Source organism: uncultured Polaribacter sp. (assembly GCF_947503855.1).
GTDB lineage: Bacteria > Bacteroidota > Bacteroidia > Flavobacteriales > Flavobacteriaceae > Polaribacter.
Genome location: NZ_CANNFF010000006.1, coordinates 57,672 through 173,014 on the forward strand (window position 1 = coordinate 57,672; position 115,343 = coordinate 173,014).

Sequence of the window (115,343 nt, forward strand, 5' to 3'; positions counted from 1 at the left end):
AAAAGATGGTGTAAAAGCATGTAAATATTTTTCTTCTAAAGGAATTAAAACCAACGTAACTTTAGTATTCTCTGCAGGTCAAGCATTATTGGCAGCAAAGGCTGGTGCAACTTATGTTTCGCCATTTATAGGTCGTTTAGATGATATTTCTACAGACGGTTTAAACCTAATTGCAGAAATTAGAACTATTTATGATAATTATGGTTTTGAAACTGAAATTTTAGCGGCTTCTGTGCGTCACACAATGCATGTTATAGATTGTGCAAAATTAGGTGCAGATGTAATGACAGGCCCTTTAAGTGCTATTGAAGGTTTGTTAAAACATCCTTTAACAGATATTGGTTTGGCTAAATTTTTAGAAGATTATAAAAAAGGAAACTAACAAACCTAGTTGGTTTTGTATATAAAAATCAGAAAGTAGAAAATATTTTACTTTCTGATTTTTTTATGCCTTAAAACTTTTTGACTTTGTAACTTTGCTACTTTGTAACTCAGATAAATGTATCCTAAAAAAGAACTCGCACAAATTGTAATTGCAGCTTGTTATCAATTTAATGTTGATACAATTGTTGTTTCTCCAGGATCTAGAAATGCACCTTTAACGATAGGTTTTTCTAATCATCCAGAAATTAAAACGTTAAGTGTTGTAGACGAACGTTGTGCTGCTTTTTTTGCATTAGGTATTGCTCAGCAAACACAAAAGCCAGTGGCTGTTTTGTGTACTTCTGGTTCTGCTTTGCTAAATTATTATCCTGCTATTGCAGAAGCTTTTTACAGCAATATTCCTTTAGTGGTTATTTCTGCAGACAGACCTAAACATTTGATAGATATTGGCGATGGACAAACCATAAGGCAAGAAAATGTTTTTACAAATCATATTTTGTTTTCTGCTAATTTGATAGAAAACCCTAAATTTAAAGCTAGAAATGCACAATTAATAGGGGAGGCTTTGCAGATTTCTGTGGCACAATTAGGCCCTGTGCACATTAATGTTCCTTTTGATGAACCTTTGTATGAAACAGCTACTGAATTAAAGAAATTCCATTTCCCTCATATTTCTATGAGTTCTTTAGATAACTCTCATATCAATTATAAAGAATTAGCTACAATTTGGAATAAGGCAAAAAGAAAAATGATTGTTGTTGGGGTAAATTATCCAAATAAAAAACTACATCAATTAATAGATTTGTATGCAGATGATGATTCTGTATTAATCTTTACAGAAACCACCTCTAACTTGCATCATGATAAAGCTGTAAATGCTATAGATCAGCTAATTTTTTCTTTAGATGATGCCGATTTTAAAGAACTGCAGCCAGATATTCTTATTACTTTTGGTGGTATGATTGTTTCTAAAAGAATTAAACGTTTTCTTAGAGATTTTGCACCCAAGCATCATTGGAATATTGATTCTAAAAAAGCGACTAATACATTTTTTTGTTTGTCGGAATTTATACAAACAACACCTGTAGATTTTTTTAAAAAATTTAATACTTATATCAGCCCCATACAAAGCGATTATCAACCCAAATGGTTGCAAATAAGAGATCAAAGAAGAGCAAAGCACGCTTTGTATTTAGAAACTTTAGAACATTCAGATTTTAAAGTTTTTGAACAGGTTTTAGCTACAATACCAGATAACACCCAACTGCAAATTAGCAATAGTGCCATTATTAGATATGCACAATTATTTACTATTAAAAATGGTATTAATGTTTTTTGTAATAGAGGTACAAGTGGTATAGATGGAAGTACATCTACAGCAATTGGAGCTGCTTTTACTAATAAAAAACAGACTGTTTTTATCACGGGCGATTTAAGTTTTTTCTACGATTCTAATGCCTTGTGGAATAAAAATATTCCTGCTAATTTTAGAATTGTTTTAATAAACAATTCTGGTGGAGGTATTTTTAAAATTATACCAGGTCCAGGAACCACAAATGCCTTAAATTATTTTGAAACGCCACATTGTTTAACTGCAGAGCACTTGGCTAAAACCTATGAGTTTGAGTATCAAAAAGCCTTTTCAACAAAAACAGTTACAAAAGAATTAAATGGTTTTTTTGAAGTTTCAGAAAAACCGAAAATACTAGAGATTTTTACACCAAGTGCAAAAAATGATATAGTTTTAAAAGAATATTTTAAATATATAAAATAATGGATACACACGAAGAAGGAAATAACTTTCAAGAAAATGATTATAATTTTAAGGAAGGAGACCAAGTAAATTTGGTTATAGAAGCAGAAACTAGTTTGGGTTATGGTGTGTTAATTAACGATGAGTTCGAAGGTTTACTTTTTAGAAGCGAGGTTTTTCAAGAACTAGAGGAAAATATGGCGGTTACTGGTTATATAAAACAAATTAGGGAAGATGGTAAAATAGACGTTTCTTTAAGGCCACAAGGTTTTTTAAATGTAATAGATTCAGATGTAGAAAAAGTTTTAGAAAAACTTAAAAATAGTAGAGACGGCTTTTTGTTGTTAACAGATAAAAGCAGTCCAGATTCTATACGTTTTCATATGAAAATGAGTAAAAAAGCCTTTAAAAAAGCAGTGGGGAATTTATACAAACAAAAACTAATTGTTATTAAAGAAGATAGAATTGAGTTGCTAAAGTAGTTTTTTGTTCTTTTTAGGCAGTCTTCCGGTGGTTTCATCTAAATCAATAGCCAAAGGGGAGTATTTTTCTGCATCAGGATCATAGCCTTCTGGCAAGTATATTTTTATTTTTCTATCTGTATCTACAAAATCAGAATTTAAAGTTTTTTCAATAATTTTTGAGAAAATCCATAAAATGAAAAAAATAAGAATATAAATAGGAACGTTTTCTTAATCATAATTTAGAATGTTTATTTTTGTAAATCTAAATATTTAGTTCTCTTTAGAACATCTAAAATATAAAAATATGATACAACCCGATTGGAAAACCGTTAAAGAGTATGAAGATATTACCTACAAAAAATCGAATGGAGTCGCAAGAATAGCCTTTAACAGACCCAATGTTAGAAACGCTTTTCGACCTAAAACGACCTCTGAATTATATGATGCTTTTTACGATGCCAATGAAGATGTAAATATTGGTGTTGTATTACTTTCTGCAGAAGGGCCAAGTACCAAAGATGGTGTATATTCCTTCTGTTCTGGAGGAGACCAAAAAGCACGTGGTCATCAAGGTTATGTTGGTGATGATGGGTATCACAGATTAAACATTTTAGAAGTGCAACGTTTAATAAGGTTTATGCCAAAAGCTGTAATTGCAGTAGTTCCTGGTTGGGCAGTTGGTGGTGGCCATAGTTTGCATGTAGTTTGCGATTTAACTTTAGCCAGTAAAGAACATGCAATTTTTAAACAAACAGATGCAGATGTAACTTCTTTTGATGGTGGTTATGGTTCTGCGTATTTGGCTAAAATGGTGGGGCAAAAAAAAGCGAGAGAAATTTTCTTTTTAGGACGCAATTATTCAGCACAAGAAGCATATGAAATGGGAATGGTAAATGCTGTAATTCCTCATAATGAATTAGAAACTACTGCATATCAATGGGCGCAAGAAATTTTAGCTAAGAGTCCAACCTCTATAAAAATGCTAAAATTTGCCATGAATTTAACAGATGATGGTATGGTTGGTCAGCAAGTTTTTGCAGGAGAAGCCACACGTTTGGCATATATGACAGACGAGGCAAAAGAAGGTAGAGATGCGTTTTTAGAAAAACGTAAACCTAACTTTCCTAAAAAATGGATACCATAAATTATAGTAATTAGTTTTAGTTGTTGGTTTTTTAGTTATTATGTATAATTCCAACAACCAACAACCATTAACTAACAACCAAACTCAAAATGAAATCACAAGTAGTAACTTTTTTAATAAAATGTCCAGATCAAAAAGGCTTGGTGGCAAAAATTACCAATTTCTTTTTTGAAAGAGGATTCAATATTTTAAGTTGCCAGCAGTATGTAAATTCAATAGAAGATATGTATTTTATGCGCATACGTTTAAATGCTGATGGAACAAATATCTCTAAAGAAGAGTTAGAAGAATCTTTTTTAAAACTAGCAGAACCTTTACAATTTGATTGGTTTGTAAATTATGGTGATAGCAAACAAAATGTGGCTATTATGGTATCTCATACGAGTCATAATTTATATGATTTATTAGAGCGATACAAAGAAGGAAGTTTAGCTTGTAATGTAAAAATGGTGATTAGTAATCATAATAAATTAAGACACATTGCAGACATGTTTGATGTGCCATTTTATCATTTGCCAGTAACCAAAGAAACGAAACAAGAACAAGAAGCTCAGGTAAAACAATTGTTAGATACCAATAAAGTTGATTTGGTTATAATGGCAAGATATATGCAAATTTTATCCTCAGATTTCATCAATCATTATCCAGAGAGAATCATCAATATTCACCATTCTTTTTTACCTGCTTTTCAAGGAGCAAATCCATATAAAAAAGCCTATGAAAGAGGTGTGAAATTAATTGGGGCCACAGCGCATTATGCAACTGAAGATTTAGATGAAGGCCCGATTATTGAGCAAGATGTAAAACCAGTTACACACGAGAGTACACCCACTACTTTAAAGAGAATTGGTGCAGATATAGAAAAATTGGTGTTGGCTAGCGCTGTAAAATGCCACTTAAACAATCAAATAATTGTTTCTGGTAATAGGGCAATCGTTTTTCCAGAAGCTGGGGAATAAAAAATTTCCAATTACGAATTATTCACTATGAATTTGTAATTAATAATTCATAATTTAAATATGAAAATAATCTGTATTGGGCGCAATTACGCAAAACACATAGAAGAATTAGCAAACGAAAAACCAGAACATCCTGTTGTTTTTTTAAAGCCAGACTCAGCAATTTTACCTAGAAAAAATCCGTTTTTTATACCGCCATTTTCTAATGATGTACATTACGAAGTAGAGGTGTTGGTAAAAATTAATAAAGTTGGGAAACATATAGACGCAAAATTTGCTTACAAATATTATGATGAAGTTGGTTTAGGAATCGATTTTACAGCCAGAGATGTGCAAGCAAAATGTAAAGAAAAAGGTTTGCCTTGGGAAAAAGCAAAGGCATTTGATGGAAGCGCAGTTATTGGAGAGTTTTACCCAAAAGAGCAATTCGATATAAGGAACCTACAATTTCAGTTGTATAAAAATGATGAATTGGTTCAAGATGGAAACACCAATGCTATGTTATGGAATACAGACGAATTAATTAGTTATGTCTCACAATACTTCACACTAAAAAAAGGAGATATTATTTTTACAGGTACTCCAGCAGGTGTTGGTAAAGTTGCTGAAAATGATGTTTTAAAAGGTCTTATTGAAGGAAAAGAAGCTTTTAATTTTCGTGTAAAATAGAAATAGAAGTTGTATTTATATAAAATATATTTTTGACGATTATTAAACCTTTATTAGTTTTTAATGCCCCCTTATATAAAAATAATTTTATTCTTTTGTGTAAATTTTTTTAACCCTTATCAAGATAAGACAATATATAATTAATGAGAAAAATTACATTTTTAATAGTTATATTTTTTACAGCTTTTTCTACTTATGCACAGCATCCTGCTTATTACATCAATCAACAAACAGGCAGTAATTCAAATGACGGTTTAACACCATCAACACCCTTTAATTCCATCAACAATAATCTACCAAGAACTGTGGCAGATAATGCTGGTGTAGCTTTCGAAATTATTTTAATGGGAGAATTTACAAATGCTAGTTATAACCCTTCTTATACCTTTTTAGCAATAAATGACCCAATCTTCTGGAATTCAGAAAACACCTTGTATTTTAATAATTTTAAAGGAGAAGCAGGAAAATACATTACAATTAGACCTTATGATTCTACTACAGTTTTAAAAGGAAATGGTGGTAATATTTTAAGAGTTGCAAATTCTGAGTATTTAATTATTAAAGACTTAAGAATTGAGGGTGAAGTTCCTAATATTCCACTTTCATTAGCAAACGAATTACAGTTTTCTTATTTAGATTTATCTGTAAATGAAGATTCGGATCCATCTAACGATATAGATAGATACAATCCAACTTTAGCACAAATAAGAGAAAGAGATGTAGATGATTGTATAACTCCTGGTTGTGATCCTTCAGATAGTGGTTCTTTACCAAAAATTAACGATAAACCTTTAGTTAGACCTTCTTATGTTGATACTAGAGGATTTTATTTAAGTAAAATAAATAATGTTAAAATCTTAAATAATGTAGTTACCCAAATGCCTGGTGGAGGTTTAAGAGTTTCTGATTGTGAAGATGTAGATATTTTTGGTAACGAGGTTTCATACTGTTCTTTACGATCTTATTCAGGTACACATGGTTTGGTAGTAACCAAAGCAACAAGCACAAGAACTTCAGACGACTATAGAATTAAAATTGTTGGCAATAAAGTTCATCATAATTACAACGAACAATACTCTTGGGCGCCAGATAAAGACAAAATTACACCACATATAGATGAAGGTAAAGGAATTTCTCTGCAAAGAAATCAAACTACTTATAAATCTGATGGTGTAACTATAAATGTAAATTGGGAACATGGTAGAATTTTAGTGGCCAATAATTTGGCTTACTTTAACGGTTTTAGTGGTATACACTCTAATGATGGAGATAGAGTAGATTTTATTAATAATACAGCTTATTTTAATTCACATACAAAATCTATTACAGAAGATGATGATGGAAACCCATCTACGTTTCCAACATCTACCAATGGTGGTAATATTGGTATAAGTATGAGTGATGGTATAGATTGTAAAATCATTAATAATATTTCTGTAATTGATTCTAGAATGTCAAAATCTGCAATTGCAGTAAAAAATTCTACCATTGCTACTAGTGATGCAACTGCAACTACTAGAGCAAACGGAATACCAGATGCAGAAATTAGAAATAATCTTAGTTATGGTACTACACTTCAAGGTGTAACAGGTACTGTTGATGAAAGTGCAACAACTGTAAGTATTCAAACAGATGCCATAAAAGCAGACCCATTATTTGTAGATCCCTTAAATTTCGATTTCAGATTAAAAATTACTTCACCAGCAATAGATGCTGCAGATGCAACAAAAGCAACAGCTACTGATTTTAACGGAGATGCTATATATGGTACTGCAGATTTAGGAGCTTTAGAATTTGATGCAAATGTAACTTTATGGGAAGGAAATAATAGTAGCTCATGGGTAGATGTAGGAAACTGGAGTAATGGAGTTCCATTAGATAATACCTATGCTATAAATGTGCCAACAGGTTTAACAAACTACCCTGAAATTACCACAGTCAATAATGAATTAAAAGATGCATACATAGAGGCTGGTGGTAGTTTAAATATCAACCCAACAGGATCTTTAACTATAGAAAGAGGCTTAACACAAGATGGTACTTTTACCATAAAGTCAGATGCTACAAGCAGTGGTTCTTTTATCTTAAAAGGAACACAAAAAGGAGCTGCAAATGTAGATTATGAAAGGTATGTAACTACAAATTGGCATTTAGTAGCGCCACCCGTTAATGGGCAAAGTATTAGTGCTTTTAAAAATGATGTTTCTAAAAATGCAGAAAAATATGCAATTGCACCTTATGTAAATAATTTAGATGATGAATTAAGATACAATTATTATACAGATAATATAGGTACAAATGATATCGACTTAGCAGGTAATTTTGAAATGGGAAAAGGATACTCAGTTAAAAAATCTACAGCAGGTGTATTCACTTTTTCTGGAACTCTTAAAACTGATAATGAACAAGAACCTTTAGCAGATGGTGTTTCTGGTATGGTTGGTAATAAATGGAATTTAGTTGGAAATCCTTCTACTGCATATATCAATTTAAATACAAATGCAGATCCAACAAATAACCTTTTAACTGCAAATGTTACAAAATTAGACCCTGCAAGAGTGGCTGTTTACATGTGGAATGGTTCAAGTTACGATATTGTCAATCAAACAGAACCAGCAAACCCAGTTTATGCAGCACCAGGTCAAGCATTTTTTGTGCAATCTATAAATGGTGGAGCTACTTTTAGTATTACAGAAGATATGCAAGTTCACCAAACAGGTGCACCTTTTTATAAATCTGAAAATACAACACCTAGTATCGATTTAAAAATGAGAGTAAATGCAGCTACAAAAATAACAAAAATTAAATATTTATCAAATGCTACAACTGGTTTAGATCCTGGTTATGATGCAGGTACTTTTAATGCTACTTCAAGTAATTTGAATGTATATACACATTTAGTTTCTAATAACGAAGGCGTTAATTTTGCGTTGCAATGTTTACCAAATGCTAATTTTGATGATATGGTAATTCCTGTTGGTGTAACTGCAAAAAAAGATGATGAGCTATCTTTTACAAGTACAACTTTACATATCCCTTTTGGAATTAAAGTATTTTTAGAAGACAAAGTAGCAAATACATTTACTAGAATAGACTCAGAAAATGCTAACTATAAAGTAAAAATTTCGGAAGACTTAAATGGTATAGGTAGGTTTTATTTACACACAAGTTCTAAAACATTAAGTGTAAATGATGTGCCTACAGCAACTAATATTAGCGTATTTGTTAAAGACAGAACCAATATTACTGTAGCAGGTTTAAATTCTGAAAATGCAACCTTACAATTATCTAACATGTTAGGTAAAAAAGTTTTTAAACAGTCTTTTAAAGCAAAAGGTAAAAACACTATTGTAATTCCGAATTTAAAAACAGGAATTTATATTGTAAGTATTCAGTCAGATAAAACGAATTTTTCTAAAAAAATCATATTAAAGTAAACTAACAATACTTTAAATTGAAAAACCATTTTTGGCTCCATAAAATAGCTAAAAATGGTTTTTTATTTTTATAATAATATTTATGTTAAATCAAACCACTTTATAGCATCTTTAATGCCATTTTCTATTTTCTTTTGTTGATGATTTAATTGTGTTGTAGCTTTTCGATTACTATAAAAGTTAGATACACATAATGTTTTTAAATTGGTGGCAGAAACATCTGTTTTTACTCCAAAAAAAAAGAGCAAAACTTCTTAAATATCCCACAGAAATTAAAATTCCTTTCGGAATTTTTAAAAACTTACTACTTTGATTCAGTGCTTTTGTAACTTTTTTATAGAATTGTTTATAAGTTAAATTCTCTCCAAATAATAAGTAAGCTTCACTATGTTTGCCTAAATCAATCGCTTTTACAATGTTTTATGCTGCGTCTTTTACGTTGATATAGTTTTTTCCTCCAGGAGGATAAAAAATAATTTTCTTTTTGTAAGCCGATAAAATAATTCTTCCAGAACTTGGTTTGGTATCGAATTTACCAATCATAAACGTAGGATTTACAGTAATCACTTTTGTTTTTTGTTGAGAATTTCCAACTTTAAAAACCTCATTCTGTGCTTCTAATTTACTTTGCGCATATAAAGATTTGTCAAAAGGAGCTTTAATCGATTTTGTTTCATCTCCAGGATTTTGCAAACTCCCATAGCTAAAAGCATTTGCAGAACTTACATTGATAAATGTTTCAATATCATTTTTAATAGATTTTTCTAATAAAGTTTTAGAAGTTTCAATATTTAACTTTTCAATATCTAATGCCAATGTTTCCAAGTTCTTATTTGGCAAAGCTACTAAGAGAATATTGTGATTTATTTTAGCTAAATCTAAAGCCAAATATTTACCTAAACCTTGACTAGTAATCGTTATGAAAGCTTAATTGTTGTTCATTTTTAAATGGTACCTAAAAATTAAAACTACACACTTTATTAAAACTAAAAAAGAAAATTTTCACTTGATAAATGAGTTTGAAAGAATGTATCTTTGTAGTTAATATTAAAAACTATTTTTTTGCAAGCAGAAATAATTACAATAGGAGATGAAATTTTAATTGGACAAATTGTAGATACCAACTCACAATTTATAGGTCAGGAATTAAATAAAATTGGTGTTTCTGTATATCAAATTACCTCTATACAAGATGATGAGCAACACATTTTAAAAGCATTGCATGAAGCTCAGAGTAGAGTAGAAATCGTAATTATTACAGGAGGTTTAGGGCCAACAAAAGACGATATCACTAAAAAAACGATTGCAAAGTTTTTTAATGATGATACAGTAGTAGAATATCCAGAAGTTATAGACCATATAAAAGAGTTGTTTAGCAAAATAAATCACCCATTTAAAGAAGTTCAACGTTATCAAGCACAATTACCATCTAAAGCTACTTTATTAATGAATAATTTTGGTACAGCACCAGGAATGTGGTTTTACGAAAATGAAACTGTTTTTGTCTCACTCCCGGGAGTACCTTATGAAATGAAAGGTTTAATCACTCATAAAGTGTTACCTAAAATTCAAAAACAATTTAAACTTCCTTTCATCATCCATAAAACCATTATGACTTATGGACAAGGAGAAAGTACCATAGCTGAAATAATAGAAGATTTTGAAGATAACCTACCAACCCACATCAAACTAGCTTATTTACCCTCTTTTGGTAGAGTGCGTTTGCGTTTATCCGCCAAAGGTGATCATAAAGAGCAGTTAGAAAAAGAATTAGATGCAGAAGTTGCAAAAGTTTATCAATTAATACCAGACATTATTACTGGTTTAGATGATGATGCTTCTCTAGAAAAAAGAATAGGAGAGTTGCTAAAAACCAACAACAAAACTATTTGTACAGCAGAAAGCCTAACAGGTGGTAAAATTGCGGCTACTTTAGTCTCTGTAGCCGGTGCATCTGCCTATTTTAAAGGAAGTTTTGTAACCTATACAGCCGAAACAAAACATAAAATACTAAACGTTGCTACAAAAACGATAGCACAACAAACTGTGGTTAGCAAACAAGTAGCTTTAGAAATGGCAAAAGGCGCAAAAGAAAAGTTAGCAACCAATTATGCCATTGCAGTTACAGGAAATGCAGGCCCAACAACAGACAAAAATACCGATAATTTAGGCACCGTTTTTATTGCATTAGCTACAGATAGTAAACAAATTGTAGAAGAATTTAACTTTGGGCAACCTAGAGAAAAAGTAATCAATAGAACTGTAAGTAAAGCCTTAGAAATTTTACAAAGAGAAATTATTTAAAAATTTCTAAAAATCGTTTGTTCAGAATTATATTTATATGTAAATTTGCACCTCGTTTAGAGATAACACTATAAAATACTGTCAAGAAGATGTCTAGAGTTTGTGAATTAACAGGAAAAAAAGCAATGGTAGGAAACAATGTTTCTCACGCTTTGAATAGAACAAAAAGAAAGTTTGACGCTAATTTAATGACAAAGCGTTTTTACATTCCAGAAGAAGATAAATGGATTACATTAAAAGTTTCTGCTTCTGCATTAAAAAATATTAACAAGAAAGGAATTTCTGCAGTTATAAAAGAAGCGAGAGCTAACGGATTTTTAACTAAATAAGTTCTAGCGGATTAAAATTATACAGAGATGGCAAAAAAAGGTAACAGAGTTCAAGTAATTTTAGAATGTACAGAGCACAAAGCTTCTGGTAAACCAGGTACTTCTAGATACATTACTACTAAGAACAAGAAGAACACTCCAGATAGAATGGAAATTAAAAAATTTAATTCTATCTTAAATAAAATGACTGTTCACAAAGAAATTAAGTAATTAAACTATCTAGAACTCAGAATAGAGCACATAGATTTAAAAATTTAGACAATGGCAAAAAAATCAGTAGCATCGTTACAAACAGGATCAAAAAGATTAAGTAAAGCTATAAAAATGGTAAAGTCTCCAAAAACAGGAGCTTACATGTTTGTAGAATCTATTATGGATCCTTCAGAAGTAAACAACTTCTTAGCAAAAAAGTAAGTATTTACTCATAAAATATAACAAACTACTTTCTATTTACAGAAAGTAGTTTTTTTGTGCCTTAATATTACGTATTTTTGGGCGTTCCCTAAAGGTCGCGCTTTACACTATATCTTTTTTTCGTGCCTCAAAAAAGGATGTCGTTTCAATCGCTAACGCAGGCAACTTTAATGACAATTTGATCAAACACAATAAATAACACGTTTTTAACGTATTGTTTATTAAATAAGATAAAAAATGAGTTTTTTTAAAAAAATATTTTCTAAAGAAAAAAAGGAAACTTTAGACAAAGGTTTAGAAAAAACCAAAGAAAGCTTCTTAGGTAAACTAACCAAAGCTGTTGCAGGTAAATCTAAAGTAGATGATGATGTTTTAGATAACTTAGAAGAGGTTTTAGTAGCCTCTGATGTAGGTGTAAATACAACCCTAAAAGTAATTGAAAGAATAGAAGAACGTGTTGCCAAAGATAAATATGTTGGTACAGACGAATTAAATAAAATTCTTAGAGAAGAAATTGCAGGGTTATTATCTGAAACCAATGTTGGTAACGAAACTGAATTTAAAATACCTGAAATTCCAGCAGATAAAGACGGCAACAAAATACCTTATGTTTTAATGGTAGTAGGTGTAAATGGCGTTGGTAAAACCACAACCATTGGTAAGTTAGCAGCACAATTTAAAAAACAAGGTTTAAAAGTAGTTTTAGGAGCTGCAGATACTTTTAGAGCCGCTGCTATAGACCAATTACAAGTTTGGGCAGACAGAACAGATGTACCAATTGTACGTCAAGAAATGGGATCAGACCCTGCATCTGTTGCATTTGATACCTTAAAATCTGCAGTAACACAAAAAGCAGACGTAGTAATTATAGACACAGCAGGTCGTTTGCACAACAAAGTAAATTTAATGAACGAGTTAACCAAAATAAAACGTGTGATGCAAAAAGTGGTAGACAATTCGCCACATGATGTATTATTAGTTTTAGACGGTTCTACAGGTCAAAACGCTTTTGAACAGGCCAAGCAATTTACCAAAGCTACAGAAGTAACTTCTTTAGCCGTTACTAAATTAGATGGTACAGCAAAAGGTGGCGTTGTAATTGGTATTTCAGACCAATTTAAAATACCCGTAAAATATATTGGAGTAGGAGAAGGTATTGACGACTTACAAGTTTTTAATAAACACGAATTTGTAGATTCTTTCTTTAAATAATAAATTAAAAAAAGCTCCTTAAAAAAGGAGCTTTTTTTATTCAATTTTTTGTGATTAGCTAACTTAAACTCGAAATATGACATCGTTTTAATGATTTGAATTCAAAGTTAGCTAAGTTCGTTTTTTTTAAGTTTAGAAGCAAGTTAAATAAAATCAGTTCTAAGAGAGTATTGATGAAAAAAGACATGCTTTTTAACAATTAACCAAGGTATAAAAATACCAGAAAACTATCGTTAATAGCGTTTATAAATCATTTTAAAACTTGTATTTTTGCAATCGCTTTGAAACCTGATTGCTATTTGCTTTAGTTTTTAAGCGTTAAGCAAAAAAAATATAAGTCTAAAGCATAATGCTTTAGGTATAAAGCTATTTATATTATGCGTACAAAAACCATCAAAAAAAATAAGATTAACGTTGTTACTTTAGGATGCTCTAAAAATGTTTACGACAGTGAAGTTTTAATGGGGCAATTAAAAGCTAATGGTAAAAATGTGGTACATGAAGATGTAAATGATGATGGCAATATTGTAGTAATTAATACCTGCGGCTTTATAGGTAAAGCAAAAGAAGAATCTATAGATACTATTTTGCATTATGCACAAAGAAAAGAAGCTGGTGAAATTGATAAAGTTTTTGTATCGGGTTGTTTAAGTGAACGTTACAAGCCAGATTTAGAAAAAGAAATTACCAATGTAGATCAATATTTTGGTACACACGATTTACCCAATTTGCTACAAGCTTTAGAAGCAGATTATAAACACGAATTAATTGGCGAGCGTTTAACAACTACACCAAAACACTATGCGTATTTAAAAATTGCAGAAGGTTGTGATAGACCTTGTTCTTTCTGTGCTATTCCGTTAATGCGTGGTAAACACGTTTCTACTCCCATAGAAAATATTGTAAAAGAAGCCACAAAATTAGCAGAAAAGGGAATTAAAGAAGTGATGCTAATTGCACAAGATTTAACCTATTATGGTTTAGATATATACAAAAAACGTGCTTTAGCAGATTTATTAGAGGCACTAACAAAAGTAGATGGAATTGAATGGATTCGAATGCATTACGCTTTTCCAACAGGTTTTCCTCTGGATGTTTTAGAAGTTATGAAACGCGAACCCAAAGTGTGTAATTATTTAGACATTCCTTTACAGCACATAAATACTGAGTTATTAAAATCAATGAAACGTGGTACAACTCACGAAAAAACGACAGCCTTAATTCATAAATTTAGAGAAGTAGTGCCAGAAATGGCAATTAGAACAACTTTAATTGTTGGTTATCCAGGAGAAACAGAAGAAATGTTTCAAGAATTAAAAGATTGGGTAGAGGAGATGCGTTTTGAACGTTTGGGAGCTTTTCAATATTCGCATGAAGAAAATACGGGTGCTTATGTTTTAGAAGATGATGTGCCAGAAGATGTAAAGTTTAAGCGAGTAAATGAAATCATGGAAGTACAATCTCAAATTTCTTGGGAGTTGAATCAACAAAAAATTGGTAAAACGTTTAGATGTTTGTTTGATAGAAAAGATGGTGAGTATTTTTATGGAAGAACAGAATTTGATTCGCCAGATGTAGATAATGATGTGTTAGTAGATGCTAAAGAACATTACATAAAAATTGGCGAGTTTATTGATGTAAAAATACACGAAGCAGGAGATTACGATTTGTATGGAACACCTGTTAAAAAACAAGAAAAGCCTGTTCCTTTACATCAGAAAAGGAAATAGATTTCTTTAAATACTTTAGACCTCACAGGTTTTTAAAACCTGTGAGGTCTTTTTTTTGTTAAATTTTAAAAGCTAATAATTTAAAGAAATTAAAAAAAGTTTTTAGACATACAATGTGCGTTAGGGATTGAAACGACATCCTTTTTGCTTTTTTGCAAAAAGATATAGTGTAAAGCCCGTTAAAACGCCCAAATTAAAAAGCTATTTTAAAGTACTAGAATTCAGTAAGAAAACTGCATTGGCAACAAAAAGCTTTCCATTTTCCCAAAAAGATCTAAATAACGGATTGTCTACCATATAAACAATGCTTCCTTTTCCCATTGGTTCTTCACCAAGAAACAAAGATTCAGGTACATTTTTAACAGCTTTGCTACCTGCATAACCCGATACATTTTTGGTGTTTTTATCAAAATAACCTACGTTGTAACCGGTTTTTAGATAGTTATATGATGTGCCACTTAGTTTCAGAGAAAAATAGGCTTTTCCATAACCAAAAGCCAACGGATGTGAGTTATCTAAAACGCTTTTAAAAATGCTTCCTGTAATTAAGTTTGCAACACTTTTTCGTTCTCTTTCTGCAAATGGTGTTAAATTATCATCGGTTGTATTGTCTTCATTTTTCTTTGTTTTTAATGCAAAATCATCTTTGTTGGCAAAACTATTTAAAGCACTTCCAATAGCCAGTAAAGTACCTCCAGAACGCACCCATTTTTTTAAATTATCTACAGTAGATTTGTTTAAAACCGAATTGTAATAACCACTTGGCATTACAATTACATCATATTTAGAAAGGTCTGCTTTAGAAAAATTATCTGAATTTATATTGGTGATAGGGTATTGCAATTGTGTTTCAAAAAAGTGCCAAACTTCACCAAAACTTAAAGAAGAAGTTGCTTTACCAGAAATAACTGCAATTTTTTGTTTGTTAATTGGTTTTACAGAATACGAACCAAAATCTACACCAGATTCAGAAAAACCAGAAGTAACATTGGTTAATTGACGCATATTTCTATTAGCAATTTTAATTAGTTTTTCATCAAAACCTTTCTTTCTATTATCGTTTCTAAGAATGATTAATGTTCCTTTTTCAAAGGTTTTACCGTTGGCACCAAAAGATTTTTCAGTAAACCTGGGTACAATATCATTTTTTAATAAATCTGCTAAAAAAGTAGCATCGTCTATACTATTCCATTTAGAAATGTAAGCGTAAGCTGTTTTGTCTGCAACATTATTAAAAGTATAAGACTGATTTTTTACAGCCGAACTTACTTTTGATTTAGAAGCTACTGCATCCAAACCATGTGCATAAGGTAAAGACCAAGCAGTAATATCGTAGGTTAAAGAATCTACTATTTTTGCTTTGGGTTCAAACAAAACTTTTACCATTTTTCCCTTTGGTTGATTGGTATGAATTATCAAATCACCATCAGAAACTTCCATTTTATCGTTTTCTTGTGTACTATAATTGTAGCCTTTTATAGAACCTCCTTTAGCATTTTCATATAAAATTTCGTGGGTGTCTAATAAAGCTTTTAAACGATTCATTTTATCTTCATTACTATTTTTTAACACATAACTTTTATAAATTAAATCGTTATTATTAAAGTATTTTTTAAACTCTTTATTTAATTTTATAGCGTTTTTTGAAGCAATTTCAACAGTAGACAAACCAGTTGTCATGTGGTGTGTTGCTCTGTCTTTTAAAGTCAGTACTTCACCTTCATCTGTATTGATTCCTAAGCCAGCCATTCCATGCCCAGCTTGCTCATAAGTCATACCAATAGCGCCCATATATGTTGGGTAAGTATCTCCATAACTTGGGTATAACAAATCAAAACTTTCTTTGGTAAAATATAACCAACCTTCTTTATCAAAATATTTTGCGTGATTTTTACCAATGGCTGTCTGGAAATTGCGTTGCCAATCTGTAATAATTTCATGAAATGGTTCTGCTGCAGGTGCAAAATAATAAGGGTTGTTAATGTATTGCTCATGAAAATCTACATGAACATGTGGCATCCACTTGTTATACAATTTTATTCTTTGTACAGATTCTACTTGAGTTGCCCAAGCCCAGTCTCTATTTAAATCAAACAAATAATGATTAGGCCTTCCACCAGGCCAAGGTTCTAAGTGTTCTTTAGCATTTTGATCTACGTTAAAAGGGGTACTTTTTACTTGATTGTACCAATTTACATATCTGTCTCTTCCATCAGGATTAATACAAGGATCTATAATTACAATTGTATTTTCTAACCATGCTTTTTTATGGGTAACCAACGCATACAAGGTTAACATAGAGGCCTCTGTACTTGATGCTTCATTACCATGAACATTATAGCTTAACCAAACAATAGCCACGTTATTACTTTTATTTCCGTTGATGATTCCTGTTTGAGAAAGATTATTTTTTCTAATGTTTTCTATGTTATTGATGTTTGACTGCGAAGAAATGTAACTAACATACAGAGGTCTGTGTTCGTTTGTTTCACCATATTTTTCTAGTTGAACGTTTGGTAATTTACTACTCACGTATTTGAAATAATCGACAACTTTGTGATGTCTTGTAAAACGAGCGCCGATTTCGTAACCTAGAAATTCTGAAGGTGATTGTATTTGCTGAGAAAAAATACTTGCTGTAAAAAGTAATATAACTAATAAAAATGCTTTAATTTTCATGTATTTAATTGATTAGAGTACCAAAAATAAGGATTATTTTTCTTACTATTTTGAATCTCTTTTTAGAACTTGTTAAAACTTTGTTAGATTGAAATGAAGTTTTCTAAAAAGCCTAAAATATTTGTATTTTTATAAAAAATTAAACAAGCCAAATGACAGCTAACTTAGAGACTGATTGTTGCTTACAAAGTGTTATAAATCAATGAAAATAACACAAATTCCTTTTAAAAAAACAGGTTTTTTTCCTACAATAATGTTAGATTATTTAGAGCAAAAAGAAACCATTCAGCCATTTTATAATAATTTTCCAAATATTGCTGGCTTTCATAATCAAATAGCAGCAAAACAAAAATCGTATCGATTGCAAACTCGTTTGGTTTTGGTAGACGCTTTAAAAAAGCAATTTGCAAATTTTGATATTTCAAAAAAAACAACTGAAAATATCAATTTATTAAAACTGCAAAACACCTTTACTATCACTACAGGCCATCAATTAAATCTCTTTACAGGTCCTTTATATTTTTTGTATAAAATTATATCTACAATTAATTTATGTGAAGAATTGTCTGCAAAATTTCCAAAACAAAATTTTGTACCTATTTATTGGATGGCAACAGAAGATCATGATTTTGAAGAAATTAACTATTTTAATTTTGAAGGTAAAAAAGTAATTTGGAATAGAGAAGACGGTGGTGCAGTAGGTAGATTTTCTACAGAAAGTTTACAATCGGTGTTTGATGTTTTTAAAACCCAATTAGGAACGTCTAAAAACGCAGAAGAATTAAAAGAAATTTTTAAACATGGTTATTTAAAGCATCACAACTTGGCAGAAGCTACACGTTATATTGCTAACGAATTGTTTAAAGCTCATGGTTTGGTTATTTTAGATGGTGATGATAAAAGCTTAAAAGAGCTATTTACACCTTTTGTAAAAGACGAATTAGAGAACGAAATTTCCTTTAAAGAAGTTACAAAAACCATTACTAAGCTTAAAGAAAATTACAAAATACAAGTAAGTCCTAGAGAAATTAATTTGTTTTATTTAGGTGATAATTTTAGAGAACGCATTATTTTTGAAGATGGAGTTTACAAAGTAAATAATACACAAATTTCTTTTTCCAAAGCAGAAATTTTAAAAGAGGCTCAAGAAAACCCTTTAGCATTTTCGCCAAATGTAATTATGAGACCTTTGTATCAAGAAGTAATTTTGCCAAATTTATGTTACATAGGTGGCGGAGGAGAAATTGCATATTGGATGCAACTAAAAAACTACTTTCGTAAAGTTAAAGTTACTTTTCCTATTTTACTGTTGCGTAATTCTGTGCAAGTTATATCTAAAAAACAACAAATAAAATTAGACAAACTAGATATTTCTTTAGAAGAATTATTTTTAAAGCAACATCAATTGTTGTCTAAAAAAGTAGTAGAAAACTCTGATATTCAGATAGATTTTGATAAGAAAATAGCTTACCTACAAGCACAATTTGAAGATTTAAAAAAGATAGCTAAAAAAACAGATATTACTTTTACAGGTGCAGTAAAAGCACAAGAAGTAAAACAAATAAAAGGATTAAAAAATCTAGAAAAAAGACTTTTAAAAGCAGAAAAAAGAAGACAGAAAGATTTGGTAGACAGAATTACATTTTTGCAAAACGAATTGTTACCCAATCAGTCTTTAGAAGAAAGGCAACGCAATTTTTCTGAATACTATTTAGAATATGGAGTTTCTTTTTTAGAGGCTTTAAAAGAAGGGTTAAAACCTTTAGAATTACAATTTACGGTTTTAGAACTATAAAATAGTTTATATTTTCTTTACTGCTTAAGAAACGACAGAAAACAATCATGAAAGAAAAAGGTTTACATCCAAATAACAAATTCAATAAAGGATATAATTTTGATGAACTTGTCAAATCAAATCCACATTTAAAAGAATTTGTATCTCAAAATAAATATGGCACAACAACCATAGATTTTTCAAACCCAAAAGCTGTAAAAGAACTCAATAAAGCCTTGTTATTTTCTTTTGATCAACTATCTATTTGGGATTTTCCTGATGAAAATTTATGTCCACCAATTCCAGGTCGTTTGGATTATATACATCATTTAGCAGATTTACTTTCTGAGGAAGAAAATATCAAAATTTTAGATATTGGCACTGGAGCCACTTGTATTTATCCGCTTTTAGGTGTTGCTGAATATCATTGGAATTTTGTGGCAACAGACATCGATTTAGATTCACTAGATACTGCTCAAGACAATATAGATGACAACCACTTAGAGAATCAAATAGATTTACGTCAACAGTTTAATGAACAGCATATTTTAAAAGGAGTTATAGAAGAAGATGATTTTTTTACAGCTACCATGTGTAATCCTCCTTTTTATAAATCTGCTGAAGAAGCACAAGGTGCAAACCGACGTAAAACAAGAAATTTAGGCAACAATGCAGTTCGTAATTTTTCTGGAAATAATAACGAACTGTGGTATGTTGGAGGAGAAAAAGCTTTTTTACATAACTATTTATATGAAAGTTCTTTGTTTTCAAAAAAATCGAAATGGTTTACAAGTTTGGTTTCTAAGAAAGAAAATGTGGAGAGTTTAAAAAAATCTTCTACTAAATTAGGCGTAAAAGAATTTAAAGTTATTCCTTTAAATCAAGGCAATAAAGTAACTCGAATTGTTTACTGGCGATTTTAGTTAAAAACGATATCTTTAATTTGATATTTTTTACATACAAAATGTAAAATGGTATAAACCAACATATGCACAAAAACCAAGCAAATAAAGGCGTATAAAGGAACACCTAACAATTGGTATGGCCAATAATACGTCCAAACACCTAAATAAATGGTAATTACTTCACCAAAAGCAGGTAAGGTTAAAGCCAATATTATAGCTAAAATAATTTTATTTTTTTGAGATTGTTTTTTTAGAATCGGAATTAAATTTTGTTCTAATTTGTATAAATAATGAAACGCGAGCATCCATGCAAAAGGCAACCAAAGAGGTAATTTTCTGAAAACTTTATGGTATTCCCAATAAACGTTTGTAACCCCCCATGTCTCACTAACTATTCCGCCAAAACAAGTAAGTAACATGCCCACTAACAGTAGCCAATTCTTGTTTTTAGGTTTATAAATGTCTTTATAAACATTGTGTATAATTTTTAACAATAAAATACCCGCAACTAGCAAATCGTATTCTTTTAAATAGCCAATAAAAACACCAGCAATTACAAGCTTTAAAATTGCTTTTAAAAGTTCTACTAAAAATTTCTTTTTGTTAGTGATCAAGTTTATCATATTGATTTTCCAAATATAAAAAACCGAAACAAACTGTTTCGGTTTTTAATTAATATATAGTTATCGTTGTAAAACAAGTAAGTTTTACAATAACAATATTTATTTTATAAATGTATTACTTCGTCATAAGCATCTGCAACAGCTTCCATTACAGCTTCACTCATTGTTGGGTGTGGGTGAATTGTTTTTAACACTTCATGTCCTGTAGTTTCTAATTTTCTACCTAAAACAGCTTCAGCAATCATATCTGTTACACCAGCACCAATCATGTGACAACCTAACCATTCACCATATTTGGCATCAAAAATTACTTTTACAAAACCATCTGGTGTACCTGCTGCTTTTGCTTTTCCAGAAGCAGAAAACGGAAATTTACCAACTTTTAAATCGTAACCAGCTTCTTTAGCTTTAGCCTCTGTTAAACCTACAGAAGCAATTTCTGGAGTAGCATATGTACAACCAGGAACATTGCCATAATCTATTGGTTCTGTATGTAAACCTGCTAATTTTTCAACACATGTAATTCCTTCTGCAGAAGCAACGTGTGCTAAAGCTTGTCCCGGAACTACATCTCCAATTGCATAATAACCTGGAATGTTTGTTTGGTAATAATCGTTTACTAAAATTTTATCTCTATCTACAATAATTCCAACATCTTCTAAACCAATATTTTCTATATTCGATTTAATACCAACTGCAGATAAAACAATATCTGCCTCTAAAGTTTCTTCACCTTTTTTGGTTTTTACAGTTGCAACAACACCTTCACCAGAAGTATCTACAGCCTCTACAGAAGAATTTGTCATTACTTTTATCCCTGCTTTTTTAATTGAACGTTCAAATTGTTTAGAAATATCAATATCTTCTACAGGCACAATATTTGGCATATATTCTACAATAGTAACCTCTGTACCCATTGCATTATAAAAGTGAGCAAATTCAACACCAATAGCACCAGAACCCACTACAATCATAGATTTTGGTTGTTTAGGCAATGTCATTGCTTTTCTATAACCAATAACTTTTTCACCATCTTGAGGTAAGTTTGGTAATTCTCTTGAACGAGCACCAGTAGCAATAATAATATTGTCTGCACTATATTCTGTTACTTTACCGTCTGCATCTGTAACATCTACTTTTTTACCAGTTTTTATTTTTCCAAAGCCGTCAATAATGTCAATTTTGTTTTTCTTCATTAAAAAAGCGACTCCTTTGCTCATTCCATCTGCTACACCACGACTTCTTTTAATTACGGCATCAAAATCTTTATCAATAGCTTCTGCTTTTAAACCATACTCATCTACATGTTTTAAATAATCGTACACCTGTGCAGATTTTAATAAGGCTTTTGTTGGGATACACCCCCAATTTAAACAAATACCTCCTAAAGATTCTTTTTCTACAATAGCTACTTTAAAACCTAATTGAGATGCTCTAATACCAGTCACATATCCTCCAGGTCCACTTCCTATAATAATAATGTCGTATTTCATTTTTTTTATTTTATTTTTTTGTCACTTCTAGTCATTTTTTTTAAAGTCCTATCTAGAAGTTGGGCGTTTTAACAGGCTTTACGTTCTATCTTTTTTTCATACTTCAAAAAAGGATGCCACTTCAATCTTTAACGTGTGCAAATTTACTAACTTTTAGTGTTACAGCCAACTGCTTTTTGTAGCTGTAAACTATTTTACATTCTTTCAGGAACATCTATTCCTAATAAACCGAATGCAGCTTTTATGGTGTCTGCTACTTTTTTAGACAACTGCACTCTAAATACTTTTTTATCTTGATTTTCTTCTCCTAAAATATGTACATTCTGATAAAATGAATTGAACTCTTTTACCAAATCATACGTATAATTTGCTATCACTGCAGGCGAATAATTAGCAGCAGCTTGTTGCACAGTATCTGGAAATAATTCTAATTGTTTTAATAATTCTTTCTCTTTTTCGTGCAATGCTATGCTAACAGTCTTAGAAAAGTCAAAATCTGCTTTTCTAATAATAGATTGAATTCTAGCATACGTATACTGAATAAAAGGTCCCGTGTTTCCTTGAAAATCTACAGAACTTTTTGGATCGAACAAAATCCTCTTTTTGGGGTCTACTTTTAAAATAAAGTATTTTAAAGCACCTAAACCAATGGTTTTGTATAATTCGTTTTTTTCTTCATCAGAATAACCATCCAGTTTGCCTAATTCTTCAGAAATTTCTTTGGCAGTTGCTGTCATTTCTACCATTAAATCATCAGCATCTACCACAGTTCCTTCTCTAGATTTCATTTTTCCAGAAGGTAAATCTACCATACCATAACTTAAATGATACAAGTTTTTTGCCCAATCAAAACCTAATTTCTTCAAAATTAAAAAGAGCACTTGAAAATGGTAATCTTGCTCATTGCCAACAGTATACACCATTCCGCCAACATCTACATAATCTTTTACACGTTGTATGGCAGTTCCAATATCTTGAGTCATGTAAACTGCAGTACCATCAGAACGTAATACAATTTTTTCGTCTAAACCATCCTCAGTCAAATCGCACCAAACAGAACCATCTTCTTTTTTGTAAAAAACACCTTTTTCTAAACCTTGTGCAACTACATCCTTTCCTAATAGATAGGTATCGCTTTCGTAATATAAGGTGTCAAAATTAACGCCCATATTTTTGTAGGTTGTATCAAAACCATCATATACCCAAGCATTCATTTTTTTCCAAAGCGCAACTACTTCTTTATCTCCAGCTTCCCATTTTAAAAGCATTTCTTGTGCTTCTAAAATAATTGGTGCTTGTTTTTTTGCATCTTCTTCAGAAATACCAGTTGCAACTAAGCTGCTAATTTCTTTTTTGTATTCTTGGTCGAATTTTACATAATAATTACCAACCAATTTATCGCCTTTTAAACCTGTAGAGGATGGTGTTTCTCCATTTCCAAACTTTTCCCAAGCCAACATCGATTTGCAAATGTGTATTCCTCTATCGTTAATGATTTGTGTTTTGTATACTTTTTTTCCTGCAGCTTTAATAATTTCTGCAACAGAATACCCTAATAAGTTATTACGAACATGCCCTAAATGTAAAGGTTTATTGGTGTTTGGCGATGAATATTCTACCATAACAGCTTTGTCATCCGCCTTTGGCGAAACAAAACCATAATTGGTATCTGTATAAATTTTTTGAAATAAATTGGTGTAAAAATTATCGTTAACAACGAGATTTAAAAAACCTTTTACCACATTATAATTGGTGATTTCTGTTATGTTTTCCACCAAATATTTTCCTAAATCTTCACCAATAGCAACAGGATTTCCTTTTTTGTAACGCAACAAAGGAAAAATAACAACTGTGATATCACCTTCAAATTCTTTTCTAGTTGCTTGAAATTCTACTGTAGGAATTTCTATATTATATAATGCTAAAAAACCTTCTTTTACTTTGGTTTCTATGGTATTTTGAATATTCATTTACGTGGAAAAATTGAATTGCAAAACTAAGAATTTTATTTGTTTTTTTAGAGTAGAATTTATTAAAATTAAAGCTTTTTTAGTAGTTAATAATCAACAGCTTTATAGCTAATAAATTGTATTTTTGTATTATGGAAAAACGTTTAGAGCAATTACCCAAATTAGCACAAGATGCCCAGAAAGAAAACAAAAAGTATTTTGCTAGTTTAAAAAAAAGAACTCCTAAAAATTTAGATTATGTAATGCAAGAATTGCATAATGCAGAATTTGAAAAAACAGATTGTTTAGATTGTGGTAATTGTTGTAAAACTACAAGCCCTATTTTTATTGATAAAGACATAAAACGAATTTCTAAACATTTAAAAATGAAGGTAGCAGATTTTGTAGATACCTATTTAGAAAGAGATAAAGACGATTTTATGGTCTTAAAAACAGCACCTTGTTCTTTTTTAGATGAAAAAGATAACTCTTGTTTAATTTATGATGTAAGACCTAAAGCTTGTGCTGAATATCCGCATACAGACAGAAGAAAATTTATCCAAATTACAGATTTAACGGTTGCAAATACCTTTGTTTGTCCTGCAACTTTTAGTATAGTAGAAGCTCTAAAAGAAAGAATTCCAATGACTTCTAATAAAAAGATAAGAAGAAAATAGTATTTTAGTAAAAAATTAAACGAATTTTGGAAACTATTTTTAATTATTTTGAAACCATACCTTCCTCTCATAGAAGTGTAATATTAGTAGGAGGCTTAACTTTTTTTTGGATGTTAGAAGGTGCTATTCCTTTATTTAAATTCGATTATAAAAAATGGCAACATGCCATACCTAACTTATTTTTTACGTTAACCACGGTTATTATAAATTTTGCATTGGCTTTTCTGCTTTTAAAAACTGCTGATTGGGTTTCTGTAACTAATTTTGGAATTATTAATTGGTTACCAGAAATGCCACTTTGGTTGTATGTAGTTTTAGGTGTGTTGTTTTTAGATTTTTTTGGTGCGTATTTAGCGCATTATGTAGAGCATAAAATACCAACATTATGGATGGTTCATTTGGTACATCATTCAGATCATAAGGTAGATACAACTACTGCTAACAGACATCATCCTATAGAAAGTATTATTCGTTTTGCGTTTACTTTATTAGGTGTTTTTGTAGTAGGTACACCTATTGCTATTGTATTTATTTATCAATCTATGTCTTTGGTTTTTACGCAGTTTACACATGCAAATATTAAAATGTCTCCTAAAGTAGATAAGTTTTTAAGCTATTTTATAGTTTCTCCAGATATGCATAAAATACATCATCATAATATGCTACCTTATACAGATTCAAATTATGGGAATATTTTTTCTATTTGGGATCGAATTTTTGGTACCTATCTAGAATTAGATAGAGAAAAAATTATCTATGGTGTAGATACATTTCCTGATGAAGCTAAAAACTCTTCATTAAAAGAATTATTAAAACAACCTTTTCAAGGATATAGAAAACCCACAGGAGTTGAAAAGAGTTAAAATTTTGTTGTTCTTACTAAGGTAGGAATAATATATTTATTCATAAATCAAATACTGTTTCCTGATTTTTTTAAACTCCTCCAAACCTTTTGCCCAAGTTTTTCTTATTTCTTTTTCAGACAAACCTTGCTCAATTTGTTCTTGTAGTTTTTTGTTTCCAGCATGAATGGTAAAAGTGCTTCCAAAGAATTTTTCTGTTTTAGGAGTTTGTTTATATGCATTCATTAAAAAAGACAAATCTATTTTAGATAAATGTTTGTAATTTCTTAAATCAACACCATAACACAAATTATTTTTATGTTTTGGGTATTTGGCACCTTCATTAGCTAGTGGTGTGTAACTAAAATCATTTTTCTTAAAAAACGGTGCTCCATATCTTTGAAACTGAAACTCGGTTCCACGTCCTGCGTTTATGGTGGTTCCTTCAAAAAAACCTAAACTAGGGTAGAGGTTTATGCTTTTGTCATTTGGTAAATTAGGTGAAGGTTTTATTGGTAAACTATAAGTGGAATTATGTGTGTAATTTTCTAAAGGAATCACTTTTAAATCACACTGAATATTATTTTTTAACAATTTTTTTCCATTTATCATTTGCCCAAATTCGCCAATGGTCATTCCATATACAACAGGCACAGCATGTTTACCAACAAAACTAGAATGTTCCATTTCTAAAACAGGACCATCAATATAATGCGCATTTGGATTAGGTCTGTCTAAAATTAGTACAGGAATACCGTTTTCTGCACAAGCTTCCATCACATAGTGTAAAGTAGAAATATAAGTATAAAAACGCACACCTACATCTTGAATATCAAAAACAACAACATCTATACCTTTTAATTGAGCTGTAGAAGGTTTTTTACTTCTCCCATGTAAAGATAAAATAGGTAAGCCCGTTTTTGCATCAAAACCATCTTTTATAAGTTCTGCAGCATCGGCTTTTCCTCTAAAACCATGTTCTGGAGAAAATACTTTTTTTACTTTGATATTCAAAGATAGTAAACTGTCTACTATATGTGTATACTCCCAACTTTCAACATTAGATTTCCCACGTTTCCCAATTACCGAAGTTTGATTGGCTACTACAGCAACATTTTTTCCTTTCAAAACATCTAAATACAAGCTAGTTTGTTCTGCTCCTGTTTTTAAAACCGAATCTTTTACAAAACCTTGTACTTTAAACTTAGAATTTTGAACTTTTTGCCCACAAGAAATCAACTGAAAATTCAATAATAGAAATAAGAATAAATATGTACTTTTGAAAGGTTTAAAAATCATTATCAATTTGAATTACGAGTTATTTCTTGCAAAACGCATTATTGCTGGTAAAAAGTATAAAAATAGTATATCCTCTCCAATAATAAAAATTGCGATTACAGCCATTGCATTGGGTATTATTATCATGCTAATTGCTGTTGCCACTGCCTCTGGTTTGCAAAGTAAAATTCGCGATAAAATGGCAGGTTTTAAAGGCCATGTTCAAATTGTGAATTATGATAATAACAATTCTGATGTTTCCATATCTCCCATAAGTAAAGAACAAGATTTTTATCCAGAAATTCCAACTATAGAAGGGATTAAAAACATCCAAGTATTTGCTAGCAAAGGAGGTCTTATAAGAACAGATACTAGTTTTGAAGGAATTGTTTTTAAAGGCGTTTCTTCTGATTATGATTGGACCTTTTTTAAAGAGTATTTAATTGCAGGTAAATTACCAGATTTTAATCAAAAAAGAACAAGAGATGTGTTATTATCTCAAACCATTATCGATCGTTTACAATTAAAGTTGAATGATACCATTACCGCCACTTTTTTAAAATCATCAAAAAGTAAATTACCTTCAAACAAAAAATACATAATTACAGGTATTTATAATTCTGGTTTTGCTCAGTTTGATAAAAATATCATGATTGGTGATATTAGAGAAGTGCAGCAACTGAATAAATGGACAGACAATCAAGTGGGTGGTTTTGAGGTTTTATTAGATAGTTTTGATGATATTCAACAAAAAACCGAAGAAATTTACAAAGAAGTAAGTCTAACATTAAATGCTAAAAGTATTGTAGATACCTACCCTGCAGTATTTGATTGGATTAAACTTTTTGATAATAATGTATGGTTTATAATTGGAATTATGATTTTAATTGCTGGTATAAATATGATAACTGCTTTGTTAGTACTTATTTTAGAACGTGTACAAATGATAGGTATTTTAAAAGCTTTAGGAAGTAACAATGGTAGTATTAGAAAAGTATTTTTATACAATGCTACCTACTTAATTTTAAAAGGACTTTTTTGGGGTAATTTAATTGGACTGTTTATGATTGGTATACAACATTACTTTAAGTTAATTGCCTTAAATCCAGAAACATATTATGTAACAACAATGCCAGTACAGATTTCTTTATGGGCAGTTTTTTTATTAAATATTGGTACCTTGGTTTTGTGTGTTTTAATGCTGATTATTCCATCTTATATTATTACAAAAATAAACCCATCTAAGTCTATTAAATTTGCTTAAAAAGCTATAAATCTTCTGTAAACCAAGCAAAATTTTCTAATATAATTTTATCTTTATTTTCTTCTATATGCTTTTTAAAAGCTTTGGCAACTAAAGACAAATTTTTAGATTTTAACCAAATTAAATTCCAATTAGTTTCTATAGGTAGGTTTTTAATATTTAAAATTTGTAAATCGCCATTTTGTAATTCGTTTTTTAAACCAATTATGGGCATAATAGAAATGCCTAGACCTGCAATAACAGCTTGTTTTACAGCTTCATTAGAGGTAAGTTCCATTTTCTTTTGAACTTCTATTTTGTGTTTTACTAAAAAGCGTTCCATGGCCAAACGTGTTGCAGAACCAGGTTCTCTAAAAATAAAAAGAGATTTGTTAAGATCCTTTGTTTGAAGCTCTTTTTTAGGAATTGTAAAGTTTTTATTAGCAACAAAATAGAGTTTGTTTTTCATTAATTCTATACGTTCTATGTTTAATTTTCTGGGGATGGTAGAAACCATTGCAAAATCACATTCGTTATTTTCTAAGCTTCTAATTACAGACATTTTATTGGTTACATCCATCGTTAAATCTACTTGTTCATGCTGTTTTATAAAATTTGTTAAAAAAAAGGGCATAGTATATTTAGCTGTAGAAACAATAGAGATTTTTATTTTGCCAGCTAATTTACCTTCAAATAAAGCAGATTTATAGTTTATAGAGGCTACTTCTTCTAAAATTTTACCAGCAGTAGCTGCTATTTCTTCGCCAAATTCTGTGATATATAATTTTCTTCCAACCACTTCAAAAAGTGGCAATTTAAACTGATCTTGAAAATTTTTAAGTTGTATAGAAACAGCGGGTTGTGTTAAAAAAAGCTTTTCAGATGCCTTAGTAACACTTTTAACTTCTGCTATTTTGCTAAATATTTCTAATTGATGTAAAGTATATTTCATAAAAAATATTTATGTTTTATATAATAAATATAAATAAAAATATATAAAAAAAACATCATTTCTTTGTAAAAAATAAAACACGCCACAAAAGATTATTTAAAATAAAAGAAAGAAGCAATTTTTTAAATCAATAAACTGTCATATAATTTGATCGTCTTTTATGAATACAATTAATTATTTATCAGGTAGTTATTCTGCTTGTTTTTCTGTAAAATATCTAAGTTTACCATTATTATAAAATTAAATTATGAACACCTTCACTGTAGAAAAAACAAAAAAAACATCTAAAAATACAAATCAACAATTAAAATTAATTGATGGCACATTCACAAAAAGAGAGGCTATAAACATTATTAATAATGTTGTTGATGTAAAATTAAACTTTCACAAATTACAAAGGCTCTCTAAAACAGAAGGTAATATTAATGATGCTTGCGAGTATGATAACTCTAGAATTGCAGAATTAATCGATGAAAGAGCAGATTTAAAATCATTTTTAAAAGCTTTAAAAACAAACGATTGTAACATAAAGATATCTAGTACAATACATGTTACTATAGAAGAATAATTTCATTGTTAAATGTTGAATTTTGGTAGGAAAGACTCTCTTTTAAAGGCTTTCCTACTTTTTTTACGCCAAATTTTTAAAAATGGACTTACATTATTTAGTAGATAACTTAACAAACCCTGCACTTTTGTTTTTCTTTTTAGGGCTTATTGCTGTCAACCTAAAAAGCGATTTAAAAATACCAGAAAACTCCTCAAAATTTATATCACTTTACTTATTACTTGCCATTGGTTTTAAAGGTGGGCAAGAATTAGCACACAGCATTATTACATCAGAAATTATTTGGTCTTTACTTTTTGGAGTGTTTCTTGCATTTTTAGTTCCCATTTATACCTACTTTATTTTAAGGCTCAAACTTAGTGTAGAAAATGCAGGAGCCATTGCAGCAGCCTATGGCTCTGTAAGTGCAGTAACTTTTGTAACTACCATTTCTTTCTTAGAAATGTCTAACATTCCATTTGGGGGGCATATGGTAGCAGTTATGGCATTAATGGAGGCACCTTCTATTATAATTGGTGTGCTTTTAATTTCTATTTATAATAAAGAAAAAAAGAAAAAAACCTCTTTTAAAAGTGTTATATACCACTCATTAACCAATGGAAGCGTAGTACTAATTATTGGGAGTTTGTTTGTAGGCTATTTTACAAACGACGCACAAGCAGCAGGTATAAAACCATTTACAACCGATATTTTTAAAGGTTTTTTAGCTGTTTTTTTATTAGATATGGGGATTACAAGTGGTCAAAAATTAAAAGCACTTATAAAAAAAGGTTGGTTTACACTTTCGTTTGCAATTATTATTCCAATTATAAATGGTTGTTTAGTAGCTGTAATTAGTAGTTACTTTATGGAAGAAGTTGGCAACAGGCTCTTAATGTCTATTTTAGCAGCAAGTGCCTCTTATATTGCAGTACCTGCAGCCATGAAATTAGCAGCACCCAAAGCAAACCCAGGTTTATACATACCAATGGCTTTGGCAATTACCTTTCCTTTTAACATTACTTTAGGCATGCCATTATATTTATACATTATTGGTGTTTGTTAAATATAATTTGGGCGTTACTTTGTCCTGAAAGCTTTTAGGGTAAAGTCGCGCTTTTTATTATATATATTATACTGAAACTCTTTTAGCTAAGGTTTTGTAAAAAAAAACAGCAAAATTAGACCTATTTTTAGATTGATAGCTAAAGAAAATTAGCTTGTTTTGGTAGATTTAGAAAGTGTTAATTATCAAGTTATTACAAGGTTTGATACCATTAGTGCTATGTAATTAAATTTAATTTGATAATACATTATAAAAAAACCATCTAATAAAGATGGTTTTTTTTGACTAACTAATTCAAATAATTTACACAATGAAAACAGTTTACTAAGTTGCTTTCATTTTATAAATATCAAACTGCGTGCCAAAAATTATTTTACATGAAATTTATAGATTTTTTATAAAAAAAATGATTCCCTAATTAGGAATCATTTTTATGTATAATTTATAAAGATTTATTTCTAAACAGCATGTTTATGTGCTTTGTAAGAAGAACGAACCAAAGCCCCGCTTTCTACATACATAAAGCCCATTTCTAGACCTAAAGTTTCGTATTTTTTAAATTGTTCTGGAGTGATAAATTCTTTTACAGGCAAATGCATTTTTGTAGGTTGTAAATACTGACCAATGGTAATAATATCGCAATTTACAGCACGCAAATCTTTCATGGTTTGTATTACTTCTTCTTCAGTTTCGCCTAAACCTAACATTAAGCCTGTTTTAGTTCGCATTCCGTTTTCTTTTAGGTATTTTAAAACCTCTAAACTTCGATCGTATTTTGCTTGTATTCTAACTTCTCTGGTTAACCTTCTAACAGTTTCCATATTGTGAGAAACTACTTCTGGATGCACTTCTATAATTCGGTCTATTTGTTTAGTGTTTCCTTGAAAATCTGGAATTAAAGTTTCTAAAGTAGTGTTTGGATTTGCTCTACGAATTGCATCCACAGTTTCTGCCCAAATAATAGAACCACCATCTTTTAAATCGTCTCTATCAACAGAGGTAATTACAGCATGTTTAATGCTCATAATTTTTATAGAACGTGCTACTTTTTCTGGTTCATCCCATTCTACAGTTTCTGGTCTTCCTGTTTTTACACCACAAAAACCACAAGAACGTGTACAAATATTTCCAAGAATCATAAAAGTTGCAGTTCCTTCTCCCCAGCATTCGCCCATATTCGGGCAACTACCACTTGTACAAATAGTGTTTAATTTATATTTATCTACCAAACCTCTAAGTTCTGTGTATTTTTTACCAACAGGTAATTTTACGCGTAACCATTTTGGTTTTTTTGGTTTTTCTGGAAGTATTACTGATGCTACAGCCATTGTCTTTTCATTTTTATCTTTGCAAAGATACAAAGGAAAGTTTTAAATACTTGTTAAAAACCAAATACTAAAACCAACCAAAAAAACAATACCCACAATACTTAATATTTTTAAATAAATTCCTGGTTGATGCTCTTTAGGAGTGTGTTTGCCTGTAATTAGTTTGTAATTTAAAATAGCATAAAAAGGTGCCGTTAAAAAAGATAGGATAGTAGCTACTTTTACCAATAGGCCCATATTTTCCATAAAGTACCTTAATATTAAAAAAGTACCTAGAAATAAAAAGAGAATCCAAAACCAGTAGCCATATTTAAACTGTTTTTTAAATAAGAGTTTGGTAGTTCTATTCATAGTTCTTGGTGATGCATCTAAAGTTGTAATCGTTGTGCTAAACATGGTTGTAAACGCAGCAATTGCAATAAAAATGTAAGAAAATTCACCTAAATTTTTGGTGTATAGCTCTATTAATTGTGAAGCAAATACCACTCCTTTATTAGAAAAAGTTACCCCAGATTTATACATTACCAAAGCACCTAAAAGCACAAAACAGATTCCTAGAAATAATGTGCTCATATATCCGATATTAAAATCCGAGACAGCATCTTTTCTTTTGGTACTTAAAACTGTGGTTTTATCTTTTTCTACAGACCAAATAGAGTGCCAAATAGAAATGTCTAAAGGTGCAGGCATCCAACCTAAAAAAGCAATTAAAAATGTTATTTCGGTGGCTCCAGAAGGTATAATTTGAGTAACATCAAAAGCTTCTTTAGAGCTAAATAGTGCTACTGTTACTGCTATTATAGTACTTACTGTAAGTATCATAATAATGTATTTCATCAAGTTGTCTAACAATCTATATTTACCAATAAGCAGAATAATTAAACTTATAAACATTAATAAGGTAGCCCATAAAACTAAATTATTTTCTACACTAAAAGCACCAAATAATTGAGATGCCAAACCTGCTGTTACAATAGTAACTGCTGCTTGTATGGTAAACATGGTGGCAAAGTTTAAAATGTAATAGGCAATTAATACGCCTTTACCTAATTTTTTATACCCATCTAACAAAGTTTCGCCAGTGGCAGCTGCATATCTTGGGCCAAATTGAAAAAAAGGATATTTAAATAAATGTACAAATAACAACGCCCAAATTAAGCCAAAACCAAATTCGGCACCAGCTTTGGTAGATTGCACTAAATGCGAAACACCAATGGCAGCGCCTGCAAATAATAACCCAGGACCTAAAGATTGTAAAAATGATTTTTTTACCACAATTTAATAATTGATTTATTCTGACTCTTTTGTTTTTTTAATTTTACTACTAATTTCTTTTGATAACTTCTGCTAACAACTTTTTAGCACGTAATAATTTTACTTTTACGTTGCTCATGGGTTCGTTAATTTGTTTAGAAATTTCTTTATAACTCAACTCTTGAAAATAGCGTAACTGAATTACTTCTTGGTATTTAGGTTTTAATTGCTTAATGTCTTTTAACAATTTTGCTAAATTCTGATCTCTAATAATTTTATCTTCAGGAGTTGGGTTTTCATCGATTACCAAATACACTTTTTCCTCTTGTTCTTTAGTAGTTTCTATAAAAATAGAACTATTTTTTTTTCGTAATAAATCGATATGAACATTTTTAGAAATAGCAATTAACCATGTTTTAAATACGTATTTATCATCAAAAGTATCAATTTTATCAAAGGCTTTAGAAAAGGTTTGTATGGTAATATCTTCAGAATCGTTTTCGCTTTTGGTCCGTTTTAATTGATAATTATAAACATCTACCCAAAAAGTATTTAACAAAAAACGAAATGCTGCTTGATTGCCTTCTTTTGCTTTATTAATATTTGTTTCGATGTTTTTTTTGCTTATTTCCAATGATTGGGTTTTGAAATAAAATTACGGGTAAATATACTAAAATGAAAGAATAGTAAACCAATTTTTGAAATTGGAAAAAAAAGACAATTTGATTTTTTTTATTTTTTAGTAAGAAGACTCATAACTAAAAATATTTTTATTTAAAATAAGCTGTAAACAGCACCAATTATTTCAATAGGTTATAAAAAGAATCAGTCTTTTCTATTTCTTTAAGATATTTTATGACACTAAAAATCTTGTAAAAAAAAGAGTTGGTAATTTGTGTTGCCACAAAAACTATAAATATCTAGAAAATTACAGGTAAAAACATAAAGAGAGGTAGATATTAGTTATGTTGTGGTTCTGAACAATTTTCAAATTGATCTGGTGTTTTACCACAAAAACCACAAGCTTCTCCATCTTTATTTAATATTGGGTTTTGGCTTGCACAAGTTCCTGCAAATTTACCGTCTTTTTTTGCCCAAATTTTTATGGCAATCCCAGCAACACCAATTGCTAATAAACCTAATGTAATGAGTAATAGTTTCATAAAATTTAATTCTAATACAAAGATACATATTCTTAGGTGGATGGTGAAAAAAATGTGATTTATTACAAGTAAAGTTTCTAAGATTTTATACAATTACATTCACTTCAATTTCTAAAGAAATTTTAAACTTTTCTAAAACTGTCTGTTGTATTTTTTTAGCAAGCTGATAAATTTCTGAGCCAGAAGCGGTTCCATAATTAACCAATACTAAAGCTTGTTTTTTATGAACGCCTGCATCACCAAAACGTTTGCCTTTAAAGCCACTTTGTTCTACTAACCAACCAGCAGGTACTTTTATTTCCGTTTCAGAAACTGCATAACTTGGCACACTTGGGTGTTCTTTTTGAAGTTCTAAAAATTGTGTTTTAGAAATTACAGGGTTTTTAAAAAAACTACCACTATTACCAATTTCTTTTGGATCTGGTAGTTTCGATTTTCTGATAGCAATAACAGCATCGGAAATATTTTTTAAAGATGGCTTAGAAATGTTTTTAGAGGCTAATTCAGTTTCAATAGCTCCATATGAAGTATTTAATTGATGGTTTTTCTTCGTCAACTTAAAACTAACCGCAGTTAAGATAACTTTGCCTTTTAAATCATTTTTAAAAATCGAATTTCTGTATCCAAATTGGCAGTCTTCATTAGAAAAAGTAAGTCTTTTACTTGTTTCAATTTCAATAGCTTCTACTTTGGTAATGGTGTCTTTTACTTCAACACCATAAGCACCAATATTTTGGATAGGACAAGTACCTACATTTCCAGGAATTAAAGATAGATTTTCAATTCCACCATAATTTTCGGCAATGCAAAAACGTACAAAATCGTGCCAGTTTTCTCCAGCATTTACAGTTATATAAACAAAATTATCATCTTCTCTATCAATAGAAATCCCTTTTATATCTATATGAACTACTAACTTTTCGATATCTTTTGTAAGTAACATATTACTTCCTCCAGATATTAAAAATAAGTCTTTTTCAACTTTTAAAAGCTGTTGTAAATCGTAATAAGAATTTATAGAAACAAAACGTTTTGCATTTACAGAAATACCAAACGTGTTGTAATTTTTAAGAGAGATGTTTTGTTGTGTATTCAATTAATTATTGGTTTGTATTTTTAAACGCAGTCATAAGGGTTTTAAGTACTCAATTATACTTGAGTAAATATTTTTATGAGTTGTATTGTTTTAAGGCTTTTGCTAAAATTTCTACAGAACGAATTAAGTTTTCTTTATTTAAAACATACGCCATTCTTATTTGATTTTTACCTTCTCCTTTAGTTGAGTAAAATCCACTTGCAGGAGCCACCATAACTGTTTGCTTATTGTCGTTAAAACTTTCTAAAATCCATTGTGCAAAATGGTCTGTATCTTTAACAGGTAGTTCTGCAACACAATAAAAAGCACCTTTAGGTTTGGCTACTTTAATGCCATCAATGTTTTCTAAAGCTTTAATTAAAGTGTTTCTTCTGTCTACATATTCTTTAGTTACATTATCAAAATAACTTTGTGGTGTGTCTAAAGCAGCTTCACTAGCTATTAATGCATATGTTGGTGGACTTAAACGTGCCTGCGCAAATTTTATTGCTGTTTTTATAAATGTTTTATTTTTAGAAACAACACACCCAATTCGTGCACCACACATACTGTACCTTTTAGACACAGAATCTATCACTATTGCGTTTTCTTCTAAGCCTTCTATAGAAAGCACAGAAGTATGTTTTAAGCCATCGTAGGTAAATTCTCTATATACTTCATCAGCAATTAAAAATAAATCGTGTTTTAAAACCATTTTTTTTAATTTTTGTATTTCTTCTTCAGAATATAAATAACCTGAAGGATTACCTGGGTTACAAATTAAAATAGCTTTGGTTTTTGGTGTAATTAATTTCTCGAAATCTTCAATTTTTGGGAGTGCAAAATTATTTTCAATTTTAGAAATAACAGGTACTACTTTTACTCCAGAAGCTGTAGAAAAACCATTGTAGTTTGCATAAAATGGTTCTGGTATGATAATTTCGTCTCCAGGATCTGTAATACTACCCATAGTAAATAGCAGTGCCTCTGAGCCACCTGTGGTTGTGATAATATTGTCTGCAGTTACATTTATGTTGTTTTTAACATAATACTTTGCCAATTTGGTTCTATATTCTTCAGAACCTTCGGAACGTGCATAAGAGAGTGTTTCAATTTTGTTGTTTTTAACTGCATCTAAGGCAATTTGTGGCGTTTTTATATCAGGTTGCCCAATGTTCAAATGAAAAACATGAACTCCTCTTTTTTTAGCATCTTCTGCATAAGGTACCAGTTTTCTTATTGGAGATTCTGGCATTTGAGTACCTTTTTTAGATATTGATGGCATAAAAGTATAATATATTGGTTTCTGCAAATTTGCAAAAATAATTCCACTTTTTTTAGGAAATGTAACAATCTTTAAAGGTTAAAGTTTTATAAAATTTAGATAAATGCAAAAGTTAAATCGTAAATTTGAGTAGAACCCAATATGCTATTCAATTTGTTTAAAAAGTATCTACTATTTTTTTTTGGTATTCTCCTTTTAGGCTTTAATGTAAACGCTCAAGATGGTTTTCGTTTATTAAACAAGTCTGATCTAAAAGAATCTATTAAATTTAAACTAGTAAATAACCTAATTATTGTTCCTTTAGAAATTAATGGCAAAGAACTCTCTTTTATTCTAGACACTGGTGTAAATAAAACAATTATTTTTAATTTATCTGAAAATGATAGTATAGGTCTGTTAAATACAGAAAAAATTTTATTAAGAGGTTTAGGTGGTGGAGATGCTGTTGAGGCAATACTTTCAAAAAATAACAATTTAAAAATTAAAAATCTAATAGGCTACAATGAATCTGTTTACGTTATACTGAAAGATTTTTTTGATTTATCTAGTAAAATGGGTACTACAATACATGGTATTATTGGCTATAATTTGTTACGAAATTTTGTGGTAAAAATTAACTATAGAACAAAAAGAATACACTTTTACAATCCAAAAAAATATCAGATTAAAAAATGTAGAAGATGCGAAATTTTGCCCATTCAATTTCATTTAAAAAAGCCTTACATAGATGTAAATATTCAATTAGATACTGTAGGTTATAAATTAACCAAAGTTAAAATGTTAGTAGATTCTGGTGGTAGTGATGCTATTTGGTTATTTGAAAACTCTAAAAAAAATATAAAAACTCCAAAATTATTTTTTAATGATATTTTGGGGGAAGGTTTAAGCGGCACTATTTATGGTAAAAGAAGTAGAATACCTAAACTAAAAATTGGAAAGTTTGAAATAGAAGAACCCACTGTATCTTTTTTAGATTCTGCATCTACCAGAAATGCAAGAACTTTTAAGCAAAGAAATGGTAGTATTGGAGGTAGCGTTTTAAAAAGATTTAAGGTTTGGTTAGATTATAGAAACCGCAAAATTATGTTAAAGAAAAACGTTTCTTTTAAAGACGGTTTTAACTATAATATGTCTGGTTTAGATGTCGTTTACAACGGTAAGCAATTGGTAAGAGAAAAAACAACAAATAAAATTTTAGATTCTGGCAATCGAGATATAAACAAAAATAATACTATTTCTTTTGTAACTAATTTCTTTTATAAATTTAAACCTTCTTATAAAATTAAAACAGTTATCCTTAATTCTCCTGCAGGTAAAGCTGGTTTAAAAGCAGGGGATATTATTTTAAAAATTAATAGAAAACCAGCTTATTCTTTCACTTTGAGTGAAATATTTTACAAGTTTCAAGAAAAAAACAATAAAAAAATAAGTATTACAATAGAAAGAAACGAACTTGTAAAAACTTATAAATTTCGTTTAAGAAAAAGAATTTAATTTTCTTTAGACAGTAGGCTCTTTTCTTTTTCTAAAGGAACACTCTCTGTAACATTCCCTTTAATTGTTACTGCTTTTCTTGTAATTTTAGCATTAGAAAATATGGTTATTTTTTTATAAAAACCACCTAAAATTTTGGTGTTGTAAGATACTTTAATTTCACCTTTTTCACCAGGCATAATTGGTTTTTCTGGTTTTTTAGGGACTGTACAACCACAAGAAGATTGTATTTTTGTTATTACTAAAGGTTCATTACCAATATTTGTAAAAACAAATGTTTTCTCTCCATTAGAACCTTTTGCTATTTTTCCATAATCAATAGTTTCCTTTTCAAATTTAAATTCTTGAGAATGTATCGAAACAGTAATAAATAATGCCACTAAAAAAATTCCAAATGCTTTCATGTTTTTTTAATTTATTTTGTAAAATTAATATTAATTTTTTGTTCTAAAAAATCAAGCTCTAATTTTCTCTACAAAATTAGATAATTGTATTTTTGTCGATTAAATATCAAAAAGAATACCAAAGTATGACAATTCCATCTAAATATGATGCAAGTAAAGTAGAAGATAAATGGTATGATTACTGGATGAAAAACAATTATTTTCATTCAACACCAGATGAAAGAGAACCTTATACCATTGTAATTCCACCTCCAAATGTAACAGGTGTCTTGCATATGGGGCATATGTTAAACAATACAATACAAGATGTATTAATTAGACGTGCACGTTTATTAGGTAAAAATGCATGTTGGGTTCCTGGTACAGACCATGCATCTATTGCAACAGAAGCAAAAGTAGTGGCCAAATTAAAAGAACAAGGTATTTCTAAAAACGACTTAACTCGTGAAGAATTTTTACAACATGCTTTTGATTGGAAAAACGAATATGGAGGTAAAATATTAGAGCAATTAAAAAAGCTAGGGGCTTCTTGTGATTGGGAAAGAACAGCTTTTACCATGGATCCAGAAATGTCTGAATCTGTAATTAAAGTTTTTGTTGATTTGTACAATAAAGGATTAATTTACAGAGGTTATAGAATGGTAAATTGGGATCCAGAAGCAAAAACCACCTTATCTGACGAAGAAGTAATTCATGAAGAAAGACAAGGAAATTTATATTATTTAGAATATAAAATTGAAGGTTCTACAGATACTTTAACCATTGCAACTACAAGGCCAGAAACCATTTTTGGAGATACAGCAATTTGTATCAACCCTAATGATGAGCGTTTTACACATTTAAAAGGTAAAAAAGCAATTGTACCACTTTGTGGAAGAATTATACCTATCATTGAAGATGAGTATGTTGACTTAGAATTTGGTACAGGTTGTTTAAAAGTAACGCCAGCTCATGATGAAAATGATAAAAACTTAGGAGACAAACACCATTTAGAAGTAATCGATATTTTTAATGATGATGCTTCTTTAAATTCTTTTGGATTGCATTATGCGGGTAAAGATAGATTTGTTGTAAGAAAAGAAATCGCTAAAGAGCTTGAAGCAAAAGGTATTTTGACTAAAACAGAAATACATACCAATAAAGTTGGTACTTCAGAAAGAACCAAAGCAGTAATAGAACCTAGATTATCTGACCAGTGGTTTTTAAAAATGACAGATTTAGCAAAACCCGCTATAGACGCTGTTTTAGGTGATGACAATAACATTAACTTAGTGCCTAAAAAGTTCGAAAACACCTATAGACACTGGATGGAAAATATTCGAGATTGGAATATTTCTCGTCAACTTTGGTGGGGACAACAAATACCAGCCTATTATTTTGGTGATGGTAAAGAGGATTTTGTAGTTGCAGAAAACATTGAACAAGCATTAGTTTTAGCTCAAGAAAAAACTAAAAACGATAAATTAACAACCAAAGATTTAAAGCAAGATGAAGATGCTTTAGATACTTGGTTTTCTTCTTGGCTTTGGCCAATGAGTGTTTTTGATGGAATTAGAAACCCAGAAAACGAAGAAATTAAATACTATTACCCAACAAACGATTTAGTTACAGGACCCGATATTTTATTTTTCTGGGTAGCTAGAATGATTATTGCTGGATATGAATATAAAGATGAAAAACCTTTTAAAAACGTTTATTTAACAGGTCTGGTTCGCGACAAACAACGTCGTAAGATGTCTAAATCTTTAGGAAATTCTCCAGACGCTTTAAATTTAATAAAAGAGTTTGGTGCAGATGGTGTAAGAGTTGGGCTTTTATTAAGTGCTCCTGCAGGAAATGATATTTTATTTGACCAAGATTTATGTCAGCAAGGAAAAGGATTTGCTAATAAAATTTGGAATGCTTTTAGGTTGATAAAAGGTTGGGAAATAGATGAAAATTTAGCACAACCAGAAACCGCAAAAATTGGTTTGGCTTGGTACGATGCCAAGTTTAATAAGGCTTTGACAGAAATAGAAGATCATTTTTCTAAATACAGGTTGTCTGATGCTTTAATGACTATTTATAAATTAATTATGGACGATTTTTCGTCTTGGTTATTAGAGATAGTAAAACCAGCATATCAGCAACCAATAGATGCAAAAACCTATCATGCAATTATAGAGGTTTTAGAAAATAATTTAAAAGTATTGCATCCATTTATGCCATTCTTAACAGAAGAAATTTGGCAATATATAACTGATAGAACTCCAGAAGAGGCTTTAATTGTTGCAAAATATCCAATACAAAAAGAGTTTGATGCACAAATAATTTCAAGTTTTGAGGTTGCAACAGATGTAGTTTCTGGAATTAGAACCATTAGAAAAGATAAAAATATTTCTTTTAAAGATGCAGTAGAATTGTTTGTAATAGATAATGATAAGCTAACCAAACAATTTGATATTGTAGTTCAGAAATTAACAAATACAAGTACAATAAATTACATTTCAGAAAAAGTAGAAGGTGCTTCTTTTAGAGTAAAATCTAACGAATATTTTGTACCAATTTCTATAGAAAATATAGATGTAGAAGCAGAGATTGAAAAACTATCTGCAGAATTAAAAAGAGCACAAGGCTTTTTAGTAGGTGTTCAAAAGAAATTATCTAACGAGCGTTTTGTTTCTAATGCACCAGAAAAAGTAATTGCTTTAGAACGTAAAAAAGAAGCTGATACTTTGGCGAAAATAGAAACTATTATCAATAGTTTAAATGGTTTAAAGTAAGTGTAAAAAAAAAGGCTCACAATTGTGAGTCTTTTTTTATTTGATAATTTTTTTTCTTCGTTTTTTAAAATACATAATTATAAAAGTTGATTATTTGTTTTTCTAATAAAATCAAAGTTAGAAAATAAACAAGCCTATTTTTAGCGATATTCATTTAAATATTATCTTTGTTGCTTATAACAAGCTGTATATGAAAATTATTGCAATGATTCCTGCACGTTACAGTGCAACCCGTTTTCCAGGTAAATTAATGAAAGACTTAGGAGGTAAATCTGTGATTTTAAGAACCTATGAAGCTGCTTTAAATACAGAACTTTTTGATGAGGTTTATGTCGTTACAGATTCAGAAATTATTAAAGAAAACATTACAAATGCGGGTGGTAATGCAATTGTTAGTAAAAAAGAGCACGAATGTGGTTCTGATAGAATTGCAGAAGCTGTAACAGATATTAATACAGATATAGTAATAAATGTGCAAGGAGATGAGCCTTTTATAGACAAAACATCTTTATCTAAATTGATAGAAGTTTTTAAAGCCGATACTAAAAACGAAATAGACCTAGCTTCTCTAAAAGTTCAAATTACCAATAAAAAAGATATAGAAAATCCTAATAATGTAAAGGTCATTACAGATGTTAACAACTTAGCAATCTATTTTTCTAGAAGCGTAATACCTTATCATAGAGATGCAACTATCAATGTAAAATATTACAAACACAAAGGTGTTTATGCGTTTAGAAAACAAGCGTTGTTAGATTTTTATAACACACCAATTACCCCTTTAGAAGCTGCAGAAAAAATAGAAGCAATTAGATACCAAGAAATTGGTAAAAAAATTAAAATGGTAGAAACTACTGTTGAAGCTGTAGGTATAGATACTCCTGAAGATTTAGAGAAAGCCAAACAATATTTAAACCTTTGATTTATGAATAAGCATATTAAAGTAATAGCTTTTGATGCAGATGATACTTTATGGGTAAACGAAACGTATTTTAGAGAGGCAGAAGAAGAGTTTGCCAAATTGTTGTCTAAATACGAAACCAAAAATAAAATAGATCAAGAATTATTTAAAACAGAAATTAAAAACTTGCCAATTTATGGTTATGGTATAAAGGGGTTTGTACTTTCTATGATAGAGTGCGCTTTAGAGCTTTCTAACTACAAAATAAAGCAAACGACACTAGAAAAAATAGTTGATATTGGTAAAGAAATGCTAGAAAAACCCATAGAATTATTAGATGGAGTAGAAGAGGTGCTTAAAAAATTACAAGGAAAATACAAATTAATTGTTGCTACAAAAGGAGATTTATTAGACCAAGAAAGAAAGTTAGAAAAATCGAATCTTTTAAAATATTTTCATCATATAGAGGTAATGAGTGATAAAAAAACAAAAGATTATAAAAAAATTATACAACACTTAGAAATAGCGCCCAAAGAGTTGTTAATGGTTGGTAACTCTTTAAAGTCAGATGTTTTGCCTTTATTAAAAATAGGGGCTTCTGCCATTCATATTCCTTTTCATACAACTTGGGTGCATGAGCAGGTAAGTGCAAATGAGCAACAAAATGCAGACTATGTTACTTTAAGAAATATCAAAGAACTTTTAACGCTTATTTAAATAAATACCCTAAATTTGTAGCTTTAAAACAATCGAGATTATGGCAAGTATAAAAAACTTAAAAAAAGATATTAATTATACCTTAGGTGATATTATTGGTTATGCAACCGAAAAAGTAGACCTAAAAGGAGATAATAAAAAAGTAGAAGCAATTGTAGATGAAACTATTACTACGTTTGATGAGTTAATTACAAAAATTAACCAAAAAGGGGTAGAAAATAAAAAAGCTCATTATAAAGCAGTTAGTGCAGCGTTAGAAAAAAAAGCAAATGCTCTGTTAGAAAAAGTGAACAAGATATAAATTAACACTTTTTAAATATTTTTTAACGACCATCAATTTTTAATTGATGGTTTTTTTATTAAATTTGATTAAATATTATACTAAATAGAACACCATTTACGTTATAATTTAAATCAATAATTACTATGGCTAGAGCAATGTTTGAATACACTAAGACTGTATTAAAAAAAGTAAGCTTTAACTCAGATTTGTTCTGTAAAGAATTAGAAAAATCACTAAAAAGGTTGTTACCTTATGAAATTGAAGAACTAACCATTTGGGTAAAGCAATTTACAGCAAACAAACCAGAATTAAATGTTTGTATGACATTAATAAAAAAAGAGGCTTTTTAGAAGCCTCTTTTTTAGTTGATATAATCATATAATAATTTTTTTATTCTTTAGGTCTTCTTCCTCTACCATATTTACGCATTAGTTTTCGAGTAAACTCTCTTTCAGAAAGCTGAAGCCTCATTAATTTTTTATAACTTAAAAATTTAGAGGCATCTTTTAAAAAACGTTCTTTTTCTAAAACTGTTTTTCGTTCTAAATCTAATTTTAAACTTAAAAAGTCTTTTGCTTCTTCTTCATTTAAATTATTAAAACTACCAACTTGTTTCATTCTTCTATTGATTTCAGACCTTCCTTTATCACTATATAACTCTAATTTTTCTTGATGTATATTGTAAAGTGGCCAAAACTTTTCTGCTTCTAAAGAGGTAAGTTGTAATTCTTGAGTTAAAAAAGCAATTTTAAGCGCTTTAATTTTTTGTCTACTTTTTTTTCGATCTTGCCCAAAAGAGTAAAAAACCGATAGAAACATTGCTATAATTAATAAATATTTTTTCATCTTAATATAATTCGTTTATTATAGAGGTATTGTCTGTGTTTATAATGTATTCTTCTATTTCATCATTTTTTAAATCTGTAAAAACAAATTCGTTTTCGCCTAAAATATTTGTATTTAATGTATTTACAAAATCTTCATTAAAAAGTTCAACATTGTTTTCTAAAACCCAATTTTCTATATCTGTGTTTACTAAGTTGTCAAAACTTAATTTATCTGCATTAGAAAAGTTAAAAAAGTTGATGCTAAAAAACAAAAGAACGCATGCTGCAGCTGCATAAGGTATTGCATTTAAAAACCTTTTTTTAAGTAAAATTACTTTGGGTTCTTTTTTCTCAACGGTTTGTTTTAAAATAATATCATCAATGTTATCTAAATAATTATCAGGTGCTTTAAAACCAGTTTTTTTAGGTAGCTTGTCTTCTTTTAAAAATAATGTAAGGTTATCATCTACATCGTTAATATAATCTTTAGGTGCAGTAAATCCTGTAGTTTTATTTACTACAGATTTTAAAAACTCCTCGCTATTTTTATAATTATTTTTCATGGTATTATTTAGACCTTTTCTTATAATAAAAGTTTAATTGGTTTTGTTTTTTATATAATTTTCTATTTTTTTAACTGCGTGAAAATAAGAGGCTTTTAGCGCTCCAACACTAGTTTCTAATATTTCTGAAATTTCATTATATTTCAGTTCTTCAAAATATTTCATATTAAAAACTAATTGTTGTTTTTGTGGTAATGTTGCTATAGCTTTTTGTAAAATTAGCTGAATCTCATCACCAGAAAAATATACATCGCTTTCTAATGTAGATGCCAATTGTTCTTGCATTTCAGAAATGTCTATATTTCTTTCTTTGGCACGTTTATTTAAAAAAGTAATAGACTCATTTGTAGCAATTCTATACATCCAAGAAAATAATTTACTTTTTTGATTAAACTTGTCTAAATTTCTATATACTTTAATAAATGTATTTTGTAAAACATCATCTGCATCTTCATGGGAAATTACAATTTTACGTATATGCCAATACAAGCGTTCTTTATAGAGTTTTATTAATACTCTGTACGCTTTTTCTTTGGTAACAACACTTTTTAGTTGCTCAATTAAAACAGTTTCATCTGTCAACTACTCTTTTTTTAGTTTAGACAAAATGTTTTTAGAAAGGTTTAATTTTGATAACTATTTTTTTACTTTAGTTCTAGAGTAGCCAAATAATCTTTTTTGTTTTATTATTTCGGGTATCCCTTCTGGTAACATTTCTTCCCAACCTTTTTCGCCATTAATAATCATTTTTAAAACAGTTCTAGAAAAAATATCTAAAATGTCTTTATCAATGTTATCAATATTAATTAAACGCCCATTATTTTTAAAGAACTTGTACAATTCTTTCATTCGTGGGTGTACTTTAAGGTTTTCGCTATTAATATACTCTCCAGATTTTTGATCATGATAAGGGTACATATATACTTTTAAATCTCTATAAAATAATTTACCAAAAGCCTCTAAAATACCACCACTTAAGTTTCGGTAATATTTTTCATCAAAAATCTGAATTAGGTTATTCACCCCCATGGCAAGTCCCATTCTTTCTTTGGTAAACTCACTAAAATATTCTACTAATTTAAAGTATTGTTGAAAGCTAGTAATCATCACGTTTTGCCCCAAAGAACAAAGTAATTCTGCTCTATCTAAAAAGTCTCTTTCGTTAATCTTACCTTCTGCTGTTAAGTTACTTAAGGTAATTTCAAAAATAATTTGTGTTTTACTTTCATCAACTTTTTTTTCGTCTAAAAAGAGTTTTTTAGATTTTTCAAACATATCCATATTAACTTTTGTAACAGGTCTAAAGCTACCTCTTAAAGCCAATATGTTTTTTTTGTATAAAACTTGTGCGGGTAATAGATTGTTTCCATCAGGACCAAACATAACAGCATTTGTCATTCCGTTTTTAAGCAGTTGTAAACTCATTAAACGATTATCGACATACATAAAACGTGGACCAGAAAAATTAATCATATCAATTTCTAACTGATCGTTACTTAAATTATGATAAAAAGATTTTACTAATTCTTTAGGGTTATCATTTAAGTAAAAAGCCCCATAAATTAAATTTACCCCTAAAACGCCTAAGGTTTCCTGTTGCAAACGTGCATCAGTTTCTTTAAAACGAAGGTGTAAAATAATTTCGTTGTAACCTTCTAATGGATCTAGTTGAAAGCGAATACCAACCCAACCATGTCCTTTAAATTTTTTTGCAAAATCTATAGTGGTTACTGTGTTTGCGTAACTGAAAAATAATTTATCAGGGTGTTTTTGTCTACTAAGTCTGTCTTCAATTAAATCAATTTCGTGCCCTAGCATTTTTTTTAAACGAGGTTGCGTAACATAACGTTTGTCGTCTTCAACACCGTAAATAGCGTCAGAAAAATCTTTATCGTAAGCACTCATCGCTTTTGCAATTGTACCAGAAGCGGCACCAGATCTAAAAAAATTACGTGCAGTTTCTTGTCCTGCACCAATTTCAGAAAAAGTTCCGTAAATATCTGAGTTTAAGTTTATTCTAAGTGCTTTGCTTTTAGTAGTTGGTACACTACTTATTTTTTGATCTCCCTTTAAAGAAATAGCCATAAATGTCTTTTTAATAATCCTAACAAATGTAAGGAATAAGTGTGCAATCAGTCAATTTTTATCTTATTTTTGTTTGTATGAAAACTGATAAAAAACTGTTAAAACTCACTTTTTTAGGTACAGGAACTTCGCAAGGTATTCCTATGATTGCAAGTAATGATCCTGTGTGTTTATCTACAGATACCAAAGACAAACGTTTGCGCTCTTCTGTTTTAATTTCTTACGGAGATAAAAATTACGTTATAGATTGTGGTCCTGATTTTAGGCAACAAATGTTAAGAGAAAATATACAGTTGGTAAATGGGGTCTTATTTACCCATGAACATGCAGATCACACAGCTGGTTTAGATGATTTACGCCCCTATTGTTACAAAATTGGTGAAATGCCAATCTACTTATGTCAGAGAACTTTGGCGAGTTTAGAACAACGGTTTCAGTACATTTTTTCTGTAGAAAATAGATATCCAGGAGCTCCAAGTGTAACTCCCAATATTGTAAAAAATGATTCCTTTTTTATAGATGATTTAAAAATTACGCCCATACAAGTATTGCATGGTAACTTACCCATTTTGGGCTATAGAATTAACGACACTGCTTATTTAACAGATGTGAAAAGTATTACGGCAGAAGAAAAATCAAAGTTAAAAGATTTAGATATCTTGATAGTAAATGCGTTAAGAATTGATAAACACCCCACACATTTTAATTTAGAGGAAGCTTTAGGTTTTGTTAAAGCTCTGCAGCCTAAAAAAACTTATTTTACGCACATTAGTCATAAGTTAGGTTTTCATAAAGAGGTTTCTAAAAAACTACCCAAAAATGTATTTTTAGCTTACGATGGTTTAAAGATACAAGCATAGGTATAATATAATATCTCTGTTAATTTCTTTTAAAAATGTAATTCCAAAGACTTACACAGCAGAAGAGTTTGTTTGAAAAATTGTTTTGGGTCTTTGATTTTTGGGAGATTCGTTAACGTTATTTTATAAAAATAGTTGCTTTGTTTAAGTAATATAGTTAGTAAATAATTACTGACAGAGAAAATGAAGTGCACCCAAAGGTTTAGACAAATTTATAATTAATTTTGATAATAATGAGCTCGATATTCAATCGGACTTATTCAGTTTATTGGCGGTTCAATTGTTAATTTCAGTACAAAACTGTCTTTTTTTCTGTTTATTTTAATTATTTCACAATCTATTATTTCTCCGTTTTTTAATCCGTAAGTATATTTTTTTGCTGTTGTTCTAAAGTTAGGATAAAACTCTTTTTTTATTGGTACTGTTGCTTTATGTTTCCCTAAAACGAAATATTCGGGTTTTCCACTTTCATTGATTGATACAGTAGTCTTTTGGATTGTGCCTATCAATTTTTCCATTTCTCCATTCCTCCATTTTCCTCGTTCAATATTGTCTCCAAGAACAGGCTGGTTGTTTTCATTATTCCCTTGGAATATAGTTTCAATTTCATCTCCAACTTTCCAGTTTTCGTAATCCGATTTATCTAAAAATGTTGATATATGAATCAAACCCAAAATTGAACCGCATTTCCAATTAAAGTGAAGACCTAAATCCACAAAAAAGCCATAATTTGTTTTCCTTAAGATTATTCCACAGTATTTAGAACACTTTTCTAAATTCATGTTTTTAAATTCTTGTTCTTTTGCGTCTATTTGGATTGAGATTGGATTTTCCTCGATTTGATAGATTTTTCCTGAAAAAAAATTACCAATTAATGAGTTTGAAGCGTTTCTCCAAAATTCGATCGATGGATATGACCAACCAAAATGGTTAAAAGAAACAAAAGCAAATAATCCACCAACCTTTACTAAAAAACCTTTGTCTTTCGGTTTAACGATTCGGAAAGTCAACTTTGTTTGATTTTTATAAGCCTCTTTGATATTCAGCAATAAATCTTGAAGATAATCTTTGTCGTTTTTCGAGTCAAGATAGTATTCAATATTTTCTGCTGTTTTTCCCAATGTTCAATGTTTTTTTCGTGTGTGTGGCAACTTAAGACGAATTATGACGTCGTTTTAATACTGAAACAAGTTCAGCACAAGTGATTTATATTCGGCTTTAAATAAATTACAGGTTTTTAAATTTAGAAACAAAATAAATTAAGTAGCTTAATACCAGCGTTTTTTCTTCTTTTTAGAAGCTGTAGATTTTCTACCTTTTTTATGTTTAGAAACAGTATTGGGTTGTTTTTTGGTGTGTTTTGGTTTTGCAATTGGGTAAGGATGGTCTGTAATTACTTTAATCGGCTTTTCTAATAAAGCCTCTATGTTTTTGATGTAAGAATTTTCATCTGGAGAACAAAAAGAAAACGCAATACCCGATTTTCCTGCTCTACCAGTTCTACCAATTCTGTGTACATAGGTTTCAGCAACATTAGGAATATCAAAATTAATAATAGCATCTACATTGCTAACATCTATACCACGTGCAGCCACATCTGTAGCGATTAAAATATGTGCTTTTTTGCTTTTAAAATCTTCAATAGCTTTGTTTCTAATGGCCTGTGTTTTATCACCATGAATACTTATAGCATTATAACCATTTTTAAGCAAGGTTTGTTCTAATTTATCTACACCAAACTTGGTACGTCTAAAAATGATAATTCGTCCATTAATGGTGTTTCTAAGTAAATGTAAACACAAGTCTGTTTTATTCTTTTTGGGTAAATAATATAGTAATTGTCCGATATTTTTAACAGTAGCTTGTTCTGGGTGAATCTCTATTTTTATTGGATTTTTTAGAATAATATCCGATAATTCTACAATTTTATTGGGCATGGTTGCAGAAAAAAGAAGCGTTTGTTTCTTTTTGGGGCATAAACTTTCAATTTTTTTAATGTCTTTAATAAAACCCATGTCTAGCATTAAATCTGCTTCGTCTAAAACAAAAATTTCTACAGTACTCAAATCAATATTTCCTTGCATTTGTAGGTCTATCAATCTACCAGGAGTTGCAATTAAAATATCTACGCCTTTTGCTAAAACTTCTTTTTGTGGTTCTAAAGAAACACCACCAAAAACAGCCGTTGCTTTTATAGCTGTATATTTGCCAAAACTGTTGCAGTTTTCTAGAATTTGTATGGCCAATTCACGAGTTGGCGTAAGAATTAGCGATTTTATTTTTTTTACCTTTGTATCACTATTTTGGGTTGATAGCAAATGTAAAATAGGCAATGCAAAGGCAGCTGTTTTTCCTGTACCTGTATTGGCAGTAACTACCACATTTTTCTTTTGTAAAACCAAAGGAATTGCCTTTTGTTGAACCAGTGTAGGTGTGTGAAAGCGCTGTTCTGCAACTGCTTTTAAAATAGATGGGTCTAAAGGGATTTCAGAAAACTGCATGTGTAATATTTTTAAACAAAGGTAGTTTAAAAATATGCTGTGGTAGATTTTTTTCTAAAAACTACAAATTCTTTACAAGCCAGTTTTTAACGCTGAAAAAATTTTGTGGTGCAACTCCATGACCAACATTGTATTCAGAATATTCGTTTTTAAGCCCCAAGTTATCTAAAAAAGGTTTAGATTCTCTTGCCCAAGCAACAGGTAAAACTTGATCTACAGTTCCATGAGAGCAATAATATTCGGTTTTTATGTTAGAGGGCATTTCTGTAGGTAATAGTTCTTTATTAATGTAACCACTCAATGCAATTACATATTGTACTTTATTTGGATAAAAAAAGCTTAAAGAATAACTTAAAATTGCACCTTGGCTAAAACCTAATAAAAAGGTTTTATCTGGATTTGTTTGGTATTTGGCTTGAATTTCATCAATAAAATCAGCAATTTTATGAATAGATTCTTTTGCTTCTTTTATATCAGAAAATTTCCCATTAATGTCATCAAAATTGATAGAATACCAAGCAAAACCACCAAAACCCATAGAGAGTGGTGCTTGGGCACTTACAATTAAAAATTCTTCTGGTAACTCTTCTGCAAACGAAAATAAATCTTGCTCATTACTACCATAACCATGTAGTAAAATTAATAATGGTGTTTGTTCGGTTTTTATTTTGGGTTCTCTAACAATGTAGTGTAAATTACTCATACTCATAAAAGTGTATTTAAATATTTCGAAACCATTCTTGAAATTTCTCTCCAAATAAAGGAACAAATTTTACTTCTTTTTGTAAAGCGCTAATAAAACCTAGTGCAAAAAGTACTAAAACTCCAAATCTACCAATATTGCCTGCAAAAGTGCCAAAATAACCATACACAATAAATTTATTTGCAAAATATAAAATATGTAAACCTAGGCTTTGCCTGATATGAAAACTTGCAAAATAATTGTTTTTGTGCCTGTTAGAAATATAAGTTATTACAAGTCCAATAATTGTTAAATAGCTAAAAACACCAATGTTTTTAGCTTGTTTATTTGTTTGGTTTTCCAAAGCTTATGCATTTAAAACCAATTGGTTGTTTGCAAAAATACCATAGGCTTTTCCTGTTAATTTTTTGTCTAAAAAAGCACTGTTTTTTGATGTTGATAGCATATGTTTCTTTGTAAAAGTGTACGATTCTTCTGGAGTAAAAAGTGATATTTCTGCTTTTTGACCTTCAGCAATTGAGATTGCTTTTAAACCAAAAATACTTCTTGGCTTGTGGGTAATGTTGTCTATAAAATCATCTAAAGCTAAAACAGAATTGATAGCTCCAAATGCACTTTCTAAACCAATGGTTCCGTTTTTAGCTTCGCTAAATTCTACTTTTTTATGTTCGACGTCTATAGGATTGTGATCCGATGTAATTACATCAATAACACCAGATTTTATACCTTTTTGTAAGGCTTTACAGTCTTTATTTGTTCTTAAAGGCGGATTTGTTTTGTAATTGCTGTCAAAGCCATGTAGCTCTTGGTCTGTAAGTGTTAAATGATGAGCGGCTACGCTACAAGTAACTTGTAAACCTTTCTTTTTGGCTTCTTTAATTAAATCTACAGATTTTGCACTAGAAATCGTTGGGATGTGCAATTTGCCTCCTGTATATTCTAGTAAAAATAAGTCTCTGGCAATTTGTATGTGTTCTGCTAAAGCAGGTGTACCTTTTAAGCCTAACTTTGTGCTGTTTTCACCTTCGTGTGCAATGCCCTCTCCAGCAATGGCTTTGTTTTTTGGGAAACTCAAGACCAATCCATCAAAATTCTGAGCATACAATAAGGCAATTTTCATTAAATTATCATTGCTTATCGGTTTGTTATAGTCAGAAAAAGCAATAGCTCCAGATTGTTGCATATCATACAATTCTGCCATTTCTATACCTTTACTTTCTTTTGTTAAAGCAGCAATAGGATATAACTTTGTAGCAAAACCTTGGGCTTTGTTTATTAAAAACTCTACACCAGATTTGTTGTCAATCACAGGGTTAGAATTCGCATTTACTGCAACAGCTGTAAAACCACTTTTTGCAGCTACTGTTAAACCATTTTTTATGGTTTCTCGTTCTTCAAAACCAGGTTCTCCAAAAGAAACACTGGTATCAAACCATCCACATGAAACATGTAGGTTTTCTTTTTCAACAAGTTGATAATCTTTCTTGTAGGGTAGGTTATCTGCAATTTGTGTGATTGTTCCATCAGTAATTAAAATGTCTTTAGTTTGTTGATGAAATGGGCTAGAAGTATCTATAATTTTTGCCGATTTTATAAGCGTAATCATGGTTTATAGAATTTTAAAATCAAAATTTCTAACAACAAAGATACAATTGCCAAAGCTAAAAACCATTTCCATAGCCAATGAACTTCGTTATTTTTATTAATTTCGTTGAAAACTTCTTTAATAGAGCTAGAAATTGTAATGTTTTTGTTGTTTTCTGATAGGGTGTTGAGGTCTAAAAAGTTTAATAAACTTTCTTCTTTAGGATAGTTGAAAGCAATATTCTGTATTTTTTTATTACCTTTTAAAATGCTGTAAAAACCTGCTGTTGTTGGTTGTTCTTTGGTTTTTAATATAACTTTATTTTGGTAATTTTGTTGAAGTGGAATTAAAGATGTGTTGTTATTCGCAATTTTTAAAATGGCATCTTTACCTAAAGAGGTTTCAATTTCTATGGTATTTTCTTGGTCTATCGTGTATGCTAGCTTAGGGTATTGAAAACTCAATATACCAAAATTGTAAAAAACAGGGACAATTAATGGTGATTTTAAAAAATTACTATTGCTCTTGTTTAAAGCGCTTGCAACATAATAGGTTTTGTTATTTCTTAATTGAGTGATAAAATCTGTATTATTTTCAAAAGAAACAATTTTAGAGTTTGCGCCTAAAATAGGGTAATAACTATATACTTTTGGATATTGAAAATTAGTAACCTTATTTAAAAAAACATTTTTAAAAATAGGGTGTTTATAGTTAATAGTTGTAATTTTTAAGGTGTCTATCTTTTTTGGTTCAATTTTACCCAAATTTAAATTTCTTAAAAATAGATTGTAAGAATTTAAGTCGATTTTTTTACGGGGTATAATTACAATGCTACCTCCATTTTTAGAAAATGTAACCAAGCTTTTTAGTAAAATTTCTGGGATATTTTCTAACTCATTTAGAATAATTAATTGTTGTTCTTGTATGGTGTTATAATTGATATTTTGTAATGCAGTTTTTGTGAATTCAAATTCGTTTTCTGTAAAAATTTTTGCTAAAAAATTCGCCTCATTTCCAATAGTTAAAACTCGTATTTTTTGGTTGTTGTTTAGAGTGAAAAAATAGGTGTTATCAAAAGTAAAAGTATCGTTAAAAGTTAGTGTTAATTTTCCTAAAAATTCTTTCGTATTTTGAATGGTGAATTGTATGGTTTTTTTAGTGTCTTTTAGAATAGGAAAGGACTGCTTACTCAATAAGATGTCTTTGTTAAAAATAGCAATTGGCACATTGTCTTTTGCAGCACCTTGATTTTTAACTACCACATTTACTGTAAAATTTGTACTGTTTTTATTGCTTATGAAAACACTATCTATAGAAAGGTTATTTTTTTGTGATGCTTGCAGTTTTATAGCGTTAAAATCAGGTGTTACATTTGTGAATTTAAAATTGTAATTAGATTGAAAATCAGATATTAAAATGTTTTTATTTGAAGTATTTGTTTTATTTTTTTTTTCTTGATTAATTTTTAATAAAACCGTTTCTAAAGATAGTTTTTTAGGTGTGTTTTGGATGTTTAAAAGTATTTCTTTTAAATCAGATTTACTAATATTTTTATAAAAATCTGAATTTGTTAGTAAAGAAAATTCACTTTTATCATTTGCATGTTCTATAATTTCTTGAGCTGCTATTTTTAATAAATTCCCTTTTTCTCCATTGGTATTTGTGCTTAAAGAATTGTCTAAATATATAAAATTATGTTGTTTTTTATTGATGTTTTTATTGCTGAAATAAGGTTGCGAAAAAGCAAAAATTATCGCTAAAAATAATAGCAATCTACTTGCTAAAATTAACCACTTTTTTATACGAGAACTTTTACGAGTTTGCTGTTGCAATTTTTGTAAAAACTCAACATTTGTAAATGGTATTTTAACAAACTTTTGTAGCTGAAAAAGATGTACCAAAATAGGTATAATTAACAGTGCTAAAAAGTATAAAATTTCTGGATTTCTAAATTGCATTTAATTTTTTCAAAGATTGTTTCTACGAATTTATTACAAAAAAAAGGATTTAGAAATGGTTGTTAACTTCTAATTAAAACTTTTCGAAAACACCTAAGCCAAATAATGCAAAATCGTATTTTACAGGATCGTTTTTATCTAACTTTCTAAGATTTTTATCTAATTCTGCAACAGCTTTCCAATCGTTTTGTTTTCTAAGTAGTAATTTTAATTTTCTGGCTACATTACCAGAATGCACGTCTAAAGGACAAGATAAATGTGCAGGATTATGTGTTTTCCAGATTCCGAAATCTACTCCTGCAGCATCATTTCTAACCACCCAGCGTAAAAACATATTTATACGCTTTGCAGCAGAGTTTTTTAAAGGATCTGAAACATGTTTTTGTGTTCTTTGTTGATGTTTTACCTCAAAAAACACTTTTTTAAAATGATTGATAGCAGTTTGATAGGTTTTAGAGTTGTCTTTTATGGCAAGTATATTTTCTAAGCCATTATATTGGTTGTAAATGTGTTTTAAAGATATTATAAACTGCTGAAAATCGATATAATTAAAGGTTCTATGTACAAAACTCTCAAATATTTTTAAATCTGATTCTTGATGATTGATAATAAAATCAAAAGGCGAATTGTCTAACAAATCCATCATTTTTAAGGCATTTTTAATTATCATGGTTCTATTACCCCAAGAAATGGTGGCTGTTAAAAAACCTGCTATTTCAATATCTTCCTTTTTAGAAAATAAATGTGGAATTTGAATTGGATCTGACTCAATAAATTTTGGGTTGTTATACAAAACAACTTTGTTGTCTAAAAAGTCTTTTAATTCCGTTTTTTTCATTTTAAAAATCTGATATAAAGCCTATAAGTATAAAAAATAAATTATAACTACCATGCAAAAGCATAGACCATTGTAAACCAAAACGTACTCTTATATAGCCAAAATAAGCACCTACTAGGGTTTGTGGTAATACTAAAATAGGTGCTAAAAGTAGCACATTAGTTGTTATATCAAAATTTGTTAAATGTACTAAACCAAAGGCTAGGGTAAAAAAGTAAAAACCAATCTTAAAAGTTTTTGGTTTTTTAAAAGAAGTTAACGGGCCTCTAAAAATTAATTCCTCTATAATAGGTATTGCCATTGAAGCTAAAGCAATTATTTGTAGTTTGCTCATTTCTTTAAAAAGTTCTTCTACTTTATGGTTTTCTAAGTTTATCCAGTTTAGTTGTTCAAAAAGTGCAAAAACAGGAGAAATTACGATGCTAGTTATGATGCTAATCATTAAAATATGTAAATATATTTTAAAACGATATTTTAAATCTGAATTTTGATCTTGATTTAAAATAGGATTTTTTAGGTAGGCAATTAGTGCTGTAAATGTTGTTTTCATTGCAAATGTTTATATTGTTGTTGTATAAAAATAATAGTTGTTAGAGTGTTTAAATAATTTTACCATCTTTCATGGTTAGTGTTCTGTCTGCCATTTTAGCCAACTCTTTGTTATGAGTAACCAAAACAAATGTTTGACCAAATTTATCGCGAAGCTTAAAAAAAAGTTCGTGTAAATTTTTGGCAGATTCACTGTCTAGATTTCCACTGGGTTCATCTGCTAAAATTACAGACGGATTGTTAATTAAAGCTCTTGCAACAGCAACTCTTTGCTGTTCTCCACCAGAAAGTTCGTTCGGTTTATGGTTTATTCTATGAGATAATCCTAAAAAAGCCAACAATTCTTTAGCTTTCTCTTCTGCTTCTTTTTTTGATTTTTTTGCTATAAATGCAGGTATACAAACATTTTCTAAAGCTGTAAATTCTGGTAATAGTTGATGAAATTGAAAAATAAACCCAATATGGTTGTTTCTAAAAGAGGATAATTCTTTGTCAGATAGATCTTTTAAAGAAATGCTATTTACAGAAAGCTGAAAATCTTGCTCTTTAAGGGGCTTGTCTAAGGTGCCAATAATTTGTAAAAGAGTTGTTTTACCAGCACCAGAAGGACCTACAATAGCAACAATTTCGCCTTTTTCTATTTGTAAATCTACTCCTTTTAATACTTCTACATCACCATAATATTTGTGAATATTTTTACTAACAATCATTGTTTTTGAATTTCAAACGAAAATATAAAAAAGAAATCAGAAACGCGTTGGCATTTATGATTTCAAATTCAAATTAATTTATAAAAAATGTTCTAAAAAATGTTTTTTATGCTTTTGTAGTCTATAAAATAAACAAATCTTACAGAAAAAGTGTGTTGATTTGGTTGCTTGAATAAATTTTCTAAGTTTTCGTAAAAGTTTAAGCCTGAGTTTGAATTGTTATCAAAAATTGAATTTCTATAAAAAACAATTAATTGACTTCCTGGAGCAAACTGCCAGAAATAATTCAAATCTAAATTCCAGCTATTAAAGTTTACATCATTTTCGATATAATTATTTTCCGATAAAGTACCATCTGAATTTAAGTTATAAAAACCATTATAGGCAACATCACTCCAATAATGCCTAAAACTTAAAGATAAAGATGAGTTTGTGCTAAAATTATATTTTCCAGAAATGTTGTTAGAATAATCTTTACGATCTCTTTGTCCGAAAATTACGTTAGAGTCATCTTGATTTACAAATCCTTGATCATTAAATCTTTTGTTAAACCTTAAACTATATTGTAAAGAAAATTGATTTGTAAATCGATATCTTGGACTTAAGCTAAATCCATAGCCCTTTTGTGGATGATTAGTATATGCATTGTAATAAATATCTGCATTTATTTCTAATTTTTTTTGAGAATTGGTAGAAATCCATGTGTTTACATTCAGCCTTTCTGGTCTTAAAAAATAAACGCCACTTGTAGTTCCTTGTCTTGGTTCAAAATAGTCTCTTCTTTCTGAGCCATAATTTAAATTACCGCCAAAAGTAAAGCGTTTTCTTGTTTGAGCACTTGCTCCTAAACCAGCGTTATACCCTGTAAAAGCTCCAGAAAAATGCTGGAAATTAGCTTGATTGTAAAAATTAAAATTATACCTGTTAAAGTTTTTGGTGGGTTGTAAAGTTCTCCAACCTGCACTTCCATAAATGCTTTGTTGGTTGTTTCCAAATTGTATACCTAAATCGTTGGGATTAAAATCTTTATTAGTAAAATTATAACCTAATTCCCAATTCCAGTTTCCAGAGTTGTAGCCAAAACTATTATCAAAAGTATACCCCATATTAGAGTTGTTTGCATCATCAGAAATAGTACTCATCCTAAAGGAACCATCTGCATTATATTTACTGTCTTTCGTTTCTATATGCCAATCTAAAGCAGTTACATTGGCGTCTCTAAAACGACCATCTCTAGTTACGTTGGTATTAATTAAAGAAACTGTAGAATTCTGATTGAATTGTTGGTCTAAAACCAAAATATTATAGTTTGTAAATGGATTTATTACCTCCTGTCTTGTTTGTTCAGTTGTATTATTTTTTATAGTTGCTTTTGTAGTTTCTGTGATGGCATTAAAAAAACCAATACCCAAACCTTTTTTGGTTCTTCCAGAAATTTTTACAGCATTTAACATGGTAACTTTACTGGGGTAATCTATAATTTCTTCGTCTTTAGAAAGAGTAGAAGCTACATTAAATTGATCTATAGGTGCTGCACCAATTCTCCTTGAATAAAATAAATTTGCAATATTAAATAGCTCTGTACCTTCTGTAAAAAACTGACGTTGTTCAGTAAATTGTTGTTCAAATGGCCCTAGGTTTAACTCTACATTATCAAAACCTACTTGACTAAAATCTGGAATTAAAGTAGCATCTAGGGTAAAGTTTTCTGTAATACCATATTTTAAATCCATACCCACACTATAATCGTATGTGGTTTCTCCATCAAAAACAATGGAAGTAGCAGAAGCATAAGGATATAAATTCAATCTTGTTGGTGGTTTTATGTTTGTAAAACCTTCAACCAAACCATCATATTGAGTCCATCTTCCTACAGAGTTGTCTATATGTGTCCAAGTATGTTGTTCATTTAATCTTTCTAAACGTCTGTGGAAGTTAAAACCCCAAGATTGTATAGGTCTGTTTGCAAAACGAATGGTTCTGTAAGGTAATTTTATCTCAACATTCCAACCTTTGTTTGTAATTTTTGCAGCACTTTCCCAAACTGCACTCCAATTAAAATCTTCTCTTCCATTAGAAACTTTAGAATCTGCTTGGTTTCCTGTTGATTGCACAACAAACTCAAATGGGTTTTGGCCATCATCATTTGGGTTTATTGTTACTAAAAAGAAATCTGCTTGACTAAAGTTATCTCTTACAGCAAATTCTTGAGGTATATTTTCTGAATCTGGATCTAGCATTTCCGCAGAAATGTAAACAGCATCATCATCATAAATAACTTTTACTGTTGTTTGATATTCATCTTTTACTGGAACTCCGTTTTCGGGTCTAAAAATGACAAAATTTGTTAGTAATTCTGCATTTTTCCATACATCATCATTTAAAAAACCGTCTATCTTTGGTGCTTCTGATACTCTTGTTGTAGTTATTTTTTTTCTGTTTTGATTATTTTGAGCGTAAAAAGAGCTTATTGTTAAAACCAATAGCTTTAAGATAATAATTTTTTTGAACATGTTTTTCTGGGTTGATTGTATGTTAACACAAAGCGAAAGTATTTAATCCAAATAAAGTACTTTTAAAAAATTGTGTTAACTGTATGAAAGACGCTGTTATTTTTAAAGTGTTACAGTTTTAATGTGTTAAAGATTTCTTAAAGAAATAAAAGTTTTTAATTTTTGCTTTTTTTATAAGAAAGATTGCAAAATTTTACATCTGAATTTGTATTTTTGCTTGCGTTTAAAAACATTAAAAGAATGAACTTACACGAATATCAAGGAAAAGAAATATTAAATAGTTTTGGAGTTAGAATTCAAAGAGGAATTGTAGCAAGCACACCTTCAGAAGCAATAGATGCAGCCAAAAAATTAACTGAAGAAACTGGTACGGGTTGGCACGTTATAAAAGCGCAAGTTCATGCTGGTGGACGTGGAAAAGGTGGTGGTGTTAAGTTGGCTAAAAACCTAGACGAAGTAAAAAGTATTTCTGATGATATTTTAGGCATGATGTTAATTACACCGCAAACTTCAGCAGAAGGGAAGTTGGTAAATCAAGTTTTAGTTGCAGAAGACGTATATTATCCTGGTGATGAAGAGCCAGATGAATATTACATGTCAGTTCTTTTAAACAGAGCTACTGGTAAAAACATGATTATGTATTCTACTGAAGGTGGAATGGATATAGAAACTGTTGCTGAAGAAACTCCACATTTAATTTTTACTGAAGAAATAGATCCATTATTAGGTTTAATGCCTTTTCAAGCAAGAAAAGTGGCGTTTAACTTAGGTTTATCTGGTATTGCATTTAAAGAAATGACAAAATTTGTTACAGCTTTATACACAGCATATATCAAGTCAGATTCTTCAATGTTTGAAATCAACCCTGTTTTAAAAACATCTGATTCTAAAATAATGGCTGTTGATGCTAAAGTATCTCTAGATGAAAACGCTTTATTTAGACATAAAGATTACGCAGCAATGCGCGATTTAAGAGAAGAAAACCCAATTGAAGTAGAAGCAAAAGCTGCTGGTTTAAATTATGTAGATTTAGATGGTAATGTTGGTTGTATGGTAAACGGTGCTGGTTTAGCAATGGGTACTATGGATTTAATTAAAGAATCTGGTGGAGAACCAGCTAACTTTTTAGATGTTGGGGGTACAGCAGACGCACAAAGAGTAGAAACTGCTTTTGGTATTATTTTAAAAGACCCAGCTGTTAAAGCTATTTTGGTAAATATTTTTGGAGGTATTGTACGTTGTGATAGAGTTGCGCAAGGTGTTGTAGATGCTTATAAAAATATGGGTGATAAAATTACCGTGCCAATTATTTGTAGATTACAAGGAACAAACGCAACTGAAGCAAAAGAATTGATAGATAATTCTGGTATGAAGATTATTTCTGCAACAGAATTTCAAGAAGCTGCAGATAAAGTAGCTGAAGTATTAAGTGCTTAATACTAATTGTTTAAATATATTTAAAAAACGCCTCATCTTATGAGGCTTTTTTTATGGAGATACCTTTTTTTTAAACACTATCCAAAAGTTCTGTAAAACAAAAAATATAGTGTAACTAATTTCTAGGTTCATTATCCTATTTATGTAAACAAAAACAGTTTAAAAAGTACACTACCAACGTATTTTAATAGTTAATCAAGTTTAGAAACTTAGTTTCAGACCTTTTTTTTAGATATAATTTAATTCTTCTCAGGAATTTTATTTCTTCCAATTTTACCTTTCTTTAAGGCTTTGTAGTTTTCATAACAATCTAAAACGGCTTCTATCATTTGTAAGTCAGATGCTTTTTTAATAAAATAATCAGAGTAATTACAATCTGTTAACAGTTCAGAAAGTTCTTGCCTGTCCATGTCTAAATACTCCATCATAACTTCTCTATCAAACTTACCAGCAAGCATTTTACGTAAATCATCCTCTTTTTTTAGAGTCTGAAGTTTTTTTAGTTGTTTGGGTTTTTTTCCGAATAAATTATATAAAAAATCTACAGGTTGAAACAATGCAGCCACTGGCGAAGAAAAGTTTTTACTTCTTGGTTTTCCAACCTCATAGGTTTGTGGCAAACCGTTTATATGTATTCTAGTAAAACGATCCTTAGGTACCATTTTTACATCAACTTCTAAAACACCAATCAATTTTGTAGATCTAATTACAACTTCTTTAATTTCTTCAGGTTTCTCATACAAAGCAATTTCTAATTCATTCCCCTTTAGTAAATCGTTGGTAATTTTTAATTTTATAGAAGAATAGCCTAAATAAGATACTAAAATAGTATCATTTACTCTTGTGGGTAGTTTAAAAAAACCTTTATCGTCTGTAATTGTACCTTTAACAGAGTTTAAATTAAGTACGTGTGCCGCACTTAGAGGTTTTTTATTAGTAGCATGTATAATTTGACCTTTTAAGGTTTTTATTCGTAAAGAATCGGTTTGAGAATATATGCTTACCTTTAAAAATAAGCATAAAAATAAAAGTATTTTTTGCATGATACAATATTAGTAATAATCAAGTATAGTTTGGTTAATTTTTTGTGAAAGAAATAAAATAAAAAGTGCGCACGAGAAGATTCGAACTTCCACAAACTTGCGTTTACAGCCCCCTCAAGGCTGCGCGTCTACCAATTTCGCCACGTGCGCTTTTATTTTTAATAAAAAAAGGCCAAGCTTTAAGCTTAACCTTTTTAGTGACCGGGCTGGGGCTCGAACCCAGGACCCTCTCCTTAAAAGGGAGATGCTCTACCAACTGAGCTACCAGGTCTTTTTCTTAAATCGGTTGCAAATATACTATCAATATTGAAATTATTGCCATAAAATTGATTTTTTTTTATCGATATTTGTCAAAAATTTAGATACAATGAAAATCATCCTTTTAGGGTATATGGCATCTGGTAAAACAAGTATTGGAAAAAAACTTGCTAAAAAGTTATCTATGAAGTTTTTAGACCTAGATGACTATATTGAAGAGAAAGAAAATAGTACGATTCCAGAAATTTTTAAAGAAAAAGGCGAAGTATATTTTAGGACTATAGAAAACAAATATTTGTTAGAATTATTAGAAAACAAAACCTCTTTTATTCTTGCTTTAGGAGGTGGCACACCTTGTTACGCAAATAATATGGACTACATAAATAAAACAGATGCACATTCTATTTACTTAAATGGTAGTACTACAAATATGATTGAAAGGTTGATTAGAAAAAAGAGCAAAAGACCTTTAGTGGCTTCTTTAAATGATGATCAAATACCTGAATTTGTTGCAAAACATCTATTTGAAAGACGCCCTTTTTATGAAAAAGCTAAAACAACAGTTTCAATAGACAATAAAACAAAAAAGGAACTAGCTAAAGAGCTTTTTAACCTTTTAAACTAAATAAGCTTTTGCCTGACTATTAGTAAACTCTACACAAACATGTTCCTTAATAGAGGTAGATAAAGAAATGCCTTTAAAATCTGCCTTTACTGGGTATTTTTTATGATTCCTATTAACTAAAACTGCAGTTTTAAAACGTTGTAAGGGTACATCTAAAAAATGTTTGATTCCGTAAATTAAAGTTGTACCAGAATTTAAAACGTCGTCAACTAAAACTAAAGATTTGTTTTTATAATCTTTAACTTCTAAAGATGTAGATATTTTATCTAAAGGTTTTTTTTTGTTAATATTTACCTCACATAAAGTAATTGTAAGTGGTGATATTTGCTCTAAAACGCTTGCAATCTTTTTAGCAAAAGTATAGCCATTACCAATAATACCTGCAAGTACTACTTCTTTTTCATTTACATTGCTTTCGTAAATTTGATAGGCAATTCTCTTAATTTTTTGATTAATTTGAGCTGTATTTAAAATATTATTATCTGTTACAATCATAGGTCTTCGTTTGTATCGTCTTGAAAGTTATCTATATCTCTTCTGTCTTTTTTAGTAGGTCTACCAACTCCTTTTTTTCTGTAATAATCTTTAGCATATTTTAAAAGAGCTGTTTTTTCAAACTCTTCTTTAGGAGTTACATCTTTTCTAAATTGATCTACTAATTTTGCACCAACTCTACTCTCCGGTAAATTTAACACTTTAAATTGATAGTTAATTTGATTTTTTCGCACTAAAATTAATTCGCCACCAAAAACTTCTTTAGAGGGTTTTAAATTGGTGCCATCTATTTTAACTTGCCCTTTTTTACAAGCTGTTGTGGCTATACTTCTTGTTTTAAAAACTCGAATACACCATAAAAATTTGTCAATCCTCATAAAAAAAGTTAAAATGTTATGTTTGTCTTTTTACAAAGGTATAAAAATGGTAAATTGCACCCATAAATTTTAAGATTAAATGAATAAAATTAAAAATATTTTTTTGTTATTACTTTTAGGAGTAGTATTATTTTATGCTTGTGATGATCAAACTGGTTTTCAAAACCCTTTTTTAGATATAGATCATGAGGAATTAGCTTTAGCTGATAATGATACTTTGGTAAAATTTCTAAAATCTCATTATTATGATACTAGTGTAGATTCTGTGAAAACTTTAATAGATGGAAAAACACCTTTATTTGAAGATGATAAACTAGAAACGGTTTCTGCTGTTAGAAATGAAATTGATTACAAACTTTATGTATATCGAACTAGAGTAGGAGATCCATCACCAGATACTGATAAAGGTTTTCCAAGTATTGCAGATTCTGTTTTTACAAAATATTCTGGACAAGCCATTGTAAATGGATCCGATTTAGGAAGTAGTTTTGACAGCAATACCAATGGAGCTTGGTTTTCTTACTCTAACTTAGTTGTTAGAGGCTGGTCTTACGGATTTGAACTTTTTAAAGGAGGGTATTTAAAAAAGGAAGCAAATGGAGATCCTTTTAATGGGCCTATTACTTATTTAAATGGAGGGAAAGGAGTTTTATTTATACCTTCTGGGTTGGCTTATACATCAATAAATCCTAATAACTATAGTAGGAGTTTAGTTAATGCTAATTTAATGTTCTATGTAGAGTTGTTAGATTTTGTTAAAGATACAGATCACGATAAGGATGGTACACCTTCTGCAGACGAAGATGCAAATGGAGACGGTGATTTAACCAATGATTTTAGTGATACAGACAGACCAACCTTACCAGATTATTTAAACCCAAACGTCTGATAATCAAATTGTTTATAAAATTTAAACTCTAAATATTTTTTAAAGAGTTTTTTAGATAACATAATTTACTGTAAAAAAAAGGTTTCTTGAAATTCAAGAGACCTTTTTTATTTAAATTATATTTTATTATAATCTATAAGATAAACCGATTATAATTTGATTTACTCTTGTGTCAAAATTTACATTTGTTGCAGCTGTTCTAGCAAAAGAACTTTCTATACCAGAAAAACTTCTTTCCCAACGAACATCAATACCAATTTTACCTAACTCAATTCCTCCCCCAAAAGTTAATCCAGCAGCAAAACCAGAAGTATCTATATCAGAAATATCATCAAACCCAAAATCAGAATCTAAAACATATTGAAATGATGGGCCAATAAAAATATTTCCAACTCCAAAAATCTTTTTTCCTAATAAAACAGGAACATCAATTTTCTGAAATTTATAAGAACTAGAAGTATTGTTATAGGTTACACTGTTTTCTAAATTAGTGTATATTAATTCAGGTCTAATATAAAGGCCAATTACAGGGACTTTAAATCTTAACCAAATACCTGCGTGGTAACCTGTTTTACTTTTAGCGCCACTAAAAACATCTTCACTTACGTTTTCAATAGAGTTAGAGTTATAGTTGATACCACCTTTTAAACCAAAACTTACTTGTGCGTTTGTAGTTTGACTAAATGCAAAAGCCAAACAAATTAATAAAAAAAACTTTTTCATGATTTACATTTTTAATTAAACTTAAGAAGTATTAAATAGAAATATTTTTATTTTCTAGAAATTACTTTTTTAGCGGCTTTTACAACTGCAGCTGCATCTAAGCCATATTTTGCCATTAATTGCTCTGGTGTTCCAGACTCACCAAAAGTATCGTTTGTACCTATAAACTCTTGGACTGTTGGTGTGTTTAAAGATAAAGTTCTAGCAACACTTTCACCTAAACCACCAATTATATTATGTTCTTCTGCAGTAACAATACAACCTGTTTTTGCTATAGATTTTAAAATAATTTCTTCGTCTAAAGGTTTTATCGTGTGAATATTAATTACTTCTGCAGAAATACCTTGTGCTTTTAACTGTTCTGCTGCTTGTAAAGATTCCCAAACTAAATGTCCAGTTGCAACAATTGTTACATCTGTTCCTTCTGTTAATTGAATTCCTTTACCGATTTCAAATTTTGTGTCTGTTGGCATAAATACAGGTACTTTTGGACGACCAAAACGTAAATATACAGGACCATCAAAATCGGCTATAGCTATAGTTGCTGCTTTAGTTTGATTATAATCACAAGGATTAATAACAGTCATTCCAGGTAACATTTTCATTAAACCAATATCTTCTAAAATTTGGTGTGTTGCACCGTCTTCACCTAACGTAACACCTGCATGAGAGGCACAAATTTTTACATTTTTACCAGAATATGCAACAGATTGTCTTATTTGATCGTAAACACGACCCGTAGAAAAATTAGCAAAAGTACCTGTAAACGGTATTTTACCACCAATAGTTAAACCAGCAGCAATACCAATCATATTAGCTTCTGCAATACCAGTTTGGAAAAACCTGTCTGGGTTTTCTTCTATAAATTGATCCATTTTTAAAGAACCAATTAAATCTGCACATAAAGCAACTACGTTTGGGTTTGTTCTACCTAATTCTGTTAAACCATCTCCAAAACCAGAACGTGTATCTTTTTTTTCTGTGTATGTGTATTTTTTCATTATAAAATTGTAAAAATTTTCTATTGTTTTATTTTTGGTAAAAATAAACTTTTATTTGAAGTTTTAGTTTATAAATTCATCAATTCTTTATAAAGTTTATGAACAGGTAAACCTACCACGTTAAAATAACTTCCTTCTATTTTATCAATGGCTATAAAACCAATCCATTCTTGTATGCCATAAGCTCCTGCTTTGTCAAAAGGCTTGTAATTGTTGATATAATAATTTATTTCTTTATCAGAAAGTTTTTTAAAAAAAACGGTAGTTATATCATTTATAATTTTTTGAAAATTTTTATTTTTTATGGATATAGAAGTGATTACTTCATGCTTTTTACCGGATAAGTTTTTTAACATGACAAAAGCTTCATGATAGTTTTTGGGTTTGCCTAAAGCTTTATTTTCTAGCCAAACTATAGTATCAGAGGTAATAAGTAAATCGTTATCTTTTAAATTTTTATAAGCTTTTGCTTTTAGGTTGGCTAAGTAATCTGTAATTTCTATTCCTTTTAATTGTTGGGGATACAACTCCTCAACTTCTTTTAATTTTATGGTGAAATCGATATTTAAATCTTTAAAAAACTGTTGTCTTCTTGGAGATTTAGAAGCTAGAATTATATTATAATTTTTAAGTTTTTCTTTTAACATATATTTTTTTCTATTGTTTGGTTAGGGGTAGTTGAAACTTATAAAACCTATTTAACATTCATAACTTCTCAACTGCATACGAAGAGATATTTTAACTTTTAATTTACTGTAAATAAAACCATTGACAACTAACCAAATAATATAATACCCATCATTAAATTACTCAGTTTCAAAAAGTCTTTTTTCTTTTCGACTTTGGAAAGTAAGTAGAGTAGTGGCAATAGTATACTTTATTAAAGCCTTTGTTAGTAAAACTAATAATAAATTTTTGAAAAGAATCAGTTTTTAAAAAAGTAACTATACACAATATATTACGAATTAAAACTCTTTTTAATTCTTGCTAAATCGCGCTTGTTATCTCTATCTTTTATTACATTTCTCTTGTCGTGGGTTTGTTTTCCTTTAGCCAAAGCAATTTCTAATTTTGCAAAACCTCTATCATTTATAAATAATTTTAAAGGCACAATTGTATTTCCTTTTGCTTCTACATCTTTTTTTAAGCTACGTAATTCGCGCTTGTTTAGTAACAATCTACGCTCGCTTTTGGGGTTGTGGTTAAAGTGATGCCCATATAAATATTCTTGTATATACATATTTACAATAAACAATTCACCTCTATCATTAAACTCGCAAAAACTCTCTGTAATTCTAGCTTTGCTTTGTCTTATCGATTTTATTTCTGTTCCAGTTAACTGAATTCCAGCCACATATTTGTCTAGAATTTCGTATTCGAAACGTGCTTTTTTGTTTTGTATATTAATCTTTTTCTGCACGGTTACAACTTCATTATTTATTTTAACAAAGATACATTTTTACATTCGAGAAAGAAATGTAATTTTGAAATTGATTTCTAATCAACACAAATTAAACTCAATGAAATATTTTTATTTATCTATATTTTTTTTAATAGCATCTTGCAAAACTGCTGAAAAACAACTTACTGCACAGCAAATTATAGATAAAACTATTGCATATTCTGGTGCAGATAAAGTGGCGAATTCAGAAATTACCTTTACATTTAGAGATAAAGAATACGTGGCTTCAAGAAAAAAAAACGGAAAATTTTTATTGATTAGAAATCAACAAAAAGAAACTATGGAAGTTATTTCTGATATTGTTTCAAACGACGGTTTTCGAAGAGAAATAAACGCTCACCAGTTTCCAGTAGCAGATTCAATGGCTATCAAATATGCAAATTCAGTAAACTCTGTACACTATTTTTCTGTCTTGCCTTATGGCTTAAATGACAAAGCTGTACAAAAGAAGTTATTACCAACTGCAACTATAAAAGGAAAAGAATATTACAAAGTAGAAATTACTTTTTCTGAAATTGGAGGAGGAGAAGATTTTGAAGATGTTTTTATTTATTGGATTGGGAAAAAAGATTTTTTAATTGATTATTTGGCCTATTCTTATCACACAAATGGCGGTGGAAAACGTTTTCGAGTTTTAAAAGAACAATGTGTTAAAAACGGTATTCGTTTTGAAGATTATCACAACTACAAACCTAAAAATAAACCGATAAAATTAATAGATATAGACAAAGCTTTTGAGGACAATCAACTTATAAAAGTTTCAGAAATTGTGCTAAAAGATATAGAAGTAAAATTGTTAGACAATTAATTTTTTTTGAAGCTATTCCTGCTTTCCATTATATCTTTTTTCTTTTGTTCTCGATACAATTACGCTAAAAAGCGTAATCACTCGAACTGACAGAAAAAAGGATGTCATTTCAATCAGGGCTATACTTGTTTGCCAACTAAATCTATATATAATAGGCTTATTGTATTTATAAAAAACATACAAAATGAAAAAAAAACAACTCATCAGTAAAGAATTAGAAGCTTTTTACAATCAAGCATCAGAAGAAACACGTTTAGAATCTGGTATGGGTTTTTTTGAGTTTGAACGTATAAAATCTCTTATAGAAAGGCACATAAAAAAACCAAATGTAACCATTATAGATGTTGGTGGTGGTACAGGAAAATATGCAGAATGGTTAGCTGAAAAAGGGCATACAGTATATGTCATAGAGCCTGTAGAAAAGCATGTAAAACTAGCTCAAAAAAGAGCAAACAAACTCAAAAATAAATTTACAGTAACTCTAGGTGAATCTCAAAATTTAGCAATTGAGAATGAAGTGGCAGATTTGGTGATTCTGCATGGGCCATTATATCATCTTCAAAAAAAAGAAGACCGTTTGCAAACTATAAACGAAGCAAAAAGGGTGTTAAAAAAAAACGGACATATTTTAGGTTTTGCTATTAATTCCTCTGCATCTACAGTAGCTGGTTTAATGCAAGGTTTGGTGTATAAAAAACCTTTTTTAGAAATGTGTAAAACCGAATTAACAACAGGAATTCACAACCCACCAAAAGAATTTCCATGGTTATTGGCAGATAGTTTTTATCACAAACCCAAACAGTTAAAAAAGGAATTTACATCGAAAAATTTAGAAATTATTAATCTATTTGCTGTAGAAGGTATGATTTGGTTAGACAATGAGTATTTTGCAAACATGCTAAACCCTAAAAAAAAAGAAACTTTATTAGAAATTTTAAAAACGACAGAGTTAGATGAGTCTGTATTGGCTTTTAGCCCACACATGATGTTGGTTGCTAGAAAGTAAATTTACTTTACTTTTTTTACTTCACTTGTTGTTTTATCCTCAGAAATAGTTACAATATATAAGCTAGCATTATCATTGTCATCCATATTTTTATATTTTTTTTCTCCTAATATTTTATTTGCAAAAACAGGTGTGGTATTGCTATGGCCAACTACTAAAACTTTTTTTCCTGTTGTGTTAGCTCTAAAAATAGAGTCGTACATTTTTTTAGGATTGTAACTTAAAATCTTTAAACTCTTACTTTCTGCTGTTGGTTTTGCAGTTTGTTGTGTTCTATTATAATTTGTAGAATAAACGGCATCTAACTGGATCTCTTTAAAATATGTTGCCCACTTTTTAGCTCTTTCTAAACCTTTCTCATTCAAATTTGGATTTTTATTGGTTTTATCTGTTCTGTCTTTTTCTGCATGTCTAATTAAATAATAGGTAGTCCTATCATTAGAAGTACAAGAAAGTAGGTTAAAAGCAATAACTAAAAGGAAGAATTTTTTTTTCATCTGTAATAAATTTAAATACGAAAGTACAAAACAATTTTTTACAGTTAAAGACCCCATAGGTTTTTAAAACCTGTGGAGTCTAAATATTTATATATGATATATGTTTAAGAATTCGTAACCAAATCAGATTGATTTCTAAATACCAATTTATCATCAAAAGCATCTAATAAAATAATACTATCTGTGGTAATTTTACCTGCTAAAATTTCTTTAGATAATTGATTTAAAACCTCTTTTTGAATCACTCTTTTTACAGGTCTTGCTCCAAATTCTGGTTGATATCCTTTTTTAGCTAAGTAATTGATGGCTTCATCTGTGGCATCTAAAGTAATTTCTTGTTTGGCAATCATTTTCTTTAATTGCTCAATTTGTAATTTTACAATCTCAAAAATATCGTTTTTATGTAATGGTGTAAACATAATTACATCATCAATTCTGTTTAAAAACTCTGGTCTTACAGATTGTTTTAGCAATCCTAACACTTCAATTTTTGCAACTTCTGTAACTGTTTCTATATCTGCTTTTGGGTCGTTAAATTTCTCTTGAATGATATGGCTTCCCATATTAGAAGTCATAATAATTATTGTGTTTTTAAAATCGGCAACTCTACCTTTGTTATCCGTTAATCTACCTTCATCTAACACCTGTAATAAGATATTAAACGTATCTGGATGTGCTTTTTCAATTTCATCTAACAATACTACAGAATAAGGTCTTCTTCTAACAGCTTCTGTTAATTGTCCACCTTCATCATACCCTACATAACCTGGAGGCGCACCAACCAATCTACTAACACTGTGTTTCTCTTGATATTCACTCATATCAATACGTGTCATGGCATTTTCATCATCAAATAAATACTCAGCTAAAGCTTTTGCTAACTCAGTTTTACCAACACCTGTTGTTCCTAAAAACAAGAAACTTCCAATAGGTTTGTTGGGATTTTGTAAACCAGCTCTAGAACGTCTAACAGCATCAGAAACAGCAACAATTGCTTCTTCTTGACCAACCACTCTTTTATGCAGTTGTTTTTCTAAAATTAATAGTTTATCACGTTCAGATTGTATCATTTTTGTTACAGGAATTCCTGTCCATTTTGCAACAACCTCTGCAATATCCTCTAAATTTACTTCCTCTTTGATTAAAGATTTCTCATTCTGGTTTTTACTTAAAATATCTTGATATTCTTCAAGTTTTTCTTGTGCTTGTTTAATTTTACCATATCTAATTTCTGCAACTTTACCATAATCTCCTTCACGTTCGGCTTTTTCTGCTTCAATTTTAAAGTTTTCGATATCCAATTTTTTGTTTTGAATATTGTCTACTATCTCTTTTTCAGATTTCCACTTTGCATTAATTTCGTTGCGTTCTTCTTTTAGATTTGCTAATTCAGAGCGTAAAGATTTTAATTTTGCTTCATCTTTTTCTCGTTTAATAGCTTCAATTTCAATCTCTAATTGCATTACTTTACGATCTAAAACATCTAATTCTTCTGGTTTAGAGTTAATTTCCATTCGTAATTTAGAAGCAGCCTCATCCATTAAATCAATGGCTTTGTCTGGTAAAAAACGATTGGTTATGTAACGCTGAGATAATTCTACAGCACCAATTATAGCTTCGTCTTTAATGCGTACTTTATGATGCGTTTCGTATTTTTCTTTAATTCCTCTTAAAATAGAAATCGCACTTTCTGTATCTGGTTCATTTACTTGAACTTTTTGGAAACGTCTTTCTAAAGCCTTGTCTTTTTCAAAATATTTTTGATATTCATCTAGAGTAGTGGCTCCAATTGCACGTAATTCTCCACGAGCCAAAGCGGGTTTTAAAATATTAGCAGCATCCATAGCACCTTGACCACCACCAGCACCTACTAAGGTATGAATTTCATCAATAAAAAGCACAATGTCTCCCTCTGCATTTGTAACTTCTTTTATGACCGCTTTTAAACGTTCTTCAAACTCACCTTTGTATTTTGCACCAGCAATTAAAGCACCCATATCTAAAGAAAAAATTAATTTGTCTTTTAGATTTTCGGGCACATCTCCATCTACAATTCTATGTGCTAAACCTTCTGCAATAGCAGTTTTACCTGTACCAGGTTCACCTACTAAAATTGGGTTGTTTTTGGTTCTACGTGATAAAATTTGTAATAATCTTCTAATTTCTTCATCTCTACCAATGACAGGGTCTAGCTTGCCGTCTTTTGCTAATTTGTTTAAGTTTTTAGCATATTTATTTAAAGAGTTATAAGTTTCTTCTGCGTTTTGAGAAGTTACTCTTTCTCCTTTTCTTAATTCATCTATAGCAGCATTTAAATCTTTTTCTGTTACACCTTGGTCTTTTAAAACCTGTGCAATATTAGAATTTGATTTATAAATAGCTAAAATTAAATGTTCAATAGATACATAATCATCTTTTCTGTTTTTTGCAATAATAGATGCTTCGTTTAAAGTTTTACCAGCCTCTCTAGAAAGCATTAAATCTGCACCTGTAACTTTTGGAAAACTCTCTAATTGCTTGTCTAAAATTTGTTGAATTACAATGCTATTTACGTTCAGTTTTTTTAATAAAAAAGGCAGCACATTTTCGTCTACCTTTGTTAAAGCTTTAAAAATATGTTCGTTTTCTATTTGATTATGACCAAAACTTTGCGCAATTTGTTGCGCAATTTGTATGGTCTCTTGCGATTTTGTTGTATAATTATTAAAGTTCATTTTTTTTATTTCTTAGTTCCACTTTTTTTATATTCGAATAGAAAATGGAATCTCAATTCAATTTTTTGAAGATTTTTCATTTTCTAATTCACTTTTTTTGTTTCAAATTTAGTACCAATTCATTTTTAACAAAAAGAACAGTCATTTTGTCTTGAAAACTCTTGTTTTTACTGACTTTTTGACTGTTTAAAGTTTCTTATCTTTGTTGCCTAAATTATAAAAATTATAAAATGGGTATATTTAACAAGATGTTTGGAAATGAAAATAAAAAGGAATCAAAACCAGAAAAAAAGTCATATTTAAACTGGACTCCATTAACATCTTTAGAGCAATTAGAGGCCATAAAAGAGCAATCTAAAACAGAAAGTGTATTCCTATTTAAACATTCTACAAGATGTGGTATTAGCAGTATGGTAATTAAACAATTTGAAAAACTTTTTACAGAAGAACATCAAAACTTAAAAGTTTATTATTTAGATTTATTAAATTACAGAAATATTTCTGATGAAATAGGGGATTCCTTTCAAGTAATGCATCAATCACCCCAATTAATAGTGGTTAAAAACAGTGTTGCGGTCTTTAATGCTTCTCATTATGATATTACTCAAACTAATTTATCGAGATTTATCTAGTTAAAATTTGGGATAAACCTATTATAAGTCTTATTTTTGTGTCTTAAAATTTTAAATTTTTGGCAGATACAAACACTTCACAAGTAACAACAGGAAAAGAATTATACGGATACCAGAAAGACGCACTTCAAGAAATATTTAAACGTTTTGAAACTGCACCTAAAGATTATCATCTATTATATCAACTGCCAACAGGTGGTGGAAAAACAGTAATTTTTTCTGAAATTGTTAGGCGTTACTTAGAAACTTTTAAAAAGAAAGTTTTAGTGTTAACTCATAGAATTGAGTTAAGCAAACAAACTTCTAAGATGTTAGATGAGTTTGGCGTAACCAATAAAATCATTAATTCTACAGCAAAATTAGACGATCAAGATCAGTTCAATTGCTTTGTAGCAATGGTAGAAACTTTAAAAAATAGACTGAATGATGAAAAATTAGATATTTCTGATATTGGCTTAGTCATTGTAGATGAGGCACATTACAATTCTTTTACAAAAATTTTTAAATTTTTTGATGAATCTTTTATACTTGGTGTAACAGCAACCCCTTTAAGTTCTAACATTAAATTACCAATGTATGAAAACTATCAAGAACTTTTTGTGGGAGAATCTATTCAGCATTTAATAGAAAATGGCTATCTAGCGCAAGCAAATATGTACTCTTATAATGTGGGTTTAACTTCTTTAGAAGTAGGTGCTAATGGAGATTATACGGTAAAATCTTCGGAAGATTTGTATATGAATACAGACATGCTTACCAAATTGGTAAGTGCCTATGAAGAAACCGCTAAAGGTAAAAAAACCTTGATATTTAACAATGGTATCAATACATCTATACAAGTGTTTCACGCTTTTAAAAAAGCTGGATACCCAATAGCGCATTTAGATAACACCAATACCAAAAAAGAACGTGAATTAATTTTACGTTGGTTTCATAAAACACCCAACGCAATTATTACCTCTGTAAGTATTTTAACTACCGGATTTGATGAACCAAGTATTGAGGCTATTATATTAAACAGAGCTACAAAATCGTTAACCTTATACTATCAAATGATAGGGCGTGGTTCTCGTATATTTGGTAATAAAACTACGTTTGATGTGGTAGATTTAGGAAACAACTTTCATAGGTTTGGTCCTTGGGGTGCAGATTTAGACTGGCAAAAAATGTTTAGAGCACCAGACTATTATTTAGACGCCATCCTCTCTGATGAAGAAATAGAAAGTAACTTTAGATATGAGCTACCAGCAGATGTTAAAAAAGAGTTTGCAAAATCTACAGATACTTATTTTGATATGAAAAAGGTATACATAGATACCATAAAAGCAGGTGAGTCTTCTAAAAGAGTATTAGAAAAATCGATTGTACACCATGCAAAAATGTGTATAGAAAATAGTGAAGATGTTTTTGATGCACTTATTTTGGCAAAAATGTTAGGTGAAGAAATTGACGATAGAATAAATAGATATGCCAAATGTATTTCTAAAAGTACACATAATTTTGTTACCTGGTTAAAAGACGATTATAGGAAGAAATTGAATGCATACTTAAGAACTAATTTCGATGAAGACTTCGAAAAAATACATGGTTATCCTCCAGAAGAATAGTATTTTAAAGAAAATATAAAAAGTGAAAAAAAATTTTCACTTTTTTTTGTTTTTTGTGTTAAAAAATAATCTACATTTGAAATACTTACTTTAAGTGAAATGTTAAGTTTTTCTTGTTTCGGTAGTAACACACTTTGGGAGAAAGTTGGTTATAAAGCATTTTGGAAATGCGACGAAAAAATTAAGGTTTCTCCTTTTTATTTTCTTCAAGAATTGCAACTTGTTTCTAAGTTGCACGTAGTTTACTTACAAATATTACAGTGAAAATAATCATTTATAATGATTATAAAATGCTACTAAAATATTTTTATGTTTTAGTAAATAAAACAGAACTGTAATATTTATAATACAAAAGTGAAAACAAAATATATAGATCTAATTGAGCAAACTTTCGATTTTCCTCAAGAAGAATTTACAACAGGAAACAATAAACTTTTCTGGCATGGAATTAATTTAATGGAATTAACAGCTAAATATGGAGCGCCACTTAAATTTACCTATTTGCCAAAAATTTCAGAAAACATAAAAAAAGCCAAAAATTGGTTTCAAAATAGTATCGAAAAACATAATTATAAAGGAAATTATTTTTATAGTTATTGTACAAAAAGCTCGCATTTTAAACATGTTTTAAATGAAGCTTTAAAAAATGATATTCATATAGAAACTTCATCTGCCTTTGACATTGATATTGTAAAAAATCTTAAAAATGAAGGTAAAATAAAAGACAACACCTTTGTAATTTGTAATGGTTTTAAAAGAGATCAATACATAAAAAATATCGGTGGCTTAATTAATGATGGTCATAAAAACTGTATTCCCATTATTGATAATTTTGAGGAGTTACCTCTTTTACAAAAAGAGACTAAAAAAACATTTAAAGTGGGTATTAGAATAGCTTCTGAAGAAGAGCCAAAGTTTGAGTTTTATACTTCTAGATTGGGTATTGGCTATAAAAATATCGTTTCTTTTTATGAACGTGAAATTGCAAACAACAAGCAAGTTGATTTAAAAATGTTACATTTTTTTATTAATACAGGTATTAAAGACAATGCCTATTATTGGAACGAACTAATGAAATGTTTAAACGTCTATATCAACCTAAAAAAAGTATGCCCAACTTTAGATAGCTTAAATATTGGTGGTGGTTTTCCTATTAAAAATTCATTGGCTTTTGACTATGATTATGCCTATATGATAGATGAAATTATTAATCAAGTTCAACAATCTTGTCATGAAGCAGAAGTAGAAGTACCGCATATTTTTACAGAGTTTGGCAGTTTTACTGTTGGCGAATCTGGAGCTACAATTTACGAAGTTTTATATCAGAAAAAACAAAACGATCGAGAACGTTGGAATATGATTAATTCATCATTTATAACCACTTTACCAGATTCTTGGGCTATAAATAAACGTTTTATCATGTTGCCAATAAATAAATGGAATCATAAATATGAACGTGTTTTATTAGGTGGTTTAACTTGTGATAGTGATGACTACTACAACTCAGAACAACACATTAATGGTATTTATTTGCCAGTTTATGAAAAAGAGAAGCCTTTATATATTGGGTTTTTTAATACAGGTGCATATCAAGAATCTATAAGTGGTTTTGGTGGTTTACAACATTGTTTGATTCCACATCCTAAACATCTTTTAATAGATCATGATAAAAATGGGAATTTAATTGAGGAAATCTTTAAAGAGCAACAAAAAAGTAGTGAGTTACTTTCAATTTTAGGTTATTAACAAACAAAAAATAAAATGCAAACAATAAAAACATATGCAGGAATTCCACAAGAACATGGAAATTTAGCAACATCAAAAATTGTATTAATACCTGTGCCTTATGATGGTACAAGTACATGGCAAAAAGGAGCAGATAAAGGACCACAAGCTTTTTTAGATGCATCAGCAAATATGGAATTATATGATATAGAAACCGACTCTGAAGTTTATAAAGAAGGTATTTTTTTAGTAGACCCAATTTTAGAAAATGCATCTCCAGAAGCAATGGTAGAAGCTGTGCATGAAACCACAAAAAAGTTTATTAACAGAAACAAATTTGTAACTCTTTTTGGAGGCGAACATTCCATTTCTATTGGTGCAATTAGAGCATTTAACGAGTGTTTTAACAACTTAACAGTGCTGCATATAGATGCACATGCAGATTTAAGAAAAGAGTACGAAGGTACTAAATACAACCACGCTTGTGCCGTTTACGAAGCAAATTCAACAACCAATTTAGTACAAGTTGGTATTAGAAGTATGGATATTTCAGAAAAAAGAGAAATGAATCCAGAAAAAGTGTTTTTTGCACATGATATGGCCGTAAATGAAGATTGGATGGAAGATGTAATTGATCAACTAACAAGCAATGTTTTTATTACGTTTGATTTAGATGCTTTAGATTCATCAATATTTCCAAGCACAGGCACACCAGAACCAGGAGGTTTATTTTATTACGAAACTTTAAATTTTTTAAAACAAGTTTTCGAACAAAAAAATGTGGTTGGTTTTGATATGGTAGAGCTATGTCCAAACGAAAAAGAGAAATCATCAGACTTTTTAGCGGCTAAAATGTATTATAAAATGTTAAGTTATAAGTTTTCTTCTAATGATGATACTTATGATATAGGAGAAGAAAGCACTAATGATAGTCCATTTAGTAAACTATCAAAATTTAAAAACAACGAAGATGAATACTAACAAAAAACCAATTTCAGAATTTATAGAAAAGTATTTTCTACACTTTAATGCAGCTTCTTTAGTAGATGCAGCAAAAGGCTATGAAGATCAACTTAACCAAGGTTCTAAAATGCTGGTTTCTTTAGCGGGTGCAATGAGTACTGCAGAATTAGGTCAAATTTTTGCAGAAATGATTCGCAAAGATAAAGTGCAAATTATTTCTTGTACTGGTGCCAATTTAGAAGAAGATATCATGAATTTGGTAGCACATTCTCACTACAAAAGAGTACCTAATTATAGAGACTTAACACCTCAAGATGAGTGGGATTTATTAGAAAAAGGATTGAATAGAGTTACAGACACCTGTATACCTGAAGAAGAAGCATTTAGAAGAATACAAAAGCATATTGTAAAAATTTGGAAAGATGCAGAAAAAAATGGTGAACGTTATTTACCTCATGAATACATGTATAAATTATTGCTTTCTGGAGTTTTAGAGCAATATTATGAGATAGATATTAAAAACTCTTGGATGTATGCAGCTGCAGAAAAAAAAATACCTATTGTTTGTCCTGGTTGGGAAGATTCTACAATGGGAAATATTTTTGCATCTTATGTTTTAAAGGGAGAATTGCAAGCTTCTACTATGAAATCGGGTATAGAATACATGACTTTTCTGGCAGATTGGTATACAAATAATTCAGAAAATGGTATTGGATTCTTTCAAATAGGAGGTGGTATTGCTGGAGATTTTCCAATTTGTGTGGTACCTATGTTGTATCAAGATATGGAAAGAACAGATACGCCATTTTGGAGTTACTTTTGTCAAATTTCAGATTCAACAACGAGTTATGGTTCCTATTCTGGTGCAGTACCTAACGAAAAAATAACGTGGGGAAAATTAGATATTGATACACCAAAATTTATCATAGAAAGTGATGCAACTATTGTTGCTCCACTAATTTTTGCTTATCTGCTACAAATGTAAAAAATTTATCAATTTGATCACAAACAAGTACTTCTAATTAAGAGTTTTAATAAAATAATATTTTTATTTTTAAAAATACATAGTTTAAAATAACATTCAAATAAATAAAAAATGAAAAGAGTAATTGTAGAATATGCAAAACTAACCAAAGATATTTTAGATATGTTAATCAACAAGTATCCAGATGGTTATGATTATGGAGATATTATTTCCTTTAAAAATGCAAAAGGAGAAACTATTAAAGCTATAGAAGTTAAAACTGCAGATACAATTTATTTAGTAAAAATAAGCGAACGACTAGAAAATGCTATGGAAGAATACGCAGAAGACGAAGAGTTTTTTGACGAGAATGATGATTTTGATGCAAATGATATTGAAACCGAAGATTAAATATTGGTTAAAAATATTTAAACTTCATTTTATCAAATTAAGCTTTTTGAATTAGAAACTAATAAGTATTTAATTAATTTTAAAACATCATAAGTTTCTATATCTTTGAGATAATGAAAAAAATCAAAATCATAGAATGTCCAAGAGATGCTATGCAAGGCATCAAAAGTCATTTTATACCTACAGAAAAAAAAGCGTTGTATATCAATTCGCTTTTAAAAGTAGGGTTTGATACAATTGATTTTGGCAGTTTTGTTTCTCCAAAGGCAATTCCACAAATGCGCGATACCGCTGCTGTTTTAGAAAAATTAGACCTCTCTAAAACTAGTAGTAAATTATTGGCAATAATAGCAAATATAAGAGGGGCCAATGATGCTGTTCAATTTGAAGAAATTGATTATTTGGGCTATCCGTTTTCTATATCAGAAAATTTTCAAATGCGTAATACGCATAAAACCATAGCAGAATCTGTTGTAACGTTAGATAAGATTTTAAATTTAGCAGAAAAAAATAACAAACAAGTTGTTGCGTATTTGTCTATGGGTTTTGGGAATCCTTATGGAGATCCATGGAATGTGGAAATAGTAGGAGAATGGACAGAAAAACTCTATACAATGGGAGTGAAGATTTTATCATTATCAGATACCATTGGTAGCTCTACACCAAAAATAATAAACTATTTATTTTCTAATTTAATTCCTAACTATCCTAAAATTGAATTTGGTGCTCATTTACATACAACACCAGACAAGTGGCACGAAAAAGTTGATGCAGCTTACAAATCTGGGTGTAATCGTTTTGATGGTGCTATTAAAGGTTATGGTGGTTGCCCAATGGCAAAAGACGAATTAACAGGCAATATGCCAACAGAAAAACTACTAAGTTATTTTACAACGCAAAAAGCAGGTACTAATATAAAACCTATGAGTTTTGAAAGTGCTTACAATAAAGCGTTAGAAATTTTTATTTAGTATGTCGTAATACAATCAAAAAATATTAGTTTAAAATACCATTGCAAATAAATTATGAAAACGTTTAAAACATTTTTTTTACTAACAATTCTAATCTTCTTTTTTTCCTGCAGAAAGGACGATCATAAAATAGATTTTACATTTATACAAATAAACGATGTTTATGAAATTGCACCTATTCAAGGCGGTGAATTTGGAGGAATGGCAAGAGTAGAAACTGTACATCAAGAATTGTTACAAGAAAATCCAAATACAATGCTATTTTTGGCTGGCGATTTTTTAAATCCTTCTTTATTGGGAACTATAAAGGTTGATGGAAAAAGAGTGAAGGGAAAACAAATGGTAGAGGTAATGAATGCTATGAATTTTGATTTAGTAGCCTTTGGTAATCATGAGTTTGATGTTTCACAAAAAGAGTTGCAACAAAGATTAAATGAAAGTAATTTTCCTTGGATTTCTGCGAATGTAAAATTAAAAACGAAAAAAGTAGCAATTCCTTTTTATAAAGAGAAAAATGGTCAAAAAGAAGCTATAAAAGAGACTTTTATAAAAGAAATCTCAGATAAAGACGGAACTAAAATAAAAATAGGCTTTATCAGTGTTACTTTACCTTCAAATCCAAAAGATTATGTAGCATATGATAATATGTTTGTAAAAGCAAGAGCTTCTTATGCAGCCATTAAAGATTCTGTAGATGTTGTTTTTGGTTTGACACACGTTAAAATTGCCAACGATAAAAGAATTGCGAAATTAATTCCAGATTTGCCACTAATTATGGGAGGTCATGAACATATAAACTCTTTAGATACTATTGGAAATGTCTTAATTACAAAGGCAGATGCCAATGCAAAAACGGCATATATTCATAAAATTTCTTACAATAAAAAAACAAAGAAAACCAAAGTAATTTCTGAATTAAAAGAAATTAATTCATCCGTAAAAAAAGATCAAAAAGTAGCTGCTATTGTTGATAAGTGGCAGACGATCTTAATATCAAAAATTAAAGAAATTATTCCAAACTCTGATGAAGTAATATTTAGTGCAAAAACACCTTTAGACGGAAGAGATACACCTATAAGAAGTCAACAAACCAATTTAGGAAAACTTATAACGTCTGCCATGTCTTTTGCCTTTGATGATCAAGTAGATGCAGCTCTGGTAAATGGAGGTTCTATTAGAATTGATGACCAATTGAGAGGCAATATAACACCTATTGATATTTTTAGAGTATTGCCTTATGGAGGAGATATTGTAAAAGTGGCAATAAAAGGAAGATTGTTAAAGCGTGTTTTAGATTATGGCCAATTAGCAGCAGGAACAGGCGCATATTTACACAGACACAATGTAACTTTACAAGAAAAAGATTGGTTTGTTGGGGGAGAAAAAATCAATCCAAACAAAACCTATACAGTTGCCTTTTCTGACTATTTATTAAAAGGGTTTGATATTCCTTTTTTATCAGATAAAAACAAAGAAGTACTTTCTGTATATCATCCAAAAGAAACAGAATTAGCGTTTGATATTCGAAAAGCAGTTGTTGCATATTTAAAACAAAAAAAGAATGCTAAATAGCGTTCTTTTGAAACTTACACACTTTATCAGATACAGCCTTTTTATTTATCTGTTTGTTTACAAGATTAAAACTTCTTTTTTATACACTTTCTTTTAAAACAGTAATTTCATCACGTAATTTTGCAGCAGCAATAAAATCTAAAGCTTTGGCAGCTGTTTCCATTTTTTTACGTTTGTCTCTAATACGTTTTTCTATTTCTTCTTTAGGTAAATATTGCAGATCTTGTTCTGCAGCTACCTGTTTTGCGTTGTCATAATGATAGCTAGACACTGCAGTTTTGGTTAATGTATTGTCAATTTTTTTGTTAATCTGGGTAGGAGTAATATTGTTCTTGATGTTGTAAGCAATTTGCTTTTCTCTTCTACGTTCAGTTTCATCTATGGTTTTTTGCATGCTTTCTGTTATTTTATCTGCATACATAATTGCCAAACCATTTACATTTCTAGCGGCTCTACCTACTGTTTGCGTTAAAGATTTGGTATTTCTTAAAAAACCTTCTTTATCTGCATCTAAAATAGCGACTAAAGACACTTCTGGTAAATCTAAACCTTCTCTTAATAAGTTTACCCCAATTAATACATCAAACAAACCTTTGCGCAAATCTTGCATAATTTCTACACGTTCTAAAGTATCTACATCAGAATGGATGTACCTACAACGTATATCAACTCGTGTTAAATATTTAGTTAATTCTTCTGCCATTCTCTTGGTTAAAGTTGTTACCAATGTGCGTTCGTCTTTTTCAACTCTTTGTTGTATTTCTTCAATTAAATCGTCAATTTGATTCAAACTAGGTCTTACTTCTATTGGTGGATCTAATAAACCTGTAGGTCTAATAATTTGTTCAACAAAAACACCTTCTGTTTTTTGTAATTCGTAATCAGCCGGAGTTGCAGAAACAAAAATAGTTTGGTTTTGAATGGCTTCAAATTCATCAAATTTTAAAGGTCTATTATCCATGGCAGCTGGCAAACGAAAACCATATTCAACCAAATTTTCTTTTCTACTTCTATCTCCACCATACATGGCATGTGTTTGCGGAACTGTAACGTGACTTTCATCTATCACCATTAAATAATCATCTGGAAAATAATCTAACAAACAGAAAGGCCTTGTACCTGGTTGTCTGCCATCTAAATATCTAGAATAGTTTTCGATTCCTGAACAATAGCCCAATTCACGTATCATTTCTAAATCGAATTCTGTACGTTCTTTAATTCTTTTAGCTTCTAAATGTTTGCCTATTTCATTAAAAAAATCTACCTGTTTCATCATGTCTTCTTGAATTTGATGAATGGCATTTTGTAAAACATCTGGAGAGGTTACAAACAAGTTTGCTGGGTAAATACTTAACTCGTCAAAAGTATTTATAACTGCATTGCTTTCTAAATCGAACAATTCAATTTCCTCAATTTCATCACCAAAAAAGTGAATTTTATATCCATTATCACCATAAGATGGATAAATAGTGACTACATCACCTTTTACCTTAAAAGTTCCGCTTTTTACTTCATATTCGGTTCTAGCGTATAAACTTTGCACTAATTGATGTAAAAATTTGGTTCTAGAAATTAATTGGCCCACAGCCACAGGAATAATATTTCTTTTAAATTCTGTAGGATTTCCAATACCATACAAGCAAGAAACAGAGGCTACAACTAGTACATCTCTTCTACCAGAAAGTAGGGAAGAAGTGGTGCTTAAACGCAACCTTTCGATGTCTTCATTAATAGATAAATCTTTTTCTATATAAGTACCTGTAACAGGTATGTATGCTTCTGGTTGATAATAATCGTAATAAGAAACAAAATATTCTACAGCATTATCTGGAAAAAACTGTTTAAACTCAGAATATAATTGTGCAGCTAAGGTTTTATTATGCGCTAAAACCAAGGTAGGTTTTTTAACTTCTTGCACAACATTAGCAACCGTAAATGTTTTACCAGAACCAGTAACACCTAATAAAGTTTGATATTTTTCGCCATTGTTAATTGCTTGCGAAAGTTCTTTAATAGCTTTTGGTTGGTCTCCTGTCGGAGAAAATTCTGAAACGAGTTTGAATTGCATACTGTAAAAATACGGATTGTAAATGTATTTTTATTTTCTAATTAGACTAAACTTTCCTGTTTTTATTCTTATCTTCTAACCAAAGAAAAATTTCCTTTTTTGTTGATGGTTGGTTTAGTTTTGTCAGCAGGAATTAAGGTGATGTTATACCAATAATCGTCTGAGGTTAGTAATTTGCCATTGTAAGTACCATTCCAACCTTGGGAGTCTACAGGAATTTGTGCGACTAATTTACCATACCTATTAAAAATATTGATACTTGCATTCGGATAAAAAGTTTTGTTAGCGCCTTTTACTGCCCAAGTATCATTTTTACCATCGCCATTTGGTGTAAAGAATTTTGGAAACTGAATAACAGAAACTTGCAAAGTAGCATCTGGTACACATCCATTTTTATCGTTTACAATAATGGTGTAAATACCACCTTCTAAGTTTTCAAATAAAGGTTCGTTTTGAAATGGAGTGGTGGTGTTTTTATCATCATTTTTTAATGCAAATTGATAATCACCAGGACCTAAATCGTTATTTATAATATCTATAGAGATGGATAAATTTGCATCACTGCTAATAATATTTCCTTCATCTACAATGGTTACAAAGCTAGGCAATAGATTTGCAGGATTGGATTCGTTCACAACAATAGTTTCTGATCTAGTACAATTGGTACCATTGGTAGTGGTTGCAGTAACTGTGTAATTTCCACCTACTGTAACATCTGCAGTTTCTGCAAAACTAATAATTGTTCCTGTGGAATCTTTCCATTCATAATTGTAAACCTCTGCAGGATTTTCTACCCCAATGGTTAAGGATGTATCATTCAAACAAAAAATTTGAGGAGAAGTTACCCTAAAATCAGGTAAAGGATTTACAATTAATTGAAAACGAGCATCATCATTTATACACAAAGTTCTTTTATTTTGAATGCGAACAAAAATAGTTTCTGTAGGATTTGAATTGGTGTAAGGAGAAGCAATTGGTGCAAATCCAGTAGCAGCATCTATATCATTTGCATGAAATGTAACATTAAAATCATCTGGATCTTGCGAACCTAATAAAGCTGGAATTTGGCTATCTAAATCGATGTTTTGAATGATTCCATTAGTATCATCACCATCCAAATCATCATCACAATAAGAAAGGTTAGAAACAGGTGTAAAAGTAGGTTCTGGATTTACAATAACATCAAAATTAGAAATACCATTTACACAAGAAGTGGTTGTGTTTACAACACGAACAAAAATGGTTTCTCTATTAGGTGTTAAGTTCGAATAAGGAGAACTTAGAGTATTGTTTCCATTTTGAGCATCAGTTAAATTTCTATGATAAGAAACTGTATGATTTGCAGGGTCTTGTGTTCCTAAAATTCCTGCAGTTTGACTTGTTAAATCGATAGTTTGCGAAAAACCATTTCTTGCAGAGCCATCAGAATTATCATCACAGATTTCTAAATCTGCCACAAAATTTGCCACAGGAATAGGATTTACAATTAGATTAAAACTGGTATGATCTGTAAAACAGCCAGTATTATTGTTGGTTACTCGTACAAAAATTGGTTGTATATCTCTAACTGTATTAGCAAAAGGAGAAGTTTGCGGGTTTGAACCTGAATTTGCTTCAGCTGCAGAAAGGTGGTAGGTTACCGAAAAATCGGCAGGATTTTGAGAGCCTAAAATACTAGCTGTTTGAGCTTCTAAGTCGAAGTTTTGTTTAATTCCGTTTTCTGCATCACCATCTGTAACATCATCACATAATTCTAAATCTGTAACTGGGTTTGCAGTTGGTGTGGAGTTAACTTGAAGGTTAAATTGCCCCAAACCTTGACAGTTATTATTTATAGTACTTAATATTTTATAGTAAATAGGAAATTGAATTCCACCAGGAACGTTTGTAATCTCTATTTTATTTAAATTATTTCTATAATTAGTAATATCGATTTCATTTAAAGAGTTTGCTCTGTCTGTAATGTTTTCGTAAAATGTAACTTCTGTATTTGGTGGCGGATTTATACCTGATATTACTGCATTTTCATCTAAAGAAAAATGGGTTATACCATCTGTATCACTATTCATACCAGGAGTATCTACACCATTCGCATCTAAAAAATCATCACATTCTGCTGGTTGTAATACATTGTATGGATTGTCTGGAGTTTGGCCAACATTTATGGTTAACTCAACAATATCTCTGGTACAGTTTTGGCTTGTAAAGACTTTAACAAATACAGACTGTGTAGCATTCGGTTGAACAGGATAAGAGGTAATGTTTGTAATTTCTGATGCACCTAAAGCATCTGAAAAAAACTGAAATCTTACATTTGGGGTATTAGAAATACTGAGTTGTGCTGAAGTTAAGTTAATTGTAGGATTGGTGTTATTGGCACTAACACAGTGGTCAAAAATTGGATTTGATGAAACTACGGGCAAAGGATCTACAATGAGTTCTAATGTTTTAGAAGTATCAAAACAAGCAGCGTTGTTTATGTTTTCTACTCTAATGTAAACGGTTTGAGAGTTAGTTACAGAATGGTTGGTATTCTTATTGATTATGGTGCTAGCATCATTGGTTTCTGCACCTAATTGAGTTGTGTGGTAGGTGATGGTATATTGTGTATTATTTAAAGTTCCTAATATTTCTGAATCCTTTGAGCTTAATACAAAATTATTAATGACTTCATCAGTATCTCCACCAGCACTTGCATTGTCATCACAAATTCTGTAAGGGGTTGGTTGTATAGGTTCTGGAAACCCAGTTACTGCAAGTTTAAATGTAGTAATATTAAAACAAGCATTTGGTGCTTTTGTATTTTGTACTCTTGCATAAACTATTTGCGAGCTAAAAGCAGTTGGGTTTGTAAAAGAATCTGGTAAAGGATTATCTCCTGAATTAGCATCAGCTAAATTATCAAAATATAATACATCAAAAATTGCTGGGTCTAAACTGCCTAAAATCGTGTTTTTATTTTCTGTGGTTAAATCGAATGTATTAAATCCATCATTATCTGTGTCACAAAAAAGAATATCATTTGGTTTCGTAGCAACTGCAGCTTCAAACACGCCTATATTAAAAGTAGCTTCATATTTTGTAATATTTCCACAATCATCGGTAAGTTCTAAAACTAAAGTATATTTACCTGCATTTGCTGGAGAAATATTAGTTAAAACTAAATTTTGATCGCTAGAAACTACAGATGTGTTTGTGCCATTGTCAAAAGTCCATTCATAAGTTCTATTGTTACCAGAGATTGTCTCTGGTGCAAGTGTCTTATTTTCTCCAATACAAAACTCTAAATCTTGGTTATTGATAACGATATCTTTATCAACATCTTTTATTTCGATTGGAAGTAATAAAGATGATAAAAAAGGAGGTAAACCCTGGCCAGCTGTAATCGCTCCATTTCCAACTCTAACTGTTTGATGAGAGTAGTCACATGCTATCCCTAATTCGTCTGGTTTATTAACAACACTTATAAAATTAGAATTATTAGAAGTCCAGTATATTTTTCCATCAGGACCTAATTGTAAAGCCCCTCTAGTATTTACATATTGGTGAACAAGGTATCGGCTAGCATTAATTTCTGCTAAGGTTGGTTTTGTTAAATCAAATTGATATAAGCTTTCAATAGATTCGGTAAAAGAACCAGTAGATAAGTACAATCTTCTACTAGAAGCAGAAAACTCTACACCATAAACTTCTTCAAAAATGTTAAGTTGATTTGCAAAACTAGTGTTGTTAAAATTTGTAACCTCTCCAGTTTCATCGTTAAAATTAAATAAATAAGCCCTATTACTCATATTTCCAGAAGCTAACTTTGTGCCATCTGGTGATACTTTTAAATATCCTCTTGGATCGCTAGTCGCATTATAGCCAATAATAGTACTTACTTTTGGGTCTCCCGAATTAACACCATTATTATCTACTTTGTATGCATAGAAATTGTTACCATGTGCAGAGATAACCCAAAAAGTACTGCAATCTTTTGCTTTTACAGCTGTTACTTTTTCAGACCAATTAGGATGATCAGAAAGATTTCCTAAAACGACAGGGCCAGCTACAACATCACCTAAACCACCATTTAAAGACATATCTATTGTATAATACCAAAAACCAGCATTTTCACTAGATTGTGCACCAACCGTAAATAAATAATAAATATTAGGTTTTCCAGGTGCTGGTATAGTTAAAGCAGATTGTGAACTTGAAGAATCTCCTTCTAAACCAGTACCATTAGGCATGGGGGTGTTATTTTTATTCCAAATGGTTAAATTTCTACCATCAGATGTTGGTGCTCCTACATAAAATAATAAATTACCATTCGCATCAGAGAATGAAGAGCAGCCTTCTAAAGTATTTAATTGACTTCCATTAACTGGAACTGGACTGCCAGAATTAAAATCTAAAGCAGCTCCATTACCAAAATACCAAAAATTAGCTTCTTTTTGTGAAAATGTATTTAATGAAATAAATAGTAAAAATAGCGATAATATATTTTTCATCTGACGGTATTTCTATTCTTTAGTTCAAATATATTTAAAAAGTACTACAAATCTCTCTTTTTTAACAGTGTAAATGATAGGTAAATGAAGATGAATGTCCACGCTGAAACGATAGCAATATTAGAAAACTCTACATCGTAACTTTTGGTAAATGTTTCTCCAATTTGATTGGCTACAGACTTAACAGCACCCAATCTAGAAAATGGTTCTTTTATTAAATTGCCCATAGCTTCAAAAGGTGAAAACTGCATAATACCATCTACTTTTTCTGTAGTATTTTCTGAAGCTTTAAAAAACCAGAATAGGTATCCTTTAAAAATACTTTCTATAAAAAACCAAACAACCATTCCGCCTACAGCAAACGCAGAACGTTTAACTAAAATTCCAAAAAACAAGCCCATAGAAAAGAAACCCACTAGTTTTAAAAAAAAAGCAAAAAGGTATTGTAAATCTGTTATTATAATGGCAAATTCATCATAATCTGAATACGCAAAACCTAAAATAAGAGATACTACAAATACAAATAATGTAGATACTAAAGCAAATATAATTACTGTGTAAAATTTAGAAAGTATAAACTCTTTTTTGCTTAACCCATCTATTAAATTTTGTTTTAGTGTTTTATAACTATATTCATTAGCCATCATAGAAACAATCACTAATAATAGAAAAAACTTTAAAATAGCTGCTACATAGGTATTAAAGTGCCAGATGTATGGAAAGTTAAAAATACCAATTTCTGCTAAGTGAAATTTTATAGGGCCAATATCAAACTTAATGGCTGCTATGAATGCGATACAGGTTAATAAACCAAAGTAAATGATAGATAATACTTTACTGGCTCTATTGTGTTTTAATTTATGAAATTCTATGGTTAATAATCTTAACATTTTGTGATGTGTTTAAAGAATATAGGTTTCGATTATTATCGAAATTAGATATCGTTGATTACTTTTTAGTTAAATCTAAAAATTGTTGTTCTAAACTTGGTTTTCGTTTTACCAAATGACTCAAAACAATACCTTTAGTAAATAAATAGCTGTTTATTTCTTCTGCAGAAATTGCATCTTTAAGGCTTGCAATAATAGTTTCGTGTTCTTTTGTAACTTTTAAAATAGCAGGATGTTTTTCTAACTCGTCTAAAAGTCCAGCATCATTATTGGCAACTTTAAGCTCAAGCAAACCATTAGAAGCTGTCATACCATCAACTCTACCGCTGTATAATTTTACACCTTTTTTAATCACTATTACATGAGAACAAACTTTTTCTACTTCATCCAATAGGTGAGAGGCTAACAAAATTGTAGTACCTGTGCTTGCAATTTTCTGAATTATTTGTCTAATTTCATGAATTCCTTGTGGGTCTAAACCATTTGTTGGCTCATCTAAAATTAAGATTTCTGGGTCGTTTAATAATGCAGATGCAATTGCTAAACGTTGTTTCATTCCTAAAGAGTAGGTTTTAAACTTACTGTCTCTTCTTTCAAAAAGATTTACTGTTTTTAGTTTTTCGTTTATTTTATCGTTAGAAATTCCTTTAATTGTACAAATTAGTTTTAAATTTTGTACTGCAGTCATGTAAGGATAAAAGTTAGGACGCTCAATAATAGCCCCAACTTTTTTTAAAGCTTCATGCGTGGATAATTTTCCATCGAACCAAGAAAACTCGCCAGAAGTTCTGTTTACAACATTTAAGATGATACCTAAAGTGGTAGATTTTCCGCTTCCATTTGGCCCTAAAATACCGTAAACATTTCCTTTTTGAATATCAAAAGAAAGCTTGTTCACTGCATGTACAGTGCCGTATTTTTTGTCAAGATTTTTAAGAGATAAGATAGTTTCCAAAGAAATTGTTTTAGTCGGTTATGTAGGTAAGACGACTAATTTACAATTTTGTTACTTAAAATAGGTGTAATTGTTAAAACGTTTAATTGTTTAACTGTAAATTAAAAACAGTAACAAATTTAATTAAAGCACTTAAATTCAAAAATTTAGCTTTTATTTATATAAAATTAATAGGTTCCTGTCTATTACACAGATAAACAATTACACAGTTACACTTTTTATTAATATTCATTAAAATCAAAATCATCATCAAAATGACCAAATTCATCATCAATATTTCCTTCATCACCAAAATTATCCTCTAATTTGTCTGCAATAAACTCTTTTTCTGGTGCTTCATTTGGTATTTCTCCCACAGAAAGTATCGTTTGTGGTAAATTGCCTTTTTGTTCTAATGAAATATCTACAACATCTACATAGAAAGTCCACATGTTTAAAAAATCATACACATAAATTAACTTGGTGTTAATTGTAGGTAATGTGTCTTTTAAAAAACAGTTTTGCATAGAAATACCTTCTCCAGCTTCTGCCATATTAAAAAGCGGAATTTCCTCACCTTGATTCCATTCGTCATCTGTTCTGTAAAAAGAAGCCATTTCTTGACCATCGAAACCAAAAGATTTTGCAATTGTAAAATGCAAATCTTCTAAACTAAAAGAATCGTTTACTAACAAGGTTCTAATTACGTCTTCTTGAGTGTCTAAAATTACACGGATTTTGTACATAAAATGCTTTAACTTTTCTGCAACAAAAATACAATTTTTTATACGTATTTTTACATTGTAAACAAGCTAATATGGATAAACCTACAATTTTAAATGCATTTAATGACCGTACTAAAAATACGTTAATGGAAACTCTTGATATTGAATATATTGACGTTGGTAAAGATTTTTTGACTGCAAAAATGCCTGTTAATAGTAAAGTGCATCAACCCTATGGACAATTGCATGGTGGTGCTACTGCAGCATTAGCAGAAAGTGTGGGTAGTGCTGCTTCTAATTTTTTTATTGATAATAAAACCCAATTTATAAATGGGATTCAACTATCTATAAATCATATAAAAAGTAAAAGGGAAGGTGTTGTTTTTGCTACTGCAAAAAATATTCATAAAGGAAGAACAACACATTTGTGGGAAGTAACCATTGTAGACGAAGAAAACAAACTTATTTCTATTGCAAAAATGACTAATATTGTTTTAAATATTCCTAAAAAATAAGCTTTATTTTGATTGATTTTTTTGACAAATTAACAAACAGTTACCAAAACAAATTACCATTCGTAGCCTACAGAAAACCAAATACAAATACTGTAGCTTGTTTTTTAATGCCTAATGATAATTTAGACTATGTAAAAGATTTTAATGAACAAGGTTTTGTATTTGCTCCCTTTAATTCCGCTGAAAAACCCCTTCTTTTTCCGATAGAAAAATCCCTTTTTTTATCAGAAAAAATACAATTAGGTACGATTAGTTTTAATAAAAATAGAGTAGAACCTAATTCGTCATCAAAAGAAAAACATACAGAAATTGTTGAAAAAGCGATACAGACCATTAAAAAATCTAAACTAAAAAAAGTAGTAATTTCTAGGAAAGAAATTGCACAACTTTCTAATTTAGATATTGTAAAAATTTATCAAAGATTGTTACTTTCTTACAATAATGCATTTGTATATGTCTGGTATCACCCAAAAGTAGGGCTTTGGTTTGGTGCTACACCAGAAACCTTATTGCAGGTAGAAAATAAATTTTTCAAAACCATGTCTTTAGCAGGTACAAAATTGTATAAAGAAAATAGCTTACCAGTTTGGAAAAGCAAAGAATTAGAAGAGCAACAATTGGTTACAGATTTTATTGAAAATCAATTACAAGATATAGCAACATCTTTAAAAATAGATAAAACCGAAACTGTAAAAGCAGGGAATTTGTTACATTTAAAAACACAAGTTACTGGGCAATTACAAGCAAATGCTAGTTTAAAAAATTTAATAAGGGCTTTGCATCCAACACCAGCTGTTTGCGGTTTGCCTAGAGATTTAGCAAAAGATTTTATTTTAGAAAATGAAGATTATGATAGGTCTTTTTACACAGGTTTTTTAGGCGAATTAAATATTAATAGTTCTAAATTAAACAAACAAAAAACAGAGTTATTTGTAAACTTACGTTGTATGTCTGTTGATGACTATAAAGCTAGAATTTTTGTGGGTGGAGGTGTTACCAAAGATAGTATTGCAAAAAAAGAGTGGCAAGAAACCGTTTCTAAAACACAAACGATAAAAAAGGTTTTATAGTATAGAGCATAAAAAAACCATAAACATAACATTTATGGTTTTCTAGTGTAAAATTGAATTTGAATTGAATTTCTACATTAAAATGAATACACTTCATTTAAAAAAATGGTAGTAAGCCATTATGATTTATATATCGTCAAAAGAAACGTCTGTAAAACTGTCTGCTGATTTTACGTCAGTATCAGTTTTTGGTTCTTCTTTTTTAAAGTCTTTTTGATGACGCTCGCTAATTACTTCATTTCCTTTTTCTGCTATAATATAGTCTGTTGCTTTTTTTAGCATTTCATGAAAATCTGTAAAATCTTCTTTGTAAAGGTAAATTTTATGCTTTTGATAATGAAAAGTACCATCATCGTGTGTAAATTTTTTACTTTCTGTTACGGTTAAATAGTAATCATCTGCTTTCGTAGCTCTTACATCAAAAAAATAAGTTCTTCTTCCTGCTCTTAATACCTGTGAAAAGATTTCTTCTTGTTCAACTCTCTCTGCCATATTATTTAAAAATAGTTGTTATATAATAATTTTATGGTAACAAATCTAATAAAATATTTTACGTAGCAATGTTAAAGATTAATTTTCTTTTTCTAAAAGTTGCTGCTCGTACAATTCTTTGTAGTACCCTTTTATTGTTATTGGTTGATTATGAGTGCCTTGTTGAATAATATTGCCCTGGTCTAAAATAATAATTTTATCAGCATTTTTTGCAGAAGATACTCTATGACTAATAATAAAAGTGGTTTTATTTTGCGATACTTTTTTAAGATTTTTTAAAATTCTCTCTTCTGTTTCTGTATCTACAGCAGATAAACAATCATCAAAAATTAAAATTTTAGGATTTTTTATAATTGCTCTTGCAATAGAAACACGTTGTTTTTGACCACCTGAAAGTGTAACACCCCTTTCTCCTAAAATGGTGTCGTATCCTTTAGGGAAATCTATAATATTATCGTGTACAACGGCATCTTTTGCTGCTTGTATTATGGCTGCCTCTGTAGCCTCTTCTTTACCAAATTTAATATTGTTACCAATACTTTCTGAAAATAGAAAAGGATCTTGTGGTACAAACCCAATTTGATCTCTAAGATTGTTTAAATTTAAATCTTCAATAGGTACATCATCTATAAAAATAGTACCCTTTTTAGTATCGTACAAACGCGCAATAAGCTCAATAATTGTAGATTTTCCTGAACCTGTTTTTCCTAAAATGGCAATTGTTTCGCCATTTTTAACTGTAAAATTTATGTCTTTTAATGCTGTAATATTTGTATCATCATAAGTGAAAGTTACGTCTTTAAATGACACTTTACCTTTTAGATTGGTTGTTTTATTGGTATTGTTCTTAATTTCAGGTTCTTGATCTAAAAACTCATTAATTCTTATTTGAGACGCTTCTGCTTGCTGTATCATAGAAGTTACCCAACCCACAACTGCCACTGGCCAGGTTAAAATATTTACATACAACATAAATTCGATAATGGTTCCTATCTGAATTTCATCATTTATATATTGTTTACCACCCACATAAATAACTATTAAGTTGCTTAACCCAATTAACAAAACCATTAAAGGAAAAAACAAAGCGTTTGCCTGGTGTAGATGTATGTTTTTTTCTTTACTTTTATCTGCAAGATTATCGAATTCTTTTATAATAGACTTTTCTATACCATAAGATTTTACCACGCTAATACCAGAGATAAATTCTTGATTAAAGGTGGTTAAATGAGATAAATATTGTTGTACAATGCTACTTCTTTTATGTATTACCTTACTTAGTACAAAAATAGAAATAGATAATACTGGAAAAGGAATTAAAGTATACATGGTTAATTTAACATCTATGCTTACCATTTGTGTAAAACCAACTACAAAAAGTACAATCATATTCATGGTGTACATCACTGCAGGTCCAACATACATTCTTACTTTAGAAACGTCTTCAGAAATTCTATTCATTAAATCTCCAGTTCTATTTTTTTTGTAGAAGTTTAAAGACAATCTTTGGTACTGTTGATAGATTTCGTTCTTTAAATCGAATTCGATTAACCGAGAGGTTACAATAATAGTTTGCCTCATTAAAAAAGTAAAAAAACCAGCTAAAAGTGCTACACCAATAATTATTAAAACATTTATAAATAATTGATGTTTTACAGCATCATAATCTGTAACTACGCCACTTTGGTAGTCTTCTACAATATTAAGGGAATCGCCAACAATTTGAGGTACTTTTAACGCTAAAAGTTTAGATAAAATGGTAATTAAAATGCCAATTAGTAAACGCCATTTGTACTTTATAAAAAATTTATTAATGTATTTTAGTGCCTTCAAACGGTATTGCTGGGTTTAAGAATTTTAATTTTTTAAACCACGAAGATACATTATTATATGTAAAACTAAAGCGTTTTTTTAAGCTGACAACTTCTTCAAAAAATCATAAAAAAAGAATACCTTTCTTGTGTGATTAGAAGCAAAATAATAGTATTTTTGCCCAGTAATTAGAGAAAAATTTCTCACTATTTTATAGAGTTCTTTAAAAATGATTAACAGAAGACATATTCGAGTTAAAGTAATGCAATCTGTCTATGCAATGGCGCAATCTAAAAATGATGACCTTGTTAGAGAAGAAAAGTTTTTAAAACATAGTATTTTAAAAATGTTTGATTTATATGTTTTGAATCTTCAATTATTGGTTGAAGTTCAAAAATTTGCATCAAAAAAAATTGCTTTATCTAAAAAGAAAATTCTTGCAACCCAAGAAGATTTAAAGCCCAACACAAAATTTATAGACAATACACTTATTAATACAATTGCAGAAAGTATAAGTATAGAAAGCTATTTAGAGGTAAATAAATTAAATAACTGGTCTTTAGATAACGAGTATGTAAAAATTATTTTTGATGATTTAGTTACAAGTGATTTGTACAAAAAATACTTGGCTACAGAAGAACAATCTTTCAAAGAAGATAAAGCTTTTGTATTAGCCTTTTTTAAAGAAATAATTGCGCCTAACGAAAAATTGGCAGACTATTATGAAGACACTTTGATTACTTGGGTAGATGATATACCATTTATAAATACTTGGGTTGTTAAAAGTTTAAGCAAGCAAAAAGAAAGCAAGCCTTTTATTTTAGGTGCTTTATATAAAGATAAAGACGATGAAGATTTTGTAAGCAACTTGTTTAGAAAAACAGTTTTAAAACAAGCAGAATATCAAAAAGAAATAGAAGAAAAAACACCCAATTGGGAGGCAGATAGAATTGCGGGTATAGACATGATTTTAATTAAAATGGCAATTACAGAGTTTGTAAACTTTCCTTCTATACCAACAAGAGTAACAATTAACGAATATATAGAAATATCTAAAGATTACTCTACTTCTAAAAGTAGCTATTTTATAAATGGTGTTTTAGATAAAATATCTAAAGAATTTATAGCCAATAAAAAAATAGTAAAAATAGGAAGAGGTCTAATTTAACTATACAATAAACAATTATTTATTATTTTTGCCATAAATTAATTTATACAATGAAAAAAATAACAGTATTATCGTTTTTATTTATGACAACAAGTTTATTAATTTCTTGCGGAAATGGAAATGCCTCTGCAAAAATTAATAAAGACAATTTAACCAATGCAAAAAATAGAGATGCAGAAATTGAAAAAGGAACAGCTTCTATAGCTTTTGATAGTGAAGTTTATGATTTTGGAACCGTTAACGAGGGAGAAATTGTCGAGAAAACTTTTAAAGTTACTAATTCAGGGAAAACTGATCTAGTGATCACTAACGCAAAATCTAGTTGTGGATGTACAATACCTTTATGGCCAAAAGAACCTATTAAACCAGGAGAAACAGGCGATATTAAAGTAAGATTTAATACAAATGGGAAGCCTAATAGACAACAAAAATCAATTACGTTAACTACCAATACAGAATCTGGTAGAGAAGTATTAACAATTAAAGGTATGGTAACACCAAAAACAAAAAAATAAAATGTTATACACAATATTTTTACAAGAATCGGCAGGAGGATTAATGAGTATGCTCCCATTTGCAGCAATGTTACTGGTTTTATATTTTTTTATGATAAGACCACAAATGAATCGTCAGAAAAAAGAAAAAGCCTTTCAAACAGAAATTAAAACAGGGTCTAAAGTAGTTACATCTAGCGGTATACATGGTAAAATTACAGAAGTAAATACTACAGATAACACTGTAACAATAGAAACTGGTGCAGGAAAAATAAAATTTGAACGTTCTGCAATTTCTATGGAATTAAGTAAAAAATACTTACCAAAAACAAAAAAATAATAGATAATTTACAGCAACTAAAGTGAGTAATGTTTTTATAATGTTACTCACTTTTTTGTTTGATAGCTTTTATGTAGATTGCATATAATTAATTATATTCAGTGAAAACAAACAATAAAATTTCTAGAACTTTTTTAGGGTTTTTAATGGCCTCTATACTTATATGGTTTTTAATTACACTTTCTAAAGAATATATAATCACTATAAGTTTTCCTATAGATTATACAGGCATATCTAAAGATAAAATTTTACAGACTACACCAGAAAAAGAACTAGATATTGTTGTAAAAGCAAGTGGTTTTAAAATCTTAAAAACAAGATTAAATACGAAACAAATTACTATAAATGCCGCAAAATTAAACAGTAAAAAAGGGGCTACATATTTTGTTTTACCAAGAACACAAAAGACAAGTTTACAAAAACAGTTGCCTAGTGGTTTGGTTTTACAAGAAATTATAAAAGATACTTTATATTTAGATTTAGGAAACCTGGTCACAAAAAAAGTGGCAATAAAGCCAAATGTAAATATCAAATATCATGTTGGGTATGATGTGTCTGGAGATATTAAAATAAAACCCGATAGTATTTTAGTTTACGGACCCGAAAACTATATATCTACACTGAAAAATGTAGAAATGAAACCTTTGGTTCTTTCTGATTTAAAAACTGATTTTGAAGAAAATGTGGCTCTTAAAATGCCAAAAGACATTAAAAATTTAAAATTTAATAAGCAAGAAGTTACTGTAACAGGTAAAGTAGAAAAATTTACAGAAGGCACATTAATCGTGCCTTACAAAATAATAAATGTTCCAAAAAACCTTAAAATAAATACACTCTCTAAAAAAGTCTCTATTGTTTTTATTGTGGGCTTATCTCATTTTAACAAAATAACAGCAAATTCTTTTCAGGTAGTTTGCAATTATAACACATCACAAAAAAATAATTTAAACTACCTAGTACCCAAGGTAATTAGCAAGCCAGATTTAATTAAAAGCTATAAAATTATACCTAATAAAATAGATTTTTTAATAGAAAAATAAAATGATTGTAGGTCTAACAGGTGGTATTGGAAGTGGCAAAACTACAGTTGCTAAATTGTTTAGTAATTATGCAAATGTTGCCATTTATATTGCTGATGTAGAAGCAAAGAAACTTATAAATTCATCAACTAGTATTAAACAACAAATTACAAAGCTATTTGGTGCAAATGCCTATAAAAAAAATATTTTAGATAGAAAGTATATTGGACAATTGGTATTTAATAGTAAGGCAAAACTACAAGCTTTAAATAAGATTGTGCACCCAGCTGTAAAAGAACATTTTGCTAACTTTGTACAAAGCAATAAAAATAAAGATTACATACTCTACGAAAGCGCTATCCTATTTGAAAGTAATTCTATAGAAAAATTAGATTTTATTATTAATATTTATGTTGATTTGGAAGAGAGAATACAAAGAGTTATGGTTAGAGATTCTGTTGAAAAAAAAGAAGTTTTGGCTAGAATAAATAACCAATGGAAAGAAGATAAAATTTTGCTTTTATCTAACTACTTAATAATCAATTCTTCAATAGAAAATACAAAGGATCAGGTTCGAAAGATTCATAATATTTTAACAAAAAAAGCGCTTCATTTTTTGTAAAATTCAACAAAAACGTTAAAAAATACTTAAAATTCTACTAAATTAGTTAATTTAAGCTAAATTCATTAATTATAATTTTTGAAAGTGTTAAATTTGATGTATGCGTAAAAAAATGTTTATTATTATCGTTGTGCTGATGAGTATATCTTTGATAGGGATAATAGCTGTCCAGCTTTATTGGATAAACAACGCACTAGAAAGTAAGCAAGAACAGTTTAAGAATGATGTTCAGAAATCTTTAGGGAGAGCAGCAGAGAGAATTAATGAAAAAGAAACTACTATTTTTCAAGAAAAAGTAAGAAATTTTATTCAAGAAAAAGGCATGCCAGACAATGCCCAATTAAAAAACTTTTTAATTCAAGAAATAGATACAGCTACGCAACAAAAATTTACTTATGGGACTACTATTTTAGAGGAAAATTTTAAGCTTCCAACAGATTTTTTAGATAACGATTCTATTATTTACAAAAGGTTTACAGGTAAAAAAGACTTTTTTCAAGCAAAAATATACTCTAGTATAGATGGTTTGTTTTCTTCAAAAGATGAATCTAAATACAGTTTTACGCAAAATTTTATCAACCTAGAAGAATTGCAAATAACAGAAATATTTAAAGATTTTAATAGTAGAAAACCAATTCATAAAAGAATAAGTAATAACGAGCTAAATGATGTTATAAAAGAAGAACTTACAAAAAGAAATATCTATTTAGATTTTAAATATGGAGTCTACACTAAAGAAGATTTGGCTACCAAATTAAAATCTGGTTACTATACCATAAATAATACAAAAAACAGTTATAAATATCCACTTTTTAACGATGCGCAAGGTAATGTAGCGTATAATTTGTATGTAACGTTTCCTAATAAAAATAAGCATATTTTATCAGATATTTCAAGCATACTTTTATTGTCTTTATTTTTTATATTTATTATAATCATTGCCTTTTCTAGCTCTTTGTATCAATTAATTAGACAAAAAAAAATATCAGAAATTAAAACAGATTTTATCAATAATATGACCCATGAGTTTAAAACGCCTATTGCTACTATTAACTTGGCAACAGACTCAATTAAAAACCCTAAAATTTTAGGAGACTCAGAAAAAGTTTTGCGTTATGTGCAAATGATCAGAGATGAAAACAAAAGGATGCACTCTCAGGTAGAAAATGTATTAAGAATTTCGAGACTAGAAAAAAATCAATTAGATATTAGTAAGGAAACGATAGATTTACACGACATACTAGAAGAAGCAATTTCTCACGTAAGTTTGTTAGTTGCAGACAGAAACGGAAAAGTAACTACGCATTTTAAGGCAGTAGTATCAGAATTACCTGGTAATCAATTTCACCTTACAAATGTTGTGGTTAATATGTTAGAAAATGCAATAAAATACTCTATAGATGCACCAATTATAGATGTATATACAGAAAGTACCAACAAATTTTTTGTTTTTAAAATAAAAGATACTGGTATAGGAATGAGTAAAGCTGTACAAAAACAAGTATTTAATAAGTTTTACAGAGAACAAAAAGGAAATATACACGATGTAAAAGGCCATGGATTAGGTTTGGCATATGTAAAAGAAATTATAGAAAAACATCATGGAACCGTATTTGTAGAAAGCGAAAAAGGACAAGGAAGCATATTTACAGTAAAATTACCTTTAATATAAAATTAACACAATAAATAGATTTAAAAATGGGAAGTAAAAAAATTTTATTAGTAGAGGACGATCCAAATTTTGGAACGGTTCTAAAAGATTATTTAGCGTTAAACGATTATAACGTAACACACGCAAAAGATGGTATAGAAGGTCTTATAATGTTTAAAAACAGCGATTATGATTTATGTATTTTAGATGTTATGATGCCAAGAAAAGATGGTTTTTCTTTAGCACAAGACATTAGAAGTACAAATAAAGAAGTGCCAATTATTTTTTTAACAGCAAAAACGTTAAAAGAAGATGTCTTAAAAGGATATTCTGTTGGTGCAGACGATTATTTAAACAAACCTTTTGATTCTGAAGTTTTATTATATAAAATTAAAGCAATCTTACAAAGAAAAGAAACAGAAACTAGTGCAGAAACAGAGCAATTTGAGTTTGTTATTGGTGGTTTTTTCTTTAACTCTAAACTACGTCACTTATCTGTTGGCAAGGATGGAGAACCTACAAAACTGTCTCCAAAAGAAAGTAAATTGTTACGCATGTTAGCAATTCATAAAAACGATTTAATGCCAAGAGAATTAGCATTAACAAAAATCTGGAGAGATGATAATTACTTTACCTCTAGAAGTATGGATGTTTATATTGCAAAACTGAGAAAGTATTTAAAAAAAGACGAAAATGTAGAGATTTTAAACATACATGGAGAAGGTTTTAGGTTGGTAGACAAATCATAAACTAAAAAACTTCCCTCATAAAAATTACTCAGTTTGTAAAACAAGCTGAGTTTTTTGTATTTTTAAATACATTTTTTTAATAGATAAGATTATGGCGCAATTTATTAGAATTTATAATGAAAATCCAAATCCAAAAGAAATTGCTAAAGTTGTAAAAGTTCTACAATCTGGTGGTTTGGTTATATATCCAACAGATACTGTGTATGGTTTAGGTTGCGATATTACCAACACAAAAGCGCTAGAAAAAATAGCACAAATAAAAGGCGTTAAGCTAGAAAAAGCCAATTTTTCTTTTATTTGTAACGATTTAAGCCATCTTTCTGACTACGTAAAACAAATAGATTCTGTCACCTTTAAAATTCTAAAAAGAGCATTACCAGGACCTTACACCTTTGTTCTGCCAGGTAGTAATAACTTACCCAAAGTATTTAAAAAGAAAAAAACGGTTGGTATCCGTATACCAAATAATTCAATAATTAGAACTCTGGTAGCCGAGTTAGGCAACCCTATTATTTCTACTTCTATTAGAGATGATGATGATGTTTTAGAATATACTACAGACCCAGAACTTATTTTCGAAAAATGGCAAAATTTGGTAGATGTAGTAGTAGATGGTGGTTATGGAGATAATGAACCTTCTACAGTAATAGATTTAACCGATGTTCCAGAAGTTATTAGAGAGGGAAAAGGAAGTTTAGATATTCTTTAGGAAAAGAATAATAGAGTATTATTTTAATTCTTTAAACTTTTTTCTACCCAAAACAAAATACTGCCAAACAATACTGGTGTGTAAATTATAATCTTGTTTTTTCTGTAGTTTTTTGCGTTTTCCTAAAAATTTTAAAAAGTTTTTATAAAAACTTAAATGTGCTTTTAAAATTGCAAAAGTGTGTATAGGTCTTAGTTCTAAAATGAATTTTATACCTGCAATTCCATCTAAAAGTAAACGAGAAAAAACTACAAACAAAAACCACTTTTTAGGTACATTTTTAACCACATTTAATAAGCTATTTCTAAAGTTTAAGTAGGTTTTTTGTGGGTTGGTTTCTTGCAACGTAGCACCACCTACATGATATACAGTAGAATTACCAACATATTTTACTTTAAAACCCATATTATGAGTTCTCCAACACAAATCTATTTCTTCTTGATGTGCAAAATAATCTTCATCTAAACCATTTATTTGATGATAAACCTTTGCACGAATAAATAAACAGGCGCCAGAAGCCCAAAAAATATCTTCTACATCATTAAACTGTTTAGTATCTGTTTCTAGATTATTAAAAACACGTCCTCTGCAATAAGGATAACCAAATAAATCAACAAAGCCACCACCTGCGCCTGCATATTCAAATTTTGATTGATTTTTAAAATCTAATAATTTTGGTTGTACAATAGCTGTTTTTGCATCACTTTTAAATACGTCTAAAATAGGTTGTAACCAATTTTCGGTCACTTCTACATCAGAGTTTAATAAGCAGTAAATATCTGCGTCAATTTTAGACAAAGCGTCATTATATCCTTTTGCATAACCACCATTTACTGCATTGTTAATAATTTTTACTGAAGGGAAAAAAGACTTTACATACGCCACAGAATTATCTGTAGAAGCATTGTCAGCAATGTAAACATCTGCTAACTGCGAACTAAAATTAACTACAGAGGGTAAAAATTGCTCTAGTAATTTTTGTCCATTCCAATTTAATATGACGATTGCTGTTTTCAAGGTTGCGAATTTACATTTTAAAACTTATTTAATTTCTAATTTCTTCTTAATAATAAACATCACACATTATAGATAATTAGAAAATTATTTATAATCAGGAATGTTTTCTAAAAATATATAAGTTTCGTTTTCAAAATCCATTTTGCAGTAAAAGTGTTTTAAACCGTTGGTAACAATAAGATAGTTCGCTTTTAGTTTTAAATTATAACGTGCAATTTGGTCAAAAGTGTCTTGCGTAATTTTTATTGAAGGAGCCTTGCATTCTACAATAATATTAGGTGTACCATTGGCATCAAAAATTAAAATATCGGTTCTTTTTTTTCGATTGTTAATAATTAATTGTTTTTCTAACGCAATTAAAGTAGTTGGATATTTTTTTTGATCTATTAGGTATTTTACAAAATGCTGACGAACCCATTCTTCAGGAGTTAAAACAAGGTATTTTTTTCTTATGCTATCAAAAATAAGTGTTTTATTTTCGCTATTTTTGAGCTTAAAGTTATAAGTAGGTAAATTAAGATTTTGCATCAATCAAAAGTAAGTAAAATTAGTTTACGATATATCTATTAGGAGGAATACTGCTGTAGTTAAATCAATTTATGCAAATACATTAACACGAAATTTAAGTAAAGTTATTTTAAATTTAACGAAGATAATTTTGACTTTTTGGAAACCTAGTTTGAATTTCTAACTGAAGAAGCACTGTAAAATGCAATTATTATAAAATAGATGAACGAAATTAACGCAATAGTTTCTGATATTAAAAAAGGTACTCTAAAACCTATTTATTTTTTAATGGGAGATGAGCCTTATTACATAGATAAAGTTTCTGATTACATTGAAGAAAATGTCTTGGATGAAACAGAGAAAGGTTTTAATCAGCAAGTAATGTATGGTAGAGATGTAACTATAGAAGATATTGTTGGAGCTGCAAAACGCTATCCAATGATGGCAGAAAAACAAGTGTTAATTGTTAAAGAAGCGCAAGATTTAAGCAGAAGTATAGAAAAATTGGTTTCTTATGCAGAAAATCCACAACCTACAACAGTTCTTGTATTAAATTATAAGTATAAAAAACTAGACAAAAGAAAAAAACTACACAAAGCAGTTGCAAAAACGGGTTTGGTTTATGATAGTAAAAAATTATACGACAATCAAGTTTCAGACTGGATTCGTAGAGTTTTAAGTGGAAAAAAATACCAAATAGATCCAAAGGCAGCTTTAATGTTGGTAGAGTTTTTAGGAACAGATTTAAGTAAAATTGCGAATGAGTTAGACAAACTAATGCTAGTTTTGCCTAAAGAAACCATTATAACCGACGCTCACATAGAAGAAAATATTGGTATTTCTAAAGACTTTAATAATTTTGAGTTAAAGAAAGCAATAGGAGAGAAAAATGTGCTAAAAGCAAACAGAATTATAAATTATTTTGTAGAAAATCCTAAGAAAAATCCAACAGTAATGACAATTTCTTTGTTGAATGGTTTTTTTACCAAACTTTTGCTATTTCATGGTTTAAAAGACAAATCTAAAAATTCTGTTGCTAAGGCTTTAGGGGTTAGCACCTATTTTGTAGACGAATATTTTTTAGCTGCTAGAAATTTTCCTATGAGAAAAGTAGCACAAGTTATTGCCGCTTTAAGAGATGCAGATGTTAAAAGTAAAGGTGTGGGCGCAAACCAAACACAAGAGGATATTTTAAAGGAGCTGTTGTTTAAAATTTTACATTAAAAATACTTTTTATTGGATAGATAGATAAATTAACCCAATTTGGTGGGCTTTAAAATATTTGCATAAAAAAAACCGAGCAATTTTAATTGCTCGGTTTTTTTATCAGTAAAAGAAACTTTATTCTGATTCTTTTTTAACTTCTGCTTTGTCAGCAATAATTCTTGTATCCATATTGGCAACTTCCCAAGCTGTATGAAATACCAAACGTGCTCTGTTTTCTAACAAATCGTAGTTAATTTTGTCTGGAGTATCTGTTGGTTTATGGTAATCTGCATGTGTACCATTAAAATAGAAAATAATAGGTACATTATTTTTTGCAAAATTATAATGGTCAGATCTGTAGTAAAAACGATTAGGATCGTTCTCATCATTATATTTATAGTCTAAATTAATGTTAGTATACTTTGTATTGATGCTTTCGGATAAGTTATGTAATTCTGTACTTAATTTATCTGACCCAATTAAATAAACATAATTTGGGTCTGCTTTGTGTCTATCATCAATTCTACCTACCATATCAATATTTAAATCGCAAACAGTATTTGCTAGAGGAAAAATGGGATCTACATCTGTATAATATTTAGAACCTAATAAACCTTTTTCTTCTCCAGTTACATGTAAAAACAAGACAGAACGTTTTGGTCCTTTTCCTGCTTTAGCAGCCATTTGAAAAGCTTGTGCAATTTCTAAAATAGCTACTGTACCAGAACCATCATCATCTGCACCATTATAAATTTCTCCATTTTTAATTCCTTCGTGGTCTAAATGAGCAGAAATTACTACAATTTCTTCTGGTTTTTCAGTTCCTTTAATAAAAGCTACTACGTTTTCAGAATCTTTAAATTTTCTTCTACGTGTATTTTTATTAATCCATTCTGCTGGTACTTCTTGAAAATAATCATCACCACCCAAAGGTGAAACAATCCCCTCTGAAACATAAAAGTTTTTTAAATATGCGATTGCTTTTTTCTGTCCAGGTTCACCAGTATTTCTTCCTTCAAATTCATCTGAAGCATATGTAAAAAGGTGTGTGCCTAAGTCTTTTGCAGTAATTGTTGCAGCATATTTTACAGCTTGGTCTATATTTGCATCATCATTAGACGTGTTTTTACTAGAACCACAAGCCATAAAAGCGAATGCACTAGCAACATAAAGTATTTTTTTCATCGTTTAAAAAAGTATTTTGTTTGCAGTAATCAGTATTCAAAAGTAACAAAAAGTTACAGGTGTTTCAAAATTAATTTTTGTGAACAACAAATTGTTGTAAGGTTTTGTTAAACTTTAATAATTTACTTGGAAACAAATTATCGAATGCATTGTTGGAAACTAATGTATCTGTAGTACCATAAATGACACGATTATCTTTTAATAAAACAATAGTATCTGATAATTGTAAAGCTAAGTTAATTTGATGTGAAGATACAATAATTGTCTTACCAGTTTTGTCTACCAAGTTTTTAAGTAGCGTAAAAATATGTATGGTTTGATGCAGATCTAAATGCGCTGTAGGTTCATCTAAAATAACAACTTCTGTATCTTGAGCTAAAGCCCTTGCAATTAAAACACGCTGCAATTGACCATCACTTAATTGATAAAAATTCTTATCCTTTAAATGTCCTATTTCTGTTTGTTCTATAGCTGTGTTTATTTTTAAAAGATCTTCTTTACTAAGTATATCTATCCAATTGGTGTAGGGTTGTCTGCCTAGTGCAATAATTTCAAAAACTGTTAATTGGCTTTCTGGTAAACGCTCTGTTAAAACCAAACTTAATTTTTTAGAAAGCTCGTTTTCAGAAATAGTGTTTAGGTTTTTATCATTAAAAAAAATATTACCAGCAATAGGCTTTTGTACTTTAGAAAGTGTTCTTAAAAGTGTTGATTTTCCACTACCGTTTTCACCTAAAATGCTTACTAATTTTCCTTTTTCTATAGATATATTGATGTCAGATAAAACAATTTGTTGCTGTTTTTTCTGTTGATATCCAATACTTAAATTTTTGGTTTTTAAAACGATATGTGTATTTTTTATGTCGATTTTTAGAAACTTTTAAACAAATACTTTTTTCTTTCTTATTAAGAGCCAAATTACAATAGGTGCACCAAATAAAGAGGTTATTGCGTTAATGGGCAATGTAAACTCGCTTGTTGGCAATTGGGCTATACAATCGCAAATTAACATAATTATAGCGCCTATAATAAGTACAGCAGGAATTAATATTTTATGATTAGAGCTAGTAAAAACAATTCTGGCAATGTGTGGTACGGCTAAACCTACAAAAGCAATTGGGCCAGCAAAAGCAGTAATAACACCTGTTAAAGTACTAGTAATTAATAAAATAACATTTCTACTTCTTTTTACATTTATCCCTAAGCTTTTTGCATAATTTTCTCCTAATAAAAAGCTATTTAAAGGTTTTATGATAAAAATGGTACCTGTAATACCTAAAAGATAAATACTACTAAAAACAAGTACTTCATTCCAAGAAAGGTTGCCCAAACTACCAAAACTCCAAAATAAGTATTGCTGAATTTTTTCAGAGCTACTAAAATACGCTAAAACACTTATAATAGCAGAAGTTACACTACCAAACATTAAACCAATAATTAAAATAGACATGGTGTTTCTTACTTTATTTGCGGCAATAATTACTGCTGATAAAACGAAAAAACAACCCAAAGTAGCTGCCATGGGTATAGACCAAATAGAAAATGAATTACTAATTAAAAATCCACCAAAAAGAGTAGATCCTAAAATTAACAAAGCTACTCCTAAACTTGCGCCAGAAGAAATACCTAAAACAAAAGGACCTGCTAATGGATTTCTAAACAAGGTTTGCATTAATAAACCAGCAACAGATAACCCAGAGCCCACTAAAATGGCTGTAATTGCTTTTGGTAATCGAAATTGTAAAACAATGGTTTGCCAGCTTTCTTTAGATACGGCATTTCCTGTTAAAGTGTTAAAAATTTCTTTAAAAGGGATAGAAATAGAACCTAAACTTACATTTACAAAAAATAAAACCACCAATAGAATTGATAGAAATATAAATGGTTTTTTGTAGTTTTTTTGTTTCATGTATCAATTGTCAGGTTGAGTAAACTCAAGATCTAATGAAAATCTTAATTAAGCTCTATAAGATAAAAATCTGTTATTTGTAATGGGTTAAAAATTCTACCAATTTCTGAATTGCTAAACCTCTGTGAGAAATTTTATTTTTTTCTTCAGAACTCATGGTTGCAAAAGATTCATTAAAACCTTCTGGTTTAAAAATGGGGTCGTAACCAAAACCTTTTTCACCTTGCTTTTCAGTTAAAATTTCACCTTTACAAATTCCTTCAAATAAAAAATGTTTGTTTTCTAAATGTAAACTAATAACAGTTCTAAATTGTGCTTTTCTATTTGTTTTACCTTCTAATTCTGATAATAATTTTTGCATATTATTTTCAGCATTTGCAGGCTCTCCAGCAAATCGTGCAGAATATACACCAGGTTTTCCATCTAAACTTTCTACTTCTAAACCGGTATCATCTGCAAAACAGTTATAGCCAAATTTTTGTGTAATATAATCTGCTTTTAATGTTGCATTTCCTTCTAAAGTAGTTTCAGTTTCATCAACTTCATCAAAACAATTAATGTCTTTTAAACTCAATATTTTTATTGAATCAGATAACATTTCTTGTACTTCTTTTAGTTTGTTTAGATTGTTGGTTGCAAAGACGAGTTCCATTTTTTAAAATTCAAAATTTAAAATTGAGTGTTCAAAGTTACAAAAGTTAATACGTCAATTTAAATGCTTTTTACAAAGATTAAGGCTCTTTAATTTTTTTTAAGTTTAGCATAGCTTTTACTCATGATGATAAGGTTCGTTTTTTAAAATAGTAAAACCTCTATAAAGTTGTTCTACAACAAATAATCGAATCATTTGATGCGAAAACGTCATTTTAGATAGTGAAATTTTCCCAGTTGCTTTTTTATAAACCGCCTCAGAAAATCCATAGGGGCCACCAATAACCAATACCAATTGTTTAAGACCTGTATTCATTTTTTTTTGAAGATAGTTTGAAAATTCGATAGAAGTAAAATGTTTTCCTTTATCATCTAACAAAACCAATTGATCTGTATTTTGTAGCTTTTTTAAAATGAATTCTCCTTCTTTTTCTTTTTGTTGTAACTCGCTTAAATTCTTTACGTTTTTTATATCAGGAATAATTTCCAACTCAAATTTTATGTAATGTTTTAAACGATTTTGATATTCCTCAATTAATTTAATTAGGTTTTTATTGTCGGTTTTTCCAATAGCAAGTAGTTTTATTTTCATAATTTTATTTAGTCAAGCACAGTCTAAACCTATAAAAAAAACTCTCGACTGCGCTCGAAGAGACAAGGTTACTAAATTTAAATAAAAAACAAATTTATTAGTTTTAAAACATAAATTCTTAAGAACTCTTAAAAAGTTGAAAATCATTGCTATTTTTACATCAGAATTAAAAAATATTTATGATTCCAGAGGCACAATTTCAAAACGAATTAGATCTTATAATTAAAAACGCCATTAGAGAAGATATTGGAGATGGAGACCATACTTCACTTTCCTGTATTCCTAGAGATGCAGAAGGCAAAGCAAAATTATTGGTAAAAGATGAGGGGATTATTGCAGGCGTTGAATTTGCAAAACAAGTTTTTAAATATGTGGATGCCAACCTAAAGGTAACTACTTTTATAAATGATGGAGAAAAAGTTAAGTATGGAGACATCGTTTTTCATGTTTCTGGGAAATCACAGTCTATTTTAATGGCAGAACGTTTGGTGTTAAATGCCATGCAAAGAATGAGTGCTATTGCAACTAAAACTGCTTTTTTTGCTGATTTATTAGAAGGTACAAAAACCAAAGTGTTAGATACCAGAAAAACCACACCAGGAATTCGTGCTTTAGAAAAATGGGCTGTTAAAATTGGTGGTGGAGAAAACCACAGATTTGCTTTGTATGATATGGTGATGATTAAAGATAATCATATTGATTTTGCTGGCGGAATTACTGCAGCCATCACCAAAACAAAAAACTATTTAGCAGAAAAAAAAATAGATATTAAAATAATTGTAGAAGCAAGAAGTCTAGAAGAAATTAAAGAAATACTTTCTAATGATGGTGTGTATAGAATTTTAATAGACAATTTTAATTACGAAGATACTAAAAAAGCAGTCGCGTTAATTGGCAATCAATGTTTTACAGAGTCTTCTGGTGCAATTAACGAAAAAACCATTAGAAAATATGCAGAATGTGGTATAGATTTTATTTCTTCTGGTGCATTAACGCATTCTGTATATAATTTAGATTTAAGTTTAAAAGCTTTTTAGAATCAAGTTAATTGTTGCAGAGTAACAAAATTAAAAATACTTAAAAGTCAAAATTTGCCGTTTAGCAATTCCTTTTAATTTTATAAGTTTAAAAAAGATATGATTGATAATTATTTTGATAACGAAGAATTTATTAAAATTGATTTTACTACAACCCAAATCAAGAAAGGAGAGTATGATCAATGTAGGTTTTTAAATTGTAATTTCGAGGGCATTCATGCTTCTAACATTCAGTTTGTTGAATGTGAATTTATTGATTGTAATTTTAGTAATACGATCGTAAAAGATACTGCTTTTAAAGATGTTATTTTTGAAAAATGTAAAATAATTGGTGTAAAATTTAATGAGGTAGATCCATTTTTATTACAATTTCAATTTACAGATTGTCAGTTAAATTTATCTTCCTTTTATCAATTAAAAATACCAAATACCCCATTTGTAAAGTGCAATTTAGAAGAAGTGGATTTTGCAGAAACTATTTTAGCAAATGCTTTGTTTGATCAATCTGATTTAAAAAACGCTATTTTTGATCGTACAAATTTAGAAAAGGCAGATTTTAGAACAGCATATAATTTTAACATAAATCCAGAAGAAAATAAATTGAAAGGAGCAAGATTTAGTAGAAACAATATTGATGGACTATTAATTGATTCTGGAGTTTTATTAGAGTAGAATAAAGATGTAGAGAAGTAAAGTAATAAAGTTACAGAGTTACAAAGTTGTAGAGAAATAAAACAAAATTTTGCTACTTTACAACTATTTTAAAACTGCATCTATCAAATAAAAAGAAAAATGAAAACCTTTAGAGATTTATTAGTATGGCAGAAATCAATGAATTTTGTAACTGTAGTTTATCAAATATCTAAAACTTTTCCTAATGAAGAACTCTTTGGGTTAACATCACAAATAAGAAGTTGTTCTATTTCAATTCCAAGTAATATTTCTGAAGGTTTTGGAAGGGATAGTGTTAAAGACTAACTCCGTTTTTTAATTATTGCTATTTCATTACTTTTGAGTTACAAACACAATTAGAAATAGCCTTTAATTTACAATACATTCCAAAAGAAAAATTTGATGAATTGTATGAATTATCAAGAGAGATAGAGAGAATGTTATCGAGTTTTATAAGAAGTATAAAATCCAATACTAATAATCTTTGACACTTTTAAACTTTGTAACTTTGCAACTTTCCAACTCAAAATAATGACAAAAGAAGTAGAAAATAAATTAGCGCAAATACCAGTTGTTGGATGGTTGGTAAAACTGGGAAAGAAAATTAAAGTACCTGGTTTAGAAGGGATGTCTTTATACGACGTTTTAGAGATGTATTTTATTGGCATTGTAGAAGGCGCTTTAACAACTAGGGCAGGTGGTATTGCTTATAGTTTTTTTATGGCGATTTTTCCCTTCTTGTTATTTGTACTTACATTAATTCCGTTTTTACCAATAGATGGCGCTCAAGAAGGTTTACTTTCTATTATTTCTGATGTTTTACCTCCTAAAACTTTTGATGCAGTAGATTCTGTATTGATAGATATTATCAATAATCAATATGGTGGTTTGTTATCTTTTGGTTTTATAGGTTCTATTTTTTTAATGACTAATGGTGTAAATGCTATTTTTGGGGGATTCGAATATTCCTATCATATAAAAGAAGTTAGAAATGTGTTTAGAGCATATTTTATAGCCATGTTGGTTTCTTTTGTAATTGTCTTTTTTCTATTTCTTTCAGTAGTACTTATCATATTTTTTGAATTTATTTTAAAAGAATTTGTAACCTTTGGTTGGTTAGAAGACAATTTAATTTGGCTACAATTAAGTAGAGGTTTTATCTTTTTAACCATGATTTTTATAACCGTTTCTTTGTTGTATCATTATGGAGTTAAAGAAGCAAAACATGCTCGGTTTTTTTCTCCAGGAGCAGTTTTAACTACTATTTTATCGGTGTTAACCTTTTATTTGTTTGGATTTTATGTAAACGAATTTGCAAAATATAATGAGTTGTATGGTTCTATTGGTACACTTTTAATATTGATGATATTTATATGGTTAAATGCCATTATTTTACTTTTAGGTTTCGAGTTAAATGCTTCTATTTACTCTCTAAGAAGAAGAAATAAAACCTATACAAGAACTAATAAATTATAACTTTTTCACGATATTTGCGTGTGAAATAAATAATGTCTGGTTAAGCGCAGTAGAGATTTTATTAACTATCATCTTACTGTACTCGATAAGACATCAATAAAAAATTCATAATTAAATATGAAACCAAGCATCCCAAAAGGAACTAGAGACTTTTCGCCAACAGAAGTAGCCAATCGTACTTATATTATGAATACGATTAAAAGTGCATTCGAAACTTTTGGTTTTCAACCGATTGAAACGCCAAGTTTTGAAAACTCTTCTACATTGATGGGGAAATATGGAGAAGAAGGAGATAGGTTGATTTTCAAAATTTTAAATTCTGGGGATTTTTTATCAAAAGCAGATGAAAACTATTTATCTGATAAAGACAGTCTAAAAGTAACTTCCCAAATATCAGAAAAAGCTTTACGTTACGACTTAACAGTACCTTTTGCAAGATATGTTGTTCAACATCAAAATGAAATAACCTTTCCTTTTAAACGCTACCAAGTACAACCTGTTTGGAGAGCAGACAGGCCTCAAAAAGGACGTTTTAGAGAGTTTTATCAATGTGATGCAGATGTTGTAGGTAGCAAATCTTTATGGCAAGAAGTAGAGTTTATTAAGTTATATGATACTGTTTTTAGTAAGCTTGGTTTGTTGCAAACTACTATTAAAATTAACAATAGAAAAATATTGTCTGGTATTGCTGAGGTGATTGGTGCACAAGAGAAATTAATCGACTTTACAGTAGCATTAGACAAGCTAGATAAAATAGGAAAGGAGAAGGTAGAAGCAGAAATGTTAGCCAAAGGAATTTCTGAAAAAGCCATAGAAAAAGTACAACCATTATTCAATTTTACGGGTTCTAATTTAGAGAAATTAGCTTCTTTAGAACAAATGTTACAAACTTCAAAAGAAGGCACAAAAGGGGTAGAGGAGTTACGTTTTGTAATCAACTCTATAGAAGAATTAGGTTTGCAATCTGCTAATTTACAGGTAGATGTTACTTTAGCAAGAGGTTTAAATTATTATACTGGTGCTATTTTTGAAGTAGAAGCCCCCAAAGGTGTAAAAATGGGCTCTATTGGAGGTGGAGGTAGATATGATGATTTAACAGGTATTTTCGGTTTAAAAGATGTTTCTGGTGTAGGTGTTTCTTTTGGTTTGGATAGAATCTATTTAGTATTAGAAGAATTAGGTTTGTTTAAAACTGTAGACTTGCCAAAACCAAAAGTTTTGTTTGTCAATTTTGGAGAAAATGAAACTTTATATGCTATGAAAGCAATTGCTAAATTAAGAGCAGAAAATATAAAGTCAGAACTTTTTCCAGACAATGCAAAAATGAAAAAACAAATGAATTATGCCAATAAACGCGAAATTCCGTTTGTAGTAATTGTAGGCTCTAGAGAAATAGAAAACCAAGAATTCACTTTGAAAAATATGATTTCTGGAGAGCAAAATAATTACAATTTAGAAGAATTGATAAAAGAATTAAAATAGTATTAAACTACAATAGCTTAACTTTCTAAACTATACAAATTTATAAGTTACTCTGTTAGAATAAGCTAATCAAAGGTTGTTTTTTTTAATTTTAAATGAAAATTGATAGAATTATAACGATAACTTATTCAGAAACTAAAATAATACGTTGTAAACACGTAAATTTGCATTATTATAAACGATTGAAATGTTTGAATTGAACAGCAAAATGAATGACGAAAGAATTGAAGAAATAGGCGATAACCATGTAGCAACGTCTGCAAAAAATCCACTAAGAGCTAACGCTTTTTCTATTTCTGACGAAGAAAAAATAGATAAAATTCAAGAAAGTGTTAAAGATATTTTATACACTTTAGGTATGGATTTAGAAGACGATAGTATACAAGGAACTCCAAAAAGAGTGGCGAAAGCTTTTGTAAATGAGCTTTTTATGGGCTTAAATCCTAAAAACAAACCTTCTGCTTCAACATTTGATAATAATTATAATTATGGCGAAATGTTGGTAGAAAAAAACATTGTGGTATATTCTACTTGCGAGCATCATTTATTGCCAATAGTTGGTAGAGCACATGTGGCTTATATTTCTAATGGCAAAGTAATTGGCTTGTCTAAAATGAATAGAATTGTCGAGTATTTTGCAAAAAGACCACAAGTACAAGAGCGTTTAACCATGCAAGTTGTACAAGCAATGCAAGAAGCCTTGGGTACAGAAGATGTAGCTTGTGTAATAGATGCAAAACATTTATGTGTGAATTCTAGAGGTATAAAAGACATAGAAAGTTCTACAGTAACTTCTGAATTTGGAGGAAAGTTTAAAGAAAAAGAAACTAAAAAAGAGTTTTTACAATATTTACAAATGGATACGCATTTTTAAAATACTGATTATAAATTATTTAAAACCCGTTTTGAACTCGTCAAAACGGGTTTTTTGCTATTATAGAAATTTAATAGGTTGTATTGTTTTTTAACGAATTATGTATAGCTTTTGTATAGGGAGTTTTTATTGTTTGTTGTTTAGATAATTATAGTTTTAAAAAAATAATATAATATGTATAATACTTATATCAAACCTTTAATAACAATATTATTAATTTGTTTATCAACTGCAATTTTCTCACAAACTACTCAAGTAGGTAGTGGTAGCTATACCAATACTTATCCAGGAGCAGATAGTGCTGGTAGAAATGGTTTTCCATCAGGTGTTCCACAAATCACAGGGAGTGCAGTTGGCAAACCAATTCCTACAAACGATTGGTGGTCTAAATTAATCAAAGAAAATCACGCAGATAATTTGTTCAATTATCCAATGACCATGAAAACCACAAATACAGGTTTAATTGTTACCTATATTCCTTGGGGTGTTATTGGCGATTCTGCACCAATAGAGGTGGGCTTAACAGGTTTGAATACAGATAAAACAACAGTTTCAGATTATTCAGATTGGACAGTAACTATGAATTGGAAAGATGGTGATAATGAGTTAAAAGCAACTTCAGGAATTGGAATGCCTTTTGTCTACTACGAAAAAGATGCAGATGATGTTGTTCAAATCAAAGTCAACTCAGGTTCAGCGTCAATCAACAACGAAATTTTAATCATAGAAAATGCTTCTAGTGGACAAGATTTTGTTTTTTATGCGCCATCAGGAAGCACTTGGTTACAATCAGGAAGTACGTATACATCAACTTTAAACGGAAAGACCTATTGGTCTATGGCAATGCTACCACAAAATACAGCCAATGTTGCAAGTGTAGCTCAAGATATGCAAAAATATGCTTATGTTTTTCCTGCAAATACAACTACATCTTGGTCTTATAACGAAAGTAGCTCAAAAGTAACTACAACATTTTCAGTATCAACAGATATAAAAGAAGGTACTGAAGATAAAATGTTATTGGGTTTATTGCCTCATCAATGGTACAATTTAATATCAAGTTCACCAGTACCAAATGCATATACTTACAGTTCTGTTAGAGGGGAATTAAAAATGCTTGCAGAAAATAGTTTTATTGTTGAAAATACATTTAAAGGTATTTTACCAACTATTCCTTATTTAGCAAATTATAGTAATGGTTTTAGTCCAGCAGTTCTTGATGCTAAAATATCTCAAATCGAAAATGATGGTTTAGCAACTTGGACAGATTCTTATAATGAAGGCCAAGTGATGAATCGTTTGATACAAACTGCTAGAATAGCAAATCAAACTGGAAATATAGAGGCAAGAGATAAAATGATTACTACTGTTAAAGAACGTTTAGAAGATTGGTTAACGTATGAATCTGGAGAAACAGCATTTCTATTTTATTACAATGATACTTGGTCTGCATTATTGGGTTATCCTTCTGGCCATGGGCAAGACACTAATCTTAACGATCATCATTTTCATTGGGGGTATTTTATACATGCTGCTGCTTTTATGGAACAATATGAACCAGGTTGGGCAACAAAATGGGGACCAATGATTAACACATTAATTAATGATGCAGCTTCTGC

Annotated in this window: 110 protein-coding genes and 2 tRNA genes (2 of these 112 cut by a window edge); 59 read left to right on the top strand and 53 right to left on the bottom strand. The window is 29.7% G+C overall.

What is annotated here, in order from left to right:
- The 7 genes from fsa to Q0662_RS06385 all read left to right on the top strand — a co-directional run.
- A protein-coding gene (fsa, locus tag Q0662_RS06355; protein ID WP_298948128.1) for a fructose-6-phosphate aldolase crosses the window boundary here: on the top strand, positions 1-382 show its 3' portion. Its footprint begins 272 nt before the window's first position; 382 of the gene's 654 nt are visible here — the last part of the coding sequence; its start codon lies beyond the left edge, outside the window; the stop codon is at positions 380-382.
- Positions 383-499: 117 nt separating this feature from the next.
- Complete coding sequence (menD, locus tag Q0662_RS06360) at positions 500-2,158, top strand: 2-succinyl-5-enolpyruvyl-6-hydroxy-3-cyclohexene-1-carboxylic-acid synthase (RefSeq protein WP_298948129.1); 1,659 nt, start codon at positions 500-502, stop codon at positions 2,156-2,158.
- Positions 2,158-2,619 carry a DNA-binding protein gene (locus tag Q0662_RS06365; protein WP_298948130.1) on the top strand — a complete coding sequence of 154 codons (462 nt, stop codon included), beginning with the start codon at positions 2,158-2,160 and terminating at the stop codon, positions 2,617-2,619. Before menD ends, Q0662_RS06365 begins: the two co-directional genes overlap by 1 nt.
- Positions 2,620-2,905: 286 nt before the next feature.
- Positions 2,906-3,745: a 1,4-dihydroxy-2-naphthoyl-CoA synthase gene (locus Q0662_RS06370; RefSeq protein WP_298948131.1), complete on the top strand. Its 840-nt coding sequence runs from the start codon at positions 2,906-2,908 to the stop codon at positions 3,743-3,745.
- Positions 3,746-3,834: 89 nt separating this feature from the next.
- Positions 3,835-4,704 carry a formyltetrahydrofolate deformylase gene (gene purU, locus Q0662_RS06375; protein WP_298948132.1) on the top strand — a complete coding sequence of 290 codons (870 nt, stop codon included), beginning with the start codon at positions 3,835-3,837 and terminating at the stop codon, positions 4,702-4,704.
- A 60-nt stretch (positions 4,705-4,764) separates the two neighbouring features.
- On the top strand, positions 4,765-5,373 hold the full coding sequence (locus Q0662_RS06380; protein ID WP_298948133.1) for a fumarylacetoacetate hydrolase family protein: 609 nt from the start codon (positions 4,765-4,767) through the stop codon (positions 5,371-5,373).
- Between the two features lie 143 nt (positions 5,374-5,516).
- Entirely contained in the window at positions 5,517-8,810 is a 3,294-nt protein-coding gene (locus tag Q0662_RS06385; protein ID WP_298948134.1) for a T9SS type A sorting domain-containing protein, read from the top strand.
- Positions 8,811-9,230: 420 nt separating this feature from the next.
- On the opposite strand, the gene Q0662_RS06390 is transcribed toward Q0662_RS06385, so the two are convergent.
- Positions 9,231-9,626, bottom strand: a complete 396-nt coding sequence (locus Q0662_RS06390; protein WP_298948135.1) for an NAD-dependent epimerase/dehydratase family protein — start codon at positions 9,624-9,626, stop codon at positions 9,231-9,233.
- Between the two features lie 246 nt (positions 9,627-9,872).
- Between Q0662_RS06390 and Q0662_RS06395 the strand changes: the two genes are divergently transcribed.
- The 6 genes from Q0662_RS06395 to rimO all read left to right on the top strand — a co-directional run bounded on the left by Q0662_RS06395 (position 9,873) and on the right by rimO (position 14,799).
- The gene (locus Q0662_RS06395) at positions 9,873-11,114 is read left to right on the top strand and encodes a competence/damage-inducible protein A (protein ID WP_298948136.1); all 1,242 of its coding nucleotides are present in this window, start codon (positions 9,873-9,875) and stop codon (positions 11,112-11,114) included.
- An 89-nt stretch (positions 11,115-11,203) separates the two neighbouring features.
- Complete coding sequence (gene rpmB / locus Q0662_RS06400) at positions 11,204-11,443, top strand: 50S ribosomal protein L28 (protein ID WP_077809621.1); 240 nt, start codon at positions 11,204-11,206, stop codon at positions 11,441-11,443.
- 27 nt (positions 11,444-11,470) lie between these two features.
- Complete coding sequence (gene rpmG / locus Q0662_RS06405) at positions 11,471-11,653, top strand: 50S ribosomal protein L33 (protein WP_237588763.1); 183 nt, start codon at positions 11,471-11,473, stop codon at positions 11,651-11,653.
- Between the two features lie 51 nt (positions 11,654-11,704).
- Entirely contained in the window at positions 11,705-11,857 is a 153-nt protein-coding gene (locus tag Q0662_RS06410) for a DUF4295 domain-containing protein (protein ID WP_298948137.1), read from the top strand.
- A gap of 237 nt (positions 11,858-12,094) precedes the next feature.
- Entirely contained in the window at positions 12,095-13,069 is a 975-nt protein-coding gene (ftsY, locus tag Q0662_RS06415) for a signal recognition particle-docking protein FtsY (protein WP_298948138.1), read from the top strand.
- A gap of 377 nt (positions 13,070-13,446) precedes the next feature.
- On the top strand, positions 13,447-14,799 hold the full coding sequence (gene rimO / locus Q0662_RS06420) for a 30S ribosomal protein S12 methylthiotransferase RimO (RefSeq protein ID WP_298948139.1): 1,353 nt from the start codon (positions 13,447-13,449) through the stop codon (positions 14,797-14,799).
- Positions 14,800-15,000: 201 nt separating this feature from the next.
- Here rimO and Q0662_RS06425 read toward each other — a convergent pair whose 3' ends face one another.
- Positions 15,001-17,478 carry a M14 family metallopeptidase gene (locus Q0662_RS06425; RefSeq protein ID WP_298948140.1) on the bottom strand — a complete coding sequence of 826 codons (2,478 nt, stop codon included), beginning with the start codon at positions 17,476-17,478 and terminating at the stop codon, positions 15,001-15,003.
- A gap of 202 nt (positions 17,479-17,680) precedes the next feature.
- Here Q0662_RS06425 and bshC point away from each other — a divergent pair, with 202 nt between their 5' ends.
- Positions 17,681-19,273: a bacillithiol biosynthesis cysteine-adding enzyme BshC gene (gene bshC, locus Q0662_RS06430; protein ID WP_298948141.1), complete on the top strand. Its 1,593-nt coding sequence runs from the start codon at positions 17,681-17,683 to the stop codon at positions 19,271-19,273.
- A 47-nt stretch (positions 19,274-19,320) separates the two neighbouring features.
- The gene (gene rlmF / locus Q0662_RS06435; protein ID WP_298948142.1) at positions 19,321-20,175 is read left to right on the top strand and encodes a 23S rRNA (adenine(1618)-N(6))-methyltransferase RlmF; all 855 of its coding nucleotides are present in this window, start codon (positions 19,321-19,323) and stop codon (positions 20,173-20,175) included.
- On the opposite strand, the gene Q0662_RS06440 is transcribed toward rlmF, so the two are convergent.
- The 3 genes from Q0662_RS06440 to argS form a co-directional block, all read right to left on the bottom strand.
- Entirely contained in the window at positions 20,172-20,780 is a 609-nt protein-coding gene (locus tag Q0662_RS06440) for a hypothetical protein (RefSeq protein ID WP_298948143.1), read from the bottom strand. The two genes, rlmF and Q0662_RS06440, sit on opposite strands and share 4 nt — an antisense overlap.
- A gap of 104 nt (positions 20,781-20,884) precedes the next feature.
- Positions 20,885-22,273 (bottom strand): dihydrolipoyl dehydrogenase, encoded by a 1,389-nt coding sequence (lpdA, locus tag Q0662_RS06445; protein ID WP_298948144.1) that lies wholly within the window; start codon positions 22,271-22,273, stop codon positions 20,885-20,887.
- 194 nt (positions 22,274-22,467) lie between these two features.
- Positions 22,468-24,243: an arginine--tRNA ligase gene (gene argS, locus Q0662_RS06450; RefSeq protein WP_298948145.1), complete on the bottom strand. Its 1,776-nt coding sequence runs from the start codon at positions 24,241-24,243 to the stop codon at positions 22,468-22,470.
- A gap of 131 nt (positions 24,244-24,374) precedes the next feature.
- Between argS and Q0662_RS06455 the strand changes: the two genes are divergently transcribed.
- Together Q0662_RS06455 and Q0662_RS06460 are read left to right on the top strand one after the other, a co-directional pair.
- Positions 24,375-24,899: a YkgJ family cysteine cluster protein gene (locus Q0662_RS06455; RefSeq protein WP_298948147.1), complete on the top strand. Its 525-nt coding sequence runs from the start codon at positions 24,375-24,377 to the stop codon at positions 24,897-24,899.
- 26 nt (positions 24,900-24,925) lie between these two features.
- Entirely contained in the window at positions 24,926-25,762 is an 837-nt protein-coding gene (locus Q0662_RS06460; protein WP_298948148.1) for a sterol desaturase family protein, read from the top strand.
- A gap of 36 nt (positions 25,763-25,798) precedes the next feature.
- On the opposite strand, the gene Q0662_RS06465 is transcribed toward Q0662_RS06460, so the two are convergent.
- Positions 25,799-27,040 carry a DUF1343 domain-containing protein gene (locus Q0662_RS06465; protein WP_298948149.1) on the bottom strand — a complete coding sequence of 414 codons (1,242 nt, stop codon included), beginning with the start codon at positions 27,038-27,040 and terminating at the stop codon, positions 25,799-25,801.
- A gap of 7 nt (positions 27,041-27,047) precedes the next feature.
- Between Q0662_RS06465 and Q0662_RS06470 the strand changes: the two genes are divergently transcribed.
- On the top strand, positions 27,048-28,283 hold the full coding sequence (locus Q0662_RS06470; RefSeq protein ID WP_298948280.1) for an FtsX-like permease family protein: 1,236 nt from the start codon (positions 27,048-27,050) through the stop codon (positions 28,281-28,283).
- Positions 28,284-28,287: 4 nt separating this feature from the next.
- On the opposite strand, the gene Q0662_RS06475 is transcribed toward Q0662_RS06470, so the two are convergent.
- Entirely contained in the window at positions 28,288-29,214 is a 927-nt protein-coding gene (locus tag Q0662_RS06475) for a LysR family transcriptional regulator (protein ID WP_298948150.1), read from the bottom strand.
- A 247-nt stretch (positions 29,215-29,461) separates the two neighbouring features.
- Here Q0662_RS06475 and Q0662_RS06480 point away from each other — a divergent pair, with 247 nt between their 5' ends.
- Both Q0662_RS06480 and Q0662_RS06485 read left to right on the top strand, forming a co-directional pair.
- Positions 29,462-29,782 carry a hypothetical protein gene (locus Q0662_RS06480; RefSeq protein ID WP_298948151.1) on the top strand — a complete coding sequence of 107 codons (321 nt, stop codon included), beginning with the start codon at positions 29,462-29,464 and terminating at the stop codon, positions 29,780-29,782.
- Between the two features lie 82 nt (positions 29,783-29,864).
- Complete coding sequence (locus Q0662_RS06485) at positions 29,865-30,827, top strand: sodium-dependent bicarbonate transport family permease (protein WP_298948152.1); 963 nt, start codon at positions 29,865-29,867, stop codon at positions 30,825-30,827.
- A gap of 458 nt (positions 30,828-31,285) precedes the next feature.
- Here Q0662_RS06485 and lipA read toward each other — a convergent pair whose 3' ends face one another.
- The 6 genes from lipA to Q0662_RS06515 all read right to left on the bottom strand — a co-directional run bounded on the left by lipA (position 31,286) and on the right by Q0662_RS06515 (position 36,932).
- Complete coding sequence (gene lipA, locus Q0662_RS06490; protein ID WP_298948153.1) at positions 31,286-32,155, bottom strand: lipoyl synthase; 870 nt, start codon at positions 32,153-32,155, stop codon at positions 31,286-31,288.
- A 42-nt stretch (positions 32,156-32,197) separates the two neighbouring features.
- A complete protein-coding gene (locus Q0662_RS06495; RefSeq protein ID WP_298948154.1) occupies positions 32,198-33,430 on the bottom strand; it encodes an NRAMP family divalent metal transporter in 1,233 nt (410 codons plus the stop codon).
- 49 nt (positions 33,431-33,479) lie between these two features.
- The gene (locus Q0662_RS06500; RefSeq protein ID WP_298948155.1) at positions 33,480-34,043 is read right to left on the bottom strand and encodes a sigma-70 family RNA polymerase sigma factor; all 564 of its coding nucleotides are present in this window, start codon (positions 34,041-34,043) and stop codon (positions 33,480-33,482) included.
- A 325-nt stretch (positions 34,044-34,368) separates the two neighbouring features.
- The gene (locus Q0662_RS06505) at positions 34,369-34,572 is read right to left on the bottom strand and encodes a membrane or secreted protein (protein ID WP_298948156.1); all 204 of its coding nucleotides are present in this window, start codon (positions 34,570-34,572) and stop codon (positions 34,369-34,371) included.
- An 85-nt stretch (positions 34,573-34,657) separates the two neighbouring features.
- Positions 34,658-35,668, bottom strand: a complete 1,011-nt coding sequence (gene murB / locus Q0662_RS06510; protein WP_298948157.1) for a UDP-N-acetylmuramate dehydrogenase — start codon at positions 35,666-35,668, stop codon at positions 34,658-34,660.
- A gap of 73 nt (positions 35,669-35,741) precedes the next feature.
- Positions 35,742-36,932: a pyridoxal phosphate-dependent aminotransferase gene (locus tag Q0662_RS06515; RefSeq protein WP_298948158.1), complete on the bottom strand. Its 1,191-nt coding sequence runs from the start codon at positions 36,930-36,932 to the stop codon at positions 35,742-35,744.
- Positions 36,933-37,073: 141 nt separating this feature from the next.
- Here Q0662_RS06515 and Q0662_RS06520 point away from each other — a divergent pair, with 141 nt between their 5' ends.
- Complete coding sequence (locus Q0662_RS06520) at positions 37,074-38,426, top strand: aspartyl protease family protein (RefSeq protein WP_298948159.1); 1,353 nt, start codon at positions 37,074-37,076, stop codon at positions 38,424-38,426.
- On the opposite strand, the gene Q0662_RS06525 is transcribed toward Q0662_RS06520, so the two are convergent.
- Positions 38,423-38,830 (bottom strand): DUF1573 domain-containing protein, encoded by a 408-nt coding sequence (locus tag Q0662_RS06525; RefSeq protein WP_298948161.1) that lies wholly within the window; start codon positions 38,828-38,830, stop codon positions 38,423-38,425. The two genes, Q0662_RS06520 and Q0662_RS06525, sit on opposite strands and share 4 nt — an antisense overlap.
- A 125-nt stretch (positions 38,831-38,955) precedes the next feature.
- On the opposite strand from Q0662_RS06525, the gene Q0662_RS06530 reads away from it, so the two are divergent.
- From Q0662_RS06530 to Q0662_RS06550, 5 genes are all read left to right on the top strand, one after another.
- The gene (locus Q0662_RS06530) at positions 38,956-41,592 is read left to right on the top strand and encodes a valine--tRNA ligase (protein WP_298948162.1); all 2,637 of its coding nucleotides are present in this window, start codon (positions 38,956-38,958) and stop codon (positions 41,590-41,592) included.
- A 190-nt stretch (positions 41,593-41,782) separates the two neighbouring features.
- Positions 41,783-42,514, top strand: coding sequence for a 3-deoxy-manno-octulosonate cytidylyltransferase (kdsB, locus tag Q0662_RS06535; RefSeq protein WP_298948163.1), 732 nt, complete (start codon positions 41,783-41,785; stop codon positions 42,512-42,514).
- A 3-nt stretch (positions 42,515-42,517) separates the two neighbouring features.
- A complete protein-coding gene (locus tag Q0662_RS06540; RefSeq protein WP_298948164.1) occupies positions 42,518-43,210 on the top strand; it encodes an HAD family hydrolase in 693 nt (230 codons plus the stop codon).
- A gap of 40 nt (positions 43,211-43,250) precedes the next feature.
- Complete coding sequence (locus tag Q0662_RS06545; protein WP_298948165.1) at positions 43,251-43,511, top strand: hypothetical protein; 261 nt, start codon at positions 43,251-43,253, stop codon at positions 43,509-43,511.
- Between the two features lie 125 nt (positions 43,512-43,636).
- The gene (locus tag Q0662_RS06550; RefSeq protein WP_298948166.1) at positions 43,637-43,843 is read left to right on the top strand and encodes a hypothetical protein; all 207 of its coding nucleotides are present in this window, start codon (positions 43,637-43,639) and stop codon (positions 43,841-43,843) included.
- A gap of 40 nt (positions 43,844-43,883) precedes the next feature.
- On the opposite strand, the gene Q0662_RS06555 is transcribed toward Q0662_RS06550, so the two are convergent.
- The 4 genes from Q0662_RS06555 to Q0662_RS06570 are packed head-to-tail and all read right to left on the bottom strand — an operon-like array spanning position 43,884 to position 46,968.
- Positions 43,884-44,339 (bottom strand): hypothetical protein, encoded by a 456-nt coding sequence (locus Q0662_RS06555; protein ID WP_298948167.1) that lies wholly within the window; start codon positions 44,337-44,339, stop codon positions 43,884-43,886.
- A gap of 1 nt (position 44,340) precedes the next feature.
- The gene (locus Q0662_RS06560) at positions 44,341-44,883 is read right to left on the bottom strand and encodes a hypothetical protein (RefSeq protein ID WP_298948168.1); all 543 of its coding nucleotides are present in this window, start codon (positions 44,881-44,883) and stop codon (positions 44,341-44,343) included.
- A 33-nt stretch (positions 44,884-44,916) separates the two neighbouring features.
- Positions 44,917-45,465 carry an RNA polymerase sigma factor gene (locus Q0662_RS06565; RefSeq protein ID WP_298948169.1) on the bottom strand — a complete coding sequence of 183 codons (549 nt, stop codon included), beginning with the start codon at positions 45,463-45,465 and terminating at the stop codon, positions 44,917-44,919.
- Positions 45,466-45,519: 54 nt separating this feature from the next.
- On the bottom strand, positions 45,520-46,968 hold the full coding sequence (locus Q0662_RS06570; protein ID WP_298948170.1) for a TonB-dependent receptor: 1,449 nt from the start codon (positions 46,966-46,968) through the stop codon (positions 45,520-45,522).
- A gap of 77 nt (positions 46,969-47,045) precedes the next feature.
- On the opposite strand from Q0662_RS06570, the gene Q0662_RS06575 reads away from it, so the two are divergent.
- A complete protein-coding gene (locus tag Q0662_RS06575; RefSeq protein ID WP_298948171.1) occupies positions 47,046-47,828 on the top strand; it encodes an MBL fold metallo-hydrolase in 783 nt (260 codons plus the stop codon).
- 260 nt (positions 47,829-48,088) lie between these two features.
- On the opposite strand, the gene Q0662_RS06580 is transcribed toward Q0662_RS06575, so the two are convergent.
- From Q0662_RS06580 to Q0662_RS06625, 10 genes are all read right to left on the bottom strand, one after another.
- Positions 48,089-48,949 (bottom strand): hypothetical protein, encoded by an 861-nt coding sequence (locus tag Q0662_RS06580; protein WP_298948173.1) that lies wholly within the window; start codon positions 48,947-48,949, stop codon positions 48,089-48,091.
- A gap of 147 nt (positions 48,950-49,096) precedes the next feature.
- Positions 49,097-50,329: a DEAD/DEAH box helicase gene (locus Q0662_RS06585; RefSeq protein ID WP_298948174.1), complete on the bottom strand. Its 1,233-nt coding sequence runs from the start codon at positions 50,327-50,329 to the stop codon at positions 49,097-49,099.
- Positions 50,330-50,390: 61 nt separating this feature from the next.
- A complete protein-coding gene (locus Q0662_RS06590; protein WP_298948175.1) occupies positions 50,391-51,032 on the bottom strand; it encodes an alpha/beta hydrolase-fold protein in 642 nt (213 codons plus the stop codon).
- 16 nt (positions 51,033-51,048) lie between these two features.
- Complete coding sequence (locus tag Q0662_RS06595) at positions 51,049-51,375, bottom strand: hypothetical protein (RefSeq protein ID WP_298948176.1); 327 nt, start codon at positions 51,373-51,375, stop codon at positions 51,049-51,051.
- Positions 51,376-51,378: 3 nt separating this feature from the next.
- The gene (locus tag Q0662_RS06600; RefSeq protein WP_298948177.1) at positions 51,379-52,638 is read right to left on the bottom strand and encodes a dihydroorotase family protein; all 1,260 of its coding nucleotides are present in this window, start codon (positions 52,636-52,638) and stop codon (positions 51,379-51,381) included.
- A complete protein-coding gene (locus Q0662_RS06605) occupies positions 52,635-54,575 on the bottom strand; it encodes a BatA domain-containing protein (protein ID WP_298948178.1) in 1,941 nt (646 codons plus the stop codon). The genes Q0662_RS06600 and Q0662_RS06605 overlap by 4 nt, the downstream gene beginning before the upstream one ends.
- A gap of 73 nt (positions 54,576-54,648) precedes the next feature.
- Positions 54,649-55,413 carry a TIGR02757 family protein gene (locus Q0662_RS06610; protein WP_298948179.1) on the bottom strand — a complete coding sequence of 255 codons (765 nt, stop codon included), beginning with the start codon at positions 55,411-55,413 and terminating at the stop codon, positions 54,649-54,651.
- 1 nt (position 55,414) lies between these two features.
- The gene (locus Q0662_RS06615; protein ID WP_298948180.1) at positions 55,415-55,963 is read right to left on the bottom strand and encodes a CPBP family intramembrane glutamic endopeptidase; all 549 of its coding nucleotides are present in this window, start codon (positions 55,961-55,963) and stop codon (positions 55,415-55,417) included.
- A 49-nt stretch (positions 55,964-56,012) separates the two neighbouring features.
- Entirely contained in the window at positions 56,013-56,672 is a 660-nt protein-coding gene (locus Q0662_RS06620; protein ID WP_298948181.1) for an ABC transporter ATP-binding protein, read from the bottom strand.
- Positions 56,673-56,764: 92 nt separating this feature from the next.
- Complete coding sequence (locus Q0662_RS06625) at positions 56,765-59,185, bottom strand: DUF5916 domain-containing protein (RefSeq protein ID WP_298948182.1); 2,421 nt, start codon at positions 59,183-59,185, stop codon at positions 56,765-56,767.
- Positions 59,186-59,425: 240 nt separating this feature from the next.
- On the opposite strand from Q0662_RS06625, the gene sucC reads away from it, so the two are divergent.
- Entirely contained in the window at positions 59,426-60,622 is a 1,197-nt protein-coding gene (sucC, locus tag Q0662_RS06630) for an ADP-forming succinate--CoA ligase subunit beta (RefSeq protein ID WP_298948183.1), read from the top strand.
- 239 nt (positions 60,623-60,861) lie between these two features.
- On the opposite strand, the gene Q0662_RS06635 is transcribed toward sucC, so the two are convergent.
- From Q0662_RS06635 to Q0662_RS06645, 3 genes are all read right to left on the bottom strand, one after another.
- Positions 60,862-61,665, bottom strand: a complete 804-nt coding sequence (locus Q0662_RS06635) for a carboxypeptidase-like regulatory domain-containing protein (protein ID WP_298948184.1) — start codon at positions 61,663-61,665, stop codon at positions 60,862-60,864.
- A gap of 66 nt (positions 61,666-61,731) precedes the next feature.
- Positions 61,732-61,815 (bottom strand) — tRNA-Leu (locus Q0662_RS06640).
- Between the two features lie 48 nt (positions 61,816-61,863).
- Positions 61,864-61,936: transfer RNA gene (locus tag Q0662_RS06645), tRNA-Lys, on the bottom strand.
- A 96-nt stretch (positions 61,937-62,032) separates the two neighbouring features.
- Between Q0662_RS06645 and Q0662_RS06650 the strand changes: the two genes are divergently transcribed.
- Positions 62,033-62,548, top strand: coding sequence for a shikimate kinase (locus Q0662_RS06650; RefSeq protein WP_298948185.1), 516 nt, complete (start codon positions 62,033-62,035; stop codon positions 62,546-62,548).
- Here the strand turns inward: Q0662_RS06650 and Q0662_RS06655 are convergent.
- Positions 62,540-63,043 (bottom strand): phosphoribosyltransferase domain-containing protein, encoded by a 504-nt coding sequence (locus Q0662_RS06655; protein ID WP_298948186.1) that lies wholly within the window; start codon positions 63,041-63,043, stop codon positions 62,540-62,542. The two genes, Q0662_RS06650 and Q0662_RS06655, sit on opposite strands and share 9 nt — an antisense overlap.
- Positions 63,040-63,420, bottom strand: a complete 381-nt coding sequence (locus Q0662_RS06660; protein WP_298948187.1) for a S4 domain-containing protein — start codon at positions 63,418-63,420, stop codon at positions 63,040-63,042. Before Q0662_RS06660 ends, Q0662_RS06655 begins: the two co-directional genes overlap by 4 nt.
- 79 nt (positions 63,421-63,499) lie before the next feature.
- Here Q0662_RS06660 and Q0662_RS06665 point away from each other — a divergent pair, with 79 nt between their 5' ends.
- On the top strand, positions 63,500-64,309 hold the full coding sequence (locus Q0662_RS06665) for a peptidylprolyl isomerase (protein ID WP_298948188.1): 810 nt from the start codon (positions 63,500-63,502) through the stop codon (positions 64,307-64,309).
- 126 nt (positions 64,310-64,435) lie between these two features.
- On the opposite strand, the gene Q0662_RS06670 is transcribed toward Q0662_RS06665, so the two are convergent.
- The 4 genes from Q0662_RS06670 to smpB all read right to left on the bottom strand — a co-directional run bounded on the left by Q0662_RS06670 (position 64,436) and on the right by smpB (position 67,453).
- Positions 64,436-65,032, bottom strand: a complete 597-nt coding sequence (locus tag Q0662_RS06670; protein ID WP_298948189.1) for a porin family protein — start codon at positions 65,030-65,032, stop codon at positions 64,436-64,438.
- Between the two features lie 47 nt (positions 65,033-65,079).
- The gene (locus Q0662_RS06675) at positions 65,080-66,033 is read right to left on the bottom strand and encodes a transketolase family protein (protein ID WP_298948190.1); all 954 of its coding nucleotides are present in this window, start codon (positions 66,031-66,033) and stop codon (positions 65,080-65,082) included.
- Between the two features lie 68 nt (positions 66,034-66,101).
- Positions 66,102-66,680, bottom strand: coding sequence for a Maf-like protein (locus tag Q0662_RS06680; RefSeq protein ID WP_298948191.1), 579 nt, complete (start codon positions 66,678-66,680; stop codon positions 66,102-66,104).
- Positions 66,681-66,991: 311 nt separating this feature from the next.
- The gene (gene smpB / locus Q0662_RS06685) at positions 66,992-67,453 is read right to left on the bottom strand and encodes an SsrA-binding protein SmpB (RefSeq protein WP_298948192.1); all 462 of its coding nucleotides are present in this window, start codon (positions 67,451-67,453) and stop codon (positions 66,992-66,994) included.
- A gap of 100 nt (positions 67,454-67,553) precedes the next feature.
- Here smpB and Q0662_RS06690 point away from each other — a divergent pair, with 100 nt between their 5' ends.
- Positions 67,554-68,303 carry a DUF6503 family protein gene (locus tag Q0662_RS06690; RefSeq protein WP_298948193.1) on the top strand — a complete coding sequence of 250 codons (750 nt, stop codon included), beginning with the start codon at positions 67,554-67,556 and terminating at the stop codon, positions 68,301-68,303.
- Between the two features lie 184 nt (positions 68,304-68,487).
- Positions 68,488-69,309: a class I SAM-dependent methyltransferase gene (locus tag Q0662_RS06695; RefSeq protein WP_298948194.1), complete on the top strand. Its 822-nt coding sequence runs from the start codon at positions 68,488-68,490 to the stop codon at positions 69,307-69,309.
- A gap of 2 nt (positions 69,310-69,311) precedes the next feature.
- On the opposite strand, the gene Q0662_RS06700 is transcribed toward Q0662_RS06695, so the two are convergent.
- Complete coding sequence (locus tag Q0662_RS06700; RefSeq protein ID WP_298948195.1) at positions 69,312-69,806, bottom strand: histidine phosphatase family protein; 495 nt, start codon at positions 69,804-69,806, stop codon at positions 69,312-69,314.
- A gap of 104 nt (positions 69,807-69,910) precedes the next feature.
- Positions 69,911-72,520 carry an ATP-dependent chaperone ClpB gene (clpB, locus tag Q0662_RS06705; RefSeq protein WP_298948196.1) on the bottom strand — a complete coding sequence of 870 codons (2,610 nt, stop codon included), beginning with the start codon at positions 72,518-72,520 and terminating at the stop codon, positions 69,911-69,913.
- A gap of 230 nt (positions 72,521-72,750) precedes the next feature.
- Here clpB and ytxJ point away from each other — a divergent pair, with 230 nt between their 5' ends.
- From ytxJ to Q0662_RS06745, 8 genes are all read left to right on the top strand, one after another.
- On the top strand, positions 72,751-73,152 hold the full coding sequence (ytxJ, locus tag Q0662_RS06710) for a bacillithiol system redox-active protein YtxJ (RefSeq protein WP_298948197.1): 402 nt from the start codon (positions 72,751-72,753) through the stop codon (positions 73,150-73,152).
- A gap of 59 nt (positions 73,153-73,211) precedes the next feature.
- Complete coding sequence (locus tag Q0662_RS06715; protein WP_298948198.1) at positions 73,212-74,759, top strand: DEAD/DEAH box helicase family protein; 1,548 nt, start codon at positions 73,212-73,214, stop codon at positions 74,757-74,759.
- 354 nt (positions 74,760-75,113) lie between these two features.
- Positions 75,114-76,505: an arginine decarboxylase gene (locus tag Q0662_RS06720; RefSeq protein WP_298948199.1), complete on the top strand. Its 1,392-nt coding sequence runs from the start codon at positions 75,114-75,116 to the stop codon at positions 76,503-76,505.
- A 15-nt stretch (positions 76,506-76,520) separates the two neighbouring features.
- Entirely contained in the window at positions 76,521-77,465 is a 945-nt protein-coding gene (gene speB / locus Q0662_RS06725; protein WP_298948201.1) for an agmatinase, read from the top strand.
- A complete protein-coding gene (locus tag Q0662_RS06730) occupies positions 77,455-78,432 on the top strand; it encodes a deoxyhypusine synthase family protein (protein WP_298948202.1) in 978 nt (325 codons plus the stop codon). Before speB ends, Q0662_RS06730 begins: the two co-directional genes overlap by 11 nt.
- 111 nt (positions 78,433-78,543) lie before the next feature.
- Positions 78,544-78,822, top strand: coding sequence for a hypothetical protein (locus tag Q0662_RS06735; RefSeq protein WP_298948204.1), 279 nt, complete (start codon positions 78,544-78,546; stop codon positions 78,820-78,822).
- A 113-nt stretch (positions 78,823-78,935) separates the two neighbouring features.
- Positions 78,936-79,793: a hydroxymethylglutaryl-CoA lyase gene (locus tag Q0662_RS06740; protein WP_298948205.1), complete on the top strand. Its 858-nt coding sequence runs from the start codon at positions 78,936-78,938 to the stop codon at positions 79,791-79,793.
- 54 nt (positions 79,794-79,847) lie between these two features.
- Positions 79,848-81,365, top strand: a complete 1,518-nt coding sequence (locus tag Q0662_RS06745; protein ID WP_298948206.1) for a bifunctional metallophosphatase/5'-nucleotidase — start codon at positions 79,848-79,850, stop codon at positions 81,363-81,365.
- Between the two features lie 79 nt (positions 81,366-81,444).
- Here Q0662_RS06745 and uvrB read toward each other — a convergent pair whose 3' ends face one another.
- From uvrB to Q0662_RS06770, 5 genes are all read right to left on the bottom strand, one after another.
- Positions 81,445-83,433 carry an excinuclease ABC subunit UvrB gene (gene uvrB, locus Q0662_RS06750; RefSeq protein WP_298948207.1) on the bottom strand — a complete coding sequence of 663 codons (1,989 nt, stop codon included), beginning with the start codon at positions 83,431-83,433 and terminating at the stop codon, positions 81,445-81,447.
- Positions 83,434-83,501: 68 nt separating this feature from the next.
- On the bottom strand, positions 83,502-87,926 hold the full coding sequence (locus Q0662_RS06755; RefSeq protein WP_298948208.1) for a T9SS type B sorting domain-containing protein: 4,425 nt from the start codon (positions 87,924-87,926) through the stop codon (positions 83,502-83,504).
- A gap of 44 nt (positions 87,927-87,970) precedes the next feature.
- Complete coding sequence (locus Q0662_RS06760) at positions 87,971-88,816, bottom strand: ABC transporter permease subunit (protein ID WP_298948209.1); 846 nt, start codon at positions 88,814-88,816, stop codon at positions 87,971-87,973.
- 58 nt (positions 88,817-88,874) lie between these two features.
- Positions 88,875-89,771, bottom strand: a complete 897-nt coding sequence (locus Q0662_RS06765) for an ABC transporter ATP-binding protein (protein WP_298948210.1) — start codon at positions 89,769-89,771, stop codon at positions 88,875-88,877.
- 221 nt (positions 89,772-89,992) lie between these two features.
- Entirely contained in the window at positions 89,993-90,496 is a 504-nt protein-coding gene (locus tag Q0662_RS06770) for a hypothetical protein (protein WP_298948212.1), read from the bottom strand.
- A gap of 71 nt (positions 90,497-90,567) precedes the next feature.
- Here Q0662_RS06770 and Q0662_RS06775 point away from each other — a divergent pair, with 71 nt between their 5' ends.
- On the top strand, positions 90,568-90,990 hold the full coding sequence (locus tag Q0662_RS06775; RefSeq protein ID WP_298948213.1) for a PaaI family thioesterase: 423 nt from the start codon (positions 90,568-90,570) through the stop codon (positions 90,988-90,990).
- 8 nt (positions 90,991-90,998) lie between these two features.
- Positions 90,999-92,060: a chorismate-binding protein gene (locus tag Q0662_RS06780; RefSeq protein WP_298948215.1), complete on the top strand. Its 1,062-nt coding sequence runs from the start codon at positions 90,999-91,001 to the stop codon at positions 92,058-92,060.
- A 126-nt stretch (positions 92,061-92,186) separates the two neighbouring features.
- On the opposite strand, the gene Q0662_RS06785 is transcribed toward Q0662_RS06780, so the two are convergent.
- The gene (locus Q0662_RS06785; RefSeq protein ID WP_298948216.1) at positions 92,187-92,552 is read right to left on the bottom strand and encodes a PUR family DNA/RNA-binding protein; all 366 of its coding nucleotides are present in this window, start codon (positions 92,550-92,552) and stop codon (positions 92,187-92,189) included.
- A gap of 78 nt (positions 92,553-92,630) precedes the next feature.
- The gene (locus tag Q0662_RS06790; protein ID WP_298948217.1) at positions 92,631-94,385 is read right to left on the bottom strand and encodes an ABC transporter ATP-binding protein; all 1,755 of its coding nucleotides are present in this window, start codon (positions 94,383-94,385) and stop codon (positions 92,631-92,633) included.
- A gap of 208 nt (positions 94,386-94,593) precedes the next feature.
- On the opposite strand from Q0662_RS06790, the gene nusB reads away from it, so the two are divergent.
- The 8 genes from nusB (at position 94,594) to Q0662_RS06830 (ending at position 101,116) form a co-directional block, all read left to right on the top strand.
- Complete coding sequence (nusB, locus tag Q0662_RS06795; RefSeq protein WP_298948218.1) at positions 94,594-95,532, top strand: transcription antitermination factor NusB; 939 nt, start codon at positions 94,594-94,596, stop codon at positions 95,530-95,532.
- Positions 95,533-95,582: 50 nt separating this feature from the next.
- On the top strand, positions 95,583-96,047 hold the full coding sequence (locus Q0662_RS06800) for a DUF1573 domain-containing protein (protein WP_298948220.1): 465 nt from the start codon (positions 95,583-95,585) through the stop codon (positions 96,045-96,047).
- Position 96,048: 1 nt separating this feature from the next.
- Positions 96,049-96,366, top strand: a complete 318-nt coding sequence (gene yajC, locus Q0662_RS06805; protein WP_298948221.1) for a preprotein translocase subunit YajC — start codon at positions 96,049-96,051, stop codon at positions 96,364-96,366.
- A gap of 101 nt (positions 96,367-96,467) precedes the next feature.
- Positions 96,468-97,406, top strand: coding sequence for a YbbR-like domain-containing protein (locus Q0662_RS06810; protein WP_298948222.1), 939 nt, complete (start codon positions 96,468-96,470; stop codon positions 97,404-97,406).
- Position 97,407: 1 nt separating this feature from the next.
- The gene (gene coaE / locus Q0662_RS06815; protein WP_298948223.1) at positions 97,408-98,007 is read left to right on the top strand and encodes a dephospho-CoA kinase; all 600 of its coding nucleotides are present in this window, start codon (positions 97,408-97,410) and stop codon (positions 98,005-98,007) included.
- A gap of 100 nt (positions 98,008-98,107) precedes the next feature.
- The gene (locus Q0662_RS06820; RefSeq protein WP_298948224.1) at positions 98,108-99,679 is read left to right on the top strand and encodes a HAMP domain-containing sensor histidine kinase; all 1,572 of its coding nucleotides are present in this window, start codon (positions 98,108-98,110) and stop codon (positions 99,677-99,679) included.
- 26 nt (positions 99,680-99,705) lie between these two features.
- Positions 99,706-100,407 carry a response regulator transcription factor gene (locus Q0662_RS06825; protein ID WP_298948225.1) on the top strand — a complete coding sequence of 234 codons (702 nt, stop codon included), beginning with the start codon at positions 99,706-99,708 and terminating at the stop codon, positions 100,405-100,407.
- A 91-nt stretch (positions 100,408-100,498) separates the two neighbouring features.
- Positions 100,499-101,116: an L-threonylcarbamoyladenylate synthase gene (locus tag Q0662_RS06830; RefSeq protein ID WP_298948226.1), complete on the top strand. Its 618-nt coding sequence runs from the start codon at positions 100,499-100,501 to the stop codon at positions 101,114-101,116.
- An 18-nt stretch (positions 101,117-101,134) separates the two neighbouring features.
- On the opposite strand, the gene Q0662_RS06835 is transcribed toward Q0662_RS06830, so the two are convergent.
- Positions 101,135-102,133, bottom strand: a complete 999-nt coding sequence (locus tag Q0662_RS06835) for a glycosyltransferase family 2 protein (protein WP_298948227.1) — start codon at positions 102,131-102,133, stop codon at positions 101,135-101,137.
- Positions 102,134-102,217: 84 nt separating this feature from the next.
- On the bottom strand, positions 102,218-102,661 hold the full coding sequence (locus tag Q0662_RS06840) for a type I restriction enzyme HsdR N-terminal domain-containing protein (protein ID WP_298948228.1): 444 nt from the start codon (positions 102,659-102,661) through the stop codon (positions 102,218-102,220).
- Between the two features lie 201 nt (positions 102,662-102,862).
- On the opposite strand from Q0662_RS06840, the gene holA reads away from it, so the two are divergent.
- Positions 102,863-103,864 (top strand): DNA polymerase III subunit delta, encoded by a 1,002-nt coding sequence (holA, locus tag Q0662_RS06845; protein WP_298948229.1) that lies wholly within the window; start codon positions 102,863-102,865, stop codon positions 103,862-103,864.
- 117 nt (positions 103,865-103,981) lie between these two features.
- Here holA and Q0662_RS06850 read toward each other — a convergent pair whose 3' ends face one another.
- The 5 genes from Q0662_RS06850 to rlmH all read right to left on the bottom strand — a co-directional run bounded on the left by Q0662_RS06850 (position 103,982) and on the right by rlmH (position 108,183).
- Positions 103,982-105,031, bottom strand: coding sequence for a M28 family metallopeptidase (locus Q0662_RS06850; RefSeq protein ID WP_298948231.1), 1,050 nt, complete (start codon positions 105,029-105,031; stop codon positions 103,982-103,984).
- Between the two features lie 70 nt (positions 105,032-105,101).
- Complete coding sequence (locus tag Q0662_RS06855) at positions 105,102-105,899, bottom strand: ABC transporter ATP-binding protein (RefSeq protein ID WP_298948281.1); 798 nt, start codon at positions 105,897-105,899, stop codon at positions 105,102-105,104.
- 12 nt (positions 105,900-105,911) lie between these two features.
- Positions 105,912-106,940, bottom strand: coding sequence for an iron ABC transporter permease (locus tag Q0662_RS06860; RefSeq protein ID WP_298948232.1), 1,029 nt, complete (start codon positions 106,938-106,940; stop codon positions 105,912-105,914).
- A gap of 73 nt (positions 106,941-107,013) precedes the next feature.
- Complete coding sequence (locus Q0662_RS06865; RefSeq protein WP_298948233.1) at positions 107,014-107,592, bottom strand: non-canonical purine NTP diphosphatase; 579 nt, start codon at positions 107,590-107,592, stop codon at positions 107,014-107,016.
- Positions 107,593-107,709: 117 nt separating this feature from the next.
- Positions 107,710-108,183, bottom strand: coding sequence for a 23S rRNA (pseudouridine(1915)-N(3))-methyltransferase RlmH (rlmH, locus tag Q0662_RS06870; protein ID WP_298948234.1), 474 nt, complete (start codon positions 108,181-108,183; stop codon positions 107,710-107,712).
- A 179-nt stretch (positions 108,184-108,362) separates the two neighbouring features.
- Here rlmH and nadC point away from each other — a divergent pair, with 179 nt between their 5' ends.
- From nadC to Q0662_RS06905, 8 genes are all read left to right on the top strand, one after another.
- Positions 108,363-109,220 carry a carboxylating nicotinate-nucleotide diphosphorylase gene (gene nadC, locus Q0662_RS06875; RefSeq protein ID WP_298948235.1) on the top strand — a complete coding sequence of 286 codons (858 nt, stop codon included), beginning with the start codon at positions 108,363-108,365 and terminating at the stop codon, positions 109,218-109,220.
- Positions 109,221-109,319: 99 nt separating this feature from the next.
- Complete coding sequence (locus Q0662_RS06880; RefSeq protein ID WP_298948236.1) at positions 109,320-109,892, top strand: pentapeptide repeat-containing protein; 573 nt, start codon at positions 109,320-109,322, stop codon at positions 109,890-109,892.
- Between the two features lie 120 nt (positions 109,893-110,012).
- The gene (locus Q0662_RS12025; RefSeq protein ID WP_347186545.1) at positions 110,013-110,198 is read left to right on the top strand and encodes a four helix bundle protein; all 186 of its coding nucleotides are present in this window, start codon (positions 110,013-110,015) and stop codon (positions 110,196-110,198) included.
- A gap of 56 nt (positions 110,199-110,254) precedes the next feature.
- Positions 110,255-110,380, top strand: a complete 126-nt coding sequence (locus Q0662_RS12030) for a hypothetical protein (protein ID WP_347186547.1) — start codon at positions 110,255-110,257, stop codon at positions 110,378-110,380.
- Positions 110,381-110,423: 43 nt separating this feature from the next.
- Positions 110,424-111,368 (top strand): YihY/virulence factor BrkB family protein, encoded by a 945-nt coding sequence (locus Q0662_RS06890; RefSeq protein WP_298948237.1) that lies wholly within the window; start codon positions 110,424-110,426, stop codon positions 111,366-111,368.
- A 117-nt stretch (positions 111,369-111,485) separates the two neighbouring features.
- Positions 111,486-112,850, top strand: a complete 1,365-nt coding sequence (gene hisS / locus Q0662_RS06895) for a histidine--tRNA ligase (protein WP_298948238.1) — start codon at positions 111,486-111,488, stop codon at positions 112,848-112,850.
- Positions 112,851-113,037: 187 nt separating this feature from the next.
- Complete coding sequence (folE, locus tag Q0662_RS06900; protein WP_298948239.1) at positions 113,038-113,724, top strand: GTP cyclohydrolase I FolE; 687 nt, start codon at positions 113,038-113,040, stop codon at positions 113,722-113,724.
- Positions 113,725-113,898: 174 nt separating this feature from the next.
- On the top strand, positions 113,899-115,343 hold the start of the coding sequence (locus Q0662_RS06905; RefSeq protein WP_298948240.1) for a glycosyl hydrolase. Its footprint extends 3,310 nt past the window's final position; only the first 1,445 of its 4,755 coding nucleotides appear in the window; it begins with the start codon at positions 113,899-113,901; its stop codon lies beyond the right edge, outside the window.

What these genes read in the sequence shown, in the direction of transcription:
- menD (WP_298948129.1), top strand. Translation starts at nt 500, where the DNA reads ATGTATCCTAAAAAAGAACTCGCACAAATTGTAATTGCAGCTTGTTAT.
- Q0662_RS06365 (WP_298948130.1), top strand. Translation starts at nt 2,158, where the DNA reads ATGGATACACACGAAGAAGGAAATAACTTTCAAGAAAATGATTATAAT.
- Q0662_RS06370 (WP_298948131.1), top strand. Translation starts at nt 2,906, where the DNA reads ATGATACAACCCGATTGGAAAACCGTTAAAGAGTATGAAGATATTACC.
- purU (WP_298948132.1), top strand. Translation starts at nt 3,835, where the DNA reads ATGAAATCACAAGTAGTAACTTTTTTAATAAAATGTCCAGATCAAAAA.
- Q0662_RS06380 (WP_298948133.1), top strand. Translation starts at nt 4,765, where the DNA reads ATGAAAATAATCTGTATTGGGCGCAATTACGCAAAACACATAGAAGAA.
- Q0662_RS06385 (WP_298948134.1), top strand. Translation starts at nt 5,517, where the DNA reads ATGAGAAAAATTACATTTTTAATAGTTATATTTTTTACAGCTTTTTCT.
- rpmB (WP_077809621.1), top strand. Translation starts at nt 11,204, where the DNA reads ATGTCTAGAGTTTGTGAATTAACAGGAAAAAAAGCAATGGTAGGAAAC.
- rpmG (WP_237588763.1), top strand. Translation starts at nt 11,471, where the DNA reads ATGGCAAAAAAAGGTAACAGAGTTCAAGTAATTTTAGAATGTACAGAG.
- Q0662_RS06410 (WP_298948137.1), top strand. Translation starts at nt 11,705, where the DNA reads ATGGCAAAAAAATCAGTAGCATCGTTACAAACAGGATCAAAAAGATTA.
- ftsY (WP_298948138.1), top strand. Translation starts at nt 12,095, where the DNA reads ATGAGTTTTTTTAAAAAAATATTTTCTAAAGAAAAAAAGGAAACTTTA.
- rimO (WP_298948139.1), top strand. Translation starts at nt 13,447, where the DNA reads ATGCGTACAAAAACCATCAAAAAAAATAAGATTAACGTTGTTACTTTA.
- Q0662_RS06425 (WP_298948140.1), bottom strand. Translation starts at nt 17,478, where the DNA reads ATGAAAATTAAAGCATTTTTATTAGTTATATTACTTTTTACAGCAAGT.
- bshC (WP_298948141.1), top strand. Translation starts at nt 17,681, where the DNA reads ATGAAAATAACACAAATTCCTTTTAAAAAAACAGGTTTTTTTCCTACA.
- rlmF (WP_298948142.1), top strand. Translation starts at nt 19,321, where the DNA reads ATGAAAGAAAAAGGTTTACATCCAAATAACAAATTCAATAAAGGATAT.
- Q0662_RS06440 (WP_298948143.1), bottom strand. Translation starts at nt 20,780, where the DNA reads ATGATAAACTTGATCACTAACAAAAAGAAATTTTTAGTAGAACTTTTA.
- lpdA (WP_298948144.1), bottom strand. Translation starts at nt 22,273, where the DNA reads ATGAAATACGACATTATTATTATAGGAAGTGGACCTGGAGGATATGTG.
- argS (WP_298948145.1), bottom strand. Translation starts at nt 24,243, where the DNA reads ATGAATATTCAAAATACCATAGAAACCAAAGTAAAAGAAGGTTTTTTA.
- Q0662_RS06455 (WP_298948147.1), top strand. Translation starts at nt 24,375, where the DNA reads ATGGAAAAACGTTTAGAGCAATTACCCAAATTAGCACAAGATGCCCAG.
- Q0662_RS06465 (WP_298948149.1), bottom strand. Translation starts at nt 27,040, where the DNA reads ATGATTTTTAAACCTTTCAAAAGTACATATTTATTCTTATTTCTATTA.
- Q0662_RS06475 (WP_298948150.1), bottom strand. Translation starts at nt 29,214, where the DNA reads ATGAAATATACTTTACATCAATTAGAAATATTTAGCAAAATAGCAGAA.
- Q0662_RS06480 (WP_298948151.1), top strand. Translation starts at nt 29,462, where the DNA reads ATGAACACCTTCACTGTAGAAAAAACAAAAAAAACATCTAAAAATACA.
- Q0662_RS06485 (WP_298948152.1), top strand. Translation starts at nt 29,865, where the DNA reads ATGGACTTACATTATTTAGTAGATAACTTAACAAACCCTGCACTTTTG.
- lipA (WP_298948153.1), bottom strand. Translation starts at nt 32,155, where the DNA reads ATGGCTGTAGCATCAGTAATACTTCCAGAAAAACCAAAAAAACCAAAA.
- Q0662_RS06505 (WP_298948156.1), bottom strand. Translation starts at nt 34,572, where the DNA reads ATGAAACTATTACTCATTACATTAGGTTTATTAGCAATTGGTGTTGCT.
- Q0662_RS06515 (WP_298948158.1), bottom strand. Translation starts at nt 36,932, where the DNA reads ATGCCATCAATATCTAAAAAAGGTACTCAAATGCCAGAATCTCCAATA.
- Q0662_RS06520 (WP_298948159.1), top strand. Translation starts at nt 37,074, where the DNA reads ATGCTATTCAATTTGTTTAAAAAGTATCTACTATTTTTTTTTGGTATT.
- Q0662_RS06525 (WP_298948161.1), bottom strand. Translation starts at nt 38,830, where the DNA reads ATGAAAGCATTTGGAATTTTTTTAGTGGCATTATTTATTACTGTTTCG.
- Q0662_RS06530 (WP_298948162.1), top strand. Translation starts at nt 38,956, where the DNA reads ATGACAATTCCATCTAAATATGATGCAAGTAAAGTAGAAGATAAATGG.
- kdsB (WP_298948163.1), top strand. Translation starts at nt 41,783, where the DNA reads ATGAAAATTATTGCAATGATTCCTGCACGTTACAGTGCAACCCGTTTT.
- Q0662_RS06540 (WP_298948164.1), top strand. Translation starts at nt 42,518, where the DNA reads ATGAATAAGCATATTAAAGTAATAGCTTTTGATGCAGATGATACTTTA.
- Q0662_RS06545 (WP_298948165.1), top strand. Translation starts at nt 43,251, where the DNA reads ATGGCAAGTATAAAAAACTTAAAAAAAGATATTAATTATACCTTAGGT.
- Q0662_RS06550 (WP_298948166.1), top strand. Translation starts at nt 43,637, where the DNA reads ATGGCTAGAGCAATGTTTGAATACACTAAGACTGTATTAAAAAAAGTA.
- Q0662_RS06555 (WP_298948167.1), bottom strand. Translation starts at nt 44,339, where the DNA reads ATGAAAAAATATTTATTAATTATAGCAATGTTTCTATCGGTTTTTTAC.
- Q0662_RS06560 (WP_298948168.1), bottom strand. Translation starts at nt 44,883, where the DNA reads ATGAAAAATAATTATAAAAATAGCGAGGAGTTTTTAAAATCTGTAGTA.
- Q0662_RS06570 (WP_298948170.1), bottom strand. Translation starts at nt 46,968, where the DNA reads ATGGCTATTTCTTTAAAGGGAGATCAAAAAATAAGTAGTGTACCAACT.
- Q0662_RS06575 (WP_298948171.1), top strand. Translation starts at nt 47,046, where the DNA reads ATGAAAACTGATAAAAAACTGTTAAAACTCACTTTTTTAGGTACAGGA.
- Q0662_RS06585 (WP_298948174.1), bottom strand. Translation starts at nt 50,329, where the DNA reads ATGCAGTTTTCTGAAATCCCTTTAGACCCATCTATTTTAAAAGCAGTT.
- Q0662_RS06590 (WP_298948175.1), bottom strand. Translation starts at nt 51,032, where the DNA reads ATGAGTAATTTACACTACATTGTTAGAGAACCCAAAATAAAAACCGAA.
- Q0662_RS06600 (WP_298948177.1), bottom strand. Translation starts at nt 52,638, where the DNA reads ATGATTACGCTTATAAAATCGGCAAAAATTATAGATACTTCTAGCCCA.
- Q0662_RS06605 (WP_298948178.1), bottom strand. Translation starts at nt 54,575, where the DNA reads ATGCAATTTAGAAATCCAGAAATTTTATACTTTTTAGCACTGTTAATT.
- Q0662_RS06610 (WP_298948179.1), bottom strand. Translation starts at nt 55,413, where the DNA reads ATGAAAAAAACGGAATTAAAAGACTTTTTAGACAACAAAGTTGTTTTG.
- Q0662_RS06615 (WP_298948180.1), bottom strand. Translation starts at nt 55,963, where the DNA reads ATGAAAACAACATTTACAGCACTAATTGCCTACCTAAAAAATCCTATT.
- Q0662_RS06620 (WP_298948181.1), bottom strand. Translation starts at nt 56,672, where the DNA reads ATGATTGTTAGTAAAAATATTCACAAATATTATGGTGATGTAGAAGTA.
- Q0662_RS06625 (WP_298948182.1), bottom strand. Translation starts at nt 59,185, where the DNA reads ATGTTCAAAAAAATTATTATCTTAAAGCTATTGGTTTTAACAATAAGC.
- sucC (WP_298948183.1), top strand. Translation starts at nt 59,426, where the DNA reads ATGAACTTACACGAATATCAAGGAAAAGAAATATTAAATAGTTTTGGA.
- Q0662_RS06635 (WP_298948184.1), bottom strand. Translation starts at nt 61,665, where the DNA reads ATGCAAAAAATACTTTTATTTTTATGCTTATTTTTAAAGGTAAGCATA.
- Q0662_RS06650 (WP_298948185.1), top strand. Translation starts at nt 62,033, where the DNA reads ATGAAAATCATCCTTTTAGGGTATATGGCATCTGGTAAAACAAGTATT.
- Q0662_RS06655 (WP_298948186.1), bottom strand. Translation starts at nt 63,043, where the DNA reads ATGATTGTAACAGATAATAATATTTTAAATACAGCTCAAATTAATCAA.
- Q0662_RS06660 (WP_298948187.1), bottom strand. Translation starts at nt 63,420, where the DNA reads ATGAGGATTGACAAATTTTTATGGTGTATTCGAGTTTTTAAAACAAGA.
- Q0662_RS06665 (WP_298948188.1), top strand. Translation starts at nt 63,500, where the DNA reads ATGAATAAAATTAAAAATATTTTTTTGTTATTACTTTTAGGAGTAGTA.
- Q0662_RS06670 (WP_298948189.1), bottom strand. Translation starts at nt 65,032, where the DNA reads ATGAAAAAGTTTTTTTTATTAATTTGTTTGGCTTTTGCATTTAGTCAA.
- Q0662_RS06675 (WP_298948190.1), bottom strand. Translation starts at nt 66,033, where the DNA reads ATGAAAAAATACACATACACAGAAAAAAAAGATACACGTTCTGGTTTT.
- Q0662_RS06680 (WP_298948191.1), bottom strand. Translation starts at nt 66,680, where the DNA reads ATGTTAAAAGAAAAACTTAAAAATTATAATATAATTCTAGCTTCTAAA.
- Q0662_RS06690 (WP_298948193.1), top strand. Translation starts at nt 67,554, where the DNA reads ATGAAATATTTTTATTTATCTATATTTTTTTTAATAGCATCTTGCAAA.
- Q0662_RS06695 (WP_298948194.1), top strand. Translation starts at nt 68,488, where the DNA reads ATGAAAAAAAAACAACTCATCAGTAAAGAATTAGAAGCTTTTTACAAT.
- Q0662_RS06700 (WP_298948195.1), bottom strand. Translation starts at nt 69,806, where the DNA reads ATGAAAAAAAAATTCTTCCTTTTAGTTATTGCTTTTAACCTACTTTCT.
- clpB (WP_298948196.1), bottom strand. Translation starts at nt 72,520, where the DNA reads ATGAACTTTAATAATTATACAACAAAATCGCAAGAGACCATACAAATT.
- ytxJ (WP_298948197.1), top strand. Translation starts at nt 72,751, where the DNA reads ATGGGTATATTTAACAAGATGTTTGGAAATGAAAATAAAAAGGAATCA.
- speB (WP_298948201.1), top strand. Translation starts at nt 76,521, where the DNA reads ATGCAAACAATAAAAACATATGCAGGAATTCCACAAGAACATGGAAAT.
- Q0662_RS06730 (WP_298948202.1), top strand. Translation starts at nt 77,455, where the DNA reads ATGAATACTAACAAAAAACCAATTTCAGAATTTATAGAAAAGTATTTT.
- Q0662_RS06735 (WP_298948204.1), top strand. Translation starts at nt 78,544, where the DNA reads ATGAAAAGAGTAATTGTAGAATATGCAAAACTAACCAAAGATATTTTA.
- Q0662_RS06740 (WP_298948205.1), top strand. Translation starts at nt 78,936, where the DNA reads ATGAAAAAAATCAAAATCATAGAATGTCCAAGAGATGCTATGCAAGGC.
- Q0662_RS06745 (WP_298948206.1), top strand. Translation starts at nt 79,848, where the DNA reads ATGAAAACGTTTAAAACATTTTTTTTACTAACAATTCTAATCTTCTTT.
- uvrB (WP_298948207.1), bottom strand. Translation starts at nt 83,433, where the DNA reads ATGCAATTCAAACTCGTTTCAGAATTTTCTCCGACAGGAGACCAACCA.
- Q0662_RS06755 (WP_298948208.1), bottom strand. Translation starts at nt 87,926, where the DNA reads ATGAAAAATATATTATCGCTATTTTTACTATTTATTTCATTAAATACA.
- Q0662_RS06760 (WP_298948209.1), bottom strand. Translation starts at nt 88,816, where the DNA reads ATGTTAAGATTATTAACCATAGAATTTCATAAATTAAAACACAATAGA.
- Q0662_RS06770 (WP_298948212.1), bottom strand. Translation starts at nt 90,496, where the DNA reads ATGTACAAAATCCGTGTAATTTTAGACACTCAAGAAGACGTAATTAGA.
- Q0662_RS06775 (WP_298948213.1), top strand. Translation starts at nt 90,568, where the DNA reads ATGGATAAACCTACAATTTTAAATGCATTTAATGACCGTACTAAAAAT.
- Q0662_RS06785 (WP_298948216.1), bottom strand. Translation starts at nt 92,552, where the DNA reads ATGGCAGAGAGAGTTGAACAAGAAGAAATCTTTTCACAGGTATTAAGA.
- nusB (WP_298948218.1), top strand. Translation starts at nt 94,594, where the DNA reads ATGATTAACAGAAGACATATTCGAGTTAAAGTAATGCAATCTGTCTAT.
- Q0662_RS06800 (WP_298948220.1), top strand. Translation starts at nt 95,583, where the DNA reads ATGAAAAAAATAACAGTATTATCGTTTTTATTTATGACAACAAGTTTA.
- yajC (WP_298948221.1), top strand. Translation starts at nt 96,049, where the DNA reads ATGTTATACACAATATTTTTACAAGAATCGGCAGGAGGATTAATGAGT.
- coaE (WP_298948223.1), top strand. Translation starts at nt 97,408, where the DNA reads ATGATTGTAGGTCTAACAGGTGGTATTGGAAGTGGCAAAACTACAGTT.
- Q0662_RS06820 (WP_298948224.1), top strand. Translation starts at nt 98,108, where the DNA reads ATGCGTAAAAAAATGTTTATTATTATCGTTGTGCTGATGAGTATATCT.
- Q0662_RS06825 (WP_298948225.1), top strand. Translation starts at nt 99,706, where the DNA reads ATGGGAAGTAAAAAAATTTTATTAGTAGAGGACGATCCAAATTTTGGA.
- Q0662_RS06830 (WP_298948226.1), top strand. Translation starts at nt 100,499, where the DNA reads ATGGCGCAATTTATTAGAATTTATAATGAAAATCCAAATCCAAAAGAA.
- Q0662_RS06840 (WP_298948228.1), bottom strand. Translation starts at nt 102,661, where the DNA reads ATGCAAAATCTTAATTTACCTACTTATAACTTTAAGCTCAAAAATAGC.
- holA (WP_298948229.1), top strand. Translation starts at nt 102,863, where the DNA reads ATGAACGAAATTAACGCAATAGTTTCTGATATTAAAAAAGGTACTCTA.
- Q0662_RS06850 (WP_298948231.1), bottom strand. Translation starts at nt 105,031, where the DNA reads ATGAAAAAAATACTTTATGTTGCTAGTGCATTCGCTTTTATGGCTTGT.
- Q0662_RS06860 (WP_298948232.1), bottom strand. Translation starts at nt 106,940, where the DNA reads ATGAAACAAAAAAACTACAAAAAACCATTTATATTTCTATCAATTCTA.
- Q0662_RS06865 (WP_298948233.1), bottom strand. Translation starts at nt 107,592, where the DNA reads ATGGAACTCGTCTTTGCAACCAACAATCTAAACAAACTAAAAGAAGTA.
- rlmH (WP_298948234.1), bottom strand. Translation starts at nt 108,183, where the DNA reads ATGAAAATAAAACTACTTGCTATTGGAAAAACCGACAATAAAAACCTA.
- nadC (WP_298948235.1), top strand. Translation starts at nt 108,363, where the DNA reads ATGATTCCAGAGGCACAATTTCAAAACGAATTAGATCTTATAATTAAA.
- Q0662_RS06880 (WP_298948236.1), top strand. Translation starts at nt 109,320, where the DNA reads ATGATTGATAATTATTTTGATAACGAAGAATTTATTAAAATTGATTTT.
- Q0662_RS12025 (WP_347186545.1), top strand. Translation starts at nt 110,013, where the DNA reads ATGAAAACCTTTAGAGATTTATTAGTATGGCAGAAATCAATGAATTTT.
- Q0662_RS06890 (WP_298948237.1), top strand. Translation starts at nt 110,424, where the DNA reads ATGACAAAAGAAGTAGAAAATAAATTAGCGCAAATACCAGTTGTTGGA.
- hisS (WP_298948238.1), top strand. Translation starts at nt 111,486, where the DNA reads ATGAAACCAAGCATCCCAAAAGGAACTAGAGACTTTTCGCCAACAGAA.
- folE (WP_298948239.1), top strand. Translation starts at nt 113,038, where the DNA reads ATGTTTGAATTGAACAGCAAAATGAATGACGAAAGAATTGAAGAAATA.